This is a genomic window from Bartonella sp. AP3QHHD, assembly GCF_042195765.1.
Lineage (GTDB): Bacteria > Pseudomonadota > Alphaproteobacteria > Rhizobiales > Rhizobiaceae > Bartonella.
The window spans coordinates 115,344-230,686 of the sequence record NZ_JBHIPC010000085.1 but is presented as its reverse complement, the minus strand read 5'-3'; the positions used below and the strand labels follow the sequence as shown (position 1 = coordinate 230,686).

The window sequence follows — 115,343 nt, the reverse complement described above, 5'->3', positions numbered from 1 at the left end:
AATGAATGGCACCTTTAGGATTGGAAAGATAGTGCACTTCAAGATTGCGCACTTGTTCATCAATATCATCGCGTGATGTCATCAAAGTAGGTACAACAACCATTATCCGTGCATGTTTTGGAATACCTTCTTTATATTCATAACCAATGAGTTGTCTTGATGGGACAAACCACGAAACAACAGTATTAAATAAAGCAAAAGCAGCATCGATAGCAGGAAAAAGCGCCAATACAGTAAAGCAAAAAGACATCCATTGTGTCATGCCAGATAGCTGTAAAAGGGCGTAAATTACAAGCAAAAGAGCAAGCGTCAGAAAAGAGACAGGAATGGCGATGACTCTCAATTTTGAGCAACAGGAAGCGCGTGTCCATTTTATGAGAAAGGGCGGAATATATCCACAAGCCTTTTCAAATATACCACAACCATCATCAACAAGGTACCACCCCACACAAGAATGATGAGGCATATCTTTAGAAGTGGAATTTGCCATTTCTACAACTTTATGTGCAACTTCCAGTTCACTAAGAGGCGAAAAGCGAGAAACTTTTTCAATGACTTGTCGATAAATATTGCGTGAGTGAGCATCAATTTCAGAAAAATCACTATTTTTACGCAAAATAGAATCGACACAACTCACTGTTTCAAACCATGCTGTCCAATCAACATCATCTATAGCTTTAAGAGCACGGATAATATTACCCATGGTCACACCATCTGCTGCTTGTCGGGTATGTTCATCGGCTGTTGCAATCTCTAAGCTACTGCCTTGGCTTTTCAATTGCTTTTCAAGCCAAGTTAATGCTACGGTTGAATCGACAGATGCACTGCGCAGGCGATAGAATAAATGTGCTGAAAAAGTTGGATCAACAATAAATGATTTATACTGCGTAAAAAGAGAGTGTAGATTTGTTTTATTTTTTACAAGAGAAATTTTATCTGCAACTTGACTAGCAAGATGGCGCATATGTCGTGCTTTTTCGATACGTACTGAAAGACGACGGACATTTTCAATGAGCAGCATTTGCATAACTGAAGGAAGAGCCCACAATTCACCAATTGTGAGCGCACAAACTTCTTGAAATCCGTTGGTCATAGCAGTGAGTGTTTCTTGTGAAAAGCTGCTATCGGTATGCGCAATATAAAGCCAAGTTAAAGCAAAAATTCGTGGTATTCCGGCTTTGTGTGTAGAAAGAGGAAGTTGCTTTATGAAGGACTTGGGTAGATTACAACGTAGCTTTTGTATGGTTTTATCAATGGTGTAATGATTATCAATGAGCCATTGAGCAGATGGTGCGATAGTTTCATCATTTCGAGCAGCAAAATCACTGGTATGAAAGGCATGAAGAATAAGTTTAGCATTTTCATTCAATCTCTTGCGAAAATCTCCTACTCCTTCATATTCAGGGAGTAAAATTTCTTTACCAGAAGCTATATCATGCCCTAAGTTATAAAGATCTTCCTGTACCTTATAAATTGCACGAAGAGGAAAATCCGTATTAATAAAATGATCTTTTTTCTCTTTTTGAGAAAAAAAGCACTTTATGAAAGGTATTATGCACGTCATAGTGTCCCATTGTTATTCAATTACATCGTTTTTTATTTAAATTTTAAGCATTTTATCTGAATAGTGAACCGTTGTTAGATAAAAAACAAACTTTTTGTTTTTATTTGCAAGCATTTATAATTTTTGTTTCAATAATTTAAAAATAAGCAGACAATTTTTTTAGAAAATAAAAAGGTCACTCCTAATGAGTGACCTTAATAATAAAACCAACTTTAATGATTGATGATTAATCTTGTTCTTGTTTTTTCAAAGCTGCACCCAAAATATCACCAAGAGAAGCACCTGAATCTGTAGAACCATATTGTGCAACAGCTTCTTTTTCTTCTGCAATTTCTAAAGCTTTAATCGATACTGAAATTTTACGTGTTTTTTTATCAAATGCTGTGATGCGAGCATCAACCTTTTGCCCAATTGCGAAACGCTCAGGACGTTGCTCATCACGATCACGCGCAAGATCAGCACGCCGAATGGTTGTCTCAAGGTTGTGGTCAATCAATTTCACACCAATGTCATTGTCGTTAACAGCAATCACTTCGCATGTTACAACTGCACCTTTTCGCAATTCGCCAGAAGCAGCAGCTTCTCCAACTTTATCACTGGAAAGCTGCTTAATTCCAAGAGAAATGCGCTCTTTTTCAATATCAACATCAAGGACCACAGCTTTAACGATATCGCCTTTATTGTAAGTATCAATAACTTGTTCACCAGGACGATTCCAATCAAGATCAGACAAATGAACCATACCGTCAACATCGCCTTCAAGCCCAATAAACAGACCAAATTCTGTTTTATTTTTGACCTCTCCTTCAATTTGCGAATTGACAGGAAATTTATTGGCAAAAGCTTCCCATGGATTTTCAAATGTTTGCTTTAAGCCAAGAGAAATACGCCGTTTAGAAGGATCAATCTCAAGAACAACCACTTCTACTTCTTGTGATGTAGACAGAATTTTTCCAGGATGAACATTTTTCTTTGTCCAGCTCATTTCAGAAACATGGATCAGCCCTTCAATTCCTGGTTCAATTTCAACAAAACCACCGTAATCAGTAATGTTGGTAACAGCACCCGTAATTTTTTTACCAATCGGATACCGGACACTGATGCTTTCCCAAGGATCACTTTCAAGCTGTTTCATTCCAAGAGAAATACGGTGCGTATCTTGATTAATGCGAATAATCTGCACTTTAATCGTTTGGCCAATTGTGAGCACTTCAGATGGGTGATTAACACGCCGCCATGCCATATCTGTAACGTGCAAGAGACCATCAATCCCACCAAGATCAACAAAGGCACCATAATCTGTAATATTTTTCACCACACCTTCAACGATTTGGTTTTCTTCAAGATTTTGTACGATTTCTGAACGTTGCTCAGCGCGACTTTCTTCTAAAACAGTGCGGCGTGAGACCACAATATTGCCACGACGACGATCCATCTTCAAAATTTCAAAGGACTGTGAATTATGCATGAGAGGTGAAACATCACGAATGGGACGAATATCAACTTGGCTGCGAGGCAAGAAAGCAACGGCACCATCAAGATCGACTGTAAAACCACCTTTTACTTGGCTAAAGATCACTCCATCAACGCGTGCACCAGCATTGAATTTTTCCTCCAAACGGACCCAACTTTCTTCGCGCCGTGCTTTTTCACGCGATAAAACAGCTTCACCCATCGCATTTTCAATGCGTTCAATGTAAACCTCAACTTCATCGCCAACTTGCAAAGAACCATCTTTTGCTTTAGCTCCAAATTCTTTGAGAGGAATACGTCCTTCGACTTTAAGACCAGCATCAATAATGGCCATGTCTTTTTCGATTGCAATAACACGACCTTTAACAACAGATCCTTCATTAAGATCATTAGTTTGAAAAGATTCTGTTAAAAGGGCTTCAAAATCCGCTGTTGTGGGATTGTATTGTGACATAGGAACTCCTAATATATACCTTGTATTATAAGGTATGAGCGCTAGGTTAGTGTTAACATAAATAACTCCCTAGCCTTTTTCCTTGAATAAAGGAAAAAAAGTTAGCGCTAGGCTGGAAGTTACCTTAACGAATTTATCCAATTATATGCATTTTTATGATTGGATCAATAAAGCTGCATGCAATTTCAAATGTTGCTTCTATACTCAATTCTGACGTATCAAGCAAGTGGGCGTTTTTTGCTGGTTTTAGTGGACTTTGTTTGCGCGTTATATCGCGACTGTCGCGCTGTTCAAGTTGAGCTAGGATTTCATGATAATTTGCTTGAACACCTTTTTTTAAAATCTCTTGGTAGCGGCGTTTGGCGCGTGTTTGAACATTGGCTAGAATATAAAACTTGATATCGGCATCAGGACAAACAATCGTTCCGATATCACGCCCATCAAGCACACAGCCGGGCAAAACTTTAGCAAAGTTGCGTTGTTTTTCGACAAGAATTTTGCGTACAGCAGGGTTAATTGCTATTTTTGAAGCCGCTTCACCAAGTTCATGAGAAGAAAGAAGAGCAGGATTTAAGGTGTTAAAATCAAGTCCTTTAGCATAAATAATAGCATTTTTTTCATCATTAAGAGCTAAATTTTGCTGTAAAAGCGTATGAGCAACACTACGATAAGTAAGACCAGTATCGAGATGACGAAGGCGATAATGTGCAGCAATTTTGCATGCTAAGGTTCCTTTGCCTGAGGCAGCAGGTCCATCAATGGCGATAACAAAAGGCTTCACGCGATTTTTCCCCCAAGTTGTTTTATAAAAGGAATAAATTCTGGAAAGCTCGTAGCAATCATTCGTTTATCATCAATGGTAACAGGTTTTTCTGATACAAGCCCAAAAATGAGAAAACACATAGCAATTCGATGATCAAGATGTGTGGCAACATACCCACCCCCCAAACCTTTGGCAGAACCTTTTCCATAAACAATAAGAAAATCTTGACCTTCTTCACAGTCTACGCAATTAATTTTTAATCCTTGAGCAACAGCAGACAATCGATCTGATTCTTTTACACGCAATTCTTCAATTCCTAGCATAACTGTTTTGCCTTCTGCAAAGGCTGCTGCTACTGCCAAAGCAGGATATTCATCTATCATCGATGAAGCACGTTCTTTGGGCACCGTAACGCCTCTAAGGACCGATGATTTTATCCGTAGATCAGCAACATCCTCTCCACCTGTTTGACGTCGGTTCAAAAATTCAATTTGAGCACCCATTTCCCACAATGTTTCGATAAGTCCTATTCGAGAGTTATTTATCAAAACATTTTCAATGGTGATATCAGAGTCTTCTATAAGAAGGGCTGCGATAATTGGAAAAGCAGCAGAAGAAGGATCACCCGGAATATGAATCGTTTGTCCAGTAAGATGGGGTTGACCATTAAGATAAATCAAACGCGCACCTTCGTTATCTTTTTCTATTTCAAGTTGCGCACCGAATGCTTTTAACATTTTTTCCGTATGATCTCGTGTCAGAACTGGTTCAATAACAGTTGTAGTGCCGGCGGTATTGAGTCCAGCAAGCAGGATTGCTGATTTAATTTGGGAGGAAGCTATTGGAACACGATAACGAATCGGATTAGCCATTTTCGGACCATAAAGCGTTAAAGGAAGGTGATCGTCGCGCGTTGCCTCAATTTCAACCCCCATGAGACGCAGTGGATCAAGGATACGTCCCATTGGACGTTTAGAGAGAGAAGCATCACCAATAAAGGTTGTTTTCATATGATACGGACCAACCATTCCCATAACCAAACGAGCACCTGTTCCAGCGTTTCCAAAGTCTAAAGGTTTTTGTGCAGCTAAAAGGCAACCATTCCCTGTTCCTCGTATGATCCAGAAGTCTTCTTTTTTAATAATACAGGCACCCATAGCTTGCATAGCAGCAGCTGTATTGAGTACATCAGCGCTTTCAAGTAATCCATGAATATATGTCTCACCACTTGCTAATCCTCCCAATATAAGAGAGCGATGAGAGATTGATTTATCTCCTGGTATTTGAATTTTTCCAGAGAGACTACTCGATTTATAGGTGGTTATAGGGATTGCTTTTTGCATGGAAATTCTATTTAATTCTATCTAACTTTTATCAAATTGTGCATCCTTTAGCACATGCTTTAAAAGACGTCATGAAAAAATCACTGTGGAACAGTGTATTTATCTTTGACAAAGGTATTATTTTTCGATTAAGCACCATAAAATTTATCTTTTAATGGAATAATAGTTAATCAAAGAGGCACGGTTTATGGCAAAACAAGAACTTGGAACTAAACGTGTTGATCCAGAAACAGGAAAAAAATTTTACGATCTAAATCGCGATCCTATTGTGTCGCCCTATACAGGAATTTCTTATCCGCGTTCTTACTTTGAAGTTGCAGCAGCTGAAGCAAATAATGAAGAAGAAGTTGATACTGAAGAGCTTGATACAGCACTTGAAAAATCTGCTTTTATGCTTCTTGAAGATGATGATGTGGATTCTAAAGATGACGATCTTCCTGATTTAGAAGATAGTGATGTAGATCTTGGTGATGATGATGATACATTTTTGTCTCATGATGGTGACGATGAAGATGATGACGTTACTGATATTCTCGGAGGCGGTGTTTCTAATGATGACGATGCTTAAAAGAAGTAAAAGAGGACATCTTTTCCATTGAATGTAAATTCTTCTTGATCTTCAATTTTGATCGTTCTAGAAAAGCTGGAATTGTATACTGTCTTTTTGGGACAATTTGTTTTTATAGGGGCTATAGCTCAGCTGGGAGAGCGCTTGCATGGCATGCGAGAGGTCAGCGGTTCGATCCCGCTTAGCTCCACCAAAAAGACCAACTGTTCTATCAAGGGAATCAATTATAATAAAAGATGTGTGCATCAATTTAAAAGGTTTATGTGCTATTTAATTATCATTCCAATAGCGCCTGTTCCTTGCATTTTAATGATATTATAATACATTTTTAATCATTTGTTGGATTATAAAATTTACTGTCGCAACCGTGAAAGTAGATAATTTTTTTATGCTTTGCACAGAAATAGAAAATGAGCTGTTTAACCTGCGCCTTGTCTTAAAGGACAAAATTTGAATTTCCTTTACCACAATATTTCCACAAATATCATAATATGTTGGTTACCGGTATCTTTTTAAAAGATATGAAGTACTTAAACAAAGAGTAGAGAATAAAATATTAAAATATACTTCTCAATTATTGCGAATCAGAACTTTTTTCGAGTATTTTTAGCTTGATCAGATGTTCTGCCAATTAAAAATTATCCACCTTGAGTAGCGTATACCTGCTCAATACTAAGGTATATTAACACTTAAATAATATATTGAATCAATTAATTTTTTCCTTGCACGTCACAAACAAGGTCGAGGTGTAAGAGCAAAGTGGTGCCATCATTATATGTGCTAATTCCCAATGTTACGGATAATTCTTACATTTGAGAATGTATGTTCATAAAAAAACATTTTTAGTCTTTTCTTTCACAGTTTTTATCCACATACCCATTGTGCTTGTTATGTGCAAGCCAATGGTTTTATTGATTCAGCCTCAAGAAATCTGAAACGATAAAACCCTACGCCATTCGAGATTCTTACTTTAATATGAATAACGATATATTATCTTTATAAATCAACATCTTAAACCATTTAAGAAAAAGAATAAAAATGCTTCTCATAAATATTCTCAAATGCAAAAGCTATCACAACATTGGAGACTGACTTGTTACTTCATAGGCGTTACAAATCTTTCTCTGAATACTCCCTACCCTGAGTATTCATTGTGTGTAAAGTTGCATATACCTTATCATCCTATAAACGGGAGTGTTTTTACAATACAATAAGATAACTTCTTTCAATTAAGATGAACTGGATGGACGAGTATGTTTTATTTCATACAATACTAAATACACTTAGTTTTTTTGAAGACTGTAGCGCCCTCTTTATACAAAACAACGTTTTTTCGTTTAATGCATTTCTCGTTTTTTTATATTGAATATTTTACCCTTTTTATGATGCCCGAATTGCATTTGTTTTAATTGCTATTTTATACGCTTAACAAAGAAAATATTCATATAATAATCAGCCAGTAATACGCATAATGAAAATAAAAAATGATATTATATTTTAAAATTTTTCTTCAATAACCTCTAGTACTTAGCCCAATGCGAAATGCCAACACTAAATAGAAGATGGTTTCTATTATAAATTTTTTTAACAAAGGAGGTAAAAATGTCGAGAGTATCTTCAAATATATTGTGTATTGCAAAAGCTTTCTGTCGCTTGAGTTTATTCTAAAAAATAACAATTTATTTCATTGAACGATCGGAAAAACGACACTATTTTATCATATTATGCGGAATTTTGCTTTTGAATAATTTTATCCCATCAATTCCCTGATTGAGATTTTCAAAAATCTTCCCTAATGCCATCCACATCTTTTTAATTGCTGCTCATAGAGCCTCGATATCCTTGCCATGCGCTGTGCTGTCTGTGAAAGCGCAGCACTGACATGCCCACCACTACGTGCATAAGCACCATGCCCCATATGATAATTTAAATAAAGGCTATATGCATCATCAAACCTCACCCCATTGCGTTGAACACTTTGGCTATGATACCAAGCAACAAAATCAGCAGCATCTGCGAAATTCGTACGCCATGCAAAAGACTTTCCTGTAGAGCGAAGATACATTGCCCATGTACTATCAAGCGCTTGAGCATAACCATAAGCTGTCGACCGACGCTTCCATGGTATAAAACCAAGTAGTTTTTTGCGTGGAGGACGTGCATTGTGACGAAAGCTCGATTCCATCTTAATGGTTGCAAGAATAATAGGCATAGGAATTCCATAGCGCATTTCCGCTCTTTGAGACACCTTACCCCAATTGTCAAAAAAACCATTTTTTTGTGCTAAAATAGCACAAGCATTATTTGTGTGGATGGGAGTGGTTGTTGCACATCCCTCTAGCAAAAACACCAGTGCCCCTAAAAACAAAAGGTGTCGCATATTCCTATTCCTCTCGTTTAAGAAATAAAACAAGATAGAGATACTAAAAAATGATTACCAATCAATAAAGAACATGATCTAACTTGTAATATTTAAGAAGCTTGCTTTGCTTTATTCCTCATCAGCAAAACGCAATGTTTGCGACTGAGCCAATGTTGTCATTTTTGTTGGTTCAGAGTAATTTTCTTTTAATTCAACAGTTTCAATGCGATTTGCCCGTTTCATGATTTTGGAGGACGATATCAAAATTCCCTCTATATCTTCACCTGCTTTATGAAAGTGCTTCTGTAGTGTGCGAACACGCGTATCCATTCGTCCAAAATCTTCCATCAATTTTGCTACTTCTGATTGAATTAAATGCGCTTGTTCACGCATCCGCGCATCTTTCATAATGGTTTGTACCACTTGGACAGAGAGCATCAACAAAGATGGTGAAACAATAATCACATGGGCTCTATTGGATTTTTGTACCAATGCCTCAAAGTCCTCATAAATTGTTGCGAAAATCGATTCAGATGGCACAAAAAGGAAAGCAGTGTCATGGGTTTCTCCAGGAATCAAATATTTTTGTGCAATATCACGAATATGAACTTCCATATCGGTACGAAATTGGCGTTCTGCCTCTTGACGCTCTTGCGCTGATTCTGCCTTACGCATAGCATTCCAAGCTTCCAGAGGAAATTTAGCATCAACAACAAGAGAAGGAGCTTTATTGGGCATATGAATGAGACAATCTGGGCGCTTTCCATTGGAAAGAACAGCCTGAAAAGCATAAGCGTTTGTTGGTAAGGCATCGGCAATAATTGCTTCCATCCGCCCTTGACCGAAAGTACCACGCGTCTGCTTATTGCTTAAAATGGACTGCAACTGAACAACTTGTCCCGTAAGCGATTGAATATTATTTTGTGCTGCATCAATCACTGCTAAACGTTCTTGCAAACGATTCAAATTTTCATAAGTGGATTTTGTCTGTACCTGAAGTGTTTGGCCTAAGCTTGTTGTCATCCCATTGAGTTGCTCACTGAGTGATTTATTCAATTCAGCTTGCCGTTGACCAAAAATTTCCGCCATCGTTTGCATTCGTCCTTGCATTTCAGCTTGTGTTTTCAGCAAAGTAGCCATCTGCATTTGTGCCTCACGTGCGCGTTCAGCAATTTCATTTTCCAAAAATGCTTTTTTTCGATGAGAATGTATCAACATAAAAAATGCCAAACAGACAAGTATAAATAAAAGCAAAAGCATTAGTTTAGAAAAAAAATCACCAGCGAGTATGGAAAAAAACGAATCAAACATAAATTGTAATATAACGCTCTTATTGTAAAAAAACGCAAGAATCCGTTATTCAATATTGACCAATAACAAACCATTGATTAATCTCTACTTATGCCAATGAGATCTTTAGTTACTTTACCTGATCCGATTTTACGGGAAGTGTCCAAACCTGTTGAGCAGGTCGATTCAGCTCTCCAAAAACTTGCGGATGACATGTTGGAAACCATGTATAATGCTAAGGGCGTTGGTCTTGCTGCTATTCAAATTGGTATACCGCTACGTATGTTGGTTATAGATGTCTCTGGAAATTCTGAAGATGAGCAGAAAAAACCACTTGTTATTATCAACCCTGAAATTTTATGGCTTTCAGATGAGCGTAATATTTACAAAGAAGGTTGTCTTTCTATTCCTGATTATTTTGCAGAGGTTGAACGTCCTAAACGCCTTCGTGTTCGCTATCAGAACCGTGAAGGAAAACAAACAGAAATTGAAGCAGACGATCTCTTAGCAACTTGCTTGCAGCATGAAATTGATCATTTAGATGGGCGCCTTTTTATTGATTACATTTCAAAGATCAAACGCGATATGGTGATACGAAAATTTAAAAAACGCGCAAAAGAAAAAAACATGCAGGAAGCAGTTTTGTAATGGCTTTACGATTAAGTTTTATGGGAACACCAGATTTTTCTGTTCCTATTTTACATGCTTTACTGGATGCAGGTCATGATGTTGTTGCTGTTTATAGTCAACCCCCTCGCCCAGCAGGACGTCGAGGGCTTAAATTAATCCCCTCACCTGTTCACAATGTAGCAAAAAAGAAATCCATTCCTGTCTTCACGCCTCAAACACTTAAAACAGCCGAACAACAGGAGCAATTTGCAGCACTTTCTGTTGATGCTGCTATTGTCGTGGCTTATGGACTCCTTTTACCTAAAGCTATTCTCGAAACGCCGCGTTTTGGTTGTTTTAATGCCCACGCTTCACTCTTACCACGTTGGCGTGGTGCTGCGCCTATTCAACGAGCAATTATGGCTGGTGATAAAGAAACAGGTATCATGATCATGAAAATGGATGAAGGACTTGATACGGGGCCTATCGCTCTTTCTCGCTCCATCCCCATTACTGATAACACCACCACTGCTGAGCTTTCAAACAGACTTTCACATATTGGCGCAGAACTTATGGTAGAGACTTTATCAACTCTTGAAAAAGGACAACTTAAACTGACCCCACAATCAGAGGAAGGCATTACCTATGCGGCCAAAATTAGAAAAGAAGAGACCCGCATTGATTGGACAAAACCTGCAGAGTTTATTCATAGGCATATTCGCGCGCTCTCTCCCTCTCCTAGTTGCTGGTGCAACATGAATATCGGTGGACGAGAAGAACGTGTAAAAATTCTTGATAGTCGCTTAACAACAGGTCCTTCTCTTGAAATTGGACGGATAGAACCAGATTCTTTGATTATCCATTGTGGGCAAGGACGGATAGAAATAACCTCTCTCCAAAGATCTGGCGGTAAAATTCTTGAGTGCGCAACATTTTTGCGAGGTGCTCATATTTCTGCTGTTTTTTAAGATGCCACGTTTTAAACTCACTCTTGAATATGATGGTTCAAATTATGCTGGTTGGCAGCGTCAAGCAAAACTTCACACTATACAAGGAGCTCTTGAACAAGCACTCTTTTCCTTTAGTGGACAACAATTGACCATAACAACAGCAGGACGAACGGATGCAGGAGTACATGCTACGGGACAAGTTGCGCATGTTGATTTTGAAAAAAACTGGCATCCCCATACTGTACGTGATGCGCTCAATGCTCTTTTACGAAAACAGGGAGAAGCAATTTCAATCCTAAACGTAGAAAATGTCCCTGATGACTTTGATGCACGATTTTCCGCTATAAAACGCCATTATCTTTTTAAAATACTTAATCGTCGCTCTCCACCAGCCTTAAATGCCAAACGCGTGTGGTGGTTGCCAAAGCCTCTTAATGCTGACGCCATGCATGAAGCAGCGCAAAAGCTTGTAGGACAACATGATTTTACAACTTTCCGTTCAGCACACTGCCAAGCCAAAAGCCCTATTCGCACCCTTGAACGCCTCGATATTCAAAGAGAAGGTGAAGAAATTTTCCTTTATGCACAAGCTCGTTCTTTTCTTCATCATCAAATCCGTTCATTCGCAGGAAGCCTCATGGAAGTGGGTATTGGACGTTGGACAGCTCAAGATCTCGAAACAGCTCTTCATGCTAAAGATCGTAAACGTTGTGGTGTTGTTGCCCCCCCCGCAGGACTTTATTTAACCAAAGTAGAGTATTAATGATCCTTCAAGAGTGAACATCTCAAAAGTCGTTAAAGCAGTTTATAAAAAGAACGAATTTCTTCAAAAGCTTCTGCTGCTGTATTAACAAATTTTACAAAATTAATATCAGTAGGAGAAATTGTACCTTGTGCAGACAGATACTCAAAATTGACAGTATTGCTCCAAAATTCTTTGCCAAACAATAAAATTGGTACCTGTTTCATACGCCCCGTCTGTACTAAAGTTAATGTCTCAAACAGTTCATCCAGAGTCCCAAATCCTCCAGGGAAAATGGCTAGGGCTTTCGCTCGTACTAAAAAATGCATTTTGCGCATCCCTAAATAATGAAAATTGAAACATAAATGCGGCGACACATACGAATTAGGCTCTTGCTCATGTGGTAAAATAATATTCAAGCCAATCGTTGGAGCACCAACATCACAAGCACCACGATTTCCCGCCTCCATGATTCCTGGTCCGCCCCCCGTAACAACCACAAATTCACGATATTGTGTCGTAGCAGAATAAAGTGAGCACAAACGTGAAAACTCTCTTGCTTCATCGTAATAATGTGACATAGCATGCAAATTTTTCTTTTGTATTTCATTCTTTGCAGCCCACGCTGCTTGCCCAGGTTCAGGAATACGCGCACCACCAAACAAAACAACTGTTGATTGAATATCATATTCTTTAAGGGTTATTTCCGGCTTTAAAAATTCAAGACTAATACGTTGTGAGCGCAGCTCTGGACGCATCATAAAATCTTGATCGATATAGGCTAAACGATAAGTAGACGAACGCACTTGTGCTGAATTAGAGACTTTATGGATCTGTTGTAGAGCATCCTTCGTATGGAGAAGTGGTGTCCAGTTTTCTTGCTCCCTTTTTCTTTTTTCTTTACAGCCTTTTTTCATGCACCTGTCCTACTTCCTCATCGTTTTATTGACTGAACACATTTCTTCGCGTAGTTCATAGAGAATAAATCTTGAAGCTTTCAACTTGTTTAACGGAACTCTCGTCATGACCCATATCACACAACTTGAAATTATTATCGAACAAGCTTTTGACGATCGCGATTCCATCGATACTACCACAAAAGGCGAAATACGTGAGAGTGTTGAACATGCATTGAACCTTCTTGATAAAGGTGAAATCCGTGTTGCAGAACGACAAAAAAATGGACAATGGCATGTTCATCAATGGTTGAAAAAAGCGGTTTTGCTCTCTTTTCGGCTTAATCCTATGCAAATTATTACTGGTGGAATCAATGGGACACATTGGTGGGATAAAGTTCCTTCAAAATTCTCTGGTTGGCAAGAGGCAGATTTTAAAAGTGCTGATTTCCGTTCCGTTCCTGGAGCCATTGTACGTCATTCTGCTTACATTGCACCCAATGTTATATTGATGCCATCCTTTGTCAATCTTGGTGCTTTTATCGATGAGGGCACAATGGTTGATACATGGACCACCGTTGGTTCTTGTGCACAAATTGGTAAACATGTCCATCTTTCTGGCGGTGTTGGTATTGGAGGTGTTTTAGAACCACTGCAAGCAAATCCAACAATCATTGAAGATCATAGCTTTATCGGTGCTCGCTCTGAAATTGTTGAAGGCTGTATTATCCGTGAAGGTGCTGTTTTGGGAATGGGAGTCTTTATTGGAAAATCAACAAAGATTATTGATCGTACAACAGGTGAAATTTTTATTGGTGAAGTACCAGCCTATTCAGTGGTTGTACCAGGTTCTCTCCCTGGAAAACCTTTACCAAATGGTGAAGCAGGACCTAGCCTTTATTGTGCTGTTATTGTAAAACGCGTTGATCAAAAAACACGAGAAAAAACATCCATTAATGATCTTTTACGTTCTTAGACACAAGATTAATGCATAATAATATTTCATCGTTTTTTAACTTGAATAATAACCTCGAATACAAGGATTCTCTCATTTCAAATCCTTTCATAGTGAATCAATCACTATCATTTCCTTACACATTACAAACGCAGTTGGTGTGTGGGTAAGAAACACTTTAAGAAAAGAGTGAAATACTTTTAATGAATTCTCTCAAATGATAAGGACTGTCATAATATTTTGAGCTGAAAAAGAGTATGATGGGTACGCTTTGCACCTTTCTGACGCGTAAAAGCGGTAATGCCAAATGGATTTTATATCATTCACAGTGTATTTTACGTTATATTTTTCATAGCCCCGTTGTGAAATGGAGTTTGATGTATTGAGTGATGATTTACGAAAACGAGCACGCCAATATGCAACATAAATGTATTTTGTTTAAAGCATTCTGTTTTACGTGAGAAAGTGACACCATTACGCAATACACAAAAACATGAAGCACGGCGCAATTCTATTTAAAGTATCCTTTAAACACCTGAACCAATCGACAAAAGCAAAAGCGCAATCAATGAGAGAAAATACCCTTTTTTCATTATTTGTTCATTTTGAGCGCTTGAATAAATGCCGATTGTGGAATTTCTACTTTTCCAAATTGGCGCAGCCGCTTTTTGCCTTCTTTTTGCTTTTCCAAAAGTTTGCGCTTACGCGTAACATCACCCCCGTAACATTTCGCTGTTACATCTTTACGCAAAGCACGAATCGTTTCGCGCGCTATAACTTTACCACCAATAGCCGCTTGAACTGGAATCTGAAACATATGCTGAGGAATAAGATCTTTCAGTTTTTCACACATTGAACGCCCGCGCTTTTCTGCAATCGTGCGGTGAACAAGCATCGATAATGCATCAATAGGCTCTCCATTCACCAAAATAGACATTTTAACTAAATCACCTTCTGCATAATCTGTCATTTGATAATCAAAAGAAGCATAACCCTTTGAAATCGATTTTAGCCGATCATAAAAATCAAAAACAACTTCATTCAGTGGTAAATCATACGTTACCATAGCACGGGTTCCAACATAGGACAAACCAACCTGTACCCCACGCCGCTCTTGGCATAGCTCTAAAATTGACCCAAGATAATTATCAGGAGTCATGATTGTCGCTCGAATCCATGGTTCTTCTATGGAAGAAATTTTAACCACATCAGGCATATCCGCTGGATTGTGCAACTCTTTAACAGAACCATCATTCATATTCATGCGATAAACAACTGAAGGTGCTGTCGCAATTAAATCCAAATTAAACTCACGCTCTAATCGCTCTTGAATAATTTCAAGATGCAGAAGTCCCAAAAAACCACAGCGAAAACCAAACCCCAAAGCCGCAGACGTTTCCATTTCAAAAGAAAAACTCGCATCATTTAAGCGTAATTTGCCCATGGCTGCACGCAAATCATCAAAATCGGCAGCATCAATTGGAAAAAGTCCACAAAAGACAACAGGTTGCGCCGGCTTAAAACCAGGCAAAGCATTTTCACAAGGACGACGCTCTTCAGTAATCGTATCCCCAACCCGTGTATCTGCTACCTCTTTGATAGAAGCAGTGATAAAACCAATCTCGCCTGGTCCTAATTCATCAACCTGTACCATTTTAGGTGTAAAAACCCCAACGCGCTCAACTGGATATTTTGCTCCTGTACCCATCATACGAATGGTTTGTCCTTTTTTTAAAATACCATCTATCACCCGTACCAAAACAATGACACCAAGATAGGCGTCATACCAGCTATCAACCAACATTGCTTTCAAGGGATTTGCAACATCGCCTGTATGTGGAGGTGGTAATTGTGCAACAATTGCCTCTAGAACATCAGGAACACCCAAACCTGTTTTTGCTGATATTTCTACTGCTTGAGATGTATCAATGCCTATCACATCTTCAATTTGTTCTTTAACACGCTCAGGTTCTGCTGCTGGAAGATCAACTTTATTGAGAACAACAACCAACTCATGGGAATTATCAATGGCTTGATAAACATTTGCTAACGTCTGCGCCTCTACGCCTTGGCTTGCATCCACCACCAACAGAGAACCTTCACAAGCTGCCAATGAACGCGAAACCTCATAAGCAAAATCCACATGACCAGGTGTATCCATAAGATTTAAAATATAGGTTTCACCATTCTTTGCTTTATAGTGTAAACGTACCGTCTGTGCTTTAATAGTAATTCCACGTTCACGCTCAATATCCATGGAATCGAGTACTTGTTCTTTCATCTCACGTGTATCAAGCCCACCTGTTATTTGAATCAAACGATCAGCTAAAGTGGATTTGCCGTGATCAATATGCGCCACGATGGAAAAATTACGAATATAATTACGATCTATTGTCATATAAGGCGATTTAGCAAAGAATAATACAAAACGCAAAGACCAATTATGCTCCGGCTTCTATCAAAAGAATATAAACCTAAAAAGCTTCTCAAAACACAACTTTTTATAGCCTAAAAAATGAGGCTTTTGTTTGCTAAATTAAATCCAAGGGTGCTAAAATGATCCTTTCACATCTTATTTGATAACTCATATGCTGTAGTAAGCTGGCACCATCACACACTTTGCCAACCTCCAATATTACGACGATCCTTTACACTTGAAAAAGTTTATAAGAGATATGCCTTTCTTGTACAGTCTTTACCCACATGCCCCCCACCCACTTGTGATGTGTAAGCAAGTGATTTGGATTGATTTAACATGAAAATGATTTGAAGTGAGAAAGTTTTACAGTATTCAGGGTTCTAACTCAATGTGAATAATGATATATTATAATTATAAATCAATGTATTATCATATTTATATGATGGGCGTGTATATCATTTAGGCTTGCAATAAATTCGCAAGAAATGCTTTTTTATTTGTATGCAATAATCTTCTTTTTTAGCAATCTTATATAAGATAACATGAATATCGAGGGAGTTTCTTCTCAATTTTTAAAACTTTAGAAATATGCTCTATTGAGTGATGTTTTTATATAACTCCTTCCTTCCTCTATTAAAGATAAAACACACCAATCCTCTTTGATTCATTGGATAACGCATTGATTTATAATGATGCTCTGTGGTTTTTCTATACTTCATGTGGACCGTCAATGAATATGATGTATATTGAGAAAATTATCTTTTAAAAAACGATTTAATGTACAACGTTATGGGGTACTTTGGACGTTCTATTTTGCGTGAGAAGCGTAACTCTATTAAAGGACAAAAGAAATAACGTGCGACAGTGCATAGTTTTCATTATTCAAAAACATTACCGTAGATGTTTTTGAAAGTTGTAAAGCCGAATTTAAATATAGGCGTTAATTTTTACCTTTATATCACCTCATGCTTTGGCTCAATAAAGGTTGTCTGCCCGTTTCAGAAGTTAGGCAAACAGATAGAAGCATACTATTTCTCCAATTTGGCATGCAAAAGCTGGAATAACTTATAGAACTTCTTAATCATCTTAATATTAAAAAAGCCTTAAAAATGAAAACTCTACAAGAAAAAATCTCATGCAATAAAATCATAATAAAAAAATGTATAGCTAATCAATTTTTTTAATTGCTTTATTTTTTTTACGCCATTGTGAAGGTTGTAATTCAGCCACAATGATCCCAATCAGAATAAGCAAACCGCCTAATAAAGCTAAGGGAGATAAATGTTCTCCAGCCAAACGCCCAACAATACCAGCCCATACTGGTTCACCTGCGTAAATGAGTGTCGCACGCGTAGGGGAAATAGACTTTTGTGCCCAATTCATAGCTAATTGAATAATGGCACTCATTAATGCCAATCCTATACCAATATTAAACCACACCCACGAAAATTCAGGAATGCTTTCACCCATCAAAGGCATACAAGCAAATGAAAAAAAACCACTAAAAAATAACTGAATAATGGTTACACGCCGACTATCAACCTTGTTCGCAAAAATTCCGATGAGTATGACTTCTCCAGCAATCGCTAAAGCGCCTAACAAAGTTAAAATTTCGCCTTTTGAAAAATCAAAATTTCCCGGCTTTTGTCCTGAAATCAATACAAGCCCAATAAAAGCGAAAATAATACCAATCCAACAAGCTAAACGGGGAGGTTTTTTAAAAACAATCCATTGCAAGATTGGAACCATCGGTACATAAAGCGCTGTGATAAAAGCTGACTGACTACTAATAATTGTTTGAAGTCCAGCTGCTTGAAAAGCATAACCAAAAAACATGGCTAAACCTATCGCCATCCCAGCGAAAACTTCATAAACAGTTATACCTTTTATAGAGCGCCAAAAAATTACCCCACATATAAGAGATGCAACAATAAAACGAAATCCAACAAAAAACAGAGGACCACTATAGCGTACCGCAATGTGAATGACTAAAAATGTAATGCCCCACAATATTGTCGCAGTAAATATTGCCAATTCTGGCTTACTTAATAAAGGATATTTAAACTGTTTTAGATTCACCATGAAAAACTTTCTCTTCCAATTTTCCCCACAATTTATGAAACAATAAGCGTTCCAACTCCCTGTTCGGTAAACAGCTCTAGTAAAACAGAATGAGGAGTTTTACCATTTAAAATGACAACACCTTCCACACCATTTTGAAGGGCTTTTATACAAGTCTCTACTTTTGGAATCATACCTCCTGAAATTGTCCCATTTTTAATAAATTTTTCAGCTTCAGAAACTGTCAATTCTTTTAAAAGTTTACCCTGTTTATCCAAAACACCAGGAACATCAGTGAGAAATAAAAGGCGTTTAGCCTCTAATGCACCAGCAATAGCTCCAGCAAAAATATCAGCATTGATATTATAAGTTTTACCATCGCGTCCTGGAGCTACAGGAGCAAGAACTGGTATCATTTCAGAAGATGCTAAAAGATCTAGCAATGTGCGATCAACTTCAACAGGCTCACCAACAAACCCCAAATCTAAAACACGTTCAATATGCGAATCAGGATCAATGACAGTTTTATAAGCCTTTTCGGCAAAAACCATATTGCCATCCTTGCCGCATAATCCTATTGCCCATTCACCCTCAGCATTGATGAGAGCAACAATTTCTTTATTTATGGAACCCGCTAAAACCATTTCAACCACTTCAACGATCCGCTCATCGGTTACCCGTAGTCCGTTTTCAAATCGCGATTCAATCCCCATTTTCATTAAAATTTCAGCAATTTGAGGCCCACCACCATGAACAACAACAGGATTAATTCCCGATTGCTTTAATAGAGCAATATCACGCGCAAATGCTCGCCCCAAATCAGGATCACCCATAGCATGGCCGCCATATTTTACCACGACCGTTTCATTTTCATATTTTTGCATATAAGGTAAAGCAGACGATAAAAATGCTGCTTGTTTTTCCAAAACATCTACATCACCGTTTTTAGCATCATCCATCAATAGAGCCTCCTCATCACTTTTTACCATCTCTTAATGAAATTTAGGAAAAGTGAAAACAATAAAACCAAACTTTACTCTATCCACCCCCTCCCCTGAAAATCGTCAATTTTCCTCTAAATTACGAAAAAGGAATAACGAAATGAAATACAAAATACTTCCTTTAAAAATTGACAGCGAAAAATTAAACAAAATAGACGTAAAAAAATGTCATTATTTTATGATCTTATATATAAAATTGAAAAGCAAAATTTTGAAGCTAAGCCGTACATTCAACTCATTAGTTTATCCCTATGGATACTTAACAATGAATAGGAATATATACAACCATTGATTTTGTAAGATAAAAATAAAGTTTCTTATCATAATAAAATTAACATATTCCCAAGATAAGAAATCACTCAACCGCTTTATATCTTATCTCAATAAACTATAACTTTGGTTTTAAAAATTTGACTTTTTCTCAATCATTAAACATGAGGAAATGTCAACTGAACGCTCCTCATGGAGAATTATAATAAATTGATTTATAATAATAATTTATCTTTTTATATCGTAAAATTGAAAAAAGGCTTTGCAAAATTATCATATATTTTGATTTTATTGCGAGTAGCTCTTCAGAAGCATTTTCGTAAAAGCATTTAATTGTTTAGATTACTCTCTTCGTAAGGTTTTATAAAACTTCTCATTTTTCATGATCTGTCATTAAGTTTTTCTTTCTGCATAGCGATACATGCTTGAATTATTCAATGTTTTTTAGAATTTTTAATTCTTTTAATTATGTTATTTTATGAAAAAAGATTCATTTCGTAAATTTCCCTTTCCATATCACTAATCAATTTCAACAATATATCGTGCTGTTTTCTAAGCATATTGTGCTATTTTTTATTGTATTTATTTTTTCTTTTTAAAGGTAACTTCCTCTATCTTCCCACCAACTTTTTATTATGCCAATAAATTCAATTAAGTGAATTCCATCGAATCTGTTTCCCCACAAGAGAGATACATCGAATACCTCAAAACTTGTTTTGTTATGTCTTCTTTAGCATTCAACACACATTATCTCATTCCACAATTTCTTTGGAACAAAATAAACTTGATTATAGCGTTTTTTATTATCTGGAAGAACTATTTATGACATCAGAAATACAAAACTAAATCCGCATCTAAAAAGACATGATTACTGCTAAAAGCTAAGATGAGGCATGTAAAAGCTATTCCGAATAAAATAACCCTTATTTTAAAGGAAGCAGTGATTAAAACTATGAAAAATGCCAAAAATAAAATCGGTTATAAGAAGTTGATACTTTATTTGAAAAAGATGGATTGCCTAACAGCTTATTTAGCGTTTCTTGGCAAGCCGCTACCTATTTTATAGTTTTATTATAGAGCCTTTAAAAAGAAATTTTGAGTGAAAAAATAAACACAAAAAATACTGAATGCATAAAGGCAGTTATCATGACACTGGCAATATTTATTATCAATCACTCAATTGCGTTCTTATATGGATAAGCCCTTTTTAAAATGTCATAGACACTCAAAAATAAGACTTATCCATAAAATTCATGAAATATAAAAACTATCAGCAGCAGGAGTTTATCCTAAATTAGCTGTCTCTCTCTTTTCTTTTCAAGAAAAAATGCTTTTCAAAGATAATGAGACAATAGAAAGCTTAATGAAAATAACTTTCCCACAGTTCTCTCTAATTATTCTGAGAACATTCACATATTTTAACCAGAAATATTTTCAAAAAATTCTTTCATACGTGAAAAAAAACCATGTGATTGCGGTGAATTTTCATGATTTGAGAGTTTCTCAAATTTTTGCAACAATTCACGTTGTTCTTGTGTTAATTTCTGCGGTGTCTCAATCGTGATATGGATGTAAAGATCACCCCTTGCTTGCTGACGGCGCAACATAGGCATACCTTTGCCTCTAAGGCGGAATTGACGTCCATTTTGTGTCCCTTCTGGAATCTTAACGCGTGCTTTAACACCATCAAGGTCAGAAACTTCAAACTCTCCTCCTAAAGCAGCTGTTACCATTGAAATAGGAACGCGACAGTGAAGATCTGCTCCTTCTCGCTGAAAAAACTCATGCGGTTTAATGGAAAGGAAAATATAAAGATCACCATTGGGGCCACCACGAATACCAGCATCACCCTCACCAGAAAGGCGAATACGCGTTCCATCTTCAATACCAGCTGGAACATTTACGCTTAATGAACGTTTTTTCTCTATACGCCGTGTCCCCTGACATTTGGGGCATGGATCCGTAATAGTTTCACCACGTCCATGACATGTAGGACATGTCCGCTCAATAGAAAAGAAACCCTGTGCAGCACGCACACGACCAGATCCATGACATGTTCCACAAACTTGCGGCTTAGAGCCTTTTCTCGCTCCTGATCCTTCACAAACATCACACGTAACGGAACTGGGAATATTAATTTCTGCAGTTTTTCCTGAAAATGCCTCTTCTAAAGTCACTTCCATATTATAACTCAAATCTGCGCCACGTTCGCGACTATCACCACGCTTACGGTGTGTCCCTCCCATAATCTCACCAAAAAAGTCTTCGAAAATATCCGCAAATCCACCACCAGCAGCAAAACCACCAAAGGGATTTGCTCCCCCTTGACCACCGCTATTTTCAAAGGCCGCATGGCCAAATCGATCATAAGCAGCACGCTTCTGGGGATCTTTAAGAACTTCATAGGCTTCGCCAATTTCTTTGAATTTTCGCTCTGCCTCTTTATCCCCCGCGTTGCGATCAGGATGATATTGCATTGCTAACTTACGAAAAGCAGATTTCAACTTTTTATCATCACATTCGCGAGTCACGCCAAGAATTTCATAATAGTCAACCTTCATCATGTATTCCTGATAATTTTTCTGTCATCCATCTTTATGGATAATATTGCTTTTAATTTATATTTTTAGCAACAAAGTTGCAACTTATCTCAAATAATAAAGCCCCGCCTTATATTTCAAAGGCCGGGTTTATCAATTAATCAACACATATGCTGACACTATTTCTTCTTATCATTAACTTCTTCAAAATCAGCATCAACAACATCATCATTCTTTGCCTCTGTTTCAGTGTCAGCGCTCGCTGCTTGTGAGGCTTCGTACATAGCCTGTCCAAGTTTCATACTGACTTCTGCTAATTTTTGCATCTTTGTTGTTACTTCTTCCGTATCACTGCCTTCAAGCGCAGATTTCAAATCAGATATTGCTGTTTCAATCTGTCCCTTTTCTTCAGCTGATACTTTATCGCCATATTCATTGAGCGACTTTTTAGTTGAATGAATAAGAGCCTCCGCTTGATTTCTAGCTTCAACACCTTCACGGCGTTTTTTATCCTCAGCCGCGTGCTCTTCTGCATCCTTTACCATTTTTTCAATATCAGCATCACTTAAACCACCTGATGCCTGAATACGAATTTGATGCTCTTTACCTGTTCCCTTATCTTTGGCCGAAACATTAACAATACCATTCGCATCGATATCAAAAGTAACTTCAATTTGAGGTATACCACGTGGTGCTGGAGGAATACCAACAAGATCAAATTGAGCCAATAACTTATTATCACTTGCCATTTCCCGTTCACCTTGGAAAACACGAATCGTTACAGCACTCTGGTTATCATCAGCTGTCGAAAAAACTTGCGATTTTTTCGTCGGGATAGTGGTATTGCGCTCAATAAGGCGTGTGAAAACCCCACCCAAGGTTTCAATACCCAAAGATAAAGGTGTTACATCTAGCAACAACACATCTTTGACATCGCCTTGCAATACACCTCCTTGGATGGCAGCACCCATTGCGACCACTTCATCAGGGTTAACGCCTTTGTGTGGATCCTTACCAAAGAAGCTCTGCACAACTTGCTGAATCTTGGGCATACGTGTCATTCCACCCACTAAAACAACCTCGTCAATCTCACCGGCCTTTAATCCAGCATCTTTCAACGCAGCTTTACAAGGTTCGATGGTACGCTGCACTAAATCGTCAACGAGAGATTCAAATTTTGCCCGAGTCAATTTCATTGTTAAGTGCTTGGGACCTGATTGATCTGCCGTGATAAATGGTAAATTAATTTCTGTTTGCTGTGATGAAGAAAGCTCAATCTTTGCTTTTTCTGCCGCTTCTTTTAAGCGCTGTAAAGCGAGTTTATCATTTTTCAGATCAATTCCTTGCTCTTTTTTGAATTCATCGGCAAAATAACCAACCAAGCGCATGTCAAAGTCTTCACCCCCTAAAAATGTATCCCCATTGGTTGACTTAACCTCAAAAACGCCATCTCCAATTTCAAGGACTGAAATATCAAATGTACCACCACCAAGGTCGTAAACAGCAATTGTTTTTCCGTCCTTTTTGTCCAAACCATAAGCTAAAGCAGCAGCAGTTGGCTCATTAATAATCCGTAAAACTTCAAGTCCAGCAATTTTACCTGCGTCTTTCGTGGCTTGACGTTGCGCATCATTAAAATAAGCAGGAACCGTAATAACGGCTTGTTCAACTTTTTCACCAAGATAAGATTCTGCTGTTTCCTTCATCTTTTGCAAAATCATAGCTGAAATTTGTGACGGAGAATATTTCTTTCCCGCCTCTTCAACCCATGCATCACCATTGTCACCTTTAACAATTTTATAAGGAACAAGCGCTTTATCTTTTTCAACCATAGGGTCATCAAAACGGCGCCCTATCAAACGTTTAACTGCAAAAACTGTCCCTTCAGGATTTGTCACCGCCTGCCGTTTAGCAGGTTGCCCAACAAGCCGCTCCCCCCCATCAGTAAAGGCAACAACGGAAGGTGTTGTTCGCGCTCCTTCTGAGTTTTCAATAACTTTTGCGTTTTTGCCATCCATAACAGCCACACAAGAGTTCGTTGTCCCCAAATCAATACCAATTACTTTTGCCATATTATAATCTCCATTCAGCAAGCTACCTCAACCTTCATAAAGCATCTTTTTAAGATAGCTCCTCATAACACCTAAAGCCCGTATATTGCTTCAAGCAACATAAATAATAATAAACTGCAAGTCGCAACAAGCCTTGCTGCCTCGTATATAAGAACAGGCTTTTATTGCTACAAGAGAATAATGAGAGAAACATCTCCAAAATAAAAAATTTATTTTAAAATAGGCACGCTAATGACCCATAAATACCATATTTATGAGAGACTTGAGAGTATAATATATTTTTCTTGCGATTCTTAAAAAATATATCTTTCTATAAAAATTAAAAAATAAAAGAATGATTGCACTCTCGCTCTTGATCTTCTCATCATTGATAAAATCATACTCACGTAAAAGCTTTTTAAAAGGCGAATAATTTATATCACAAATATTATAAATTTTCCTTGGACTAAAATAGTCATCATATCTAATGCTCATATCAGTAAAGGTATTATCTATCGATCTCCTTTCAAAAATTCTCCTTCTAACGGTCTCATTGTTTGCGGCTTTTGAAATCTGTGCTTTAAATTCACCTAAAGCGTTTTTTCTTAACTGTATAATTTTGAACTTTGAAAATATTAAAAATACCTCTGTATAAACGCTTTAAAATGCCAAGAGCTGTCATAATATTAAAAATTGGTAAAGTGGTTGATGATTGTTCTGTATTATATCTTCATTAAGTAAAATAGTAGTGCATCATAGATTTTATACCATTTGCAAATACTATTTATGAGATGAACACGGAAGCGTTAAGAGGTGTGTTGTCATTGTAAATCTTACTGTCTTCTTTTAAATTTCAAGAATTCTATGATTTTTATATTCAAATCAATTTCATTTTAGCATTTCTTTCTTTTATTTTAAATAAAAGCTCTGCTAAAATAAAAAATATTCAAAGTGTGAATCTTATGAAGGAGGGTAAATCAATGATGACATCTATTATTAAGAAAATAACAAATCTCATCTTTAAGAATATAATACATACACAATATCCATACAAAAAGGTTATCATAAATATCGTGTGTGCTCTTCTCTTTGCTGGTATAACCCTGCCAGCAGGTGCTCAGCAATATAAACTTGGCGACATAGAAATTCTCAATCCTTGGACACGCGAAACACTTAGAGGTATAAGAGTTGGTAGCGGTTATCTCTACATTATTAATCACAGTAATACCCCAGACCGTTTGGTTTCTATTTCCACAAACGGAGTAAAAACAACAGAGATACACTCTATGGCTGTCGTTAATGATATTATGAAAATGGAAAAAATGCACAATGGCATTGAAATTCCGGGAAATGGCGAAATCACGCTTAAGCCTGGCGGTGATCATATTATGTTCATGGGGCTTTCACAACCATTTAAGTTAGGTGATAAAATTAGCGCAAAATTAACATTTGAGAAAGCAGGAACCATTGATGTTGATTTCTCTGTAAACGCTATGAAAGTACCATCACCTTCTAAATCCTCTCCTGTTCACTAAGCTCCTTTTATTATAAATACACACTTTATAAAATGAAGAAGCGTGAAATTTTTTACGCTTCTTTATTTTTTGTTTAATGCCATCAGTAAAAAATTATCCCCTTTGATGAATTAACTATGGTCAATTTCAGGAATACGTAAAACTTGTCCAGGATAAATTTTATCGGGAGATTTTAGCATTGGCTTATTGGCTTCAAAAATAAATGTGTTTTTATTACCTTGCCCTTTTCCATAAACCTCTTCAGCAATTTTCCAAAGATTATCACCAGATTTAACCTCATAAAAGCGAGAAGTTTTTCTAGGCGTTGTATCTATAACCTTTAATTGATCAACATCTACAGAAGAGATACCTTGTGAATTGCCAACAACCAGCAGTGCTTTTTCAAGTGTTTCCCTATCTGGAACTTCACCGCTTAAAATAGCTTTACCGTCTTCAACTTGAATATTGACTTTTTCTGTACCGAGTTGAAAATGATCAAATGCTCTCTTAAAATCCTTTTCTTTTGGTTCATGGTCCCCAATACCTAATTTTTCCCCTACAGTTTTAATAAAATTAAAAAATCCCATTACGACCTCCTTTCGTGTAGCAGAAACAAATTTTTGTGCATATATTGCCACATTCTTTTCTTTGCTCTTAAAACACATAGGCAGATTTTCTAAACTTCAACAATCAAAACTACATCTGTTCAATTATGAGACAAATACAATAATAAACTTTGTAATAAACCTTGATAAAAAAAGCCTTTATGAAAATTTTCTCTCAAATGAAGGGATCTTAATAGACGTAAAAACATTATAAATTATGAAAGCAAAACAAGATTTTACAGTAATGACAGAAGGTTTTTTACTTTGCTACAATTTGTATCATATTTGTTTTGCAAAAAAAATATGAACTCCCATATAAATAAGTGTGGGTAATTTGCTACCACAGCAATAGAAAGGTCTAAGAAACCATGAAAGATACACCAACAATCACGCAAACGATTGTACTTGTTGATGATGATCGCAATATTTTGACATCTTTATCTTTTGCGCTTGAGACAGAAGGATATCGGGTTGAAAGCTATACAGATGGAGCATCTGCACTCAAGGGTCTCACACTTCACCCTCCACACTTAGCTATTTTTGATATTAAAATGCCCCGAATGGATGGGATGGAACTTTTGCGTCGTTTGCGTCAAAAATCTGATCTTCCAGTTATTTTTCTTACCTCTAAAGATGATGAAATTGATGAATTATTTGGTCTCAAAATGGGAGCTGATGATTTTATTACTAAACCTTTCTCCCAACGTCTTCTTATTGAACGCGTGAAAGCTATTTTACGCCGTTCTAATGCACGTAACCAACCGCTTTCTACAGGAACTTCTTCCACCTCTTCTCTCAAACGCGGAGATCTTGTGATGGATCAAGAACGCCACACCTGTACATGGAAAGATAAACCTGTTATTTTAACCGTTACGGAATTTTTGATTCTGCAAACCTTAGCACAAAGACCAGGAGTTGTAAAAAGTCGTGATGCTTTAATGGATGCTGCTTATAGTGATCAAGTCTACGTAGATGATCGCACCATTGATAGTCACATTAAACGTCTGCGTAAAAAGTTTAAACAAGTGGATGATGATTTTGCAATGATTGAAACACTTTATGGTGTAGGTTATCGTTTCCACGAGGTATAAAACTACTTTGTCGCAAAAATTTGAATGGCAATCAAATCGATGACAGACAATTTTCAACTGGAAACTTTACAAAAAACAACCGTTAATGGTACATCCTCAACGCCATTTCTTATGTTCGCTCGTTTGCATCTTCGAACACAACGTCTCTTTAGACAATTGCTTTTTTCCAGCCTCACACGTCGCATTGTTATATTAAACATTGCTGCTCTTGCCGTTTTAGTTACAGGCATTTTATACCTTAACCAATTTCGCGATGGTTTAATTGAAGCAAAAATCAAAAGTTTATGTACCCAAGGAAAAATTATTGCTGGGGCTATTGCTGCTTCTGCAACAGTAGATACAAATTCTATCCTCATTGACCCTCAAAAACTCTTAGAGTTACAGACTGGTGAAAGCGTTACACCCGCTCCTCAATCAACCGATTCTTGGGATTTTCCTATTAACCCTGAGCAAGTTGCCCCTCTTTTACGGCGTCTTATTACACCTAAAACGACAAGAGCACGTATCTATGATCGTGATGCTACTCTCCTTCTTGATTCGCGCGTTCTTTATTCTAGTGGAGAAGTTTTTAGTTATGATTTACCCCCACTTAAAACAGAACAAAACATGTGGGATCGCCTTACTTCATGGTATTCAAGCGCATTTTATGGCAAAGGTATTGCTCTTGACAGAGAACAAACAAAAACCAGTGGTATTGCTTATCCAGAAGTGTACCGCGCATTAAACGGATCTCTTGCTACGGCTAAAAGACGCAACAGACAAGGGCAATTAATTGTTTCTGTTGCCGTTCCTGTTCAACGCTATCGCGCAGTGGTTGGAGCTCTTCTTCTTTCAACCACTGGTTCCGATATTGATAACATTGTAAAAGGCGAAAGACTGGTTATCTTTAAAGTTTTTGCCGTTGTAGGTAGCGTACTTTTGGTTCTTTCTCTCTTTTTGGCCCATACGATTGCCCATCCATTAAGTAAATTATCTGCCTCGGCTAATCGAGTGCGTAATGGCAATAATCAGCGTGTAGAAATTCCTGATTTTTCAATGCGTGAAGATGAAATTGGTCACCTTTCAACTTCTATTCGTGATATGACTAATGCCCTTTATATGCGTATTGAAGCCATTGAACGCTTTGCTGCTGATGTAAGCCACGAATTAAAAAATCCTCTCACCTCTCTACGCAGTGCTGTTGAAACGCTCCCTCTGGCTAAAAATGAAGAAGCACAAGAGAAATTGCTGGAAATTATTCAACATGATGTGCGCCGCCTTGATCGGTTGATTACAGATATTTCTGATGCATCGCGACTCGATGCAGAGCTTGCACGAGAAACCGCAGAGATTGTTGATATGACACCGCTTTTGGAAAGTCTTGTTCATGCTGTTCAGGAAGTGTATCGTAATACGCAAACTATTGATATAAGCCTTAATATTGTCCCACGTCCTCATGGAAAAGCTTATCTTGTATTGGGACATGAACTTCGTTTAGGACAAGTGATTTCAAATCTTCTTGAAAATGCGCGTTCTTTTATTCCTCGGAATCGTGGCAAAATTTGCATTACTATGAAAAGTCATGCTTCAACCCTTATTTTAACCATTGAAGATAATGGCCCAGGTATTCGTTCAGAAAATATTGAACGCATTTTTGAACGTTTTTACACAGATCGACCAAATGAAGACGCTTTTGGACAAAACTCTGGACTTGGCCTTTCTATTAGTCGGCAAATCATCGAGGCTCATAATGGGACAATTACAGCCGAAAATATTATCGATCCTACACTTGGGAAGTGTAAAACTGGTGCACGTTTTACTATTATGCTTCCGCTTGCTAAATAAATCTTTTATCCAAAGTAAAAGGCATGAAAACAAAATGTGAAATACTCCACGCAAATTGCCTTCAACTGGGCGGCAAGGGGCTGTTAATTATAGGTCCATCGGGATCAGGAAAATCAACCATCACCCTTTCTTTGCTTGACCGCGCTGAGTGGTCAAAACGTGAAGCGAAGCTTATCAGTGATGATTATACAATGTTGCGTGCGGAAAATGGAAAGCTTCACGGATACACTCCCGATAATTTAGAGGGTGGCATCGAGATTCGTGGCGTTGGTCTTTATATGATAGAATTTAAAAAGCACACAACTATCGATTGCGTTATTTTTCTCGGTCCGGAATATGAACGTTTTTCCACAAATAAAACTTTTCAATTTGAAAATTTGCACATTCCTCTTTTAAAACTTCCCTCTCTTCGTGAAGCCGATTGTACAGCCATTTGTCAAGCTATTGAAGCATTTTTGTTTAGAAAAATATGGCAAAAATCTGTCTAATTTTTTTCTAAAGATAAAAAAATCACAATTTTTGCCTTTTTTTTGCAAATTTTTCTTGGCAGCAAGATAAAGCCTTGTACAATGTCTTTCCCACCAACTATGGTCGGGTCTTATTAGTTAACAGGAGTTTGCGTAAATGATTGGACTCGTGCTTGTAACGCACGGTGAGCTGGCTGTCGAATTTTTACATGCCGTGGAACATGTTGTTGGAGTACAAGAAAAGTTCGCAACAATATGCGTTTATCCCGATGACGATATAGATCAGCGCCGAGGTGATATTATAGCCGCAGTAACCGATACAGATACGGATCATGGCGTCATCATATTAACAGATGTGTTCGGTGGAACACCATCAAATATAGCTATCCCTGCTATTGAAAAAGGACGCGTTGAAATGATTGCGGGTGTTAATTTGCCCATGCTTATTAAACTGATTTCTATTCGCAAATGTCCTGATATTTCATTATCAGACGCGTTAAGAATAGCACAAGAAGCAGGGCGTAAATACATTAATGTACCAAGTATAATTTTATAGCGGATAATAAAATACCAATGTTTTCCAAAGATACCCTCCCATGTATAAGTCGTCATTTCAATATCTGTAATAAACGTGGATTGCATGCACGTGCTTCTGCAAAATTTGTACAAACTGTTGACAATTTTAATGTTACTGTTGAAGTTGAAAAGGACGGAAAAATTGTTGGCGGATCATCAATTATGGGACTTATGATGCTAGCGGCTTCATCCGGTTGCAACCTCACCATTCGTGTTTCAGGACCAGAAGCAACAGATGCTCTTAATGCTCTTGAAAAGCTCATCAATAACAACTTTGGAGAGGAAAACTAGTGCTTTTTCATCATAAACAAGGATGATGATTCTTAGAAAATAGGAACTTTCCATCATTATTTTGAATTTTAATTTCTCTTCCCGCTTTTATACCAATATTCATATCCATTATAGATTGGCATAATTATCATAAATGTAAAAGCTTATAGTAATTTTGTTATGCTCGATTTTTTTCTTCCTTTCCTAACATTATTTGACCAATTTGAATAGTTTTGCGTATTATGGCTATTCCCCGATTTAATCATATAATTAAATTTTTACAGAAAAGAGAACTCTTCACCTTGTATTAAAGTATGCTTTATTTTAGACTAAAGATAAACGTCAAAATAATTTCGCACATCAAAAATCTATCAACTTTTCTTATTTTCTGCTAACTTTGTAGCCTTTATAATACACAAGTAATCTTCCATTGCACATCATTGTGATACAGATCCTGAAAACGCAATTCTTATCAATGTCATAACCATTTCTTAAAACGAATAAGCTTTGTACGCTCATAATTATAGTAAGCATTTTTTAGACATTCTTTTTCTATACTATTGCCTTGTTTTCTGTGATACGTGCCCCGCCCTTATTATCTATATTGCGCTTGAGATAGCATCTTTCATTATAAGGAGATAATATCATGGGTCGTCTATTTAGTGCTCTTCAGATTCCTCAACAAACAACAAAAGCCCTCGTATCATTGCAAAATGGCTTACCAAAAGCGCAATGGATCAACCCGCAAAATTTTCATGTCACCTTATCTTTTTTTGGCGAAGTTGAAAGCTCCTTAGCAGATGAAATTATGCATACCTTTAACACTATAGAACTTCCTTCTTTTACGCTACAGATAAAAGGTTTTGAAGTTTTTGGTTCAGAAAATGCTCCTCATTCTCTTGTGGTTCGCATTGAACCTTGTGAAAAGCTTATTCTTTTACATGAAAAGACGCAATATATCCGGAATAAATTAGAGTTAAAGCCTGATAAAAGACTATTTATTCCGCATATCACTCTTGCACGAATATTTGATATTAATCTTAAAGATCTTTCTTATTATCTATCTTTTCAAGATGATTTTTTTGTTCCTCCTTTTGAGGTTGATCATTTTGTTTTATTGTTATCGGCCTCTCCCTTAAATAAGGCTCCCTATATTGTAAAAGGAAGTTGGGCGCTTCAAAGATAAAAGGGTGTTTATAACACCCTTTAAAACCCCTTTAAGAAAAGACTTCATATATGTGTGATTGCAGGGAATACTGCATTTTATGTTAGAGATTTATTATTGATGTGTTTTAATCCGAATCAGCTTCAACAGAAGCTTCTTTTGCTCCTCCTTTAGCTACACCCACTATAGCTGGACGCAGCACCCTTTCCCCGATAATATAACCTGCCTGAACCACTTGTTGAACAGTATTATCTGGAACATCAGCATTGGGAATTTCAAACATCGCTTGATGAAAGTGAGGATCAAATTTTTGCCCCTCTGGATGAATTTTTTGCACCCCATGACGTTCTAATGCTGCCATCATGGCACGTTCAGTCATTTCAACGCCTTCTGCCAATGATTTCAAACCAGCATCACTCTCCCGTGCACCTTCTGGAATAGCTTCCAAAGCACGATTGAGATTGTCAGAAACCGATAACATATCCCGTGCAAAATTAGCAATGGAATAAGCCTTTGCATCCGCCACATCTCGCATAGTACGGCGTCGAAGATTTTCCATATCTGCAACAAGACGTAAAAGTTGATCTTTCAATTCTTTATTTTCATCCTGCAAAGAGGCTAAAAGATCACTAATCTCATTGCTTTCAGTTTCAACGACTTCGTGTTCCTCTGTTTTATGTGTTTTTAAAAATTCATCGGCTGCCTGTTTAAGTGTATTACGATCAGCTGGATTTTTTAAATCACAATTTTCAAATGAAGCGTCAGTAAATTTGTTTTTTTCATCAGACATAAAAATTTTATTCCTTCATAAGATTCGTTATTCTCGATATCGAAATTCTACAGACAAAAATCAAGGGGTATCGATGTATATAATACAATGAGCTTTTATAGTACAAATACTTACTTGCATCGTTTTAACGCAATAACTGTGACACAAGTTGAGCTGTATAATCAACCATGGGCACGATCCTTGCATAATTAAGCCGTGTAGGACCAATAACACCTAAAGCACCAATGACTCTTTGTTGTGAATCACGATAAGGTGCTACAACTAAAGAAGAACCAGAAAGTGAAAATAACTTATTTTCTGAACCAATAAAAATTCTAACCCCAGAACCTTCATCCGTTAAATCGAGAAGCTGTGCCATACTCTCACGCGTTTCAAGATCATCAAACAAATGGCGTAATCGTTCTAAATCTTCTTCTGCTTTCACATCTTCAAGTAAATTGCTACGCCCGCGAACAATGAGGTGTATTTTATGATCAGCACCTTCTCCTCCCCAAAGAGCTAATCCCGTTTCAACAAGATGATGCGATAAATCATCAAGTGCAGCCCGTGTTTCTGCGCATAAGCGGGCAATTTCCCCTTTAGCTTCACTCAATGTACGCCCTTGGATATGGGCATTGAGAAAATTCATTGCTTCCGTCAATTGTGCATGAGTAACCCCTTCTGGTAAATGAACAATACGATTTTCAACTTCACCTTGTTGAGTCACCAAAACGGCAAGAGCGTGCTCCCTATCAAGGCGCACAAATTCAATATGTTTCAATGTTCCTTCTTGTTTTGTTGCTAAAACAAGCCCTGCCCCACGTGAAAGATCTGAAAGAACTCGGCTTGCTTGAACAAGAAAATGTTCAACCGATTGTGCATGACCAGCCTCTTTGACTTGCATTTCAATATTTTCTCGCTCTTCGTTTGGCAAATCACCCGCTTCCATAAATGCATCAACAAAAAAGCGTAAACCTGATTGTGTTGGCATTCGACCCGCAGAAACATGTGGTGCATAAATCAAACCGAGATGTTCAAGATCACTCATCACATTGCGAATCGTCGCAGGCGATAATGTCTGTTGTAAAAGCCGCGAAAGATTACGTGATCCTACAGGTTCACCATCATTAAGATAAGCTTCAACAATATGGCGAAAAATATCACGCGAACGTTCATCAAGATATTTTAGTTCATTATCAATAGTTTTGTGCTTCATCACAATTGTTTCACTACTTCTAAAATCCTCATCTCTTATATAAGTTTTGCCAAGGTTTGGTCAAATAGTCTAAAGTAGTATAAAAACATATTATCCTATTGAGCTGTAAAATGCTACCTTTCAGAGTGATGCTTGATAAATTACGCGGGAAATATTTTTTGTTAGAGTGTGTGAGAAATATTTAAGATTAAGAGTTGATCTGTAAAGTGGTCTGCTGTAGGGACTTGTCAAGAAAATCTAGATTGATTAAAAACCGCTGTAAATAGAAAATTTCACCCTTTAGAGCAAGCAGAAAATTGGAAATTTACCATAAAATGCTATCATAAAAAAGACATGTCTTTCTTATCTTTGCAAGATTATCTTCGTGCAAGATAAAAATTTTTATTGGAATAAAATATCATAAAACGTGTAAAATAATCATATCATGTAAAATCAAGCAGAATGTGTGTGTATGAGCATTTAAACCGGTTTTTAGCACAAAAATAATTCCCCTTTCATTTTTGGAGAAATCTATATGAGAAGCATAGCAGATAAAAAACTTGTCATTGCTACACATAACACCGGAAAATTGCATGAAATCACTACTTTAATTACGCCTTTCGGTTTAATAATACAATCGGCAAAAGAACTGGGCTTGCCAGAACCAAAAGAAACGGGAAAAACATTTGAAGAAAATGCTTATATTAAAGCTTTTTCAGCAGCAAAAAAAACAGGACTTCCTGCACTCTCTGATGATTCAGGCTTAGAGGTAGATGCATTGGAGGGTGCGCCAGGCGTTTATACCGCTGATTGGGCAATTCAAGCCGATGGTACACGTAATTTTCCAAAAGCTATGAAAAAAATAGAAAATGAACTCCAAAAAGTCGGAGCACGAGAAAAAAGTCAACGGAAATGCCGTTTTATATCCATCATTTGCATTGCATGGCCTGATGCTCATGCAGATTACTTCCGCGGATGCGTTGAAGGAACGTTCATTTGGCCTCCACGGGGAGACAAAGGCTTTGGTTTTGATCCTATTTTTTTACCCGATGGATATGAAAATACCTTTGGAGAAATGTCAACAGAGCAAAAACACAACTGGAAACGTAATGATCTTCTCCCTCTTTCGCATCGCGCACGTGCTTTCAAACTTTTGGCAGAAAACCTTTTAGCATTCTCATGAATGAACCTTTCGGCATTTACATTCATTGGCCCTTTTGTGCAGCTAAATGTCCTTATTGTGACTTTAATTCGCATGTTCGCATCCATGGTGTTGATCAACCACGTTTTGTCACCGCCTTTAAGCGCGAAATAGAAACGCAATACCACAAAATAGGCCCACGCCATATTACAAGTATTTTTATTGGTGGAGGAACCCCTTCTCTTATGGAGCCACAGACTGTCGATGCCCTATTGCAAGCACTTGCAAAAAAATGGGTAGTCGATGATAAAGTTGAAATTACATTAGAAGCCAATCCATCCAGTGTGGAAGCAGAGCGCTTTCGTGGATACCGTGCGGCAGGTGTTAATCGCTTATCTCTAGGAATACAAGCGCTCAATGATAAAGCATTGCGCAAACTTGGCCGACTCCATAATGTGGAACAAGCTCTTTGCGCCATTACTTTAGCACGGAAAATTTTTCCACGTTTATCCTTTGATCTCATTTATGCCCGTCCCGAACAAACCCTTGAACAATGGAAATCTGAACTTGTACAAGCAATTGATTTAGCAGCGGACCATCTTTCTCTTTATCAATTGACAATCGAAGAAGGAACTGCCTTTAAACGGCTTCATGATGCAGGAAGACTTATCCTTCCCCCATCAGAGCTAGCAACAGATCTGTATCATCTTACTCAAGAAATAACGGCACTAAATGGACTTCCTGCCTATGAAATCTCAAACCATGCAATGCCCGGTGCCGAATCAGCACACAATCTTCTTTATTGGCGTTATCACCAATATGCAGGCTTTGGTCCAGGAGCACATGGACGTTTCATTGAGCATACACCGAATCATTCCTATTTCTGTTCAAAAACATTGTCATCACACCTTGAAAACCGCGAACGTTATGTCACAATAAATGAAAAGCATCCCGAACAGTGGCTTAATTTGGTAGAAACAACAGGACATGGCTGTATTGAAACAGAACATTTAACCACTGAACAACAGGCAAATGAAATGCTCCTTATGGGATTACGCCTTTGCGAAGGCTTAGAACTTATACGCTATGAAACCTTAAGCCCTAAACGCATTCCAATGGAAAAACTGATCGATTTACAACACCAAGAATTGATAGAAATGGTGGATAACCAACGCTTAAAAGCAACAACCAAAGGACGTATTGTTCTTGATCACATCATCAGCCAACTCGCAAACTAAAGTTTTTATAACAACATACTTATTTTAATCATAATTATCATTTTTCACAGCAAAGGTGAGATTAGAATATCGTGAGATTCTCTCATTTCAAAACTATTTATAGCAAGCTAGTTACCGCCATTTGCTTACACCTTAAAAAGGGAGAAGTATGTGGATAAAAACTATAAAAAAGGAGTAAAAAGGCCTCTGATGAACACTCTTAAATGCTAAAAGCTATTGCAATATTTTGAGCTAGAAAATGTATGGTGCTCTAACTTTATTTTTCATAAACATAAAGATGAGGAGGCACTGTAGACTTTATACGCTTCACGGAAAATTTTATACTACACTATTCATAAGCACCGTAGTGGCATAAATGTGATAAACATTGAGAAAATTTCTTTAAAACAAGTATGTGAATGCATAATACGATAATGTATTGTTCTTTATGAAATCGTGGCACCATTTAAAGAACCAGAGAAATAAGCATGAAGCCATGCATCAGTCTCTGATTATTTAAAAAGATATTACTCTAGTTACTTTTGAAAACCGTAAAGCCGAATAAAAAAGGAGAGTAAAAAAGCACGCTGATTTTCACCTTTATACCTTTTATATTTTCCCTCAATCAGGTTGTGGTTGTATGTCTGTTTCAGAGATTATAAAAAATAGATATACACAATACTTTTATCCTATTCTGGCATATAAAAGCTGTTGTCGCAAAAAATACTGAACCAATATTTATTTGAGATACGCGGCTGTATGATTGGTGTTGATTTATAGATAACAGCAACATCATGAGCTTTATTACACAAATAATGCACTCAAATGGCAAATATACCAAATATGAATCGAGATTGCTTTGTTAGCGAGCGAAATGACATTAATCCCATATAATTTCACTTGTATGCGTACATGCTTATGAGTATCTATACGCGTCCTTTAAGGTTATTTTATTAAAAAATTGAGAATAATACTAGGACAATCCTTGGCTAAAGAAGTCAACGTGATGCTACAAAAGAATTTCTGTGTACCTTTATCATAACCAATATTAAAGCTGATTAAATAAGCTCACCTTCTATCTCGTAATGATATTGCAACGGAAGTTCTTGGGGACAAAAAAAGCAGAGCAAAATATATGAAATAAAATAAACTTAAAGCGCTTTTCCTATAGTCTTTATTCTAAGAGAGTCTAATTGAAATAAGAGGTACCTTTTGTGAGAGCTCAGAAACCATATTAAAACATGAGCTGTGAATGAGCGCATTTATGTTGTACAAACTTTTTACAATAGCAACATGTTTTTGTGTGTCTTCATGGCTTCAACCTGTCACTACACAATGATGATATAATATTCATTGTTTTCCATATATGATTGCACTGCCTTTCTACACCTTAAAGAACGAATATTTTCAATCTAATATGGTCTAAATAGTTCTGCTTCTTCAAGCAGTCCTCTTTTGGCTTTCCAATTATGTAATTCAATTAACTAAAGATTCTACAGACAAGAATCCCAACTTAAGAATATTCATCACTTACTCTAAAACCACTTAATATATTAAGTTTTACGGAACTCGTATCACCATACCTTAAATGGTAATATCTTATGGCACAACAAGATAAAAGTATTTTTGAACCAGCAATCTTTTCTTTATGAAAAAAAATCAATAATAAAACGCTCATAAATAGTAGTAAGCGTTTCCACTGCATCAAGGGACACACACTCATCTACCATATGCATCGTTTGCCCTGGTAAGCCGAATTCAACCACTGGGCAATAATCCTTAATAAATCGCGCATCCGAACTACCACCTGAAGTGGAACATTCTGGTATATTCCCTGTTACACTTTTAATAGCATTGGATAAAGTTTGAATAAGTTTATCATTTTTGGTTAAAAAAACATCCCCTAAACTTGGAATCCATTCAAGCTGATAAGAGGGATATTGGTTACCATTGTTTTTTGATTGCACCAAAGCAAGACGCTTTTCAATTTCCTCCACCAGTGTTTCTTTTGTCCAAAGATCATTGTAGCGTATATTAAAACGAACTGTTGTCTGCGCTGGGATAATATTGACTGTTAAATTACCGGTATCGATGCTTGTTAGCTCTAGATTACTAGGTTGAAAATTCTCTGTCCCTTTATCTAAAGCAGTTTGTGTCAATGCTTGAATAAGCTTACTTGCCAAAGGCAAGGGATTAGCAGCCCGCTCTGGAAAAGCAACATGACCTTGGCGACCCTTCACGGTAATAATACCAGAAATCGATCCGCGGCGACCAATTTTGATAATATCACCAACAGTCTTTACGCTTGTTGGTTCCCCCACAAGAGCCGCAGTCCATTTTTCACCTTTTTTTTCTGCCCATTTGAGAAGTTTTACCGTACCATTAACAGCAGGCCCCTCTTCATCACCAGTAATTAAAAGGCTTACCCTTCCTTTAATGGGTCGTTTCTCAAAAACTCGCGCTAGAGCCGCAATAAAACAAGCGATTCCACCCTTCATATCAACAGCACCCCGCCCATATAATTTTCCTTGATCTATGACAGCTTCAAAAGGTGGATAAGTCCAATCTTCCAATGCACCTGGCGGTACGACATCCGTATGACCCGCAAACATAAGATGGGGTCCTTCACTTCCCATTTTTGCATAAAGATTTTCAACATTGTCTGTATTTTTATCCGTAAAAATAGGGCGCTCGACATGAAATCCCATTTTTTTCAAAAATTGTTCCAAAGTTGATAACGCCCCTGCTTCATGAGGTGTAACAGAAGGACAACGAATAAGTGCCTGTAATAGCTGAAGTGGATCTGTAAGAACAGACATAAAAAACCTTCCCATTTTTTATAAGTCATCGGAACTTAGGGTTATTACGCTGAATTACAAAAAAGATAAAGTAAAAACATTGAAGACACTCAGCAAACCAAGCAGGGGAGAACAATCGTGCTGAGAGCTTCAATGGCTTCCTCATTATACATGAGCAAGCACACACACAACAAAACACTCAACAAAAAGTTCCGTTAAATATTGCCTTCATTTGAAAGTTTTTTACGCCTCTAAATTATATGAATCAAAATTAATTGCATGCAGTCTAGGAGCATTTTCTTTCAACCAAGCACGATATGTTTTACTATCAGGACATAGCTCTTCACAAAGAGCCCAAAATCTTGGCCCATGATTCATTTCAACAAGATGAGCAACTTCATGGGCAACAACATATTCCACAACTTCTTTTGGCGCCATAATAAGGCGCCAAGAAAAAGAAAGACGCTTATCTATTGAACAAGAGCCCCAACGACTTCTCGTATCTTTATAACAAATGGATTTGACTTTACGCTCTACCTGATGAGCATAATGTGCCACCAAAGGCGTTATAATAAGCGCCGCTTGTTTTTTTAAAACGTCAGCAATGCGTCTTGGAAGATATTCTAATTGACCATAAACAATAATTTCAGGCCCTTGCTCCGCATCTGCTGTAATGATTTCTGTTACTCCACGTCCCTCTCTATGTTTTATGGTATGAGAAACACCCAATAAGGGAATTGTCGCCCCCTCTTTGAGATAAGCATTTTTATGAGAGATTTGTACATGAGCAAGACGTGCCTCAATCCAAGATCGATGCTTTTCAATAAAATTTTCAACCGCATAGAGATTTATTGCTGGTGGTGTTGTTACACAAATCTCCTGACTTCTGGCATCAATACGTAAGGTAAGACGGCGCGCATACTTATTTTCCCGCACCCGTACAGGTACAGAGCGCTCAGAAAAAATAAAATGCTGTTTAGAAATGCTCATATATTTTTATCTTCATCAATAAATGTACCCCTTACTTTGCATTAATCTGATTAATAAAAGATCTCAATACTGTTTCAAGGCAATCTAAATCTTGTGGACGAGAAAAGCGATGATCTGCATCACGAACAAGTGTCAATGTTACATCATGGAGAGGTAAATGATCAAGTAAAGTCAATGTATGCTGATAGGGAATATCTTCATCTTCCATCCCTTGTAGAATATGGACTGGACACCCAACATCAATGCATCCTTTCATAACACAATTTTCGCGCCCATCTTCAATCAATGTTTTTGTAAAGGGCATTGGCTCTGTATCATCAACTGCAGGTCGTTCAATATAGCCTTTCTCCTCCAAAATCTTCCATTCTTCTGGGCCTAATTTTGGTTCCACCAATGTTTGTGTAAAATCAGGTGCTGGAGCAATCAATACCATGCCAGCAAGCTTCTTATTTTTCTGTGCTAGCATCATAGCAAGCCTTAGCGCAATCCACCCACCCATAGAGGAACCAATCAAAATTTGTGGACCCTCACAATAGGTTTCAAAAGTCGCTAAACTTTCCTTAACCCAACGCGAAATTGTTCCTTGAAAAAAATCACCTTCAGATTCTCCATGTCCAGAATAATCAAAACGTAAACAAGACAAATCATTCTTCTGAGCAAACTGATCAACTAACGTTGCCTTACTTCCTAACATATCGGATTGATAGCCAGGAAGCCAAACCAAACCTGGAGATTGGCGCCCCTTGCGATAGCGTACTGCAAGTGCGGTGTTCTCAAATGAAAAAAACTGACAAGGAATATTTTGATCCATGATTCTTTATCCTCCATAAAATAATTTCTTTAAATTAAGAGAAAAACTTTTATAATCTAAATCATCCCAAAAAGTAATAAATCAAATAATGAAAATAACACGAATTATAGTTGTTTTTAGGTACATAATTGTATATTAAATTAACTGTAGTTGAATCAAAATTTAAGGAGCATAAACCATTCGTAAACCGTTTAAAATGACACCTACCCAAAAAGACGGACCACGTTCAAATCAGGATATTCGGGTACCTCATGTTCAGCTTATCAATGATGAGGGACAACATCAGGGAGTTGTTTCGATACAAGAAGCTCTTGCTATGGCTGCAGATGCGGGACTTGATTTGGTTGAAATTGTACCAAATGCGGAGCCACCTGTATGTAAAATCATCGATTTGGGAAAATTAAAATATCAAACCCAAAAAAAAGCTGCTGAAACACGTAAGAAGCAAAAAGTCATCGAAATCAAAGAGATTAAGATGCGCCCAAATGTTGATGTCCATGATTATGGAGTCAAACTCAAGGCTGTTCATCGCTTTATTGATCATGGTGATAAAGTAAAGATTACTTTGCGTTTTCGTGGTCGTGAGATGGCTCACCAAGATCTTGGATTAAAGCTTCTTCAGCGTGTGAAAGAAGATACAAGTGAAATTGCCAAAATCGAATTGGAGCCAAAGCTTGAAGGCCGGCAAATGATGATGGTGATAGCACCTAAATAGTTTTGCATTGGAATAATATTCGCATGCAATTCATCAAAATGATGTGTATAGTATTATTTAGAAGCACCACATAGAGTTTTTGTGGTGCTTTTAAGGTTTTATAAATGTGTATAAATCCTTTTAAGAGTTTAATAATGCTTGATCGATTTATAAGAAGAATTCATTATTTTGCATATTAAATGAGAAAACTCAAACATCGTAAGGTCTTCTTATTTCAAGCTCTCTGTATCATGCAATGCGGCAAAATTGTTTGCTTACACATCACAAATGGAGATGATACATAAAAATTATCAAAAAAGCAGAAATGTTTTTTGTGAACTATTTCAAGTGCCAAAGACTATCACAATATGGAAATTGGTAAATACAATAGTGAAACTTGCCGGTACCTTTTATTGAAAACTAAAAATAATGATGAACAACGAATTTTCGTTATACCTTTCACAGAAACTTTGCACTACATTCTTCACTCTCACCATCGTGAAATTGATGTGATGAACCTTGAAAGAAAAAGCTATTTTTGTAAAAAAGATTAAGGGGCTTCTTAATTAAGAGTGTTTCAATCTTGCATAAAATAATGAGAGAATATAGAAGCTCTTCATGGCTAAAAAACAAATTTCCTCTTTTGACAAACATCTTATTATCCGCCTTTTGCGAGAAAATTTTCGTAAACATATGCGTTGGTATAGTGCGGCTATCTTCTCAATGATCATCATTTCTTGTACCACAGCAACCAGTGCATGGATTATGCGGGATGTTGTTAATCAGATTATTGATGCACAAAATTTTCCTATGATTGTTTTGATTTCTAGCTTCATTGCTTTTATCTTTATTCTCAAAGGAGTTGCAACTTTTTTCCAAACTTACTTTCTAAACAAAGCAGGCAATAGTATCATTGCTGAACAACAGCGTAAAATTTTTGCACGACTTATGGAACAAGGAGTCTCTTTTTATCATAATAACACTTCATCTGATCTTCTTGTTCGTGTAACTCATAATGCGACAGCCGTACGTAATATAATTGATACTATTATCACAACTTTTGTACGTGATTTGCTTTCCGTTAGTGGTCTGTTGCTTGTCATGTTCATTCAAAACTTTGTGTTAATCTCCATTACTTTAATCGTAGGACCACTAGCTTTTTTAGGCGTTCGAATGGCTTTAAAACGCGTTCGCAGCTTGATGGAAAAAGAGCTCCTTTCACTTGGTGAAATTATCAAAATCGTACAGGAAACGGCTGTTGGTATTCGAATCATCAAGGCCTTTTCACTAGAAGAAGTCATGAAAAAACGGATGGACAAAGCCATTTGTGATGTTGAAAAACAAACAAACAGTATTGCAACACTCGAAGCTATTACCAATCCAATTATGGAAACACTCACGGGTGTTGCCATTGCAGGTATTATTTGTTTTTCCGGTTATCTTGCAACCCAACGCGCAGGTGTTCAAGGTGAATTTATGTCCTTTATTGTTGCTTTACTTTTAGCTTATGAACCCGCAAAAAGACTAGCAAATGTACGTGTTAAAATTGAATCTGGCTTGGTCAATATCCGTACGATGTTTGAAATACTCGATTGTCCCCTTACAGTTGTAGAACATAAAGAAGCTAAAGATCTGAATAAAACGCAAGGAACTATTCGTTTCGAACATGTTTCTTTTGCATACACTAATAACAAAATGATATTGAAAGACATCAACCTAGAAATAGAAGCCGGAAAAATGACAGCATTGGTGGGACCATCCGGTTCGGGAAAATCAACCCTTATCAACCTTATTATGCGCCTCTATGACCCCACAAAAGGACGCATATTGATTAATGATCAAGACATTCGCTACACAACATTTCGCTCTCTGAGAAACCTGATGGCCTATGTAGGACAGGATACTTTTCTCTTTCAAGGAACTGTTAAATATAATATCGGACTTGGAAAAGAAGGAGCTAGTGATGACGAAATTATCGAAGCAGCAAAAGCAGCAAATGCTCATGACTTTATTATGAGTTTGCCAAATGGTTATGATACACAGATAGGTGATAATGGCTGTAATCTTTCAGGGGGGCAAAAACAACGACTCGCTATCGCTAGAGCAATGATTCACGATAGTGAAATTCTGATTCTTGATGAAGCAACGAGTGCGCTCGATTCACACACCGAAGCACAAATTAATGAAGCTATTCATCACCTTACTAAAGGACGCACAACGATCATTATTGCTCATCGCCTTTCAACGATTGCTCGTGCTCATAAAATTGTGGTCATACAAAATGGACAACTAATTGAACAAGGTACTCAAAAAGAATTGCTAGCAAAAGAACATGGGTTTTATAAAAAACTTCATAATATCCAGTTCAAAAAACATACCTCCTAATTTCTAGATCCTTAAATAAAATTTGAAATAAAAAATGGATAGAAGGTAATGCTCCATTTATAAAAAAGACTTGTTACCAAGAAAAAGCATTACTTTAATCAAAGTTTGCGAAGAATTTATGGTTTATTGAAAATAAACTTCTTGGATTTAAATGAAAACTTTACTCGCTATTTTGTTGAATGCAATTGACTTTAACCATGAAATTTCAAAAACCCCTTCCCTTCCTCAAATAAGTGTTGAAACATTCATAAGTGTTGTGAATCCTGAAAGAGAGAGCATCAAGGTTTGAAAAAATTATCGCGGATGATAATGAATCTGGATCAATACAACCTTTATCCGTGTTTATCCCTGCACTGATAATTTTTTTCTCCACACAACTTTTAAAGGACAAAGACTCTACCCAATCTGATCTGTAAACAATCTAGATTTTTATTGAGCTCATTCCACTTGATAACAACTTATGTGATTCACTTATACAAGGCTTACCCTAAATATTCACCACGTGCTTTCAGAATACTGTGTCAAAAAGGCTTACATACCTTATATCACCACACCTCAAATGTCGGTCTTTTATGGTACAACAGAATAAGCTAACAATTATAAATTGTGTTGCAAATTATAGATACACTCCGTTTAAAAGAAAAACATTGAAAAAATAAGAGAGGTTTTATTATAAAACTTTTTTACTGTTGTAGCTTGCTTTAAAGCAAGCTTTGCTGTTTTTTCTACATTTAGAAACTAAAATGATATTCCTCCAATACTTTAACTGCTTGAAGAGTTTATAAATGCACAACGTTAGTGCTTATATAAGGCTATAATTTCAATATGCAAAAAAACAGATGAAAAGCAAAATGACATTCCTCTTTCTTTTAACCGCTAAAATAGAAAAATACGACATATAACTCTGATAAATATTTTTACAAAAATATCTTTTAATATACATTTTAATACTTTGATTTATAATCATAATTTGTTATTTTACATCTTAAACAAAAGATAAGATGTAATTTGCTTATTGCAAATTTTCTTTATATTTATGATGAATCAATCAAAAGCGCTTGTTGTACGTCATAAGAGATATTGGTATATGCATAAAAACTCTTAAGATAAGCAATAAAAATACCTCTACACTTTCAAGTGAAAAGATTGTCAGCAACATGAGAAGCTGAAAAATAGAATGATAATGCCGGCTTATAGCTTTAGTAAATACTTATACCTTTATTAATAACGGTAGTGTGGATTTTATACCATTCATAAGAGGTACTTTATACCATTTCACAAGCAATCTTATGAAATAGACTCAAGCGCACACTGAGAAATGTTGCTTTAAAACAAGTACATAAACTTGCAATACAATAATGTTATATTTTGGAGTATTCTGTTCGCGGAGCTATTCGTTATAAGAAAAGTGATCTCATTCAAGACACAATAAACAAAAATCTAAAATAATAGGTAATTTTTATTATTAAAAAATATTGCTTTAAATGCGTTTGACAATAAAATCGATGTCTTATGAATTCTCCGCTTAACGCTTTTGTTTATCACGTTCTTTAATGGAATCATGTCCTTCACATAAAAACAGAATGCCATTGTGTTGCAAATTCACGTGCTTGTTTTAAAGAAACCTCTCTCAAAGTCTTCCCCAAGCCCATTTCGCGATAACGTCCGTGAATTGTATAATGATAAATCCATTAAGCTGCCCTATCTTTACGCTTATGGAGTAACAAGCCGGCACCATTCACACTATTCTGCCAGTCCCTAATGTTGCGACAGCTCTTAGTTCTCGAGATGATTCATAAGAGGCATTTTTAGTCATTTCTTAATAGTTTTATCCACACAGGATTCTCCGCTTGTAGCATGCAAGCCGAATGGTTTTGATTGATTCAATACGAAAGAGATTAGTAATGAGAGAATCATATAATATTCAAAGTTCTAATTCAAGTTGAATAACAATAAATTATCTTTATAAATCAATATATTGCACACACTCCATTCTTTAGGCAACAGCACGATATGGGCTTGAAAACAAGGTAAGATATTTCTCTAAAATAAATATATAGCAGCAAAATAACATACTATCTTTCGTGAAGATTTTTTCCCTTTAGAGAATAGCATAAACAAAAAATCGAATATTTCAGATATATCTCTTCACGCCTCAACAAAAAGCTTCTTCTTTTATAGGATTTCTAGTCTATCTCTTCTTCCTCAGATTTAGAAATGAGAGACAAAAAACGAAGAAATTGTTTTTTTAAATTCAATCTTTAATAATCTCTTTCATAAAAGAGACCTATACTAGAATTTTGTTCATTTCCTATGGCACCTTTAGCTTTGAGATGACGCGAAATATCTAAATTAATTGTCCCTTTCGTCGTTCCATCAGACCCTGCTTCAAAGCCCAAATAAATATTATTGTGTATGTAGCGTCCAATACGTAAGCCTGTATTCCCCTTCTCATTAACGATAACATCAAGATCATCAAGTCCAATTTTAGTTCGTAAAGTATTCAACAAAGATGTATTAGAACTACCTGCAAGATCAGCCGCTGCTGCTGCAAGTTGAGCAATCTGAAATGGTGATAATTCATTAAGAGAGCGATTAAAAATCAAACGCGCCAAAATCTCATCCTGAGGCAAATTTGGTTGTGATGAAAAATTAATATCAAGATTATCAACCGTCCCACTTACAGTTACAGTGACGCGAATATCACCACTGTTATTGTTGGTTACAAAATAAACCGTAGGATTAAGATTACCACTAAAACTCGCTTGTCCTTGATCAAAATTAAGACGTTGCGACAGGATATCAAAACGTCCACGAATCATTCTAAATTCACCAACTGGATGCACATCATTCAATGGACCTGCTAGATTAATGCGTCCTCCCAGTTCAGCATCTAAGCCTTTTCCGCGTACAAAAAATTGATTGCGTGCTGTAATACGCATATTTGATAGCACGACAGATGAAGATTCTTGTGTAACTATACGGCTTTTGCTTTTGTTCGTGTTCTTAACATCAGCACGTTCAAGTGTTGTTTGAATCGATTTAGTTAAATTCTTATTTCTAACATCAAGAAACTTGGCACTTTTAAAATGATCAGGAACAAAAACTTCAGCTTTTTCAACGATGATATCACCACCAAGAACAAGACTATTTAAAAAATGACCTGTCATTGTCATCTCACCTGATAATGTTGCCAGAATCATAGAACCATCATTATAATTGGCATTATCAAGATGAAATATCAAATCTGTCTCTAGACCATTAGAGATACGACCTGAAGCAGAAATTCCTCCCCCCTCAAACGAAGAAGCTGAAGCTTTTTCTATAAGGATATGATCACCTTTCAATTTGCCTTCAATCGTTATATCATTCAATCCTACATTTGTTTGTGAATCAAAAAAGCTACCGTCGCCTATAGAAATATTTCCTATCAATTGTGGCTTTGATAATGACCCATTAAGAGCTGTATCAATTCTTGCTGTACCCGTTATATGTGCACCACGCTTAGCTAATAAGAGATTAACAAAATCAAGAGGCATTATCCCTTTAACGTTTAATTTTGCCTCTGAACCATTAAGAGATAAAGGCCCATGGATGGAAAGATCTAATCCTTTATCTCCAGTAGCTATCATATTTTCAATATGAAATGTCGATTTTTTATAAGAACCACGAGCATTTATATTGATTGACATCGGTCCTTTATGCGTCATAGCGGTTAAATTTTGACTAGAAAGCTCAAAATGAGCAGATGGATCCTTCATTGTTCCATCAATATCAACTTTACCTATTACTGTCCCATCAAGCGCTTGTCCTGCAATAAAACCATTCGCCAAACGTGCAGATAAATTTTGCAAATTAATATGAAGATCAAGCGCATTTTTCTCTAGAGATACACGCCCCTGAGCTTGTGCTTGTATTCCTTCTCCTGTTAAATTTGCATTCAAAGTAAGATTTTGATCTACAGTGTTTCCCGTAGCAGAAAAAGAAAAAGGCATAATTTTTTTATCTTGAAAAGCAACGGTTGTCAGTCCCTCACCTTTTATATCGTAAGTTATATCAGGTTTTTTTAAATGACCACGAATCATAACCTGCCCTGTTACACTCCCTGCTGCTCCAAGATCGGATTTCCACAAATTGACTAAAGTAGCAGGAAGGGCATTCATTGTAAGTTGTAAATTCAGGGTATCTTGAATATTTCCTGCTAAGATGATGTTGCCCCCATTTATTGCAATTCCTAATTCATTGATTGTCATTCCATCTTTATCAAAAGAAATTATAGATGGCTTCGGCAATGTTGCATGAAAAGTGTGTTGTTTTAAGTCCACAGCTTCAATTTGCACTTCTCGTTTTATACTTTCTGGAAGTTCCTCAACCATTAAACGACCAGAAAGCCTTGCATTGAGAGTATCATGCAACATCGCTTGGACAGTAAAAACCGTTTGTCCATTATTCCTATCGGCGTGAGCATTTAAACGATTGACCATTACCAAAGGTGTTTGAATATGTTCTGCATTGATAACTCCTTCAAACTGAGTCATGCCAAAAGAGTCGAATATGTCAGCATCTATTGCCAATTTTTTTATTTTATTCTTGGAAAAATTCAAATGGTTAACATGCGCCTTCACATTGGTTTTTTGTCTGCCATTTTGTTCATCAAAAATAAAATCTCCTTTTACTTTTCCACTACCATCCTGCAAAAATAACGCTGAAAGTACGGAAATATCATCGGCATCAATATGCAGCGCTCCTTTCAAAAAACCGCCAAGTTGTTGAGAAAGATCACCCGTTATTTTTGCACTTCCCCCTCTAATATCGATATTTTCAAGTTTTCGAATTTTATGAGAATCTTTAAAAGAGGCCGATAAATGCAAAGGTTTCTTAGCAAAAATTCCTTCACCTTTTATCCCCCCCGTTAAAGCAGTAACTGGTGCTGTATTATCTACAAGTACATCTATGTTAAATGTTGTGTTTTGAAGTTTCTTCCCTACGATTAATGCTTCAGCAATATGGGCACGTGTATTTAGTTTTATATGGCTATTGCGCCCTCTCGCCGTACTTTCAATCGTAAGCGCACCGCTTATCTTTGGATCTAATTTGGACAAATCAGATATTTCAGCAGATAGATCCATTTTAGCGCTTTCATCTGAAAAATAACCATTAGCCTTTATGTTTGTATATTGATTTTTCAAATTAAAATGACGAAAAATGAAACCCTTCGTATTTCGAGTAGCACCACCTGAAAGAGTGATGTTTCCTTTGAATAAACGATCAAAAGACTGCACGCCTATTTTCATATCGTCAGCCATTCCTGATAATTGGAGATCAAAAATGCCACTCAATAAATTGATCGTTCCTTTGGCTTTAATATCTGCACTACCAGAAAGTGATTGTTTACTGAACACTTCCAAAGGAGTTAATGTTTGAGCTTTTAAACCGAGATCGCCTTTAAAAACAAAATTCTCCATTGTCCCTTTTAACCAAGAAGAAAAACTCTGAGCCGTAACACTCAGATCATGAATCAAAATTGGTTTGTTCGAAACAATATCCGTATCTAAATGCACATGAACCGCTTGGCTTAAATTTTCTACTAACGCTCCCTTAATCTTTTTAACCCCTTGAAGCGTCCCTTTAACCTGAACACCAACATGACGAGAAGCTGCATTATCAAGATTTTCGCTTACTCCTCCCATATCAAAAATTGCATCGCGAATATAAATATTTTTATTGCTTAAATGATTTACAACCAACCGCCCATTCCAAGATTGTTGACCTTCGCGACCATAGTCAATGTTCAAAGCAAGAGTATTCGCAGGTTTTGGCACTTCTGATATAGGTAAATGAACAGACTCCTTTTCGTTATCAAGAGCCATTTTGCCATCAACAAAAAGCCGTCGCAAGAATCCATCGGCGGTTATTTCAGCATTGGCTATAACATTCATTGCTTTGTTCTGAATAACCATCTGATCAAGGTGTGTCACACCTTCTTTTGTTCTTCTTGCCTTTGCTTTTAATGTTATATCAGATTCGAAGAGACTACGATATTGAACAGGTATTAAAGGGCTCAGTGTTCCCTCTAATTTCGTAGAAAAACTCTGTCCTTCTGGAACACTTGCAAGAATAACATTACCATCTAAAATAGAATGATGATCGGACTCTAAAGAAAGTTTGATAACCAAATCATCAAAAGTACCATCACCTTTCACGACGAGACTTAATGCTGGACGTTGTTCAATGTTAAAAATATTCGCCAAAATACCATTTTGTGGTTCGTTAGCAGAGATATCAATTTGAGCTGTACGATTACTATCAGATATCTTGGTGAGAACAGAAAAAGAACCCGGTGCATCTAAACGATGCGCCGCTATATCGACATCAAAATTACCACCAGCCAAGGTGAAATTGCCTTTTAAGGACATATCAGCAGAAAAACCAAAAAGATTCTGTTCAAATGTCACATGTTGAGCTGTAAGCGTATTGATAGAAAGAGCAAGCGGCAATTTTGGTAAAGAGAACTTACCCGTCTCAAGGGAAGAAACAAAAGAAGAATTGCCTTGCGGTTTGCGTAAAAATGTAACCTGTTCTGCCGAAAGCTGGTTAATATCCATCCGCCCTCTCAGCAACGCTAGACGATTCCAATCCATTTTAGCATTGGTAATTTTAAGCCAAATCCCTTTTTTATCACTGACAGTAATAGTATCAATTGATGTTTGAGAAGACAGTGTCCCTTGCATATTGTGTAAACGAACTTGACGATTAGGTGTTGAAAGCTTTCGTTCAATTAAAGAAACAAACCATGAGCGATCATCTGTTTTCATTTCGCTAGAGGGAAGAATGTCTCCTCTTTGCGCAAAAACAAAACCACCCACCCAAAAAAACAAAAATACAAAGAAGAAAGCTGATAAACGTACACCTTTTTTCATTAAAATGCTTGCCCTATACCTACATAAAAACCAATGCGAGGGTCACCCTTCTCTCTCTTTAAAGGAAAGGCTAAATCAACGCGTAAAGGACCAAGACCCGTCATATAACGACCTCCTATACCGGCTCCCCATTTAATTTTTTGAGAAAAATCAAAATTCGCCTTTTCCCCTACTAAACCTCCATCAAGAAAACTGACAAACCCTATTTTATCATTTAAAGAAACACGCAATTCTGCTGACCCCTCAATAAGCGCCCGTCCACCAACAACCCCATCATTTTCTGTTTTGATACCAATATTACGGTAAGCATAACCACGAACAGAGCCCCCACCACCAGCAAAAAAAAGCGTATTTGCGGGTACTTGTGCTGTATCATTCCCAAGAATTGTACCAAGCTTTGCCCGCGCAGCAACAACAAAACGATCCCCTTCATCCAACGCCCAATAAGAACGACCTTCTGCTGTTACTTTTGCAACAAAGTTGCTAAAACGCATCTCATAAAAAGGCTCAATGAAAACTTCACCATATAAACCTTTTGTTGCATTAAACTTATTATTACGACTATCGTAAATCAAACCGCTAGGGAAACCGATTGTTGTAAAATTACGGCTCCCAAAATAGATATCACGTGAATAACCATTTGAAACTTCTACAGCAGCCTGTCCCGATAGATTACCATTAAAAATATGCGTAATACCTAATTTTCCTTTGATGGCTTTTGTCGTATAATTTTCTAAAACATCTTGTTGTATTTTTAATTCTGACCTGAAATCTGTATCTGGCGTGAGTACACCGGGCTTTATAAATGTGCCACCGAAAAGATAATCAAAATTTTTAAAATTATATGATTGCTTTTTATTGCTACCAACACCACTTATTTTTGTTTCAATTTTAAGAGTCTCTGCATGACCAAAAAGATTGTTATGCATCCAATAAGTCTCAAAACCAGCACCGTCTAAAGTTGAATAGCTACCGCCTACACCAAAACGACGCGGTTTACGTTCTTGTACAACAAGTGCAAGCGGTAAACTACCATCTAGATTAATAGTATCAGCCTCACGTATATTGATAGCACGAAAAACAACAAGGCGCGCAAGACGTTCATTTGCCTTAGCTAACGCATCAGAATCGTATATCTGCCCTGGTTTCAATCCGGTCATCCACGCGATATAAGCTGAATCTACACGTGGTTTCTTACTTATATTACGCACACTTAAAGGACCATAATAAGCCTTTTGTCCAGGAGCAACAACAATCCGTCCTTCAACACGCAACGCAGCATGGTCAGCCACGACCTCACTCTTCATAATTTTAGCTTTAGCATAACCTTGTTGCCGCCATCCTTCTATCGCCCATTTTTCTGCTTTCAAAATGGTTTCAGATTTAGCAATAGCCCCAACTTTATAGCCCAATTCTTCAATTGTGGGCATTTTATGCGCTTTACGTTTTTCAAACGGAGCTACTTTATCAATATTTGCAATACTAAAAACATATTGTGGACCAGCATTAATTGTAATAACAATATTAGACCGTGCTGGAAGTTGAGTTACCGGACTTAAATCAGCGACTTCTAAGCCATTAATTTTAATACTAATAACACCACCATAGCGTCCATCAGCATAAAGAGCAGAAAGAATTGCTCGATAATCTGAACGCGCCTTGGCGAGCAAACCAGAAGAACTGGCGGATGCTTTCTCTTTATCAGCAACAAGAGAAGAAACAGATTTAACTATTTTTATACCTTCTAATGGTGCACCTGGCGGTGCAACAACATCAACTTTATAAAATTTCTCTGTACTTTTGGCATAATGTGAAGAAGAATTTGTTTTCTTTTGACCAAAAAGAGGGATGCCGAAAAAATCAAATGCAGCAAGTGGCTGTGAAAAAGAAAAAGCAAAACACAAGCCTATAAATACACAGCGCACAGTCCCTGATTTTAACAAAATTCTTGTCTGGTATACCATAAAATCAGATACCTTATAATACACTTTGCATCTACTACGCTTTAAATAATATAAAAATAAGAAAGGTAAATATAATTACTTTGCACATTTTACACGTTTTATCACATCAAATAACACTCTGCGATACATAACGTTATCCTCCCCTTATATTTTCATAAAATTCTGCACTGTTGTATAACACGAACAGCCTCATTCTTTTTTTCTTAACATATTTATTTAGCTTATTATAAATGTTTTATTGCGTCCCATATCATCATGGTTAAATTTGTACAAATGACTTTCCATGGGAATGCTAAAAAACTGCCCACGTATATAGTTCTCTCTATAAAAAAAGCTATAGAGATGCTTCTTGATTTTTATAAATAGATATGATTGTCTCTACCAAGTCTAAAGGGGAAAATAAATAAATGATCGCACGTATTACAACTGTTGCTTTTCGCGGTCTAGAAGCAGTCCCTGTCGATGTACAGGTTATGATTTCGTCTGGTAAAATAGGAATGGCTATTGTTGGATTAGCTGATAAGGCAGTTGCAGAAAGCCGTGAACGTGTACAAGCAGCCCTCCACGCTTGTGGACTTTCTATGCCTACTAAACGAATTACGATTAATCTTGCACCAGCTGATTTGCCTAAAGAGGGATCGCATTATGATTTGCCAATCGCTGTAGGCTTAATGCTTGCTATGGGAATCCTCCCTCCCGAAGTAGCTCAAGACTATATCATTTTAGGAGAATTATCACTGGATGGTTCACTTACCGCTGTTAATGGTGTTTTACCAGCTGCCATGACAGCTTTATCACTCGATAAAGGACTGATTTGTCCCTTCCAATGTGGACCTGAAGCAGCATGGGCAAATGCAGAAATAAATATTCTTGCCCCAGAGACTCTGCTCACTATAGTCAACCATTTCAAAGGAACCCAAATTCAAAAACGTCCACAACCGCGCCAATATACTATCGAAACTGGACTTCCAGATCTTTGCGAAATCAAAGGACAAAAAACAGCCAAACGTGCCTTAGAAGTTTGTGCTGCTGGACGCCATAACCTTTTGTTTGTAGGTCCCCCTGGTGCTGGAAAATCTATGCTAGCGCAACGCTTACCTTCCATTTTGCCACCTCTTGATAGCCGTGAGCTTTTAGATGTCTCTCTGATTGCTTCTATTACAGGAGAAACGGTTCATAATACCATTTCACTTCATTGCCCCTTTCGTTCCCCACATCATTCTGCTTCCATGGCCGCAATGATTGGTGGAGGGCTTAAAGGACGACCAGGAGAGGTCTCCCTTGCTCATAATGGTGTGTTATTCCTTGATGAATTGCCTGAATTTTCTCCACAGGTTCTTGATTCTCTTCGTCAACCTTTAGAAAGTGGGGTGTCAGTTATCGCCCGCGCTAATCACCATATTAGCTATCCTGCTCGCTTCCAACTTATTGCCGCAATGAATCCTTGCCGTTGTGGTATGGCAGGCGAAAAAGACCATGTTTGCCCTAAAGGGATACGCTGTCAAATCGATTATCAGTCCCGTATTTCTGGTCCTCTGCTTGACCGAATTGATTTACGGATTGATGTCCCTGCTTTGACGGCTATGGACCTTATGCAACCAGAACAATCAGAAAAAAGCTGTGACGTTGCCAAACGCGTCGCACGGTGCCGTACCATTCAAGCTAAACGTTTTTCAACAATGGGGTTTGATCATATTCGTACCAATGGCGATTGCCCTGCCAAAATTATAGAACAGATTGCCATTCCTGATAAAAGTGCGACCATACTCTTACGAGATGTGAGTGAAAAAATGCACCTCTCTGCACGCGCTTATCATCGCATTCTCAAAGTTGCACGCACAATTGCTGATCTTGACGGATCAGATACTCTTTCACGCTATCATCTCGCAGAAGCTATTTCCTATCGACTAGGCGCAGAAAGATTAACAGCCCTTAATTAAAAAACTACTCATCAATAAAAACTTATTGGAAAATAACGCAAATAAAGTTCTGTAAGTTTACCATCCTCTTCTAGAGATTTCAGCGCATAATTGAGTATATCAACCAATTTTTCATTCTTTTTTGCAACAGCAAGCTGCATTCCTTGCCCCAATAACTGTGGCGCCATATATGCCCCCCCAACAAAATGGCAGCAATCAACAGATTTTTGTTTTTTGAACCATAATGATAAAGCAAATCCATCATCAAAAATAAGGTCAATTTTACGCTCTTGTAATGCTTTATAGAGCTCTTCTCTCTTTTTAAACCCTTGCCATTTGGCTTTAGGAAAATAATGTTGAAAGAGTTTTTCGTGAACACTTTTAGACAAAACACCACTGGTTAAATGTATCAATTGATCGCTTATTGGCTCATCGAGATTTAAACGTCGAGAAGCAACAAATCGCGCTGGAAAGCGCAAATATGACTTTGTAAAAACAAGATCTTGCTGGGTTTTACTTGTTTCTTTTAAACCCGCAATAATGACTTCTGCACCACCATTTTTAACATGTTCTACAAGCTCTTTCCAAGGAATCACTTCTATTTCACAAAGCTTCTCTAATTTTAATTTTGAGCAAATAGCGCGCAATAAATCGATATTATAACCTGCAAGATACCCCGATTGATCAATAAAATTAAAAGGAGGAAAATCAAAACTTGTTACAAAACGCAAACGAAAGATATCCGTTGTATCAGGTTGTACCAAATGTTCATGCGAATCAAAAAAAGAAGGCAGCCTTTCAGCTTCTGCGTAAGAGGAAAATAGAACCCCCCCTGCTACAAATAAAATACGAATAAAAATATTGTATGGATTATTGAATAAAAAGTACTGTAAACGCAATTGAAGATGTTTCACATATATAGATTTTTTTATTTTCAAAATCTCTCCCCCATTTTTCAAAACTAAGATGCAACACTTCTTAACTATTATCTAACGCACTTCACCAAAATATCTGGCGTTTAATAAATAAAATTCTTGCTATTTTTGAAACCATTGAAAATGCTTAGATTTCTGATGTTAATTTTCCAAAATGAATATATAAAAAGTAATTTTAGAGAAAAGCGATTTAATTTTTTAATATAAGAAATAAGCTGTATATACTTTAGTGGTACACTTTATTTTATCAAAATATCCCGCGTACCTTAAAATATTAAGACCATTTCCTTGCGTATCACAACCTGGGAAGTATATAGATACTATTGAAGAAAAGAGTAAAAACACCCCTCAAATGCCGAGGGTTTTCTCAACATTAAGGTTGCACCAACATTTAAGAGCTGAAAAATAAAATGATGATTCTGATTTGCACTTTATTGTCACGATGGGAAAGATGGGGGACATAAATCTTGTAGTATTCACAGGGTATTTTGCGTTATACTATTCAAACATCGTTGTAAAATGAGTTTGGGAACATTGAGAGATGCTCCTTAAAAAAGCGCGTGAATAAACAGTACAATGGCGTTTTGTTTTGAATGAGCGATGCAACCTCACGAGAATGCAAGAAACAAAAGCGTAAGATAATGCGTCATTACCCTCATTATTCAAAAACATCACCGTAAGACGTTTTTTTTAAATTGTAAAGTTGAATATAAAGATGATCGTGGAAACATGTTTTTACATTTACGCATTTATATTTTCCTCAAATAAAGCTTTTTTCACATTTTAAAGATGACACAAACCAATATACATAATATTTTCGCCTCAATCTAACATACAAAAGTTTGAACTGCTTAGAGAGCTCGCAACCTTTGTTTTAAATATATGGTAGAATTAGGATTGAAAAATTGATTTATGGATAAAACAAGTGAGACCTTTATTAGTGTAACACAAAATGCATAACTAATTCTGAAACAGAACGTATATGCAAAAATAAACAAAGTAAATAGCATCGTTTATGAAACAGCTTTTTGTATAAGTCATAAGTGTTTATTCGCCTTATATCACCGCCCTAGTGTTTTACAGCATAACAGTACACTATCATTTTATCATTCTCTCCATTATATATCGACAGATATTGAATCTAGATCTGATATACGGTAAATATTTAATGTGGTTATTCCATAAATAACTGATCAGAACATTGAGCTTTAAAAAAAGCGGATAAAATATTGTAAATTGAACACAGGAATGGACTAACTTATGAGTGATGAAATAACCTCACCAGCACAAAGCAATAACTATGATGCCGCTTCTATCAAAGTTCTCAAAGGTCTTGATGCTGTACGCAAACGTCCTGGTATGTATATCGGTGATACTGATGATGGATCGGGGTTACATCATATGGTCTATGAAGTTGTAGACAATGCTATCGATGAAGCTTTAGCCGGTCATGCAACTCTTGTAAACGTCACACTCCATGCTGATGGTTCTTGTTCTGTTCGTGATAATGGACGTGGAATTCCGACAGATATCCATCCAACAGAAGGTATTTCTGCAGCTGAAGTTATTATGACACAGCTTCATGCCGGCGGAAAGTTTGATCAAAACTCTTATAAAGTTTCAGGCGGATTACACGGTGTTGGCGTCTCTGTTGTGAATGCATTATCCGTTTGGCTTAAATTGCAAATCAAACGCAATGGTAAAATTCATGAAATATCATTTACCCACGGGGTAGCTGATGCTCCATTAAAAGTTGTTGGCGATTGCGATCAAGAAAGTGGAACAGAAATTAGATTTTTACCAAGCTCTGAAACCTTTACTATGGTTGAGTTTGATTTTGAAATTTTGGAGCGCCGCTTACGGGAATTAGCCTTTCTAAATTCTGGGGTTTATATTCTTCTTGTTGACGAGCGTCATGCTGATATTAAATCCGTTGAATTGCATTATGAAGGTGGATTAATAGAGTTTGTGAAATATATTGACCAATCAAAAAAAGCTCTGCTTGATACTCCTATTTATATTGCAAGTGAAAAGGATGGTATGAGCGTTGATGTTGCCCTGTGGTGGAATGATTCCTATCATGAGAAGGTCTTGTGTTTTACCAATAATATCCCTCAGCGTGACGGTGGAACGCATTTGATAGGTTTTAGAAGTGCCCTTACACGCCAAATTAATGGCTATGCTGAATCTTCAGGTATTGCTAAAAAAGAAAAAGTGAACTTAACCGGTGATGACTGCCGTGAAGGATTAACAGCTATTCTTTCTGTCAAAGTTCCTGATCCAAAATTTTCTTCACAAACAAAGGATAAGTTAGTCTCTTCTGAAGTGCGCCCTATTGTTGAAAGTTTGGTCAATGAAGGTCTTTCAATATGGCTGGAAGAACATCCTCATGAAGCAAAACTTCTCATTAGTAAAGTGGTAGAAGCTGCAACAGCACGTGAAGCAGCACGCAAAGCACGTGAACTCACAAGACGAAAAGGGGCGCTTGATATCACTTCTCTACCAGGAAAGCTTGCCGATTGCCAAGAACGAGATCCCGCAAAATCAGAAATCTTTATTGTCGAGGGGGATTCGGCTGGCGGTTCAGCAAAAAGTGGGCGCTCACGTCAAAATCAAGCAATTTTACCCCTTCGTGGAAAAATCCTCAATGTTGAACGAGCACGTTTCGACCGCATGCTCTCATCTGATATGATTGGAACACTTATTACAGCTCTTGGAACGTCTATCGGTAAAGATGAATTTTCACCGGATAAATTACGTTATCATAAGATTATTATCATGACAGATGCGGACGTTGATGGAGCCCATATTCGTACTCTGCTGCTCACTTTCTTTTTTAGACAAATGCCCGAGTTGATTGAACGTGGACATCTTTATATTGCTCAGCCTCCTCTTTATAAAGTGTCGCGTGGAAAATCTTCCCAATATATTAAAAATGAAGCAGCGTTTGAAGAATTCTTGATCGATACTGGATTAGAAGAAACAACGCTTGAGCTTTCAACGGGAGAAGTTCGTGCAGGGGCTGATTTGTATCAACTCGCTAAAGATGCTCGTATATTACGTCAACTTTTAAATGGTCTTCATACCCGTTATGACCGTAATATTGTTGAACAAGCAGCAATTGCTGGCGCTTTTAATCTTGAAGTCTTTGCAACACAAGAAAAAGCGCAAAAAATAGCAGATACTACAGCACACCGCCTTAATCTGATTGCTGATGATATGGAACAAGGTTGGAGTGGACAATATACAGCAGATGGAAGTTTATGTTTTGAGCGTATTTTGCGTGGTGTTAAAGATGTTGTTACGCTTGATGTGGGACTTATAAATTCAACTGACGCACGCCAAATTGATCGCATTTCCCAAAATTTTATCGACATATATCATCCTCCTGTTCTTTTACGTCGCAAAGATAAAACAGAGCGTATTTTTGGTCCTATGAGCCTTTTAGAGAGCATTTTTACAAACGGTAAAAAAGGTGTTACTCTTCAACGTTATAAAGGTCTTGGGGAAATGAATGCTGAACAACTTTGGGAAACAACGCTTGATCCCAATGCACGTTCTCTTTTACAAGTAAAAATTAATGATGCAACCGATGCAGATTCACTCTTTTCTCGTCTCATGGGTGATGAAGTTGAACCTAGACGTATTTTTATTCAAGACAATGCCTTAAGCGTTGCCAATCTTGATATCTAAAGGTACTCTTCTGTTTTTGGCTGTGTAAACGTCGTAGTTTTATACGTTGTTTTTTCGTAGTTGAACATTCCCTCTCTATTTCATTTACGATAAAAGAAAAATAAGGAAGATCATATACATGGCAATTGAAACAGAACGTGTAGGAACCAAGGGTGGCATGGAGCACTCTTTTGGTTTTACAAGAGTAGATGAAACACAAAAACAATTCATGGTGGATGGTGTGTTTCATTCTGTTGCTGAAAATTATGACAAGATGAATGATATCTTATCCTTAGGGCTACACCGTGTGTGGAAAAATTCCATGATTGCTTGGCTTTCCCCACCAGCACTTTCTCATTGGAAAGTTCTTGATGTCGCTGGCGGTACAGGTGATATTGCTTTTCGTATTCTTAATGCTTCACGCCAAAAAGCCCATGCTACGGTGCTTGATATTAATGGCTCAATGCTCAGCGTTGGCAAAAAACGCGCACAAAAAAATGGTCTTGCCCCTCTGATTGATTTTGTTGAAGCCAATGCAGAAAATCTACCTTTTGAAGATCGAAGCTTTGACGCTTACACGATTGCTTTTGGAATTCGCAATGTTCCTCATATTGATCAAGCTCTTAGAGAAGCTTTTCGTGTTTTAAAGCCCGGTGGACGTTTCTTATGTTTAGAATTTTCAAATGTCGAGATGCCTTGGCTCGATAAAATTTATGATCTTTGGTCTTTCCATGCTATCCCTAAGCTGGGTCAATTTATCGCAAATGATGGCGATGCTTATCGTTATTTGGTTGAATCTATCCGCAAATTTCCTAAGCAAGATGATTTTTCCCATATGATCAAGCATGCGGGGTTTTCGCGGGTATCGTACCGCAATCTCACCGGTGCGATTGCAGCGCTGCATTCAGGTTGGAAAATTTAAAAATGGTGCAAATTTCCCCTTACTTTCAATTGATGCGTGCAGGATGGGTTTTAACACGTGAAGGTGTTTTAAGTGCTCTTCCTCATGATGATCTTCAAGGATTTCCAGCGCTATGTCATCGTATAGCGAGTGCATTAGCACGACGCAAAACAAAAAAGAAACAGCGATCTGAAAATATTTCATATGCCATTAATAAGCTTGGACCCTCTTACATAAAACTTGGTCAATTTCTTGCAACAAGGCCTGATATTGTCGGCCGTGATATTGCGGAAGATTTGTCACAACTACAAGATCGTGTCCAAACATTTTCTTGCACCGCCGCTATTGCTCAAATTGAAAGTTCTCTTGGTCGCTCTATTGATGATTTATTCGTAAATTTTTATCCCCCCATTGCCGCCGCTTCTATTGCTCAAGTTCATCCAGCTGAATACAGTGATGAAACTGGCCATAAGAAAAAATGTGCTGTAAAAGTTATTCGTCCCAATATCAGAGCACGTTTTTCTAAAGATCTTAGAGGATTCTATCTCATTGCTCATTTGCAAGAGCGCTATATCCCTGCCTCTCGAAGGCTTCGTCCTGTTTGTGTGGTGGATACTTTAGCACAAATAACACGACTTGAAATGGATTTACGCTTAGAAGCAGCAGCTATATCTGAAATGGCTGAAAATATTCAACATGATACAGGCTTTCGGGTTCCACGTATTGACTGGGAACGGACAGGACGTAATGTTCTTACAATGGAATGGATTGATGGTATAAGAATATCCGAAACTTCCAAACTCAAAGAAGCAGGATTTGATTTGAAGGCGCTTGCTATTACGCTTATTCAATCTTTTCTTCGTCATACACTGCGTGATGGTTTTTTTCACGCCGATATGCATCCTGGTAATTTATTTGTAGATGAAAAAGGATGTATTGTCGCTGTTGATCTAGGTATTACAGGACGGCTTGGAAAAAAAGAAAAGCATTTCCTTGCTGAAATTCTTTACGGCTTTATTACCCGCGATTACCATCGAGTTGCACGTGCCCATTTTGAGGCAGGCTATGTTCCTTCACACCATAATATTGAAAGCTTTGCGCAAGCCAACCGCGCTATTGGCGAACCAATTCACGGACAATCAGCACAAAGCATTTCCATGGCTAAATTGCTCACTTTATTGTTTGAAGTCACTGAATTATTTGACATGCAAACGCGACCTGAACTTTTATTGCTGCAAAAAACGATGGTTGTCGTGGAAGGTGTTGCCCGCACATTAGACCCCACTTTTAATATGTGGAAAGCTTCTGAACCCATTGTCAAAGAATGGATTAGTAAAAATTTAGGACCCGTAGGCGTTGCAAAAGACTTTAGTGAAGGAGCACAAGCTCTCCTTTCGCTGGCACGCAAAACACCACAATTGGTTCAAAATTTCCAACAAATAGAAGAAGATTTTAATCAAATGAGAAAAACAGGTTTTAATCTTTCTCATGCTACCCTCAAACAACTTGCTGTAGAACAAAGTCACAGAAACCGTTATGGTCGTTATAGTCTTTTCATCATTGCACTTTGTTGCGCTTGTCTTACTTTTTACTTTTTTCATCTTTTCTAATCTCCTTAATATGCTAAAAATATCAACAATGAAATCATTGCAATCATTTTATTTCTTGGAGGTATTTTATGGCCAGTATTACCATTCGTAACCTGTCTCCTGAAACCAAAGAAGCTTTGCGCATACGCGCCGCGCAAAATGGTATTTCTATGGAAGAAGAAGTCCGGCGCCTTTTAAGCAATCCCTCTCTTCTCACCACACAACCCCTTCATGCTAGCGCTGTTGAAATGCAATCATTGAAATCAAAATCTCTCCTTCTTATTATTGGTGGAAGTATTGCATCCTATAAAGCACTTGATTTGATTCGCCGTTTACAAGAACGTGGAGCACATTTAAAAGTTGTGATGACAAAAGCAGCGCAAAAATTTATTACGCCTTTAGTCGCTGAAGCTTTAAGCGGTGGTACTGTATATACTGATTTATTTTCACGCGAAGAAGAACACGATATCGGACATATCCGATTAGCACGTGATGCTGACCTGATTATTTTAGCTCCTGCTACAGCCAACCGTATTGCAAAAATAGCCAATGGCATAGGAGATGATCTGGCTAATTGCATTCTTTTAGCGGCACGCTGTCCACTCTTGATTGCACCCGCTATGAATCCGTCCATGTGGACGCATCCAGCCACTATTCGCAATGTTGCACAATTGCGCGCAGATGGCGTTCATATCATCGGACCAGAAATCGGAAATATGGCTGAACGTGACGAGATGGGATATGGACGCATGAGCGAACCTTTAACTATTGTCGCTACCATAGAGAATCTTTTGAATGTGCATGAAAAACCTCTCTCTGACCGCCATTTCATCGTTACCTCTGGCTCTACCCATGAACCAATTGATCCAGTGCGTTATATTGCTAATCGGTCTTCAGGTAAACAAGGTCATGCCATCGCAACCGCTCTTGCACATTTGGGTGCAAAAGTAACACTTATTTGTGGACCTGTTAATCTCGCAGACCCACAAGAAGTAAAAACCATTCATGTTGAAACAGCACAACAGATGTTACAAGCCGTTCAAACCGCATTGCCTGCTGATGGTGCTATCTTTGTTGCCGCTGTTTGTGACTGGCGCAGTCAAACGCAGTCTTTACACAAAATTAAAAAGAATGCTCATAAAATACCACCATCCCTTCATATGGTTGAAAATCCTGACATTTTAGCAACGATTGGACACGCTCCAAACCGCCCCTCATTGGTCATTGGTTTTGCTGCTGAAACATGTGATATCATTGCCAATGCACAAAAAAAATGTGTTGAAAAAGGAGCTGATTTCATTCTTGCTAATGATATTTCTCTTCAACTAGATGGTACAAGTGTCATGGGCGCTGATACAAATCAAGTTTATCTCGTAAGTAGAAAAAAAGTTGAACAATGGCCCCATATGAGTAAACAACACGTAGCGCAAAAATTAGCAAACGTGATTGTATCATTTTTTGCCCCCAAAACACCTACTCCTCATGAGGAAAATATACCCCTTTGCAAATAAGAACTCTTCAAACGCGTTGATATTAAAACACCTTATAAAATAGAACTGACAATAGGTGTCTATCCATCTCAATTAGTATATAATATTTCTGGTTTATAATGATAATATCGCATTGTTCATATTAAATTAGAATCCCAAATATCATAAGATTCTCTCATTCCCAATCTCTCTCATGTTGAATCAATAAAAATCATTTTCTTGCACGTTGTAAACAAGGATAACTGTATGAATACAAAACGTTTCAGAAAGAACTAAAAGCGCTTATAATGGACCGTCTCAAGAACCAAGGGCTTGTCTCGGACAAACACTGAGAATGATGGTGCCAGCGTGCTCTTTTTATTAAGCGTAAAGTTAGTGATGCCCTATAAGTTTTATATTATTCACGAGAGCTTTACCCATATACCATTCACAAACGCTGTTGCGAAATGGGTGTGATGAGCGTTGGGAAATGTTTTTTTAAAAAATCCTATCTCACCCTAGCCTTCATAAAAGTAGGATCTATTGCACCACTGTCTCGCCAGCTTATAAAAAAAACAAGCTATCATTCACTTTGGCTACCATCAATTTTGACAAAGCTCTTGTAATGGATAAAATTTATAAAAAGCATTTTCTTTCTTCAATGTTTTTATCCACATATCGGTCATATTTATGATATGCAAATAAATGATTTTGATTGTTTCATGATGAGAGCAGCTAATGAGAAAATATGAAAACTTTATTTTGAGCTCTTATTCGCTATGAAAAATAATGTATAAATCAATGATATTATAACATCTCAATGCAATTTGAAGCATATCTCACACTGACGCTTATAAAGAGTGTAGACAAAATTCACTGCACCACTGTCTATAAGTTTATGAAACTGAAGCCTTTATTATTTTTCTCAGTGATCGGTCTTTAAAATTAAATGTATGTGTCCTCTCTCCAGAATACCAAGACCACAAAAACTAGAATTTTATCCATGATATCCTCACATTGTGATGTTTCATGAGAAGCATTTTTATTCCTTTATTGAAAGCTTTGTATCCATACATTGGTCTCGCCTATAATGTGTACGTAAATAATTTTTTGATGTTGAATAGAGTCTTTGAAATTAAAGAATATTTCTATATTTGGGATTCTTATTCAAGTTGAAAATGATCAATTCTCTTCGATAAATTAGTGGTGTTATTATCTAAAAATTATTTGATACAGTGCACCACTTGTATGAAAAGTGCTTCAATGAATGCTTACTTCATTGCACTTATAGCTTTTAAAATTCAAAATCTCATCATTTTTAAGCATCCGTGGTTTCTCCCTTTCTTTGCTTCCTCAAAAAACTGCTCTTCTATGGGATCGGACGGTCAATTGCCTAAGCTTATTTTTTCCACTTCTATCATATTAATCATTCTGTTGCCCAAAATTAGAATATCTACGGAGCTACTACGTTACCCCTATTCCATTGAACTCAATATTTTTTTGAAAGCGAGGGGCAAAAGCATGCCGCCAAATAGTAGAAAAGTACAGAATTTTAGGAATTGTGTAAAACAATTAAGCACTTAGATAAACGAAGTTAGATAACTCTACTGAATAAATAGAAGTAAACAACTTTTCTCCCAAATAGTTCTTATTCCTTAATTTTTTACATATATCATATAAACGCAATAATCTACACTATGTACAAAAATACTAAAAATTTCTTCTACAACAGCTACTTTTTAAATTCTTCTTTGTTTTTAAAAATCAAAATTTCTATTTATTCAAACTTTATTTTTAACAAAGAAACCTTAACCGTTTTTTATAATGTTCTTGAAAAAAATCTTGTAATTCAAAGAAAGAAAAAATTACACTGTACATACTTTAAATATATTTCTTGTTTTTTTTGCTTCTTTCCTTAGTTTATTAATCTATGATTTTTACTGCTGCTTATCGTGCTTTACAACGTCTTATGACCTCGCAATATCGTATTATGATACTGAAAGCATTGGGGGTTACTTTTTTCATTCTCACCATTTTATGGTTATGTGTGCACCAACTTTTTGTGTCTTACTTTTGGCCCTGGATTGCTCAATTTCTTCCTGGACTCCCTAGTTGGGCGGGATGGATTGGTTTTAGCATGCTTATCATTTTTAATCTTGGTTTGGCTCTTTTGTTGGCTTTTTTGATTGCACCGATCTCAGCTATGATTGGTGGTTTTTTCATTGACTCTGCTGCTGAAATCATTGAAAAAGAGGATTACCCAAACGAGCCTATTGGACAAGCTTTGCCGTTTCAGCGTTCTCTTATCATTTCCTTTAAATTTGTTATTTTAAGCCTTCTTGGTAATGGAATTGCTTTTATTTTATTCTTCATACCAGGTATTAATTTAATTGCTTTTTATCTTATTAATGGTTATTTGCTCGGTCATGAATATTTCTTGTTTGCGGCTTACCGTTTTCGAACAGAACAAGATGCCCGTGCTTTTTTACATACTCATTACACAACGGTTTTTGGCGCAGGATTATTGATAGCGCTTTTTGTTTCGATTCCAATTCTTAATTTAGCAACACCGCTTTTTGCAGCTGCCTTTATGACATATTTACACAAAATGCTTTCCCAAAAGACCATAGCACGCATTACACAAAAATAGTGTTCCTTGACTTTAAGGTTAATAAAACTTGCCAGCCAAAGAAAACATAATATAAAATTTTATGCTTTATCTTTTATTAAAGCAATATATTGATTTATAATGATAACTTATCGTTTCACAACATGAGTGAAAAACCTAAATATTATGAGGGTTTTTCATTTTAATCCTATTCATATTAGGTCAATTGAAATCGTTTGTTAATATGTCATAAACGGAGGTGGTGTGCGGATAAAAGTACTTTCAAAAAGGCGTGAAATATCTTTATATGAATCCTCTTAATGCAAACATTATCGTCGTATTGAAAACTGAAAAAGAATATGATGGTGTCGCTTTGTACTTTCTATTTCAGTAAAAACGGATAGCATAATGTCTTTTATACCATTCATGGAGAGTGTATACTCTTCATAAGAGAGTTTTGGAAATTATTGAAAGATATCTGTGTAAAATAAACACGTAAATGAGTAATATAATGGTATTTTGAGCGTATTCTATTTTAATTGTGAAAAGCACGCGCTTTAAAAAAACCTTTTGAAAAAAATCTTGCTCTGATGTTAGCGTTTCGCTAATATGATGTCGTCTTATACAGTATTTTAAATGGATTATTTTAGCCTTATTAACGCCTTATATTATAAGGTTTCTTTTCTTCAGAACCGTTGATACGAGTGATTAATTGGATATTCATTTTTATTAAAAAATAAGGGATTTGTTAACCATCGCAAGGAGTGAATTTTAATACCAAAGTAAAAAAATAAAAACATGTAAGTTCTTAAACTTATGAGAAATTTGTTATAGAGAATACTCTTCATAGATATGATTGTTATGATATTGGAAAATTAAAAAGTTAAAAAACAAGCTATACGTACACTGATAAAAGTATTAAATAGACTCCTTTGTTCCACCGGTAAAGCAAATGTGACTGCTTAGATTCATATTCTTTCAAATCATGCGAAAGATGTGTAATATTTAAAGGAAGGTTATAAAGATGAACTGGATTACAAATTATGTTCGTCCTAAAATTAACTCTATATTGGGGCGCCGTGAAATTCCAGAAAATCTATGGATTAAAGATCCTACCAGTGGTGAAATGATCTTCCATAAAGATCTGGAAGCTAATCAATTTGTAGCTCCCAATTCTGGTCATCATATGCGTATTAGCGCTAAAAATCGTCTCATGCATTTTTTTGATGATGGTGTTTATACAGCTCTTGAAAATCCAAAAGTTGTAACAGATCCTTTAAAATTTCGTGACGAAAAACGCTATATTGACCGGTTAAAAGATTATCGTTCTAAACTTGGTGTTGATGATAATATCTTAAGTGCACGTGGTACGATTGAAGGCTTACCAATCATTGCAACCGTTCAAGATTTCGCCTTTATGGGTGGATCACTCGGTATGGCTTCAGGAGAAGCTATTATCAAAGCTTTTGATACTGCCATTGCCGAAAGGCGTCCGCTGGTTCTTTTTTCTGCTTCTGGTGGCGCACGCATGCAAGAAGGAACGCTCTCGTTGATGCAAATGCCTCGTACAACTGTAGCGATTGAAATGTTGAAAGAAGCAAAACTTCCCTATATTGTTGTGCTGACTAATCCAACCACCGGTGGTGTTACTGCTTCTTACGCCATGCTTGGTGATATTCACATTGCCGAACCTGGCGCTATGATTGGTTTTGCTGGTCCACGCGTGATTCAACAAACTATACGCGAAACCCTACCAGAAGGTTTTCAAAGTAGTGAATATCTGCTCGAACATGGTATGATTGATATGGTTGTATCACGTTTAGAAATGAAAACAACGATTGCGCGTCTTTTACGTTTGATGATGAAACGCCCTGCTGTTTTTAACCCTTCCGATCCATCCCCTACAGACTCTCAAACATCGCTTTCTACAACAAAAGCAGCTTAAATTTATGCAACAAAGCCAAATACAAAAGGTGGTAGATGATTTACTAAAAAATTATCCGAAAAAATTTGATCTTTCTTTAGAGCGTATTATTCACCTTTTAGAGCGTCTTGGTAATCCACATTTAAAACTTGCCCCTATTATTCACATCGCTGGAACAAATGGCAAAGGATCTGCCTCAGCAATTTGCCGTGCTCTTTTAGAAAGTGCAGGATACTGCGTTCATGTCTATAGCTCACCTCATCTCGTCAACTGGAATGAACGCTGCCGGATAGGTCAAAAAGGAGGTGGTCAACTTGTTACAGAAAACCAATTGGCTGAGACAATCCGTGAAATTATAAAAGTAAATCGTCAAGAGCCGATTACTATTTTTGAAATTTTTACAGCCGCTGCCTTTATGCTGTTTAGTACACATCCAGCTGATGTTGTCATTTTAGAAGTTGGGTTGGGAGGACGTTTTGATGCTACCAATGTCATTAACAAACCAGCTGTATCGCTTATTATGCCCATCGATTATGATCATGAGAACTTTCTTGGAAACACAATTGCTCAAATCGCTTTTCAAAAGGGGGGAATTATCAAACCAAACGTTCCAGTAGTCATCGGGAAGCAAAATTATGAAGAAACTCTTGCTACTTTAATACCCCTTGCCGATAAAAATAAAGCACCTTATTCTCTATTTGATCAAGATTATCAAAGTTATAAAGAACATGGACGTATGGTTTTTCAAAACAATCAAGGTCTCATGGATCTTCCCCTTCCTAACCTTATTGGAGGCCACCAAATTGCCAATGCTGGCGCATCTCTTGAAGCAGTCTATCAAGCGGGCTTTCAACTTTCAGAACAAGCCATAAATGATGCTTTGAAAAATATCTATTGGCCCGCACGGATGCAACATCTTATCCAAGGACATTTGGTTGATCAACTGTCTCCTAATATTGATTTATGGTTAGACGGTGGTCACAATCCTGCTGCTGGAAAAGTTATTGCAGCAGAACTTACACAATGGAGAAAAAAAACAGATCGTCCTATTATTATGATTGCTGGCATGCTCAATACCAAAGATGCTGTCGGTTATTTTCGTTCCTTAGCGAACCTTGTCGATAAAATATATACGATACCGCTAATTAACAATAATGCCAGTATCTCTCCAATAAAATTAGCTGAATCAGCGCAAAAAGCAGGAATCTTTGCTACTCCACAAGCACATCTACAAGATGCTTTGCATAAGATTAGAGCCGAATATAAAGAGGCAATTGTCCTTATTAGTGGTTCCCTTTATCTTGCGGGCGATATTTTACGTGACAATAAAACACCTCCATGCTAGAAATTGATTATTTTAAAGCTTTGAAAGATAGACTTTTTAATCATGCAACTTGATTGTGCACTTTATCAACATCCTAAACTTATTACTGTTTTTGGCGGATCTGGTTTTGTAGGACGACATGTCGTTGAAACTTTGACTAAGCGGGGATATCGCGTTCGTATCGCTGTTCGTTATCCACAAAAAGCTTATTACATGCTCCAAATAGGAGAAGTAGGACAAACCCAAATGCTTAAAACGGATATCAAGCATCGTGCCTCTGTTGCACGCGCGTTGCTTGGAGCTGATGCGGCAGTGTTTTTACCTGGTAGCTTAAAACAAGCAAATCAATCGAATTTTAAAAACACACAAATTGATGGTGCTTACAATGTTGCTGAATTAACAGCACAAGCTGCTATTCCGCTCATCTATATGTCAGCACTTGTGGCTAACGAGAATGCTTCATGTCTTTATGCACGTGTTAAGTTTATGGGTGAACAAATCGTTCATAACAAGCATCCTCAAGCAATTATTATCCGTCCATCCGTTATCTTTGGACCAGAGGATTGTTTCTTTAACACCTTAGCAGATTTGTCACGTTTTTTACCAATTATGCCTCTTTTTGGGGGTGGGCAAAGCAAATTGCAACCCGTGTATGTTGGTGACGTTGCTGAGTTTATCGCGCGCGCTTTAGATGGACAGGTTGCTTGGGGAAAAAATTATGATCTTGGTGGTCCCCAGATTATCACCTTTCAAAATACTCTTGAAAATATACTCAAAATTATTCACCGTAAAAAAACAATCCTATCCATACCTCTTTCTGCTGGTCTATTGATTGGAGGAATTTTGGGAACTATCGGTAAATTGCCTTTTGTACCAACACTTGTAACAGCCAATCAGATACGTTTTTTGCAAATGGATAACATTGTTTCTAAAGAGGCTATAGAGAATGGATATACTCTAGAAGGTGCGGGAATTACCCCCAGAGCAATGGCTGCATTCTTGCCAAGTTATCTTTGGCGATTTCGTCCACATGGTCAATTTTCCCAAAACTTACACGTCTAGAATAAATTTTTCCAAAACTGAGTTATTATTTGATTTATAATTTATAGCTCGTTGTTAGCGATTCTGAAATCAGAATGCTCAATAGAGTAATGTTTTTGCGTTTTAAATGCTCTATTCAGTATCACAAAAAATGTTTAATCGTATACCTATAGTATTTTGATAAAAATCGTTGAAAACAGGAGAAAAGCACTTCTTATAAACTGTCTTTATCCAAGAGCAGATGCAACATTGGAATCCTAAAGAACCGATTCTGAATTGCCTATTCATAAATATGATAACCTATGACTTTGCATTATATTATTTTGGTAGAAAGCTTAATAATGAGATTAAAGTAATTCTTCCTTTTTCAACAACCGCATAAGTGAGTAGAATACGAGTATAATACTTTCGATATTATCCCATAAAAAATCGATATAAAAACTGTGAAGCAATGCACAATTTTTATTATTTAAAAGGTATTCTCTTTGGAGATTTTTAAAAGCTTTAAAGTTACGTGAAAAGGATAGAGTTTTGTTTATATAATAAGACTTATCATGAAGATCTCTTATTCTATCAGTAACATCATTATTCAGATTCATAAATGCATATTTGTTGCACAAATTTATGGAGATTTTAAAAGAGCTTTTTCACATAAAGAAGTCCTCTTCTTGTCTTGCATTTTTTTTTTAATTTCTCCTACCGTCTTGGAAAAACTTATTTTAAAGGAATAAAGAATGGCAGCTCAAGATTTTGTTGTCAAAGATATTGCACTTGCCGCTTATGGTCGTAAAGAACTTGATATTGCTGAAACTGAGATGCCTGGTTTGATGGCTTGTCGTAAGGAGTTTTCCTCTAATCAACCTTTGCGCGGAGCGCGTATTTCTGGCTCATTGCACATGACAATTCAAACAGCTGTTTTAATTGAAACATTAAAAGCGATTGGCGCCGATATACGGTGGAGCTCTAGCAATATTTTTTCTACGCAAGACCATGCAGCAGCAGCTATCGCCGCAACTGGTATTCCTGTATTCGCCGTTAAGGGTGAAACATTGGAAGAATATTGGACTTATATAGATGCAATTTTCCAATGGCCAGATGGTAATCCTTCCAATCTTATTTTAGATGATGGCGCTGATGCCACAAACTATATTTTAATGGGAAGTCGTGCAGAACAAAATAAAGATATCCTATCGCATCCAAAAACAGAAGAAGAAGAAATTTTTTTCAAACAAATACAAAAGCGTATGGATGCAACGCCAGGATTTTTTACACGACAGCGCGCAGCAATTAAAGGTGTAAGCGAAGAAACCACAACAGGTGTAAACCGTCTTTATCAGTTACAAAAAGAAGGGCTTTTGCCTTTTCCTGCTATTAATGTCAATGATAGCGTCACTAAATCAAAGTTTGATAATAAATATGGATGTAAAGAATCATTGGTCGATGGTATTCGACGTGGAACAGACGTGATGATCGCTGGTAAAACTGCCATTGTCTGTGGTTATGGTGACGTAGGAAAAGGTTCAGCAGCATCTCTTTCTGGTGCTGGGGCTCGTGTTAAAGTAACAGAAATTGATCCTATTTGCGCTCTTCAAGCAGCTATGGATGGCTATGAAGTTGTTAATTTGGATGATGCTGCTTCCAGTGCTGATATTATCATCACGACAACAGGCAATAAAGATGTTGTTCGTTTAGACCATATGCGACAAGTAAAGGATATGTGTATTCTTGGAAATATTGGTCATTTTGATAACGAAATCCAAGTCGCAGCCCTTAGAAATTTGCCATGGACAAATATTAAACCACAAGTTGATATGATCACCTTTCCCGATGGAAAACGCATCATTTTGCTCTCTGAAGGGCGTTTGTTAAACCTCGGGAATGCGACTGGGCATCCCTCTTTTGTCATGTCAGCCTCGTTTACTAATCAAGTTTTAGCGCAAATTGAACTTTTTACCCGTGCAGAACACTATACAAATGAAGTCACTGTTTTGCCTAAACATCTTGATGAAAAAGTTGCACGTCTACATCTTGATCGGTTAGGAATAAAATTAAGTGTTTTATCAGAAGAACAAGCCGCCTATATTGGAGTCACACCACAAGGACCTTATAAACCAAACCATTACCGTTACTAAACATTTCCTTGGGTTAAAAAAGGGAAAGATATCGTGCGCAGCTTTGGTGACTATAACCCCAAAGAAAAAGCTCAAAAAATGATTCGAATCTATGCGTATATATTTTGCCTTTTTTTCTTTTTTTCTCCAACATGCGCTGTTGCTCAGTCATTGGAAGGTTATTTACCATTTTTCTTCACTTTGCCGAATGGTCCATGGCTGCTTTTAGCGCTGTGTGGAGGAATTTCTTGTGCTTCACTTCTCACGTGCCTAGCTGTTATTATGCGTGCAAAAAAAACTGCACAGAAGACTTTGAAGATAATTCAGGCAAATTTTTCTGAAAAACTTAAATATTATGAATGGCTTCTGGAAGAAACCGAGCAATTCCTTCTTATTTGGGAAAATCCAACAACCTTACCCCGTGTCGTTGGTGCCCTTTCTGCATTGCAAAAAATAGGAATCGACCAGAAAGATTTTCAGCGTTTTGAGCTCTGGGTTGAAGAAAATTCTCTTCGAGAACTTGATTATGCATTGACTCAACTACGTTGTAAATGTCACCCTTTTGATCTTTCTATCACCACCACAAACAATGTATTGCTGCAAGTTACAGGAGTCATCGCAGGAACAGTCGCTATTGCTCGTTTTCAAGATATCTCAAAACAACAGAGTGAAAATGCTCGTTTACAGAAAGATATCGCCCGCCTTCTTACTGAACTGAGAATGCAGCGTAATCTTCTTGATCTTATTCAAGAGCCCGTATGGATAAAAGATTGTGAAGGAAAAGTTTGTTTTATCAATCGCGCCTTTAGAGAAATGACAGATTTTCGTGAAGGCAGTGATGAAGTGGGGGATCTTTTCAATGAAAATACACAACGCAAAACAAATGAAACAGAAACAATTTTTCAAGAACATGTTCACACAGTTATTGATGGAGAACGACATCGTTTTCATCTCACACGTATTACAACAGCCGAAGGGATGGCAGCTTTTGCGCGTGATGACAGCGCATATGAAAATATTGCTCATGAATTAAGTTATGTCCTTCAAAGCCATTGTGAAACACTTGACCAAATTTCAACAGCTGTAGCTATTTTTGATACAAACCAAAAATTAAAATTCTGTAATCATGCTTTTAAAATTTTATGGCCGTTGGAGACTTCCTTTTTAGAAAGTGAACCAAGCCATACATTATTTCTTGAACGTCTACGTGAAAAAGGGCTCATTGCTGCACACCCCGATTGGCGCGCATGGAAAGAAGAACTTTTTAAAGCCTATCGACAAACAGAATCGAACCAACAAATTTGGAATCTTCCAGATGGGCGTACGGTGCGTGTTATCTCGAACCCTCATCCACAAGGAGGTGTCACTTGGCTTTACGAAAACCTTACAGAAAAAATTGATCTTGAACGCCGTTATAATACACTTATTAAAATACAAGGTGAAACACTTGATAAACTTTCCGAAGGCGTGGTTGTTTTTGGTACTGATGGACGCCTTCGTTTATCGAATCCTGCCTTGTCGAAATTGTGGTCTCTTCCTTATAATTTACTGGTAGAAGGGACCCATATTACACAGTTACAAAGCCATTGTTCAGCCTTAACCTTAGGACAAGAATGGGATCAATTTACCAAATTCATTACCGGTTTTGCTGAAAAACGTGAAACATTTTCAGGTCGTATAGATCTTAAAAATGATATGATTATTGACTATACTCTGGTCCCTCTTCCTAATGGACAAACGATGCTTACTTTTGTGAATGTTACGGACACTGTCCATGTTGCGCGTGCTCTTCAAGAAAAAAATGAAGCATTAGAAAGTGCTGATCGTTTGCGTAATGAATTTGTCCAACATGTTTCTTATGAATTACGCACACCTCTCACCAATATTATTGGATTTTCCGATATTTTACGTGATCAAATTTTCGGCTCTATCAATGAACGTCAACAAGAATATCTTGAACACATTCATTCAGAATCAGGAACTCTTTTAAATATTGTTAACGATATTCTTGATCTTGCTACCCTTGATGCAGGCATTATGGAGTTGGACATAAAATCGGTTAACATTGCCGATGCTATGATACAAGCAGTAGCACGTGTAGAAGATCGCCTTAATGGACGTCATATTACGCTTTTACAACAAATTTCTCCTTCCTTAAATTCTATTTCTGCTGATGAAAAGCGCTTGCATCAAATTTTTGTGAATGTACTGAGTAATGCTATTAATTTTGCAACGGAGGCGAGTACTATTGAATTTTGCGTCGATGAACAAGATGATAACATTGTCTTTAGCGTTCACAATCAGGGCTCTGACATCCCAGAAGACATCCTTGATCGTATTTTTAAACGTTTTTCTTCCCATTCACACCATGGTGGGCGTGCGGGAGCGGGTCTTGGCCTTTCCCTTGTAAAAAGTTTCGTTGAACTACACGGTGGACATGTTGAAATTCTTACCGGTTCTGGAAAAGGAACAACAGTTAAATGTTTTTTCCCACTCTCCAAAGGAGATAAGATTTTTTAATTTTAACCTTTATGATAACAAAAATTTTTCATCCATTTCATGGAACTTTTAATGAATTTTAGTTTTTTTCTTGAAAATGAAGAGGCAACAAAGCTTTTTGCACAAAATTTAGCTCTTTCTTTAAAGCCAGGAGATCTTGTGACGCTGCAAGGGGATCTTGGAACTGGAAAGTCAACCATTGCACGTACAATCATTCAAACACTTGCGAACAATAACACTATGGATGTTCCAAGCCCTACTTTTACTCTTGTGCAAAGCTATCAACTTCCAAAGTTTGAAATTATTCATGCTGATCTTTATCGCCTTTCTATGGCAGAAGAAATTGATGAATTAGGGCTTCATGAAGCTCGTGAGAAAAATATTTTACTTGTTGAATGGCCAGAAAGAAATACAGCTCTTTTAGAGCTTGCCACTTTTGCAGTCACCTTACACTATAAAGAACATGGGCGTCATGTAACAGTTAGATCAGCGCAACATTCCATTGAATGTTTGCAACAGTCTTTCGCAATTCGTACATTTTAAAAAAACATGAACATCATCATTTTTTAATTTGATAATACCTCAATACTACCTATGAAATCTGAGATGATGGACAACATAAAGAAGGATTCATGGAGGTACCAACCATGGAAGATGAAACGAAATGCTGACTCTTTCATATAACAATGACATAAATTGCAAAGGACAGCCGTTAATTTATAGGAATTCATCAATTTATTTTAGAGAATCTGATACCTACAATTTTGATTCTAGAGAATAGTATAAGAGAATTTTAAATTGAAGTGGTAACCCTTTAGAAGAGCATTATATAACCTGTAGTGAATTGCTTGTTTCTTTCTGCTTAAAAATTGTGAGCTTCAGAAAAGTAATTTGCAAAGTTTTTGCTTAAAATCTCCTTTTATGTGTTGAAAACACTATCTATTTCAATAGTCTTATCTAAGAAGAAATACCTTTATGAAATTATCATTCACCTAATATTTTTAACGCGCCTATAAGGAAAGAATTGCCTATATTCTTCATACAAAGCAATTTTTTATAAAAAATAGTCAATTGAAACATGCATAAAAGCATGAATTCTTAAATTCATTTAAAATTTTGATTTTTATTGTCTTTTCATTATAATATAATGCAAAAAAGAATATTTTAAAAAAGTCAAAAGGAGAGACAAAATTTCTCTCCTTTATAGTGATTATATGTGGAATTAACTAAGCCCATCTTTTATCCATTCAGAAAGACGTCCTTTAGAGGTAGCGCCAACCATATTCGATGAAATATTTCCATTTTTAAACATTAATAATGTAGGGATAGAACGTACTCCGTATTGGGTAGCCAGTTCCGGATTTTCATCAATATTTACCTTAGCAATTTTAACTTGATTTTGCATTTCTATTGAAATTTCATCCAAAATTGGAGCAATCACTTTGCAAGGGCCACACCATTCTGCCCAAAAATCAACCACAACAGGGATGGAAGAGGTTAGAACTTCACTTTCGAAATTGTCCTTATCAACTTTTATACACGTCATTTATTTATCCTTTTATATTCACTTTTTATAGATTGGTATAATAACAATTCATATCAAGTTATTGCAAAGATAAATTATTAAAGGACTTTTTTACACCAGGGATTGTGCGTTGTGTTTGTTTGAGCGATTTTATGAAAGTAAATAAAATGTAAAAATGCTTTGCAAGGAAAAGAGTAACTTATAAGGCAACTTCACGAAGAAATGCCTCAAGTTTTTCTGGAGGAAGTTTAAAAATTTTGGCTTCTTTACTGTAGATAAGCAGAGCCTGGATATCTTTATCGGGATGAATAGCTTGCAACAATTTTTGGTAAAGGGCCATTTGCAACCAGTGATGGGAAGCAATAGCAGCTTCATTTTCTGGTGGAGTTCCGGTTTTAAAATCGGCAAAGATAATGCTGTTTTGCTTGATGTAGAGACGGTCAATTTGACCAGAGATTGCTTGTTCTTTTCCACGAATTTTCACAATACCCATTAAGGAGACCTCAGCACGTGAATGCTCAGAGAAAAGGGGTTTGAGATAAACATGATCTAATATTTTCCAAATATGGCAAAGAGCATCTTCTCTTTGACTCTCATGCCAATGAGAGGCTTTGATATTGAGATAGTTTCGAGCATAATCTCGACGTTTTTGTGGGGGACAATCGGGCAAATATTGTAACAATCGGTGAACGAGATTACCATATTCAATGGAAAAAGCTCTGTTTGTGTTCATGGCTCCTAAAACAGGTGAAGTGGTAAGCTGTTTTGGACTTGAGGACAGCTCTGTATCAGCTTCAATGGAAAGGCTCGCCACTGACGGTTTTAACGGTTTTGGTAACACTGGTTCTGCTGGTACTTTATGAGAGAAAAAAGCAGGCAAAGGTGGTAAGGTTTGGCATTCAGCGGAAGGAACTTTTGAGTTTATAGAAGCAGAAGAAGCAGGTGTAATGCAATAACGCCAAGCTGCAATATCTTCCGAAGAATCTTTTATAGCAAGGGCATGCGGTTCAAGGGCTTTTTTTACGAGTTGTAACCATGTATGAGATGGCGTTTTCGGACCTTTATACCCACAAATAAACAAGCGATCTTCAGCGCGTGTCATTCCTACATAAAGAAGACGCCTATATTCTTCTTCTGCACGCTCTTTTAAATATGAAATTGCTTGTTTAGAGAGTTTTGTATCAAACTTTTCATTGGGATGCCAAATAAAGGCTTGTTTTCCGTTCCATTGTGCATTGTTTAAAGGAACTTTAAGCAAGTGAGGCGCATGCTGAGGATGCCAAATCGCACTACCAGGATCGACTAAAAACACAACAGCAGCCTCTAGTCCTTTTGCAGCATGAACAGTCATGATACGAATTTCTTCATTACTTTGTTCAAATTCACGTTTAATTTCTGGTTCGCTTGCACTTAATGTTTCTAAAAAAGCTTGTAATCCTGGTAATCCTGTTTTTTGAATAGTGAGCGTATAATCCATAAAAGCATCGAGCACATCATTTGCTTCAGATCCTAAACGAGACAGAATTTTTTGTCGTCCCTTATCATTGTTCAGAATATAGCTATAGAATTCAAAAACTGGTATTTTATCCACTAAAGCGCGATAATGGTTTAGCTTTTCAAAAGCATCTTTAAAAGATACCTGCGATGATATATGCGCGCACAGACTTTGCCAAAGAGAGCCGGTGCGGTGTACGGCAAGCTGATAGAGTTCCTCTTCACTAAGAGCAAAAAGTGGGCTTTTTAAAACACAAGCAAGAGAAAGATCATCTTGTGGCTGCAAAACAAAACGCGCAAGCGCCATTAAATCACGGATACTAATATGTTTGGTAAGCTGTAAACGATCAGCCCCTGCTACGGGAATATTACGGTGTTTAAGAGCACGGGAAAGAGCTGAGACAAATTGATCACGTTTACGGACCAAGATCATAATATCACTTGCACGTATTAAGCGTCCTTTTGCTGGAAGCATTTCGCCTTTTTGTAACCAGTCGGCAATCGTTTCAGCAATTTTTTCTGCTAAACGAACTTCAGGTGTATCTAAATGATTAACAGTTGTATGCCAATCTTGAGGAAAGTCACTCGTTTCTTTGGAAATGGCATCCCATATAACAACTTCACCGGGACTGTGAATACGGATAGCTTCATGCACCGTTTTTGTATTTTCTGCCGAAAGCCCTTTATAGTTTTCTGGTGTTTCAAAAACAAGATCAACACTTTTAAGAACATCTGCTGTAGAGCGAAAAGAATAATGCAGTTGTATTTTTTCAAATTGTTGATTTGTTTGTTGCACTTTTTTTTGAATAATTCGTCCATTTGCAGCAAAATTTTCTGGAGCAGCGCCTTGAAAAGAATAAATAGATTGCTTTTCATCTCCAACAGCAAAAAGAGTCCGTATGTTTGTTCGTTGGCTATACCCTGAAAAAAATTCCTGTGCCAACAGTTGAATAATTTGCCATTGCTCAGGGTTGGTGTCTTGTGCTTCATCAAGTAGAATATGATCAAGTCCCTGATCAAGTTTATAGTGCACCCATTGGCTTGCACCTTTGCGCTGTAACAAATGAAGTGTACGCTCAATAAGGTCATCAAAGTCTAAGAAGCCATTGGACTTTTTTAGATTCTTATAAATTTTGAGATAAATAGTACAGAGCTGAAAAGCAGCCATATTGAGGGTGGCAACCTTTGCGCATTGATATTTTTCTAAAAGAACAGAAAGCTTGTTTTGTTTATCTTCAAGCATTTGTTGAATAAAAGGCCAAATTTCGTCTGATTTTTTATGAGATAAATGTGAAAAATTACGCGGCTCACCTTTTGTTGTAAAATAAACATCAGAAATAAGATTGAGAATATTTGTCTCATCATGCACCTTTTCTAATTGGGAAAGTTTTGCCACCATATCCTTAAAGCTTTGATTACCATTGGTTTCACAATGCTTAAGAGCATAAAGAGGAAGGCGCGCTGTTTGTTTAATTTGTTCCAGAAGATATTGATTTGTTTCATTGGGCGCTAAGTTAAAAAGCGCGCGCAATTTTTCTTCTCCATTTTCAGATAAAAGAGAAGATAAAAAATCAGACAATTTATGTTGCTTTTCAACTGCCTCATAGAGCAATTGGTTAAAAGTATGTTCGCTAATAACTTGAAGTAACTGTTGCAAAGCAGGTTGTACATCACGACGAGCTAAAAGTTGACGACGAGATTCTTGTCGTAATTTTTTTCGACTGATATCATCGGGAAGTTCAAAATGCCCTGCAATATTGGCTTCTAACATAAATTGATGCAAGAGAGATTCACAAAAAGCATGAATCGTTTGGATTTTTAAGCCACCAGGCGTTTCGAGGGCACGCGCAAAGAGTTGCCGTGCATAAGTTAGTTTTTGCGCATTAACAGTTTTTTTTTCAAACCGTGTTAAGGTTTCTTGCAGCTGTGCATCATCGAGCTCATTCCAACTGGAAAGCGTGCGAAAAATTCGTGATTGCATAACAGCAGCAGCAGCTCTTGTATAAGTAAGGCATAAAATACGTGCTGGAGGCGTACCGTTTAAAAGCAAACGGATAACACGTTCACTTAAAACGTGGGTTTTTCCAGATCCAGCATTTGCAGAAACCCACACGTTTTTTTGGGGATGTGTTGCTGTTGCTTGTGCATCAAGAGCGGCTTCAGGAATAGAAAAAAACGTCATGATTACTCTTCTTTATGAAAACCACTTGACCATTCCCACAACCGAGCCAAATGATCGTAGTCACCTTCATATCGTTTTGACATGGGGACAGCATGTGAGAGATAGCCTTGTTGTGGATTTTGATAATAAATTATGAGTGCGATAAGATTTTCCCATGCATTTTCAGCAAGATCAACAGCACTTAGATAAGTTTTTCCGTCTTTTTTCTTTAAAAGAATTGATTGGGATTTAATTTCACCTTTTTTGTTAAGGGGAATGTAAAATAAATTTGAAGGTGTAAAATCTTGAAAATCTGGGAAGCCCCCTTGTATGAGTAAAGCTGTTTCTAAAGCCAATTGCGGAAATAATAATTCACGAACTTGTTTTGATAAAGGAGGCGTTCCGGTTTTGAAATCTAGAATTTCAACCGTTTTATCTGGCAAAACATCAAGACGATCAGCACGTCCTGAAAGGGTTACCCCTGTTGTTCCTATAGGGATTTTTTGTGATACCACTTCCGAATATCGCTCTCGCAGTCCTAAACTTTGTTCCCATTGAATAAAGCGTGGAGCAAGATTTTCAAAACTATTCCACCAAATTACTTCAATATCGGGTGGAAAGTTGAATTTATCAAATTCTTTACGTCCAATAGAAAGCAGTACGTTGAGTGCATTTGCATCATTTGGATTTTTCATTTGTGTACAAAAAGCCGCAAGAATAGCGTGATAAAGTGTTCCACGTTCTGAAGCGCTAGGATCATGAATAAGTTCTTTAAGTGGTTTGAGCCTTAAGATTTTTTTGGCATAAATAGCATAGGGATCATATCGCAATGTTTCTATTTCAGTGACTGAAAAATGGCGCGGGCGTATATCAAGAGGTGGAGAAGGGCAAGGACGTTCCACCTCAGAAGTTATGCTTGTATGATCAAGTATCTTTGCCCAATGGCGTAGTATTTCACCTCGTTCACGGATTTGTTCCCAAACCTGTTTTCCTACAACTGTTTCCATGCGTTGTAGCCAGCGTGAAGGAATGGAAGGCGTATGATTAACGCGCAATGCGCGACTCATCACCACTTTATCCATTCCCATTGCCCATTGAAAATCATGCGCAGAAAGACCAATACGCTGCTCTGGTGGTTCCAGAGTTAACATCATTTTCATCGGTCGCGATAAAAAAGCATCATTTCGGGTTGATATCGGCCATGACCCTTCATTAAGACCGCCGATAACCACTGTATCAACTGTTTGCAAACGCGATTCCAAAGTACCCCAGATGAATAAACGTGGATGTCCTCCAGGCGAAGGTGCGACGGAACGAGTTGCTATTATAGCAGAAAACATAGCAGGCCATTCACAAAGATGAAATGTTAATCCTGATTGATCACTGACCAATTCACGTAAAAACTTTGATAGGGCTTGTCCTGCTTCGTGTTGATAAAGATGTGCAAGAGAATTATCCTCATTGCGACCAAAATTTTCAAAAACTTCAACAGTTGCTATCGCAGCTTCGTTGATGGTGCATTCTTTCTCTTGTTTCATAAGAGATGTTAAAGGTTCAACAGCTGTCCTCAAAAGATGACAAAGGAAACGTGCTTCTTCACATTTCTGCTGATCAAGAGCGTTGATTTCAGAACTATTATGAAAGTATGTTTCAATCCATTTTTCAAGAAATTGATCACACTCGCAAAGATTGATGCGCCCTGTATTCCCTCGAAGAACAAAAAGTTCAAAATTTTCTGCCATTTCCCGTAAACGATGACGATTTTGTTGGAGTGTTGTAAGGGGATGTTTAAGAAGAGAAAGAAAAGCAATGGGATCATCAGGTTGCAATACATTTTCTAAGATAAGTCGTAAGAGAGTTACAGGCAATGTTTGTGCAAGTGGTATTCCGCCTGAATCATTTGCTTCAATTCCAAATCGCTGTAATTCCACGGCAACACGGCGTGCTAAATTACGGTCATTTGTAATAAGAGCCGCAGTTTTTTGAGGTTCTTCAATAGCTTTGCGTAAGGTAACAGCAATAGCGAGAGCTTCTTCACGTTCATTTATAGCTTCAATAAATGACCAATCTGCACAAAGATTTTCATAATCATCACGGACAATTTGTATCCATTTATCTGTCGTAGAAGCTGGTCGGAGTGCTTCTGATAAAAGAGCCATTCGTCTTTTCTTTGTGCTGCTCTGTTGGCCAATTTCGCAAACATGATGACGTTGACACTCCATGAGAGAAAGAAGTTTTTTTAAATGATATTGAGGATGGCTAAAAACATTTTCTGCAGGATCAAAAAAATCGCAAGCTGTTTTTTCTTTATTGCTTGTGCTTAATGCATTCCATTGTTCTTCATCCATATGGAGATCAAGACCAGGAAGAACAACAGCCCCTTTGGGCAGAGAAGCTATAACCTTTAAAAGATGAGAAACTGCGGGCATAGAACCCGACACACCAGCTGCAATGATCGGTTTATCAGGCAGCATACGTCGTAAAGCCTCTGCATGCATTGTGAGTGCTTGATTACGCCATTCAACGGGATTGCTTCGTTGTCTTTCTTTCAAGATTTTGGGCCAATTTTGTGTAACAATAGTCAGAAAGTCAAGCGTTATTTGCCACCATTCAGCGACCATATCAGGTGCAATATCTTTAAGTTTCGACCAATCTGCTCCTTCTGTTTCAATTTCATCCATCAAATGCGCTAAATCCTGAGCAAACCAAATTGCATCAGCACTATGAGCCGGAATAAGCACATCTTCTGTACCAAACATGGCACGCAGATGCGCAGGTAAATTTTCACGCCATGGACGAATAAGGCGCGCTAAAAGCAGTAAGCGTTCACTTTTTCCAATGGGTGGATTCAGAGTGCTGGTATGATTTTCAACAAAAAGGAAACTGTCTTCATCGACATCTCCTAGAGCACGAATAGTTGGCAAAAAGGTTGATTGTGTATTACTTCTTTCAACAAAAGCTAAACGCAAAGCGCGCGCAGCACGACGTGTCGGAACATAAATAAGGCTATCAGCAAGAGCAGTTTGAATATCTCCATTGGGAGCAAAATTATCAATAAGGCTACCAGAGAGCAGTGCATCAACAAAGTGAGGCAAAAAATCCGTTCCAGAAGATATAGAAAAGACACGTGGTTTATAAGTCATATGATCTCATATTGGGAATAACAAATTTCATCTTATTGATTATTTGCTTTATTTTGACTGTATACAATTTTCATACAAGAAAAAACTGAAAAGCTCTATTTATACAGGAGATTTTTAACTGACATTCAAAATACTTAAATATATGAGCTTGTCTTAAGCTATTGTGAAAAAATATATCAAAATTTTAAAAGACGTTACAATTACAAATATATTATAACTTATTGAATATTATAAATAAATTTACCATATTCTTTATACAGTGCAATTTGAAAGTGTTCTTTACATACTCCTTTTGTTTTCAGAAAAAATAACAATATTCAGATCCCCAACTCAATATGAAAAATCATTACCAACCAAATTGTTACATAAAAAATTCTTCTTTACATTACAAGCTTACTTGATAATCTTTAAAAGTAGAAAATTTTATCTTAGGAGCTCTTTCTGCTTCATAATTTAATGAAAAATGGTTCTCCGCTAAAAAAACTGGATCACCTTCTAAATCATACGCAATAGCAGAGCGGTGATTGCTGAGAAACTTTTGCAACTCATCTTTGCTCTGCGCTGAAATCCAACGGCATAAATTAAAGCGCGCAGACTCAAAATTCACTGGCAAAGAATATTCTATTTTTAATCGTTCTTTTAAGACATCAATTTGCAAAGCACCAATAACACCAATGAGAGAAGGCGACCCATCATCAGGAATAAACAATTGTACAACCCCTTCTTCAGCCATTTGTTGCAAAGCTTCTTTGAGCTTTTTTGCTTTCATTGGATCGCCTAAACAAACACGACGCAAAATCTCTGGTGCAAAATTTGGTACTCCCTTAAAGAGGATATCTTCTCCTTCAGTCAAAGTATCGCCGATACGCAATGTTCCATGATTAGGGATCCCTACGATATCACCAGCATAGGCTTGATCAGCAATTTGGCGCGAACGCGCAAAGAAAAATTGTGGAGCCGAAAGTGTCATCGGTTTTCCTGTTCGGACCAACTTTGTTTTCATACCACGTTCAAGTGTTCCCGAGCATACCCGAAAAAATGCAATACGATCACGATGATTAGGATCCATATTCGCTTGAATTTTAAAAACAAATCCCGTCATTTTAGGTTCAGTTGCTATGATATTGCGCTGATCTGCACTTTGATCACGAGGACTTTGACCAAAATCAATAAGTGCATTGATCAAATCACGAACACCAAAATTTCGTAAAGCTGAACCAAAATAAACCGGAGTCATATGACCTTCACGGAAAGCTTGAAGATCAAAATTCTTGCAAACACTTTGAGCAAGTTCTACCCCTTCAATAAAAGTTGAACGTTGATATTCAGGGAGTAAATGGACAACCTCTCTGGGATTTGAAACTATCTGCTGTATTATCTCATCATCTTTTTGACGAAACCGATTATGATGAAGGTCATAGGTACCAACAAAATCTTTACCGGTACCAATGGGCCATGTTATAGGGGCGGTATCAAGAGCAAGCTTTTCTTCAATTTCATCTAAAAGCTCTATAGGGTCACGTGCCTCACGATCCATTTTATTGATAAAAGTAACAATAGGAATATCCCGCATCCGACATACTTCAAACAGTTTTAGTGTTCTAGGCTCAATCCCGCGGGCCCCATCCAATACCATGATAGCACTATCAACAGCTGTGAGTGTGCGATAGGTATCGTCTGAAAAATCTTCATGGCCTGGGGTATCTAGGAGATTAAAAATATGATTTTCATATTCAAACGTCATCACCGAAGTCACAACGGAAATACCACGATCACGCTCAATATTCATCCAATCAGAACGGGTTTGAATACGATCTTTTTTGGCTTTTACTTCTCCTGCAAGTTGAATAGCACCACCAAACAATAAAAGCTTTTCTGTTAATGTTGTTTTCCCCGCATCTGGGTGAGCAATAATTGCAAATGTACGGCGTCGCTTTACTTCCTGCACTCTTCGTTCCATTATTCCTCCACAGGACGTGCAAGTGTTTCAGCAATCAGTGCACGCATTTCATTAATCCCATAAAGCGCTATAAATGATCCCCATCGTGGACCTCGCTCTTGTCCAAGAAGGACTTCATACAACATTTGAAAAAAAACATTGGAAACACCAGGCCCACCTTCAGGGCTTTTTTTGCTATGATCTTGATAGCGTTCCGTTAACCGTGCAACATCAAGAAGTGTATTTTGTAATATGTTGCCATCAACAGTTTCAGGTAAATGAGCTAATTTTTCATCAATTTGTGCTAATGTTGCTCGTTCGCTATCATCTGGTATACGAAATTTCTTGTTTGGTTTAACAAAAACATCAAAATATTTAATGGCAAACTTCACCAATTGATCAAGTTCTGGATAAGTTTGTGCATTTGCTTCTTTAGCGTAACGAGAAATAAAACCCCAAAGAACTTCTGCATTCTCCGCATTTGAAGCACTTACCAAATTTAAAAGCATCGCAAAGGATACAGGCAAATCAACCTGCGGTGGACAACCATTATGAATATGCCATACAGGATTACTAAGCCGTTCTTGCCAACTTTGACGACCATAAGCAGAAAGATGAGCATAATATTCATCCACAGCTTTAGGAATAACATCAAAATAAAGCCTTTTTGCTGTTTTAGGTTTTGAAAACATATAAAGCCCTAAACTCTCTGTTGGGGCATATGTAAGCCATTCATCAATGGTTAAGCCATTTCCCTTGGATTTGGAAATTTTCTGCCCTTTCTCATCTAAAAAGAGCTCATAGTTGAATCCTTCTGGGGGGGTTCCACCTAATACTTTACAAATTTTAGAAGAAAGATTTGTGGAATCGATAAGGTCTTTTCCGGCCATTTCATAATCAATGCTAAGTGCTGTCCAACGCATTGCCCAATCTACCTTCCACTGACACTTAACTTTGCCCCCCGTAACCTCTGTTTCTATGGTTTCTCCTGTTTCAGGTTCAATATAAGTGACTGTCCCTTTTTCAACATTACGCGCAATCATCGGTACCTGTAATACTTTTCCAGAAAAGGGAGAAATCGGTAGAAAGAGTGAATAGGTCGCTTGCCGTTCTTCACCTAATGTTGGTAAAATAATTGCCATAACCTTGTCATAACAGGCAAGGATTTTCAAAAGTGTTTCATCAAAACGACCGGAATTGTAATAATCCGTAGCACTTGCAAATTCATAATCAAAACCAAAACGATCAAGGAAAGCCCGTAACCGCGCATTATTTGCCGCTCCAAAAGAAGGATAATCATCTCCAAAAGGGTCGGGTACACGGCTCAACGGTTGACCAAGATAATGTTCCATCCTCTCGCGATCAGGCACATTCTCAGGAACCTTGCGCAAACCATCCATATCATCAGAAAAACAAAGTAATTTTGTTTTTACTTTATTCTCCGTGAGAATATGAAATGCATGACGCACCATGGTTGTACGTGCAACTTCCCCAAAAGTTCCAATATGCGGTAAACCAGAAGGGCCATAACCTGTTTCAAATATCACACTGTCTGGATAACCCGTTTTTTCATACCGTTTGATAATCTTACGTGCTTCTTCAAATGGCCAAGTTCTCGATTGAGAAGCTGCATCTTTTAATTCAGGCGTAAGGTTGAGGGTATCACACTGATCACGCATCATTATTTATCCTAAAAATTACACTCTTTCAAAATAGGGTGTATGGTTCTTGAATTTATTCGTCAATAATAGCAAGCAAAAAGATGAAAATTTCTTTATACTCTTAAGCCACAATACAAAAACCGCCCTCGTTATAAACATATTTTGTTCTGATAAAAATCAAAAACATTCAATATTATAAAGCAAAATTGACTTGTTTTGATTATCGAAGCCTTCATTGCTATTATTATCATGGGTTTTGCTTATTATATTTATTAGCGCAAAAGATAAGCTTCTAGTATTGAACGAAAGAACGGTAAAAACCAACAGAAAAAATGCTCAAACTAGGCATTTCATACAAAAGCACTGCACCTACTTTACACTTGTCACCGTAACTTTCTATTTCTTTTCTTTATCACCTTGATGATGCATTGCTAATGTACGCAAACGTAGAGCATTTAATTTAATAAAACCAGTTGCATCTCTTTGATCATAAACACCTTGATCATCCTCGAAAGTTACTAACTCACTGGAATAAAGTGATTTCTTACTTTGGCGCCCTTCAATAATTACATTCCCCTTATAAAGCTTTAACGTGACTTCACCTTCAACATGTTCTTGAGATAAATCAATAGCTGCCTGCAACATCTTACGTTCCGGCGAAAACCAAAATCCATAATAAATGAGTTCTGCATAACGTGGCATCAACTCATCTTTTAAATGAGCTGCGCCACGATCTAACGTTAAAGATTCTATAGCTCTGTGAGCCGTCAAAAGAATGGTTCCACCTGGTGTTTCATAAATACCCCGCGATTTCATACCCACAAAGCGATTTTCTACCAAATCTAACCGACCAATACCATTATCGCGCCCGTAACGATTTAATTCTGCAAGTAAAGTTGCAGGAGATAAATTTTTTCCATTGATTGAAACAGCATCGCCTTTTTTAAAGCCAAGAGTAATTCTGGTTGCTTGATCTGGAGCATCTTCCGGCGAAAGAGTACGCATATGGACATATTCAGGAGCAGGAAGTGCTGGATCTTCTAAAATCTTTCCTTCTGATGAAGAATGCAATAAATTTGCATCCACTGAAAAAGGCGCTTCACCTTGCTTATCCTTTTCTACAGGAATTTGATGAATACGAGCAAATTCAAAGAGATCTGTCCGACTCTTAAAATCCCAATCACGCCATGGAGCAATAATCTTTATATCAGGATTAAGCGCATAAGCGGAAAGCTCAAAGCGTACCTGATCATTGCCTTTTCCTGTTGCTCCATGAGCAATGGCATCTGCCCCTGTTTCCTCAGCAATTTCAATAAGGCGTTTTGAAATAAGTGGACGTGCAATTGATGTTCCTAAAAGATAAGTCCCCTCATAAACGGTATTGGCTCGAAACATCGGAAACACAAAATCACGCACAAATTCTTCGCGCAAATCTTCAATGTAGATCTCTTTAACACCTAGCATTTCAGCTTTACGACGAGCAAGTTCTAGCTCTTCCCCCTGCCCCAAATCTGCTGTAAAAGTTACAACTTCAACACCTAGCGCACTTTGCAACCATTTAAGAATAATTGACGTATCCAATCCACCTGAATAAGCCAAAACAACTTTTCTAATATTTTGCCACCTTTTCATTTTAACGTTCTATATGAGCTACTTTTTTATTTCTACCCAAAAATCAAAACGATGCAAGAAATATAAAAATAAATTCTTTTTAAGCAACATTAAAAAGACGCAAAAACCGTAAATAAAGGTGCCTCAAAGTATAAATAGTGAACACTGCTTAAAATAAAAGGAGATTTACGTGTCATTTCTACCGGAGTGGTCTATTGTTGTACAATTTGCTTTAGCATCGTTGATTTTAGCACTTATTCCAGGACCAGATATGATGCTTTCTGTAGGACGAACCATTACACAAAGCAAAAAAGCTGGAATTATGTGCGCCTTGGGTAGTGCAACAGGGTTTGCCATTCAGGTTACGGCTGTAGCACTTGGCTTATCAGCGCTTATTTTTGCTGCACCACATACTTTTGTTCTTCTGAAAATTGTTGGCGCCTTTTATCTTTTATGGTTTTCCTTTCAAGCGTTACGGAGAAACCCCAATTTTTCCTTTGAACAGACATCTTCTAAATCTCAAAGCGCTAAACGTAACTATCTTGCTGGTATTGGAATTAATCTTCTCAATCCTAAAGTTATACTCTTTAACGCGACATTCTTACCACAATTTATCAATGCGAATGATCCTATGGCAACACAAAAATTACTCTTTTTAGGACTCTCTTATATTCCTATTTCTTTCCCCATTACAATTGCAATCGTTTTTACAGCGCATAAACTTACCAAAACTCTCAAAAAGAACCCTCTTTATATTCGCTTTCTCGACTGGCTTATTGCTGGTACTTTTACCAGCTTTGCCCTCCATCTCCTTGTGGTTACAAAACATTGATTTATAAGTGTAATGTATCGCTTTTAATTTAAATAAAAAAACAAATATTATAAGATTTTTTCATTTCAAACCTGTTTATTTTGAATAAAACAATACCTTTCCTTTGTACATCACAAGAGAAGCTGGAGTTTTCGTATGGATAAAAACTATCTAAGAAAAGAATAAAAACACCTCTTATGAACCATCTCAAGTGCTAAAAGCTGTTACAACATTGGGAGCTAAAAAATAGAATGGTGGTACCAATTTACACCTTTATTAAACATAAAGGTGTAGGAGTACAATACATTTCACAGAAGCTTTTTGTTATACTCCTCACAAGCATTATCGTGATATGAAGAGTGCACTAAGAGATACTTAAAAAACATATCAATGGATAACTCAATGGTATTTATATTTTAGATCCTCTGTTTTGCTTGTGATGCGTGATCTTATTTAAGAAAATAATAAACAAAAACATGAGGCACTGCACAATCTTCACTTTTTAAAATATATTACCGTAGATGCTTTTAAAAGACATAAAACCGAATTAAAGAGTATGAGATAATAAGGTAGAAATTAGTTATAATCCTTAAGACCTCATATTCCCTCTAAATTAGGCTTCCTTCTTAATTTCAGAGATTATACAAACGAGACTATAGACAATATCTTACCCCATTTAGCATATAAACGCTGAAACTGTTCGTCTAGCACTTATCCATCTTAGTATCTGTCTCACATATGCCATCGCATGAGGTTTGGATATTAAATTACAAACAAAAAAGCATAGGCCTCGATATAGCTGAAAATTACGTTAACTAATCACCAATAGCATTTTCAAGTCGTAAACGTTCAGATTTACGTAAGCGCTCTGAAGCCGATTTAAGCTGTCCACATGCAGCTAAAATATCGCGTCCACGCGGTATCCGAATAGGAGAAGCATAGCCCGCTTGATTAACGACATCAGCAAAACGCTCGATTTGCTCCCAATCAGAGCACTGATAATTACTCCCTGTCCACGGATTAAAAGGGATTAAATTAATCTTAGCAGGAATCCCTTTCAATAACTGAATCAATCGCTTAGCATCATCTAAACTATCATTGATATCTTTCAGCATAACATATTCAAATGTGATTCGTTTTGCATTGGAAAGACCAGGATAATTACGGCAAGCCTCCATTAGTAAAGCAAGCGGATATTTTTTATTAATGGGAACAAGCATATCCCTTAGTGTATCGTGTACTGCGTGGAGTGAAATTGCTAACATAACACCAATTTCTTCTCCAGTTCGGATAATTCCAGGAACAACTCCACTAGTTGAAAGCGTAATTCGACGTTTTGATAAAGAAAGTCCATCGCCATCAGAGGCAATCAATAAAGCTTTTTTAACAGCTTCAAAATTATAAAGAGGTTCTCCCATTCCCATCATAACAATATTGGTAATTTTTCGTCCTTCAATGGGAACAATTGCTCCATCAGGGGTATTCTTATCAGGAAAATCACCCAAACAATCACGTGCAACCAATAATTGTGCCAAAATTTCTTCTGCGGTCAGATTACGAACAAGCATCTGCGTTCCCGTATGGCAAAAAGAGCAGGTTAACGTACACCCTACTTGCGATGAAAGACATAAAGTACCACGTCCTTCTTCAGGGATATAAACCGTTTCAATTTCAACAGGCCTTCCAGCTCCACGTGCAGGAAAACGTAAGAGCCATTTACGCGTACCATCTTTTGATATTTGTTCTCCAACAACTTCTGGGCGCGCAATGGAGAAATGACACTTAAGTGTTTCTTGCATTGCTTTAGAAATATTCAGCATATCATCAAAATTTGAAACACCACGCACATAAAGCCAATGCCAAAGCTGACGCACACGCATACGCGTTTGATGCTCTGGTACACCAACTGTCTTTAAAGCTTGCATCATTTCATCTTGCGACAAACCAATTAAAGAGAGCTTAGAACTCTCCTTCACGACCACATTATCTGTTTTTCGTGCAAAACATGAACCAACTGGTCTAAGGTCATAGGAAATGGCCATTGCTTTCCAATTCACATCACTATTTTAGAGTTATCGAAACCTTAATGGCACTTTTGAACTGCATTTAATGCAGCAGTGACCCCTTTTAAGGAATAAGTATAAGTGGTATGCGTTCCTCGTTTTGATATCGCTTGCACTGTCATATTGCTTCCAGCACGCATAGCAGAAACAAGCTGCTTTTCTAGCTCTGATGACGCCAGCCAAGCTGAGGAATCTTTCGTGAAAAAATCAAAGTCCTTACCTCCAATGGTCACTGTCACTCTCGACCCTTCTTGAAGGGTATAACCAGCCATAAACTGCGGTTCAAACGAAATAGGTGAATGAGAACGCTTGGTAACCAAGAAAAAGTTATCACCATGATTAACTGTCGTTGGAAGAGCCTTCAAAGGTACCGATAACACATAGCAAATCGTATTTTTGGGCGATTTATAAGAATAGGCTCCCCACGCTTCAAATTGATTTAAACGGCTTGGCGTTTGTGCATATGCCACTCCCGCTGTAACAAGAACCATTACAGATGCAGCAATAACAGTCTTTTCAAACATCTTCATTTAGCTCACTTCTTTAGTCTCTAACAAGATTTTCTTCATTAGAAAAATTCAACAAAAACTCCTCGATATTCATGTGTTATTGTCCTAATTCCTTCAATAAGCGAAATATTTTCACACTAATCAAAATAGATTTCTACGTTTCATTGTGACCTTTTAATCGTTACCAAAACATAAACTTGTTATTCAATAACCACATTAAAAAATAATATCTTCATTTTACGCTACTTATTTCGTTTTTGTATAAAAAACGATTTCTTTAAGCTATAGAACTTCAAAACGAGATAAAAATATACCATCACTCTGTTAAGAAATAAACCATACTCTTTATATCACAAGCAATCTGATGCAAAATTTTGAAAATACACCCCGGACTCCCCGCAAAAAAGCTTAATCGCCTTACGAATATCACTTCTTGACTTTATGCATTCAATACATTTATGTTCGCAAAATACTCCATCTTTTACTCATTATAGTGCATTCATATTTCGTATTCAATATCGTCCCGATAACACTTTTTCTCAATCTTCAAAAGACCTTGTAAAAATAATAAAATATTATCAAGATATTAATAATAAAACATAAAGAATTTAGATTCTATCTCAATAATCACATACAACTTTGTTTCTTTTGATCTTATTTCCTTATATATTTCATATCCAATTATTAATTTCTAAAATGATTTTAGTAGCTTATAATAGCTTAATCGTATTATTTTAATGTATTAGACGATATTTTTCTTTCTGTTATAAAAAACTTCTTAAGAATTCTTTGGGAAAGTCTCCTTATCTTATTTCTAAGTAATTTATAAAAAGAAATATAAAACTTTTTTCTATAGCAGTTCTAACATTACCGTTTTTTAAACAATATTTTAATCAATTAAAGACACTTAAATAAATCTTCCTATGCATAAAAACTCTTTCACCCAACCTAAAGGTATAATTTTCATTCTTACCGTACAAAATTGTTCTTTAGCATGAGCTCTATACAACAGCAGACATCTAAATCATATCTATAAAATAGTTGATCTCTCCACTTGTGAAGAAGAAAGCTGGCACCATAACACTATTTTCCAGCTCCCAATGTTCTGCTACAACTCTCGATACTTGAGACGATTCATAGGAAGCATTTTTACCCCTTTCTTGTACAGTTTTTATCCACACGCTAATTCCGTTTACAACGTGCAAGGAAATGGTTTTGATTGATTCAACATAAACAAGTTTGGAATGAGAGAATTTTACAATATTCGGATCTCTCATCCAACATGCGAAATAGTGAATTATATTTAAAATCAATATCTTGCTATACTGAAGATACAATATATCTCTTATTTCTTCTTGAGCATTAAAATATTATCCCTAAACACTCAAACTCAACTTACAAAAAAATTCAATGCACAAATAAACTTTTCTGTTGATTTCTTTCCCGCTTTCAAAGGACGAAGATTCTTAATCCAATCTGGACTGAAAAAGTTTGGATTCTTGTCGAGCGGTCTCCTCTTTTCTTCCCACTCATGTGATTCACTTAACTAAAGGCTCTACAGACAAGTCCTGCTTAAAAATATTTACCACGCACTCTAAAGCACTTAATATATTAAGAAGACTTACAGAATTTATCTCACCATATCTCAAATGATAGTGTTTTTACAGTATAACAGGATAAAAGAATCCACGAACATAATAATTAGATGCTTTAATATACGAGAACAAGAAAGGACAAGCCCTTCGTTTTTGTTGCTTGCTCTTTAAAAAGAAGGTCACTTAGAAGTGATTTTCTTAAATCTCATGACATAACCTTTTGTTATTAGTCTTAAGATGCAAATTATATTATTTCCTACGCTCTGTAGTGCATACCTCGCAATTTATACGCTCATAATAACTTTTAAGCTGCATTTGATTCTGAAGTCTGAATCAATAAAGAATAAAGCGCATTGGCATTATGCGTACTGCGCAACTTTTGTACAACATCAGTGTGACGCAAAACACGTGCGATCTGTGATAAAGCTTTTAAGTGATCTGCACCAGCATTTTCAGGTGCTAAAAGGAGAAAAACGAGATCTATAGGTTCGTCGTCAAGAGCTTCAAAATCAACAGGACTTTCAAGACGTGCAAATATACCAATGATCCGATTAATATCAGGTAATTTTCCATGAGGAATCGCAATACCTCCACCCAAACCCGTTGAACCAAGCTTCTCGCGTTGTAAAACAACATCAAAAATCACATGCTCACTAAGACCTGTTAGCTTGGAAGCTTTTTCGGCTAAAATTTGCAGAACCTGTTTTTTCGAATTAGCATTAAGAGCCGGAATGATCGCTTCCGGTGCTATTAACTCACTCAAATTCATACTTTAATTTTCCTCTTACACGCTAAAATGCTCATCAATAAACCTATAAACGCTATAGATACTTAATGTTCTTTCACTTTTCGCAACATCGCATGTGTTTTTACTTTTCAATTTATAATGGGTGATGGCTCAATACATCTCATATCACTTCTAAAACAACAATAAATATTATTCGGATCATCATTAACGGCATAAGAAACCAAAGAAATGAAGTTGTTCATAAAGTTAATTTCCTTACGACTCTAGAAAAGGCCATTATTCATAAATTTATTAAACTTGTCATAAGAGTTGATGTATAATCCGCCATCAGAGTTTTTCTTTCTTTAAAAATGAGCCCTTAAATTAAGATGAAAAGCATACTGAGCAAAATGGACCTTTACTTTGAAAATTACTGTATAGCTTGAACATCGACTTATAACAAGAATATAAAGATTTTTAGAAATTTAATGATTATTTTAAAAGATTTATAGATTTAGCCTGATATCTGTAGCCAAGCTCCTATTTTCAAATAGGCCATATAAACCAATAAAATACGACAACTCCTATTGAATAACCGCAATATATAAACCGGTGCTCCCATCAAAATACCTAAAACAGCATCATCGATATATGATTTGATTCGACAGAGAAAAATATGATAAATATCTCTTACCTTTCAATAACACACGCATTTATTGAGCGCTTCGTTTATCACTCATTATCACGTTAATCTAGTGATATCTTTTCTATGATACAATTATGAGTAAGCTAAACTTATAAAACAACAGACTAACCTCTAATGATGAAGCCTTTTTCACCACTCAATAACAACATTAAGGTTATAGTCATAAAAGAAGTTTTGGCATAAATAAGGAGATTTTCAGTAATAATGTTTGGTTAAACTTAAATGGAAACTCGTGAAAGCTGTAAAATCAAAGAGAAAACTGATTTCCCAAATAAATTCTGCGTACATCAACGTTGTTGATAATATCGTTAGGACAACCGTGAACTAACACCCGCCCTGTATGAATAATATAAGCGCGATCGACAAGCCCTAATGTCTCACGCACATTATGATCCGTTATTAAAATACCAATGCCACGCCTCGTTAAATGACGAATAAGTTGTTGAATATCGAAAATAGCGATAGGATCAATTCCTGCAAATGGTTCATCAAGTAACATAAAATGGGGACGAGAAGCTAAAGCGCGCGCAATTTCAAGTCGCCGACGTTCACCTCCAGATAACGAAAGTGCAGACATTTTACGTAAATGATCAATTTTAAATTCATGTAAAAGGCTATCTAACTCTTCACGTTGTTTAAGGCGATCTTTTTCAACGACCTCTAAAACAGCTTTAATGTTATTTTCTACTGAAAGACCACGAAAAATAGACGCTTCCTGTGGAAGATATCCAATACCTAAACGCGCACGTCGATACATCGGAAGATGCGTAATATCAAATCCATCAATTTTAATGGATCCTCCATCAGATTTTATAAGCCCTGTCACCATATAAAAACAAGTTGTTTTACCTGCCCCATTGGGCCCTAAAATGCCAACGGCTTCTCCCGTACGAATGCCAAAAGAAACACCATTAACAGTTCGTCTTCCTCGATAAACTTTAATCAAATTACTGGCAATCAAGGTCCCTTTTAAGGGATTTTTTGAAGCTTCACTTTCAAGATTATACCTATCGGTCTGTTTTTTTCTTTTGATTCCAAACATGAAATCTTAATGGCCATTCTTTTGATTTTGTTTTAAAATAATAGAAACACGGCCTTTTTTCTTAGGCGTCTCACAACCTTCTAAAAAAGCCTTTCCGCTTTCCATATTTGCCGTTAGTTTGCACCCCGTTGCCACATTGTCACCATCAGTTAACACAACATGATTCCCTGTCAAACTCATCATTTTTGACTTTCCATCAAAAACGCCTTTATCACCCGTAGCAACTTGCGTAGCAATTTTTATATAAACTTTTCCTAAAGCTTCCATTTTTTGTATACTCGACGAACCAAATAAAGAAACAGATGATGCCTTTGTATCTTTCCTGTTTTTATCAATTTCTTTATATGCTTTATCGTAGTAAACAACTAATTCTGCCGTTCTTAAAAGACGTTCACCTTGTACCACTGAAACGTCACCCTTAAAAAGCGCTATCCCTTCTTTATCACGTATTTCCAAAGAATCTGCATGAAGTTCTACCGGTTCTTTATCGCTTGATAGACTTATTCCAAAATGGGCCACTTCAGCATATCCTAAAACTGCTCCTTCTCCTAACATTCCCATGCTAAAAGCCAACATCACACCTATCCATCTTTTGTACGATTTCATTATTTCAATTCTTCTGTTTGTATATACACATACTTCTCTTTATAAATATCCTTTAAAGATTTGTATTGATATTGCGTTATTGCTTTTGAAGCACTAAATGCACACCACCATGGAAATATATGTTTTTTCCTTTTTCTCGAATTTGTAAGGCGTTTGCGGCAAGATTCAAACCGGCTTGCTGAATATTAACACGTTGATCTGTTTTTAACTGTCCCTCGGATAAGTTAATACTAGCTGACATAAATTGTACCATCATCCCATCATTTGTCGTAATCGTGAATGGCTTATCCAACTGTAAAAAACCATTAATGTTATCGTAACCCCCCCCTTGTGCTGAAAGAAAAACCTGTCTTTGTTGGCCCATAAATGCTCTAGCTGTAATGTTTTGCAACCCAATCATTCCAGCGTGGGTATGGTCTTGAAATGCCTTTTCTGCTTTAAGCCAATAAGGTTCATGAGCACGCGTATACCCTTCTAATTTTGGATTGAGCATCGTCAAATTCATCACGCCACTTTCTCCATTATTCAAAGGCATAGAATCAGAAGTAACGGGAACCAAGAAAAACGTCAACCAGCAAAAAACCAGCGCTGAAATCAACGCTAAGAGAGGTAAAAAAATTTTTAATATGCTAATGCGACGCGAATGACGAGATGCTTTTTTTAAAACATCTCCAAAAGATGATTGCGTTGAAAAGGCTTTATAATGATTGTGTACGGACATACTCTCCTGATCTCTTAAATCCTCCGCATTTTTAATCTGTATACCCTTTATAGAAGGTATTTTCAAATTTTGTTTCTTGCAATTTGTTTTTTCTTGATTTTATTTTGCTTTTATCCGTTTATATATTGTAATATGCATGGAGTGCACAATTACAAAATTTTTTTGTGTGAAAGTGAGGCTATTGTGGTAAAATCAGAGCTTGTGCAAATTATCGCTCGTCATAACCCGCATCTTTTTCAACGGGATGTGGAGAATATTGTAAATGCTATTTTTGAGGAAATTGCAACAGCACTTGCAAATGGCAATCGCGTTGAACTTCGTGGATTTGGAGCTTTTTCTGTAAAAAGCCGTTCAGCCCGTAATGGACGTAATCCACGAACAGGTGAAGCCGTTTCTGTTGAAGAAAAGTGGATTCCTTTTTTTAAAACTGGCAAGGATTTACGCGACCGTCTTAATCAGTGAGAAACTTATGATAATTAAACGTATTCTTCTAACAAGTATCGGTGTGATTCTCGCAGCGGTTTTGATTGTTTTTATCGTGGCTAATCGTCAAATGGTTCCGTTAACCCTTGATCCTTTTCGAGCAAATCCTGAAAGTTTTACTTATCATGCTCCCCTCTTTATATGGCTCTTTATTTTCTTTGTTTTTGGTATTTTATTAGGAAATCTGATCAGTTGGTTTTCCTACCACAAATACAAAAAAGCTCTCAAAAAAAGTAAAGCCGAGATTGAAAAATTGAAAACATCTATCACAAATCTGGTGTAATGGTATTTAAATGAAATCTTTTCTCTCTGTATTCTATATTCAGTACAGAGTTAAAAGTGCTCTTTTTCTTTTTTATACATGTTTTAATTGACTTTAGCTTTTTTGCACTTTTACGAAACATTTAAGAGTTTTATAATATATTTTTATACCTCATATACCGTGATACAAAACATGCCCGCACAATGCTTTCAATTCTCCCATAACAATAGATATCCGCAGGAAAAGCTGCCCCTTATTTTAGAAACGGGTATAAGCGAAAACTATGCTCTCATTGATTCTGGTCATGGACAAAAATTAGAACGTTATGGAGCTTACCGCATTATTCGACCAGAAGGTCAAGCACTATGGAAACCCGCTTTACCACAAAAAAAATGGGCTGATGTTGATGCTATTTTCACAGGAAACCTTGATGAAGAAGGGGTTGGGCGTTGGCATTTTCCTAAAAAGCCACTTGATGAAACATGGGCTCTTGCTTGGAATGGATTGTCTTTTCTAGGCCGTTTTACTTCCTTTCGTCATGTGGGGGTTTTTCCTGAACAAGATGCCCATTGGCGCTCTATGGAAGAACAAATTGTTAAAGCCGAACGCCCTATAAAATTGTTGAATCTTTTTGGCTATACAGGTATTGCCTCTTTGATTGGAGCACGAGCAGGTGCGAATGTTACCCATGTTGATGCTTCTAAAAAAGCCATTGCGTGGGCAAAAGCTAATCAAGAAAGAGCAGGATTACCAGATCATTCTATTCGCTGGATTTGCGATGATGCTATGAAATTTGTCGAGCGTGAACTGCGTCGTAAGAAAAGCTATGATATGATTCTTCTTGATCCCCCTGCTTATGGGCGTGGACCCCATGGTGAAATTTGGCAACTGTTTGATCATTTACCCGCTATGATCACAAATTGTCGTAAACTTCTCTCTGATAAACCGCTCTCTGTTGTCCTTACGGCTTATTCTATTCGTGCTTCCTTCTTTGCACTTCATGCTTTAATGCGTGATGCATTTGTAAATCTTGGTGGTACGGTCGAATCAGGAGAACTCATTTTGCGTGAAGAAGTTGCAGGACGTGCTCTTTCTACTTCTCTTTTTAGCCGTTGGATTGCTTGAATATGTGTAGACCCAAAACTGGTAGAGTGAAAGAAATTACCTCTCTTAGCAACCCCATCATAAAAAATCTTAAAGCACTTAGCCAAAAGAAAAACCGTAATAGAGAAGGTCTTTTCATGGCAGAAGGATTGAAATTGGTCATTGATGCTCTCAATCTTGGCTGGACAATACAGACGCTTATTTTTTCTAAAAGTGAAATCGGTAATGCTACTATCGAAAATACTGCCGCACGTGCTGTAGCCAACGGTGGTTTTGTTATTAAAGCCTCACAAAAGGTTATGGAATCACTTACCCGACGCGATAATCCACAAACAGTTATTGGTATTTTCAAGCAAAAATGGCACTCTTTTGGAATGATAAAAGGGCAGATTAAAGATGTTTACATCGCGCTTGATCGTGTACGTGATCCTGGAAACCTTGGTACCATTATTCGAACAGCTGATGCTGTAGGTGCTAAAGGTGTTATTTTAATTGGCGAGACAACAGACCCTTTCTCGCCTGAAACAGTCCGTGCAACCATGGGATCTATTTTCTCTGTACCACTTTATCGTTTTGATGAAAACGGCTTTTTAAACTGGTCTTCTCACTTTAAAGGTATGATTGTTGGAACACACCTCAAAGGTTCTCTGGATTATCGCACACTTGACTTCAAAAATGGCCCTATTATCCTTTTAATGGGAAATGAAAAACAGGGATTATCAGATCTTCTTACGAATCGGTGTGATAAACTTACGCGTATTCCACAAAGCGGACGAGCAGACTCGCTTAATCTAGCTGTAGCAACAGCTGTTATGCTTTATGAAATCCGTCGCCCCTATTTAATACTGGAACCATGTGAGGAAAAACATGATTCGTAAATCACTCCCTTTTCTTCTCTTGGGCTTGGCTTTTACAGTAGTACTTGATCAAGCTGTCAAATATTGGGTTATGCACAATATGCCTTTAGGAACAGAAATTTCGCTTATTCCTTTTCTTTCCCTTTATCATGTGCGCAATTCTGGCATTGCATTTTCGTTTTTTTCTTCCTTTTCTCAGTGGGGAATCATCGCCATCACGATCATTGTGATTATCTTTCTTCTATGGTTATGGAAAAATACTGAATATAATAAGTCTTTAATGCGCTTTGGTCTTATTCTTATTATTGGGGGAGCCATTGGCAATCTCATTGATCGTATGCGCTTTCATCATGTCACTGATTATATACTTTTTCATATTGATGATATTTTTTATTTTGCTATTTTCAACCTTGCAGATAGTTTTATCACTCTCGGTGTTATTGCCATCCTTATTGAAGAATTGCGTACTTGGATGAAAGCAAGGCGTCATTCCAATAGTACATCTTCTCATTGATATGTTCAGTGCCTTAGAAAACAGAGATTATTGACCATCACAAGTCTGATTACGCATTGATTTCTCTTAATCAATTCTTGTTGCTCGTCATTTCACGTGTTTCTCTTCATGGGACTATAAGATCTTACTTTCTTTCCAACTTTACATTTCTACACTTAGTTAGTGCAAAAGAAATGAACCCAAATAGAATCAATATTTTTTATCCATGTGTCCTACATCACAATTTTTGAGGAGACACTTCACAGCATTTGAAGTTCTGTTTATTTGATTAGAACAATTGCTTTTCGTATGTTTTTTAGTTTTTACAGATATCGCTTTTACAGAGCCTTTCTTAAGTGCTTCGTTTAAAAACTCTCCTTTTTTATTTTATATATTGTTTAATAAAAAACATTTTTTCAACTATTTTCAATGGTGTATTGTTAAAGCAACATATTGATTATAAATATAAATTACCGTTTTTCATATTGAATAAAAGCCCTTACTATCCTAAATCTCTTTTATTTGGAATCTGTTCATGTTGAATCCATTAAAACCATGTCTCTTGTAAGACACAAGCAAGTCAATAATCTTGATTGATTTAATATGAACAGATTTTCAACCAGAGAATCTTGCGATATTCGGAGTATCATTTAGCATTCAAAAAGACAATTTATCATTATACATCAATATATTATATAAAAATCCAATTCAATAGCTCTTATAACCGTGCAAAACAGATGCAATATTGGAGGTTGAAAATAGTGTGATGATACTTGCCGCTCTTCTCATAAACGCAAAAATAGTGAATATTTTATAAGGGATTGTATTACATAGTTTCTGTGCATAATAGAAAAGTTTCTAAGTGTAGTCTTTTTATTTTGCAAAAATATGGCAAAAAATGGAAATATTTTTTATTAAAATGAACTATTTCCTTACCAATTTGTAAGGTTCCTTCTTCATATAAATCTCTTGTAATTTTTAAATAAATCTCCATAATAAGAGCATATATGCTGGAATTCTGTCAGTGATTCTTAAGGGTTTTTGTATTTGCCCAATTAAGGCTTATACCAAGCTTATCTGTGTAATGACAGAGACACCTTTAAAGCCCTATACCTGACAGAACATATGCTAAAGGATTTTATATTATGGCTAATTTTAAAAATTTACGTTCGGCGCCTACTTCTCACGCCGATGCATCAATTGATCAGGGATTGCGCGACTATATGTTGGGTGTCTATAATACAATGGCCATTGGTTTGCTTATTACAGCTGCTGCCGCTTATGTAATTGTATCATTAGCAACGACAACAGATATGAACCAAGCAGCAGCTCAAATCAATAGCAGTGTTTATTTAACATCATTTGGAGTAACATTTTATACATCGCCATTCTCTTACATTGTTATGTTTGCACCACTCATAGCAGTTTTATTCCTCAGTTTTAAAATTAATACATTGAGCACAAATGCTGCTCGTAGCCTCTTTTTTGGTTATGCTGCTCTGGTTGGTCTTTCACTGTCTTCAATCGTTTTGCGCTATACGACAGAAAGTGTTGTGCAAACCTTTGTCATTTCCGCCGCAACTTTTGGAGCTCTTTCACTTTATGGATACACAACAAAGCGTGATCTCACAGCAATCGGTTCATTCTTATTCATTGGATTGATCGGCTTGTTGCTTTCCATGATTGTGAACATTTTTCTTGGATCAAGCGCTTTGCAGTTTGCTATCTCTGTGATTGGTGTTTTTATCTTTGCTGGTTTAACAGCCTACGATACCCAGAGCATTAAGTTGATGTATTATGAAGGAGATGAAAGCGATACCAGAGGACGTAAAGTTATTATGGGCGCGCTGAATCTTTATCTTGATTTCATCAATATGTTTGTCTTCTTGCTACAGTTTCTTGGCTCAAACCGTGATTGATTGCAAAAATCATTACTTAATTAAAGAACCTTGTTTCTAAAAGAGACAAGGTTCTTTTGTTTTTAGTGTAAATCTTTACCCTCTGCTTCTTAGAAACTATTCTTTTCGCAAAATGACAAAAATCCCTTATAAGCAAAAATTCCCTTGGTTTACCGGTTTTATCCAACAAAAACTCCATAGCTCCCTTTTAAATACAACTCACAGCCGCTCTCATCATCAATCAAACATCGTCAATCAAAATAGTAATTATGATCTGACCGTTGCTTCCTATAATGTGCATAAATGTGTAGGTGTTGATAAAGTTTTTAATCCTACAAGAATTGTCCGTGTTATTACTGAATTACAAGTTGATATCCTTGCTCTTCAAGAAGCAGATAAACGTTTTGGGGAACGCATCGGTTTGATTAATCTTCAGCTATTAAAAGCTGAAACCGGTTTGATTCCTGTACCTCTTAATACTACGTCACCTCATGGCCATGGTTGGCATGGGAATGCTCTTTTTTTGCAAAAGGGATATGTACGTGATACTTTACAAGTCACTCTTCCTAGTATTGAACCACGTGGGGCTGTAATTGTAGAGTTGGAAATGGCAGCAGGCCCTATTCGTATTATTGCGGCTCATTTTGGCTTATTACGTTACTCTCGTAAACAACAAACAAAAATGCTCCTTGAAATTTTCCAAAAACGCCCCCTTATGCCTACACTCCTCATAGGAGATTTTAATGAATGGCGAATGGGAAAAGGCTCATCTTTAAATCATTTTTCTCCCTATTTTGATAGCACTTTTGAAGTTGTACCAAGCTTTCCCTCTCGTTTTCCTTTGTTAGCCCTTGATAGAGTTTTTTCTTTTCCCCACCAATTGGTAACAAGTATTGAAAATCATTATTCACCACTTGCACGCATTGCTTCAGATCATTTGCCTATCAAAGCCTATCTTAATCTTTCCAACGCAATCAATATTCTTAAAAATAAATAAAAAAATTAATGTGCCTCATCCCAATTTTGAGCCGTCATAACTTTTACTTCAAGCGGTACAGATAAAGATAGAACCGGTATTGTAGCATTTTCCATAACATTTTTAACAACAGTCATGGTTTTTTTACTTTCTTCTTCTGGTACTTCAAAAATCAGTTCATCATGAACTTGCAGCAACATTTTTGCTGATAGTTTTTCTTCTTTTAAAGCATCTCCCATATGTATCATAGCGCGGCGAATAATATCTGCTGCAGAACCTTGAATTGGAGCATTGATAGCCGCCCGCTCATTAAGAGAACGAATTTTTACATTCTTTGCTTTTATCTCTGGATAATGGATACGACGTCCAAAAATTGTTTCTACATAACCATTTTCACGTGCAAAGATTTTGGTCTTCTCCATATAATCTTTAATTCCTGGAAATCTTTCAAAATACAGTTGAATATAACGACCCGCTTCTTGGCGTGAAATTCCCAATTGATTGGCTAGTCCAAAAGCTGAAATACCATAAATAATACCAAAATTAATCGCTTTTGCACGCCGTCGTATATCTGAATGCATTCCTTCTATCGCAACACCAAACATTTGTGATGCCGTTATAGCGTGAATATCATGCCCTTTAGCAAAAGCTTCTTTTAATGCTTTTATATCCGCAATATGTGCAAGAATGCGCAACTCAATCTGACTATAATCAGCAGAAAGTAACACATGTCCTTTGGGAGCAATAAAAGCTGTTCGAATTTTACGTCCTTCAGCAGTTCGCACTGGAATATTTTGCAAATTTGGCTCTGATGATGATAACCGACCTGTTGATGTTATTGCCAAAGAATAATTTGTATGAACTCGCCCTGTTTTTGAAAAAATATAAGAAGGCAAGGCATCTGTATAGGTAGATTTTAGCTTTGAAAGTTGACGCCACTCAATAATTTTACGCGGTAAAATATGACCTTCAGCAGCCAACTCTTCTAAGGTCCGTGCAGAAGTTGACCATTGTCCACCCTTAGTTTTAGCGCCTCCAGGCAATCCCATTTTGCCAAAAAGGATATCCCCTAATTGCTTTGGCGAAGCAAGATTAAACTTTTCATCAGCTTGTTTGTAAATTTCCTCTTCTAGAATCAAAGCAGCTTGTGCTAACTCTCCTGAAAGACGCAATAAAATCTGCCTATCAATAAGAATCCCCCGTTCTTCCATTCTTGCAAGAACTTCTACAAGAGGCCGATCAAGACGTTCATAAATTTTTGTCATTCCACGAGCAACAAGTTGCGGTTTCAATACTTGCCAAAGACGTAGCTTTATATCAGCATCTTCCGCCGCATAAAGGGTTGCTTGTTTTAAATCTACTTGTGCAAAAGAAGTATTTTTTTTCCCGTTATGCGTTAAATCTTTATAGACAATTGGTTTATGCTCAAGCCAACGTTCAGACAAATCATCCATATTATGGGTTAACATTCCAGCATCAAAAGCATATGATAAAAGCATGATGTCGTCAAAAGAGCTTATCATAATGTCGTATTGCTTCATCACCAACCAATCATATTTTATATTATGACCAATTTTTAACACCGCTGAATCTTCTAATATCGGTTTTAAAAGTGCTAAAGCTTTTTGGGCCTCAATCTGTGAGGTAATGCGCCCGCCCCTCAAAAGGTCCTCTTCTCCTTCATCAAAATGTTCAAGAGGTATATAAGCTGCTTTTTCCGGCTGTAATGCGAGTGAAAAACCAACAAGCTTTGCTTGCATCGGATCAAGAGATGTTGTTTTAGTATCAAAAGCGAAAAAACCCTGCTCTTGTGCTTGTGATAACCAGTCTTTTAAAATTTCCTCATCAAGAATTGTTGTATAAGCATCTCTTGTAATTTTTTGAGTCAGCGCTTGATCTTTACGTTTTTGTGCAAAAACTTGTGGAGAATTTTCAGAAAAATTATGAAGAGATGCGCGCTCAGTATTCTTGATATAAGAATCATGCCTGATATCAGAATCATTCCTGGGGCTTAGTTTTTTCCATTCAACATCTATATCAAGTGCGTCAATAACAGCTGCATCGCATGTCGTTGCCTCTGCCACGCGACGCGTTAATGTTGAAAACTCCATCGCTTTCAAAAAAGCAATTAAACGTGGACCATCTTGTGGCTCCAAAATAAAATCATCTAAATCATTATCTATAGGAACATCTGTTTTAAGCCTGACAAGTTCACGAGATATTTTAACTTGTTCTCTATAAGCTTGAATGTTTTCACGTCGTTTTGTTTGTTTAATTTCTGTTACGTTTTGCAATAAAAGATCAAGAGAACCAAATTCATTTAACAACTGAGCTGCAGTTTTTGGACCAATGCCTGGAATACCCGGTACATTATCCGTTGAATCTCCAATTAATGCTTGTAAATCAATCATTTTTTCAGGCGCAACACCCCATTTTTCTATAACTTCTGAGATACCTATATGCTTATCTTTCATTCCATCATACAAAGATACATGCGTATTTACGAGTTGCATAAGATCCTTATCAGAAGAAATAATGGTTGTTTTTGCCCCAACCGTTGTTGCCAACTTTGCATAGGTAGCAATTAAATCATCCGCTTCAAAGCCTTCCTTTTCAATACAAGGCAAATTAAAAGCCTTCGTTGCTTGGCGTATTAGCGCGAATTGAGGAATTAGATCTTCAGGAGGTTCAACGCGATTCGCTTTATATTCAGGATAAATTTGTTTCCGAAAAGTATCAGATGAATAATCAAAAATAACAGCAAAATGTGTTGGAACGACACCCGTAGCTGTATTACGAGCATCACAAAGTAATTTCCATAACATATTGCAAAAACCAGCTACTGCTCCTACAGGAAGTCCATCCTTTTTACGTTTTAAAGGCGGCAAAGCATAATAAGCACGAAAAATATAGCCTGATCCGTCAACCAAAAAAAGATGATCTGTTGCTTTCATAACAATTTTTTCTCCATTTCAGCTAAAAAAACAAATTACCCTTATATATTTTTTCACTTTGCCTCTAAAAAGCCATTTTTTCTCTTCATAAGACGTGAAGTCGTTGCACTTTATATTAAGTACCTAGAGCTTTTCTTTGCTGTTACAGGATTAATAGCTTTCATTTTGCTCCTCCTATGATAGCTGAGGTACGATGTAGCGACAGGGTCGTTGTGGTGTTCCCCTCCCCACAACGACCGTTTTTTTGACATCGATATCCTTTAATTTCAATCGTGACTCTTTTAGATAAAAGATGATGTTATTCATGAATTTTGAAGTTTTTCCACAGAGCTTTTTCACCCATTTTGTAGATAAAATCAGCGTGTAACTTTTTTTCTTGCGTACTCAATCTTGAAGGTAAAACCTGTGGGCGAATTTTAACGGCATAAGATGTATCTTTATCGTTCTGGATATGTTCATCAATACCCCTTCTGTTATCAAAACCCAATACACCTTGCTTTCCACCGATGAGCTCAATATAAACATCAGCTAGAATCTCTGCATCAAGCAAAGCACCATGAAGAACACGATGGCTGTTATCAATTCCAAAACGTTTGCATAAAATATCAAGAGAATTAGGACCCATAGGAAATTTACGCCGCGCCATAGCCAATGTATCAAGAATATTATCAACACTGATAAGCGGTTTGTTGACGCGTTTTAATTCTGCATTAATAAAACCAATATCAAAACTCGCATTATGCGCAATCATTGTCGCGTCTTTGATAAATTCCAAAAATTCATCAACAATATCACTAAAACTTTTCTCGTTTTTCAAGCGTTCATTGGTTAATCCGTGAATTGCTACAACTTCATCAGGAATAATAACGCCTTCAGGGTTTAAATAAACATGAAATTGGCGTCCTGTGAGATAACGATCAACCATTTCTACACAACCAATTTCGATTATGCGATCTTTCTCTTTATCTAAACCTGTTGTTTCTGTATCAAAAATAATTTCACGCATGATTTTAATTCTTTAGCAATTTTTTTATCATATCAAAAACCTGTTGACGGGTATTTTCTAAATCTTTCCCTGTATCAATAATAAAATCAGCACGTTCTCGTTTTTTTTCATCTGGCATTTGTTGAGCATTGATAAAGGCAAATTTTTTCTCATTCATACCTTGGCGAATCATGACACGTTCTTTTTGTATTTCTGGTGGAGCAGAAACAACAATAACGCTATCCAAACGACTTTCACCATTTTTTTCAAACAAAAGTGGAATATCAAGAATAACTAATTTTTTCCCTTGTTCACGCGCTATATCAATAAATTCCCTTTCTTTTTCTTGCACCAAAGGATGAATTATTTTTTCTAATGTTTGTAATTTTTCTTTATCATCAATCAAAATTTCAGAAAGTTTCAAACGATTAACTTCACCGTTTTCAACAACACCTGGAAAAATACGCTCTATGAATGACAAAGCTGGCTCACTTTTATAAAGCTGTTGTACTGCTTCATCAGCACTAAAAACAGAAATACCCGCTTGCTTGAAAAAATCAGCAACTGTTGATTTTCCCATAGCAATTGATCCCGTTAATCCTATGATCTTCATTCTCTTTTTTCACTCATATCCTCTAAAATAGCTGTCCGTAACGCTTTTGTTACCTGTGGTCTTATTCCGAACCACTGTTCAAACCCTATAACAGCCTGATGTAGAAGCATCCCAAGTCCATCAACCGTCTTGAGATCACAAGCCTTTGCCTGTTGTAAAAAAGGAGTTATCAATGGTGTATAAATAATATCTGTTACTAATGCCGTTTTTTTTGCTTTATGAAAATCGCAAAAAAAAGAATCACTTTTTTCTTCTGGACTTTTTATGCCAATAGAGGTTGTATTAACAATCAAATCAGCTTGATGAAGTATTTCATGGATTTTATGCCAATCGTAAACTTTAATGATTTTTCCAAAATGCTGAGCTAAATTATCAGCACGTTGTTTTGTACGGTTAATTAAATAAATCTGTTCAAATCCGCGTCTTTTTAAGGCATATATGATAGCGCGTGCGGCACCACCTGCTCCAAAAACAAGAGCTGTTTCCCCTCCCCAATCAGATACAAAATCATCAAGATTAGCGCTAAAACCATAGGCATCACTATTCGTGGCACAAAGCTTATCTCCTTCATACCAAAGTGTATTAACAGCACCAATCATTGTTGCTCTCTCATCTTTATAATCTGCTAAACGAAAAGCTTCCTGTTTATAAGGCAAAGTAACATTTCCTCCACAAAAGCCTATTTTTTGTAAAGACGCAATAAAATGACTGAACTCTTCAGATGTTACTTCTTGTGCAAGATATTCTCCTTGTAAACCATATTGTTTAAGCCAAAAATTGTGAATTCTTGGCGATTTTGAATGATGAATTGGAGAACCAACAACAAAAGCACGCGGATAATTTGTTTTTTTTATTGTTAAGTCAACCATCAATAATTCCTAAGTGGCGCAGTTTTATGAGTAGAGGCAGCAAAGGTAAACCAACAATGGTAAAAAAATCTCCTTCAATTTTTTCAAAGAGATGAATTCCTTCTCCTTCAATTTGATATACTCCCACGCTGTTTAAAACATCTTTTCCTACGCGTGCTAAATAACGTTCAATAAATTCTGATGAGAGTAAACGGACGGACATATGTGCACTAAAAGCTTCAACCCAAATTTTTTGACCATTTTTAAATAAAGCTACCGCACTATGAAGAGAATGGGCTTTTCCTGATAACTCACATAAACGTTGATGTGCTTCTTTAATATTTGTTGCTTTGTGAAAAACTTGACCTTCCAAATCAAGAACTTGATCACAACCAATAACGAAAGCATCAGGAAAACGATCTGAAACATTTTTTGCTTTTGCACTCGCAAGAAAACAGCTGAGTTCTTTAGGTTTTTTTTCTTTTGCTTTTTTTTCTACTTCTCTTTCATCAAAAGAAGCTCCTTCAATGGAAAAATTTAAGCCTGCTTTTTTTAATAATTTTGCACGATAAAAACTAAGAGATGCTAATATTAAAGTATCTGCGTTCATGAGAATTTTCTCTCATTTCCTTCACGAAATCGTGATAACAGTTCAAATATTGCAGCAGCAGTTTCTTCAATAGAACGTCTTGTGACATCAATAATAGGCCAACCAAAACGTTCGCAAATGCGTTTTGCATAGATTAATTCTTCAGCTATGTTGATACGATTTGTATAATTATCAAGAGCAAAACTTTCTCCCAAATCTCGATTTTGGCGGATATGTGAGATTCTTTCAGCTGAAGCAATTAAACCAATAATTAAAGAATTTTTTGCCTCTAAAAGGGATTCTGGCAAATCAATATTAGGAATAAGAGGAATATTAGCCGTTTTTATTCCGCGATTTGCTAAATAGATACTTGTTGGCGTTTTAGAGGTTCTTGAAATTCCCACAAGGATCACATCTGCTTCGGATAAGCTACTGGAAGACTGTCCATCGTCATGCTCTATTGTAAAATCCAGTGCCTCAATACGGCGAAAATAATCTGCATTAAGATCATGTTGTGCGCTCGCACGTAAATGTGTTGGCATTCCAAGGTAAGACTGAAAAGCATTTAAAACAGGATGCAATATATCAATACAGGGAACTTTCATTTCTTTACACCTTTTTTGAAGGAGAAGTTTAAATTCTTCATCAATCATTGTGTAAAGAACAATACCTGGCTCTTGTTGTATTTCATTAAGAGCTTTCTGTAACTGTATTCTATTACGAATCATAGGATAGATATGCTCTGTTGCCTGAATCATTGCATATTGCGATGCTACAGCTCTTCCAACAGAAATTAATGTTTCTCCTGTTGCATCAGAAAGCATGTGTAAATGAAAGAATTTTTTTTCTTTTGTCACAAAAATTTTAACTCCTTGTTAAGACATGTGTATATATCCTCACCGTTTTTTATAAAACTAAAATTTATGAAAAATTCTCCTTTTTTATGCACAAATTAAATGCTTGTGATAATTTAATCCCTCTTATAAAAAAAGAGGGGATAATATCTTTAAGATAGTGATATTTTTATTCTTTTTTCAGTTCCTTTTGTGGATAAAATTGAGGATAAATAATAATCCACACTAAACACAGTTATAAATAAGAATAATCCTTTCTTTAATATAAATTTATTAATATAAATTTCTGTAAAAAATACTTTTGAATAGCATTTCATTAATGCTATAATTCTAACTCACATTTTTGTTATTAAAATAATTAAATACTATTTGGATTTTATATTTTTTCAAGTTTTTCATATAATTACTTAATATTACAGGAACAAATTTCATATAAATGGTACTTGCAGATTAAAAAAATTGAGTGTAGGATATTTTTTCTTAATAATATTTCACTCATAAATTTCCATAAATTATTTAGAACAATCTTCTCCTTAATTACAAAGAGCATATTTCATGCAAAAAATGAAACTACAAGAACTTAAAAGCAAAAATCCCGTTGAGCTTGTTTCTTTTGCTGAAACATTAGAAGTTGAAAATGCCTCCCTTATGCGCAAACAAGAATTAATGTTTGCTATCTTGAAAAAACTTGCTCTACAAGACGTTGAAATTATAGGAGAAGGTGTTGTTGAAGTTTTACAAGACGGATTTGGATTTTTGAGATCTGCTGATGCTAATTATCTTCCTGGTCCTGATGATATTTATCTTTCACCTGCACAAATACAGTCGTTTTCTTTAAAAACAGGCGATACAATTGAAGGACCCATACGCAGTCCAAAAGAGGGAGAACGTTATTTTGCTCTCCTTAAAATTAATACAATTAATTTCGAAAAACCTGAAAAGATTCGTTATAAAATCCACTTTGATAATCTTACTCCTCTTTATTCAAATGAACGTTTCCAAATGGAAATACAAGATCCTACAGAGAAAGATATGTCATCACGCGTGATTGATTTGATATCTCCATTGGGAAAAGGACAAAGAGGGTTAATTGTAGCTCCTCCTCGAACGGGAAAAACAGTTTTACTTCAAAATATTGCTCATTCTATTACCACTAATCATCCTGAATGCTATCTCATTGTTCTTTTAATAGATGAACGACCAGAAGAAGTTACTGATATGCAGCGTTCAGTAAAAGGAGAAGTGGTTTCTTCTACTTTTGATGAACCAGCAATACGTCACGTACAAGTGGCAGAAATGGTCATTGAAAAAGCCAAACGTCTCGTTGAATATGGGCGTGATGTTGTTATTCTTCTCGATTCTATTACACGTCTTGGACGTGCATATAATACAGTTGTTCCTTCTTCGGGTAAAGTTTTAACAGGTGGTGTGGATGCAAATGCCCTCCAGCGTCCAAAACGTTTTTTTGGTGCAGCACGTAATATTGAAGAAGGCGGATCTTTAACTATTATTGCAACGGCTTTGATTGATACAGGAAGTCGTATGGATGAGGTTATTTTTGAAGAATTTAAAGGAACAGGTAATTCGGAAATTGTTCTTGATCGAAAAGTTGCTGATAAACGTATTTTCCCTGCTATGGATATTTTAAAGTCAGGAACGCGTAAAGAAGAACTTCTGGTAGAACGACAAGATTTACACAAAATTTTTGTTCTTCGTCGTATTTTAGCATCTATGAATGTAACAGATGCAATTGAATTTTTGATTGATAAATTAAAGCAAACAAAAAATAATAGTGAATTTTTTGATTCAATGAATACGTAGAGTAGTTATTAAAGTTTTTATTAGGATAAAACCTGTGGATACAATCTTTGCTGTTTCGAGTGGATTGTTACCTTCAGGGGTTGCAGTCATTCGGCTTTCTGGTCCTCATGTTGTGGATATAGTTAAAACGCTTTGTGGTCGTTTACCTAAAGCACGTTTTATGCATTATGGAAATCTTACTGCTCGTGATGGTAGTTTTTTAGATTCTGGTTTAACTGTTTTTTTTCCTTCTCCTCATAGTTTTACGGGGGAAGATTGTGCAGAATTCCATTTACATGGAGGAAAAGCAGTAGTTAATCGTTTTCTCGATGAATTGTCGACATTTTCTGGATGCCGTATTGCAGAGGCAGGTGAATTTTCACGTCGTGCTTTTATGGAAGGAAAATTAGATCTTGTTCAAGCAGAAGGTCTTGCTGATTTAATAGAAGCAGAAACGGAAAGCCAACGGCGTTTAGCTGTTATGGGTACAAGTGGACATTTAACGACGCTTTATCGTGATTGGCGTCATAAGCTTATGAAGGCGCGTGCTTTTATTGAGGCAGAACTTGATTTTGTTGATGAAGCAGATATTCCCAACGCAATATCTGATAAAGTTTGGAAAGATGTTGATGATCTTTGTACTTCTATTCGGGAATATATTACTGAAGGAGAACGTGCGAGTATTTTACGTGATGGATTAAAAATTGTTATTGCTGGTGCTCCAAATTCTGGAAAATCAAGCATTATGAATCGTCTTTCAGGAAGATCTGTTGCTATTGTAACGGAAGAAGCAGGAACAACCCGTGATGCCTTAGAAATGAGAATTATTCTTGGTGGTTTACCTATTTTTTTAACAGATACTGCTGGTTTTAGAAAAACAGAAAATAAAATAGAACAGATGGGAATAGAAGTTGCTAAACAGCATGTTATGGAAGCTGATTTGGTTATTTTGGTTTATGATATAGGAAATCCTACGCAAGTTGATTTACCAGAAACATCGGCTGAAATATGGTGTGTTGGCAATAAGCTTGATCTTTATGAAAAAAGTGATCAGCGTTGGTCTATACAATTTTCCGCATTAACTGGTTTAAATTTTGATTATTTTATAAAAGAACTTGAATCATTTTGTCATTATCGTGCTTCTGAAATTGGAAATATTGTTCCAGCACGTAAAAGGCAACTTCAATTATTAAAGCAGGCTGTTAAAGAGATTGAATTTTCTCTTAATTATCATTCTCTTGATCTCAGTTTACGTGCAGAACATCTCCGTTGTGCAAGTGATTTTCTTGGGAAAATTACAGGAGATATTGATGTTGAAGATTTGCTTGATATTATTTTTTCAGAATTTTGTGTTGGTAAATAATGATTCACGTGAAACATTGATTATTTCATAGACAGATTATAAAGATTATGTAATTTATATCCTGTTTCACGTGAAACCTTAGAATATTTTCTACGGAATGAATTAAATGCAATCATATGATGTTGTTATTGTTGGTGGTGGTCATGCTGGCTGTGAAGCGGCTTCAGCTTCAGCACGTGTAGGAGCCAAAACAGCGCTTGTTACACATAAAATATCAGCACTGGGAACAATGTCGTGTAATCCTGCTATTGGTGGACTTGGAAAAGGGCATCTAGTTCGTGAAATAGATGCGTTAGATGGTCTTATGGGAAGAGCAGCAGATGCTGCTGGAATTCAGTTTAGACTACTTAATAGACGTAAAGGACCGGCAGTAAGAGGACCACGAACACAGGCAGATAGACAACTTTATAAAAAAGCAATTCAAAAATTATTAAAAGAACAAGAAAATCTTACTCTTATTGAGGATGAAGTTATTGATCTGGTTGTTAAAGATAATTGTGTATCAGGTGTTATTTTAAAAAAACAAGGAACAATTTTTTCTGGTGCTGTTGTTTTAACAACAGGTACGTTTTTAAATGGCTTTATTCATATTGGTAATAAAACATGGGCTGCTGGTCGTATGGGAGATCAGTCAAGTGTAAAACTTGCTGAACATTTGAAAAAATATCATATAAAACTTGGACGATTAAAAACAGGAACCCCTGCTCGTTTGAGTAAAAAAACAATTGCTTGGGAAGCTCTCCAAAAACAACAAGCAGATGAAAATCCCATATCCTTTTCTCTTTTAACAGAGAAAATTGAACAACCACAAATTGAATGTGCAATAACACGTACAAATGAGAAAACACATCAAATTATTCGCGAGAATATTTATCGCTCTGCTTTATATTCTGGAAATATTGAAGGGTTAGGACCACGTTATTGTCCTTCTGTTGAAGATAAAATTGTGAAATTTGGAGAACGTGATGGACATCAGATCTTTCTGGAACCAGAAGGATTAAATGATGATACTGTTTATCCAAATGGTCTTTCTACTTCTCTTCCTGAAGATGTACAAATTTCTCTATTGAAAACCATTGAAGGATTGGAAAATTCTATAGTTTTGCAACCTGGTTATGCTATTGAATATGATTTTGTTAATCCACAACAATTAACGAGAAACTTAGAATTACGTTCTTTACCGGGTTTGTTCTTAGCAGGCCAAATTAATGGTACAACAGGATATGAGGAAGCAGCAGCACAAGGACTTTTAGCTGGATTAAATGCTGCACGTAAAGTAGGTAAATTAGATGAAATACTTATAAGTCGTTCTACTGCTTATATTGGTGTTATGATTGATGATTTGGTTTCACGTGGTGTTTGTGAACCTTATAGGATGTTTACATCACGTGCTGAATTTCGTTTATCTTTACGATCTGATAATGCTGATACGCGTTTAACACCTTTGGCACAAAAATGGGGTATTGTGAGTAAAATACGTTGGGAATGTTATCAGAAAAAACAACAACGGCTTGATCAAGCACGATCAATATGTCAAAATCTTTTTTTAACACCCAATGAAGCTTCTGCTCATGGATTACATGTTAATCATGATGGAATTCGGCGTTCGGCTTATGATTTTCTTGCTTATCCTCATATGACCTTAGAGCGTCTTTCAAATTTTTGGCCACAATTACAAACAATTGATTCTAAAACAGCAGAATCTTTAGAAATTGAAGCACAATATGCGGTTTATTTAGATAAACAAGCACAAGATATTGCCTCTCTTCAGAGAGATGAGCGTTTAGAAATTCCTTCTTCTCTTGATGTTCAGGCAATTTCAGGTCTTTCAAATGAACTTAAATCAAAAATTCAAGAAGTGTCGCCGCGTTCAATTGCTGATGCACAAAAAATTGATGGCATGACACCCGCCGCGTTATCACTTATTATTACACATATTCAACGTCAACGACGTGAAAAGGCTAAAACAGCTTAATGAATTTTTCTACAGAAAAAAAATATCAACAATTATTAAATATTGTTCCTTCTGTTTCACGTGAAACGATGGAAAATTTAATTCAGTTTGAGTCTTTAATACTTCAGTGGAATGCACATATTAATTTGATATCTGCTACAACTATACCAGATCTATGGACACGACATATTCTAGATTCAGCACAAATTTTTCCTTTGTATGCTCATTCTTTACATTGGTGTGATTTAGGATCAGGAGGAGGTTTTCCTGCAATTGTGATTGCTATCTTTTTGAAAG

General features: G+C 36.7%; 79 protein-coding genes, 1 tRNA gene and 1 pseudogene (2 of these 81 cut by a window edge). 41 read left to right on the top strand and 40 right to left on the bottom strand.

Annotated features, from left to right (window positions below; genetic code table 11):
• The 4 genes from ACFIL7_RS06095 to aroA all read right to left on the bottom strand — a co-directional run.
• On the bottom strand, positions 1-1,564 hold the 5' end (the start) of the coding sequence (locus tag ACFIL7_RS06095; protein WP_375634002.1) for a GH36-type glycosyl hydrolase domain-containing protein. It extends 7,007 nt beyond the left edge of the window; 1,564 of the gene's 8,571 nt are visible here — the first part of the coding sequence; its start codon is at positions 1,562-1,564; its stop codon lies beyond the left edge, outside the window.
• Positions 1,565-1,790: 226 nt separating this feature from the next.
• Positions 1,791-3,491, bottom strand: coding sequence for a 30S ribosomal protein S1 (gene rpsA, locus ACFIL7_RS06090; protein ID WP_026500132.1), 1,701 nt, complete (start codon positions 3,489-3,491; stop codon positions 1,791-1,793).
• A gap of 133 nt (positions 3,492-3,624) precedes the next feature.
• Positions 3,625-4,272, bottom strand: coding sequence for a (d)CMP kinase (gene cmk / locus ACFIL7_RS06085; RefSeq protein ID WP_375633683.1), 648 nt, complete (start codon positions 4,270-4,272; stop codon positions 3,625-3,627).
• Entirely contained in the window at positions 4,269-5,597 is a 1,329-nt protein-coding gene (gene aroA / locus ACFIL7_RS06080) for a 3-phosphoshikimate 1-carboxyvinyltransferase (RefSeq protein WP_375676934.1), read from the bottom strand. Before aroA ends, cmk begins: the two co-directional genes overlap by 4 nt.
• A gap of 187 nt (positions 5,598-5,784) precedes the next feature.
• Here aroA and ACFIL7_RS06075 point away from each other — a divergent pair, with 187 nt between their 5' ends.
• Both ACFIL7_RS06075 and ACFIL7_RS06070 read left to right on the top strand, forming a co-directional pair.
• On the top strand, positions 5,785-6,165 hold the full coding sequence (locus ACFIL7_RS06075) for a TIGR02300 family protein (RefSeq protein WP_375611400.1): 381 nt from the start codon (positions 5,785-5,787) through the stop codon (positions 6,163-6,165).
• Between the two features lie 117 nt (positions 6,166-6,282).
• Positions 6,283-6,358, top strand: a tRNA-Ala gene (locus ACFIL7_RS06070).
• A gap of 1,599 nt (positions 6,359-7,957) precedes the next feature.
• Here ACFIL7_RS06070 and ACFIL7_RS06065 read toward each other — a convergent pair.
• Both ACFIL7_RS06065 and ACFIL7_RS06060 read right to left on the bottom strand, forming a co-directional pair.
• Positions 7,958-8,545: a hypothetical protein gene (locus ACFIL7_RS06065; RefSeq protein WP_375612813.1), complete on the bottom strand. Its 588-nt coding sequence runs from the start codon at positions 8,543-8,545 to the stop codon at positions 7,958-7,960.
• A gap of 111 nt (positions 8,546-8,656) precedes the next feature.
• The gene (locus tag ACFIL7_RS06060) at positions 8,657-9,838 is read right to left on the bottom strand and encodes a DNA recombination protein RmuC (protein ID WP_375633998.1); all 1,182 of its coding nucleotides are present in this window, start codon (positions 9,836-9,838) and stop codon (positions 8,657-8,659) included.
• A gap of 90 nt (positions 9,839-9,928) precedes the next feature.
• Between ACFIL7_RS06060 and def the strand changes: the two genes are divergently transcribed.
• From def to truA, 3 genes are read left to right on the top strand one after another with little or no spacing between them, the layout of a single operon-like run.
• Positions 9,929-10,465: a peptide deformylase gene (gene def / locus ACFIL7_RS06055; RefSeq protein ID WP_375620854.1), complete on the top strand. Its 537-nt coding sequence runs from the start codon at positions 9,929-9,931 to the stop codon at positions 10,463-10,465.
• Complete coding sequence (fmt, locus tag ACFIL7_RS06050) at positions 10,465-11,394, top strand: methionyl-tRNA formyltransferase (protein ID WP_375633681.1); 930 nt, start codon at positions 10,465-10,467, stop codon at positions 11,392-11,394. Before def ends, fmt begins: the two co-directional genes overlap by 1 nt.
• A gap of 1 nt (position 11,395) precedes the next feature.
• Positions 11,396-12,139, top strand: coding sequence for a tRNA pseudouridine(38-40) synthase TruA (truA, locus tag ACFIL7_RS06045; RefSeq protein ID WP_375633680.1), 744 nt, complete (start codon positions 11,396-11,398; stop codon positions 12,137-12,139).
• Between the two features lie 32 nt (positions 12,140-12,171).
• On the opposite strand, the gene ACFIL7_RS06040 is transcribed toward truA, so the two are convergent.
• Positions 12,172-13,035, bottom strand: coding sequence for an LOG family protein (locus tag ACFIL7_RS06040; RefSeq protein WP_375633679.1), 864 nt, complete (start codon positions 13,033-13,035; stop codon positions 12,172-12,174).
• A 106-nt stretch (positions 13,036-13,141) separates the two neighbouring features.
• On the opposite strand from ACFIL7_RS06040, the gene dapD reads away from it, so the two are divergent.
• Positions 13,142-13,990 carry a 2,3,4,5-tetrahydropyridine-2,6-dicarboxylate N-succinyltransferase gene (dapD, locus tag ACFIL7_RS06035; RefSeq protein ID WP_375633678.1) on the top strand — a complete coding sequence of 283 codons (849 nt, stop codon included), beginning with the start codon at positions 13,142-13,144 and terminating at the stop codon, positions 13,988-13,990.
• A 571-nt stretch (positions 13,991-14,561) separates the two neighbouring features.
• On the opposite strand, the gene lepA is transcribed toward dapD, so the two are convergent.
• The 5 genes from lepA to dnaK form a co-directional block, all read right to left on the bottom strand.
• Entirely contained in the window at positions 14,562-16,367 is a 1,806-nt protein-coding gene (gene lepA, locus ACFIL7_RS06030) for a translation elongation factor 4 (RefSeq protein WP_375633739.1), read from the bottom strand.
• A 1,188-nt stretch (positions 16,368-17,555) separates the two neighbouring features.
• Positions 17,556-18,470 carry a DMT family transporter gene (locus ACFIL7_RS06025; protein ID WP_375617501.1) on the bottom strand — a complete coding sequence of 305 codons (915 nt, stop codon included), beginning with the start codon at positions 18,468-18,470 and terminating at the stop codon, positions 17,556-17,558.
• Positions 18,471-18,502: 32 nt separating this feature from the next.
• Positions 18,503-19,408: an acetylglutamate kinase gene (argB, locus tag ACFIL7_RS06020; protein ID WP_375633738.1), complete on the bottom strand. Its 906-nt coding sequence runs from the start codon at positions 19,406-19,408 to the stop codon at positions 18,503-18,505.
• Between the two features lie 1,730 nt (positions 19,409-21,138).
• A complete protein-coding gene (gene dnaJ, locus ACFIL7_RS06015) occupies positions 21,139-22,281 on the bottom strand; it encodes a molecular chaperone DnaJ (RefSeq protein WP_375611466.1) in 1,143 nt (380 codons plus the stop codon).
• 158 nt (positions 22,282-22,439) lie between these two features.
• Entirely contained in the window at positions 22,440-24,332 is a 1,893-nt protein-coding gene (gene dnaK / locus ACFIL7_RS06010; RefSeq protein WP_375633677.1) for a molecular chaperone DnaK, read from the bottom strand.
• A 959-nt stretch (positions 24,333-25,291) separates the two neighbouring features.
• On the opposite strand from dnaK, the gene ACFIL7_RS06005 reads away from it, so the two are divergent.
• Positions 25,292-25,846, top strand: a complete 555-nt coding sequence (locus ACFIL7_RS06005) for a copper chaperone PCu(A)C (RefSeq protein WP_375633676.1) — start codon at positions 25,292-25,294, stop codon at positions 25,844-25,846.
• Between the two features lie 110 nt (positions 25,847-25,956).
• Here the strand turns inward: ACFIL7_RS06005 and lysM are convergent, their stop codons facing one another.
• On the bottom strand, positions 25,957-26,412 hold the full coding sequence (lysM, locus tag ACFIL7_RS06000; RefSeq protein WP_375606145.1) for a peptidoglycan-binding protein LysM: 456 nt from the start codon (positions 26,410-26,412) through the stop codon (positions 25,957-25,959).
• 386 nt (positions 26,413-26,798) lie between these two features.
• Between lysM and ACFIL7_RS05995 the strand changes: the two genes are divergently transcribed.
• From ACFIL7_RS05995 to thpR, 6 genes are all read left to right on the top strand, one after another.
• On the top strand, positions 26,799-27,521 hold the full coding sequence (locus ACFIL7_RS05995) for a response regulator transcription factor (protein ID WP_005774392.1): 723 nt from the start codon (positions 26,799-26,801) through the stop codon (positions 27,519-27,521).
• A 39-nt stretch (positions 27,522-27,560) separates the two neighbouring features.
• Positions 27,561-29,345 carry a stimulus-sensing domain-containing protein gene (locus ACFIL7_RS05990; RefSeq protein WP_375636362.1) on the top strand — a complete coding sequence of 595 codons (1,785 nt, stop codon included), beginning with the start codon at positions 27,561-27,563 and terminating at the stop codon, positions 29,343-29,345.
• Positions 29,346-29,368: 23 nt separating this feature from the next.
• Entirely contained in the window at positions 29,369-29,833 is a 465-nt protein-coding gene (locus ACFIL7_RS05985; protein WP_375612806.1) for an HPr kinase/phosphatase C-terminal domain-containing protein, read from the top strand.
• 136 nt (positions 29,834-29,969) lie between these two features.
• Positions 29,970-30,368, top strand: a complete 399-nt coding sequence (locus ACFIL7_RS05980) for a PTS sugar transporter subunit IIA (RefSeq protein ID WP_375606142.1) — start codon at positions 29,970-29,972, stop codon at positions 30,366-30,368.
• Positions 30,369-30,385: 17 nt separating this feature from the next.
• Positions 30,386-30,679: an HPr family phosphocarrier protein gene (locus tag ACFIL7_RS05975; RefSeq protein ID WP_012754483.1), complete on the top strand. Its 294-nt coding sequence runs from the start codon at positions 30,386-30,388 to the stop codon at positions 30,677-30,679.
• A 625-nt stretch (positions 30,680-31,304) separates the two neighbouring features.
• A complete protein-coding gene (thpR, locus tag ACFIL7_RS05970; protein WP_375633674.1) occupies positions 31,305-31,844 on the top strand; it encodes an RNA 2',3'-cyclic phosphodiesterase in 540 nt (179 codons plus the stop codon).
• A gap of 106 nt (positions 31,845-31,950) precedes the next feature.
• Here thpR and grpE read toward each other — a convergent pair whose 3' ends face one another.
• Both grpE and hrcA read right to left on the bottom strand, forming a co-directional pair.
• Positions 31,951-32,613, bottom strand: coding sequence for a nucleotide exchange factor GrpE (gene grpE / locus ACFIL7_RS05965; RefSeq protein WP_375633673.1), 663 nt, complete (start codon positions 32,611-32,613; stop codon positions 31,951-31,953).
• Between the two features lie 124 nt (positions 32,614-32,737).
• Positions 32,738-33,808, bottom strand: coding sequence for a heat-inducible transcriptional repressor HrcA (gene hrcA, locus ACFIL7_RS05960; RefSeq protein ID WP_375633672.1), 1,071 nt, complete (start codon positions 33,806-33,808; stop codon positions 32,738-32,740).
• 514 nt (positions 33,809-34,322) lie between these two features.
• Between hrcA and rdgB the strand changes: the two genes are divergently transcribed.
• Together rdgB and hemW are read left to right on the top strand one after the other, a co-directional pair.
• A complete protein-coding gene (gene rdgB, locus ACFIL7_RS05955) occupies positions 34,323-34,970 on the top strand; it encodes an RdgB/HAM1 family non-canonical purine NTP pyrophosphatase (protein WP_375633671.1) in 648 nt (215 codons plus the stop codon).
• On the top strand, positions 34,967-36,166 hold the full coding sequence (hemW, locus tag ACFIL7_RS05950) for a radical SAM family heme chaperone HemW (RefSeq protein ID WP_375633670.1): 1,200 nt from the start codon (positions 34,967-34,969) through the stop codon (positions 36,164-36,166). Before rdgB ends, hemW begins: the two co-directional genes overlap by 4 nt.
• A 1,625-nt stretch (positions 36,167-37,791) precedes the next feature.
• Here the strand turns inward: hemW and dapE are convergent.
• From dapE to ACFIL7_RS05935, 3 genes are all read right to left on the bottom strand, one after another.
• On the bottom strand, positions 37,792-38,964 hold the full coding sequence (gene dapE / locus ACFIL7_RS05945; RefSeq protein ID WP_375676935.1) for a succinyl-diaminopimelate desuccinylase: 1,173 nt from the start codon (positions 38,962-38,964) through the stop codon (positions 37,792-37,794).
• A gap of 222 nt (positions 38,965-39,186) precedes the next feature.
• Positions 39,187-39,933: a M48 family metallopeptidase gene (locus ACFIL7_RS05940; RefSeq protein WP_375611379.1), complete on the bottom strand. Its 747-nt coding sequence runs from the start codon at positions 39,931-39,933 to the stop codon at positions 39,187-39,189.
• Positions 39,934-39,964: 31 nt separating this feature from the next.
• A complete protein-coding gene (locus ACFIL7_RS05935) occupies positions 39,965-40,744 on the bottom strand; it encodes an alpha/beta hydrolase (protein WP_375633669.1) in 780 nt (259 codons plus the stop codon).
• A 196-nt stretch (positions 40,745-40,940) separates the two neighbouring features.
• Here ACFIL7_RS05935 and infC point away from each other — a divergent pair, with 196 nt between their 5' ends.
• Positions 40,941-41,459: a translation initiation factor IF-3 gene (gene infC / locus ACFIL7_RS05930; protein ID WP_375617486.1), complete on the top strand. Its 519-nt coding sequence runs from the start codon at positions 40,941-40,943 to the stop codon at positions 41,457-41,459.
• Positions 41,460-42,056: 597 nt separating this feature from the next.
• Positions 42,057-43,823, top strand: a complete 1,767-nt coding sequence (locus ACFIL7_RS05925; protein WP_375620868.1) for an ABC transporter ATP-binding protein — start codon at positions 42,057-42,059, stop codon at positions 43,821-43,823.
• Between the two features lie 1,528 nt (positions 43,824-45,351).
• Here the strand turns inward: ACFIL7_RS05925 and ACFIL7_RS05920 are convergent.
• From ACFIL7_RS05920 to ACFIL7_RS05910, 3 genes and pseudogenes are all read right to left on the bottom strand, one after another.
• A pseudogene (locus ACFIL7_RS05920) lies at positions 45,352-45,629 on the bottom strand (Arm DNA-binding domain-containing protein); the annotation flags it as partial.
• 455 nt (positions 45,630-46,084) lie between these two features.
• Positions 46,085-50,743 carry a translocation/assembly module TamB domain-containing protein gene (locus ACFIL7_RS05915; protein ID WP_375683443.1) on the bottom strand — a complete coding sequence of 1,553 codons (4,659 nt, stop codon included), beginning with the start codon at positions 50,741-50,743 and terminating at the stop codon, positions 46,085-46,087.
• The gene (locus ACFIL7_RS05910) at positions 50,743-52,707 is read right to left on the bottom strand and encodes an autotransporter assembly complex family protein (protein WP_375683442.1); all 1,965 of its coding nucleotides are present in this window, start codon (positions 52,705-52,707) and stop codon (positions 50,743-50,745) included. The genes ACFIL7_RS05915 and ACFIL7_RS05910 overlap by 1 nt, the downstream gene beginning before the upstream one ends.
• A 407-nt stretch (positions 52,708-53,114) precedes the next feature.
• On the opposite strand from ACFIL7_RS05910, the gene ACFIL7_RS05905 reads away from it, so the two are divergent.
• Positions 53,115-54,647, top strand: coding sequence for a YifB family Mg chelatase-like AAA ATPase (locus tag ACFIL7_RS05905; protein WP_375617482.1), 1,533 nt, complete (start codon positions 53,115-53,117; stop codon positions 54,645-54,647).
• 11 nt (positions 54,648-54,658) lie between these two features.
• Here the strand turns inward: ACFIL7_RS05905 and ACFIL7_RS05900 are convergent, their stop codons facing one another.
• Entirely contained in the window at positions 54,659-55,564 is a 906-nt protein-coding gene (locus tag ACFIL7_RS05900; protein ID WP_375617481.1) for a transporter substrate-binding domain-containing protein, read from the bottom strand.
• Positions 55,565-56,821: 1,257 nt separating this feature from the next.
• Between ACFIL7_RS05900 and gyrB the strand changes: the two genes are divergently transcribed.
• The 11 genes from gyrB (at position 56,822) to tsaE (ending at position 75,242) form a co-directional block, all read left to right on the top strand.
• Entirely contained in the window at positions 56,822-59,254 is a 2,433-nt protein-coding gene (gene gyrB, locus ACFIL7_RS05895) for a DNA topoisomerase (ATP-hydrolyzing) subunit B (RefSeq protein ID WP_375617480.1), read from the top strand.
• A gap of 118 nt (positions 59,255-59,372) precedes the next feature.
• A complete protein-coding gene (ubiE, locus tag ACFIL7_RS05890) occupies positions 59,373-60,155 on the top strand; it encodes a bifunctional demethylmenaquinone methyltransferase/2-methoxy-6-polyprenyl-1,4-benzoquinol methylase UbiE (RefSeq protein ID WP_375617479.1) in 783 nt (260 codons plus the stop codon).
• 2 nt (positions 60,156-60,157) lie between these two features.
• On the top strand, positions 60,158-61,744 hold the full coding sequence (ubiB, locus tag ACFIL7_RS05885) for a 2-polyprenylphenol 6-hydroxylase (RefSeq protein WP_375633664.1): 1,587 nt from the start codon (positions 60,158-60,160) through the stop codon (positions 61,742-61,744).
• 68 nt (positions 61,745-61,812) lie between these two features.
• Positions 61,813-63,234 (top strand): bifunctional phosphopantothenoylcysteine decarboxylase/phosphopantothenate--cysteine ligase CoaBC, encoded by a 1,422-nt coding sequence (gene coaBC, locus ACFIL7_RS05880; RefSeq protein WP_375633663.1) that lies wholly within the window; start codon positions 61,813-61,815, stop codon positions 63,232-63,234.
• A 1,888-nt stretch (positions 63,235-65,122) separates the two neighbouring features.
• Positions 65,123-65,842 carry a sulfate transporter family protein gene (locus ACFIL7_RS05875; protein WP_375633983.1) on the top strand — a complete coding sequence of 240 codons (720 nt, stop codon included), beginning with the start codon at positions 65,123-65,125 and terminating at the stop codon, positions 65,840-65,842.
• Between the two features lie 982 nt (positions 65,843-66,824).
• On the top strand, positions 66,825-67,745 hold the full coding sequence (accD, locus tag ACFIL7_RS05870; protein ID WP_012754464.1) for an acetyl-CoA carboxylase, carboxyltransferase subunit beta: 921 nt from the start codon (positions 66,825-66,827) through the stop codon (positions 67,743-67,745).
• Positions 67,746-67,749: 4 nt separating this feature from the next.
• A complete protein-coding gene (locus ACFIL7_RS05865) occupies positions 67,750-69,069 on the top strand; it encodes a bifunctional folylpolyglutamate synthase/dihydrofolate synthase (RefSeq protein WP_375633661.1) in 1,320 nt (439 codons plus the stop codon).
• A gap of 42 nt (positions 69,070-69,111) precedes the next feature.
• Complete coding sequence (locus tag ACFIL7_RS05860; RefSeq protein WP_375633660.1) at positions 69,112-70,110, top strand: complex I NDUFA9 subunit family protein; 999 nt, start codon at positions 69,112-69,114, stop codon at positions 70,108-70,110.
• A gap of 713 nt (positions 70,111-70,823) precedes the next feature.
• A complete protein-coding gene (ahcY, locus tag ACFIL7_RS05855; protein ID WP_375633659.1) occupies positions 70,824-72,221 on the top strand; it encodes an adenosylhomocysteinase in 1,398 nt (465 codons plus the stop codon).
• Between the two features lie 33 nt (positions 72,222-72,254).
• Positions 72,255-74,720, top strand: a complete 2,466-nt coding sequence (locus ACFIL7_RS05850; RefSeq protein WP_375633658.1) for an ATP-binding protein — start codon at positions 72,255-72,257, stop codon at positions 74,718-74,720.
• Positions 74,721-74,771: 51 nt separating this feature from the next.
• Positions 74,772-75,242, top strand: a complete 471-nt coding sequence (tsaE, locus tag ACFIL7_RS05845; protein ID WP_375633657.1) for a tRNA (adenosine(37)-N6)-threonylcarbamoyltransferase complex ATPase subunit type 1 TsaE — start codon at positions 74,772-74,774, stop codon at positions 75,240-75,242.
• A 679-nt stretch (positions 75,243-75,921) separates the two neighbouring features.
• Here tsaE and trxA read toward each other — a convergent pair.
• From trxA to ACFIL7_RS05815, 6 genes are all read right to left on the bottom strand, one after another.
• Entirely contained in the window at positions 75,922-76,245 is a 324-nt protein-coding gene (trxA, locus tag ACFIL7_RS05840; RefSeq protein WP_375633656.1) for a thioredoxin, read from the bottom strand.
• A 178-nt stretch (positions 76,246-76,423) separates the two neighbouring features.
• Positions 76,424-79,900: a double-strand break repair helicase AddA gene (addA, locus tag ACFIL7_RS05835; RefSeq protein ID WP_375683441.1), complete on the bottom strand. Its 3,477-nt coding sequence runs from the start codon at positions 79,898-79,900 to the stop codon at positions 76,424-76,426.
• A 2-nt stretch (positions 79,901-79,902) separates the two neighbouring features.
• A complete protein-coding gene (addB, locus tag ACFIL7_RS05830) occupies positions 79,903-83,022 on the bottom strand; it encodes a double-strand break repair protein AddB (protein WP_375683440.1) in 3,120 nt (1,039 codons plus the stop codon).
• A 385-nt stretch (positions 83,023-83,407) separates the two neighbouring features.
• Positions 83,408-84,982 carry a peptide chain release factor 3 gene (locus ACFIL7_RS05825; protein ID WP_375683439.1) on the bottom strand — a complete coding sequence of 525 codons (1,575 nt, stop codon included), beginning with the start codon at positions 84,980-84,982 and terminating at the stop codon, positions 83,408-83,410.
• Positions 84,982-86,643 (bottom strand): lysine--tRNA ligase, encoded by a 1,662-nt coding sequence (locus ACFIL7_RS05820; protein ID WP_375683438.1) that lies wholly within the window; start codon positions 86,641-86,643, stop codon positions 84,982-84,984. Before ACFIL7_RS05820 ends, ACFIL7_RS05825 begins: the two co-directional genes overlap by 1 nt.
• 375 nt (positions 86,644-87,018) lie before the next feature.
• Positions 87,019-88,254, bottom strand: coding sequence for an argininosuccinate synthase (locus ACFIL7_RS05815; RefSeq protein WP_375636390.1), 1,236 nt, complete (start codon positions 88,252-88,254; stop codon positions 87,019-87,021).
• A gap of 169 nt (positions 88,255-88,423) precedes the next feature.
• Between ACFIL7_RS05815 and ACFIL7_RS05810 the strand changes: the two genes are divergently transcribed.
• Positions 88,424-89,065 (top strand): LysE family translocator, encoded by a 642-nt coding sequence (locus ACFIL7_RS05810; RefSeq protein ID WP_375617465.1) that lies wholly within the window; start codon positions 88,424-88,426, stop codon positions 89,063-89,065.
• A 794-nt stretch (positions 89,066-89,859) separates the two neighbouring features.
• On the opposite strand, the gene rlmN is transcribed toward ACFIL7_RS05810, so the two are convergent.
• The 6 genes from rlmN to lptC all read right to left on the bottom strand — a co-directional run bounded on the left by rlmN (position 89,860) and on the right by lptC (position 97,013).
• Entirely contained in the window at positions 89,860-91,086 is a 1,227-nt protein-coding gene (gene rlmN, locus ACFIL7_RS05805) for a 23S rRNA (adenine(2503)-C(2))-methyltransferase RlmN (RefSeq protein ID WP_375642779.1), read from the bottom strand.
• A gap of 41 nt (positions 91,087-91,127) precedes the next feature.
• Positions 91,128-91,631, bottom strand: a complete 504-nt coding sequence (locus ACFIL7_RS05800; protein ID WP_375633737.1) for an invasion associated locus B family protein — start codon at positions 91,629-91,631, stop codon at positions 91,128-91,130.
• Positions 91,632-93,515: 1,884 nt separating this feature from the next.
• Positions 93,516-93,980 carry a PTS IIA-like nitrogen regulatory protein PtsN gene (ptsN, locus tag ACFIL7_RS05795; RefSeq protein ID WP_375636394.1) on the bottom strand — a complete coding sequence of 155 codons (465 nt, stop codon included), beginning with the start codon at positions 93,978-93,980 and terminating at the stop codon, positions 93,516-93,518.
• A 911-nt stretch (positions 93,981-94,891) separates the two neighbouring features.
• Positions 94,892-95,686 carry an LPS export ABC transporter ATP-binding protein gene (lptB, locus tag ACFIL7_RS05790; protein ID WP_375633647.1) on the bottom strand — a complete coding sequence of 265 codons (795 nt, stop codon included), beginning with the start codon at positions 95,684-95,686 and terminating at the stop codon, positions 94,892-94,894.
• A gap of 6 nt (positions 95,687-95,692) precedes the next feature.
• Positions 95,693-96,292 carry an LptA/OstA family protein gene (locus tag ACFIL7_RS05785; RefSeq protein ID WP_375633646.1) on the bottom strand — a complete coding sequence of 200 codons (600 nt, stop codon included), beginning with the start codon at positions 96,290-96,292 and terminating at the stop codon, positions 95,693-95,695.
• A gap of 76 nt (positions 96,293-96,368) precedes the next feature.
• Entirely contained in the window at positions 96,369-97,013 is a 645-nt protein-coding gene (gene lptC, locus ACFIL7_RS05780) for an LPS export ABC transporter periplasmic protein LptC (protein ID WP_375633645.1), read from the bottom strand.
• Between the two features lie 183 nt (positions 97,014-97,196).
• On the opposite strand from lptC, the gene ihfB reads away from it, so the two are divergent.
• The 7 genes from ihfB to ACFIL7_RS05745 all read left to right on the top strand — a co-directional run bounded on the left by ihfB (position 97,197) and on the right by ACFIL7_RS05745 (position 103,107).
• Positions 97,197-97,475, top strand: a complete 279-nt coding sequence (gene ihfB / locus ACFIL7_RS05775) for an integration host factor subunit beta (protein ID WP_273790186.1) — start codon at positions 97,197-97,199, stop codon at positions 97,473-97,475.
• A gap of 7 nt (positions 97,476-97,482) precedes the next feature.
• Complete coding sequence (locus tag ACFIL7_RS05770; protein WP_375617461.1) at positions 97,483-97,779, top strand: lipopolysaccharide assembly protein LapA domain-containing protein; 297 nt, start codon at positions 97,483-97,485, stop codon at positions 97,777-97,779.
• 171 nt (positions 97,780-97,950) lie between these two features.
• Positions 97,951-98,883, top strand: coding sequence for a class I SAM-dependent methyltransferase (locus ACFIL7_RS05765; protein ID WP_375633644.1), 933 nt, complete (start codon positions 97,951-97,953; stop codon positions 98,881-98,883).
• Positions 98,884-98,885: 2 nt separating this feature from the next.
• Positions 98,886-99,740, top strand: coding sequence for a TrmH family RNA methyltransferase (locus ACFIL7_RS05760; protein WP_375662005.1), 855 nt, complete (start codon positions 98,886-98,888; stop codon positions 99,738-99,740).
• Complete coding sequence (gene lspA / locus ACFIL7_RS05755) at positions 99,730-100,233, top strand: signal peptidase II (RefSeq protein WP_375683437.1); 504 nt, start codon at positions 99,730-99,732, stop codon at positions 100,231-100,233. Before ACFIL7_RS05760 ends, lspA begins: the two co-directional genes overlap by 11 nt.
• A 1,124-nt stretch (positions 100,234-101,357) precedes the next feature.
• Positions 101,358-102,131, top strand: a complete 774-nt coding sequence (locus tag ACFIL7_RS05750; protein ID WP_375654801.1) for a Bax inhibitor-1/YccA family protein — start codon at positions 101,358-101,360, stop codon at positions 102,129-102,131.
• 112 nt (positions 102,132-102,243) lie between these two features.
• A complete protein-coding gene (locus ACFIL7_RS05745; protein WP_375683436.1) occupies positions 102,244-103,107 on the top strand; it encodes an endonuclease/exonuclease/phosphatase family protein in 864 nt (287 codons plus the stop codon).
• A 5-nt stretch (positions 103,108-103,112) separates the two neighbouring features.
• Here ACFIL7_RS05745 and polA read toward each other — a convergent pair whose 3' ends face one another.
• The 6 genes from polA to ACFIL7_RS05715 form a co-directional block, all read right to left on the bottom strand.
• Complete coding sequence (polA, locus tag ACFIL7_RS05740; protein WP_375683435.1) at positions 103,113-106,040, bottom strand: DNA polymerase I; 2,928 nt, start codon at positions 106,038-106,040, stop codon at positions 103,113-103,115.
• 298 nt (positions 106,041-106,338) lie between these two features.
• Positions 106,339-107,046: a DNA polymerase III subunit epsilon gene (gene dnaQ / locus ACFIL7_RS05735; RefSeq protein ID WP_375662008.1), complete on the bottom strand. Its 708-nt coding sequence runs from the start codon at positions 107,044-107,046 to the stop codon at positions 106,339-106,341.
• A gap of 4 nt (positions 107,047-107,050) precedes the next feature.
• Positions 107,051-107,638 (bottom strand): dephospho-CoA kinase, encoded by a 588-nt coding sequence (gene coaE, locus ACFIL7_RS05730; protein ID WP_375683434.1) that lies wholly within the window; start codon positions 107,636-107,638, stop codon positions 107,051-107,053.
• Positions 107,635-108,507: a shikimate dehydrogenase gene (locus ACFIL7_RS05725; protein WP_375629126.1), complete on the bottom strand. Its 873-nt coding sequence runs from the start codon at positions 108,505-108,507 to the stop codon at positions 107,635-107,637. Before ACFIL7_RS05725 ends, coaE begins: the two co-directional genes overlap by 4 nt.
• Positions 108,500-109,096, bottom strand: coding sequence for a Maf family nucleotide pyrophosphatase (locus tag ACFIL7_RS05720; RefSeq protein ID WP_375633961.1), 597 nt, complete (start codon positions 109,094-109,096; stop codon positions 108,500-108,502). Before ACFIL7_RS05720 ends, ACFIL7_RS05725 begins: the two co-directional genes overlap by 8 nt.
• The gene (locus tag ACFIL7_RS05715; protein ID WP_375633959.1) at positions 109,093-109,932 is read right to left on the bottom strand and encodes a pyruvate, water dikinase regulatory protein; all 840 of its coding nucleotides are present in this window, start codon (positions 109,930-109,932) and stop codon (positions 109,093-109,095) included. The genes ACFIL7_RS05720 and ACFIL7_RS05715 overlap by 4 nt, the downstream gene beginning before the upstream one ends.
• Before the next feature lie 552 nt (positions 109,933-110,484).
• Here ACFIL7_RS05715 and rho point away from each other — a divergent pair.
• From rho to rsmG, 4 genes are all read left to right on the top strand, one after another.
• Entirely contained in the window at positions 110,485-111,750 is a 1,266-nt protein-coding gene (gene rho / locus ACFIL7_RS05710; protein WP_015857121.1) for a transcription termination factor Rho, read from the top strand.
• Positions 111,751-111,784: 34 nt separating this feature from the next.
• Entirely contained in the window at positions 111,785-113,092 is a 1,308-nt protein-coding gene (mnmE, locus tag ACFIL7_RS05705; protein WP_375633957.1) for a tRNA uridine-5-carboxymethylaminomethyl(34) synthesis GTPase MnmE, read from the top strand.
• Positions 113,093-113,198: 106 nt separating this feature from the next.
• Positions 113,199-115,067, top strand: coding sequence for a tRNA uridine-5-carboxymethylaminomethyl(34) synthesis enzyme MnmG (gene mnmG, locus ACFIL7_RS05700; RefSeq protein ID WP_375683433.1), 1,869 nt, complete (start codon positions 113,199-113,201; stop codon positions 115,065-115,067).
• A protein-coding gene (gene rsmG / locus ACFIL7_RS05695; protein ID WP_375633639.1) for a 16S rRNA (guanine(527)-N(7))-methyltransferase RsmG crosses the window boundary here: on the top strand, positions 115,067-115,343 show its start. Its footprint extends 371 nt past the window's final position; only the first 277 of its 648 coding nucleotides appear in the window; it begins with the start codon at positions 115,067-115,069; its stop codon lies beyond the right edge, outside the window. Before mnmG ends, rsmG begins: the two co-directional genes overlap by 1 nt.

Excerpts from the sequence above, each read along its gene's own strand:
- ACFIL7_RS06065 (WP_375612813.1), bottom strand. The coding sequence starts at position 8,545 with ATGCGACACCTTTTGTTTTTAGGGGCACTGGTGTTTTTGCTAGAGGGA.
- lptB (WP_375633647.1), bottom strand. The coding sequence starts at position 95,686 with ATGTTTGGAATCAAAAGAAAAAAACAGACCGATAGGTATAATCTTGAA.
- ACFIL7_RS05990 (WP_375636362.1), top strand. The coding sequence starts at position 27,561 with ATGACAGACAATTTTCAACTGGAAACTTTACAAAAAACAACCGTTAAT.
- ACFIL7_RS06005 (WP_375633676.1), top strand. The coding sequence starts at position 25,292 with ATGATGACATCTATTATTAAGAAAATAACAAATCTCATCTTTAAGAAT.
- ACFIL7_RS05745 (WP_375683436.1), top strand. The coding sequence starts at position 102,244 with ATGACAAAAATCCCTTATAAGCAAAAATTCCCTTGGTTTACCGGTTTT.
- mnmG (WP_375683433.1), top strand. The coding sequence starts at position 113,199 with ATGCAATCATATGATGTTGTTATTGTTGGTGGTGGTCATGCTGGCTGT.
- lysM (WP_375606145.1), bottom strand. The coding sequence starts at position 26,412 with ATGGGATTTTTTAATTTTATTAAAACTGTAGGGGAAAAATTAGGTATT.
- ACFIL7_RS05760 (WP_375662005.1), top strand. The coding sequence starts at position 98,886 with ATGTGTAGACCCAAAACTGGTAGAGTGAAAGAAATTACCTCTCTTAGC.
- ACFIL7_RS05995 (WP_005774392.1), top strand. The coding sequence starts at position 26,799 with ATGAAAGATACACCAACAATCACGCAAACGATTGTACTTGTTGATGAT.
- ACFIL7_RS05875 (WP_375633983.1), top strand. The coding sequence starts at position 65,123 with ATGATTTTTACTGCTGCTTATCGTGCTTTACAACGTCTTATGACCTCG.
- accD (WP_012754464.1), top strand. The coding sequence starts at position 66,825 with ATGAACTGGATTACAAATTATGTTCGTCCTAAAATTAACTCTATATTG.
- ptsN (WP_375636394.1), bottom strand. The coding sequence starts at position 93,980 with ATGAATTTGAGTGAGTTAATAGCACCGGAAGCGATCATTCCGGCTCTT.
- fmt (WP_375633681.1), top strand. The coding sequence starts at position 10,465 with ATGGCTTTACGATTAAGTTTTATGGGAACACCAGATTTTTCTGTTCCT.
- thpR (WP_375633674.1), top strand. The coding sequence starts at position 31,305 with ATGGGTCGTCTATTTAGTGCTCTTCAGATTCCTCAACAAACAACAAAA.
- ACFIL7_RS05985 (WP_375612806.1), top strand. The coding sequence starts at position 29,369 with ATGAAAACAAAATGTGAAATACTCCACGCAAATTGCCTTCAACTGGGC.
- dapD (WP_375633678.1), top strand. The coding sequence starts at position 13,142 with ATGACCCATATCACACAACTTGAAATTATTATCGAACAAGCTTTTGAC.
- ACFIL7_RS06025 (WP_375617501.1), bottom strand. The coding sequence starts at position 18,470 with ATGGTGAATCTAAAACAGTTTAAATATCCTTTATTAAGTAAGCCAGAA.
- rpsA (WP_026500132.1), bottom strand. The coding sequence starts at position 3,491 with ATGTCACAATACAATCCCACAACAGCGGATTTTGAAGCCCTTTTAACA.
- ahcY (WP_375633659.1), top strand. The coding sequence starts at position 70,824 with ATGGCAGCTCAAGATTTTGTTGTCAAAGATATTGCACTTGCCGCTTAT.
- grpE (WP_375633673.1), bottom strand. The coding sequence starts at position 32,613 with ATGTCTGATGAAAAAAACAAATTTACTGACGCTTCATTTGAAAATTGT.
- ubiE (WP_375617479.1), top strand. The coding sequence starts at position 59,373 with ATGGCAATTGAAACAGAACGTGTAGGAACCAAGGGTGGCATGGAGCAC.
- infC (WP_375617486.1), top strand. The coding sequence starts at position 40,941 with ATGACACCTACCCAAAAAGACGGACCACGTTCAAATCAGGATATTCGG.
- polA (WP_375683435.1), bottom strand. The coding sequence starts at position 106,040 with ATGAAAGCAACAGATCATCTTTTTTTGGTTGACGGATCAGGCTATATT.
- dapE (WP_375676935.1), bottom strand. The coding sequence starts at position 38,964 with ATGTCTGTTCTTACAGATCCACTTCAGCTATTACAGGCACTTATTCGT.
- ACFIL7_RS06040 (WP_375633679.1), bottom strand. The coding sequence starts at position 13,035 with ATGAAAAAAGGCTGTAAAGAAAAAAGAAAAAGGGAGCAAGAAAACTGG.
- ACFIL7_RS05785 (WP_375633646.1), bottom strand. The coding sequence starts at position 96,292 with ATGAAATCGTACAAAAGATGGATAGGTGTGATGTTGGCTTTTAGCATG.
- def (WP_375620854.1), top strand. The coding sequence starts at position 9,929 with ATGCCAATGAGATCTTTAGTTACTTTACCTGATCCGATTTTACGGGAA.
- ACFIL7_RS05925 (WP_375620868.1), top strand. The coding sequence starts at position 42,057 with ATGGCTAAAAAACAAATTTCCTCTTTTGACAAACATCTTATTATCCGC.
- ACFIL7_RS05865 (WP_375633661.1), top strand. The coding sequence starts at position 67,750 with ATGCAACAAAGCCAAATACAAAAGGTGGTAGATGATTTACTAAAAAAT.
- dnaQ (WP_375662008.1), bottom strand. The coding sequence starts at position 107,046 with ATGCGTGAAATTATTTTTGATACAGAAACAACAGGTTTAGATAAAGAG.
- coaBC (WP_375633663.1), top strand. The coding sequence starts at position 61,813 with ATGGCCAGTATTACCATTCGTAACCTGTCTCCTGAAACCAAAGAAGCT.
- dnaJ (WP_375611466.1), bottom strand. The coding sequence starts at position 22,281 with ATGAAGGTTGACTATTATGAAATTCTTGGCGTGACTCGCGAATGTGAT.
- rlmN (WP_375642779.1), bottom strand. The coding sequence starts at position 91,086 with ATGGCCATTTCCTATGACCTTAGACCAGTTGGTTCATGTTTTGCACGA.
- dnaK (WP_375633677.1), bottom strand. The coding sequence starts at position 24,332 with ATGGCAAAAGTAATTGGTATTGATTTGGGGACAACGAACTCTTGTGTG.
- ubiB (WP_375633664.1), top strand. The coding sequence starts at position 60,158 with ATGGTGCAAATTTCCCCTTACTTTCAATTGATGCGTGCAGGATGGGTT.
- ACFIL7_RS05980 (WP_375606142.1), top strand. The coding sequence starts at position 29,970 with ATGATTGGACTCGTGCTTGTAACGCACGGTGAGCTGGCTGTCGAATTT.
- addB (WP_375683440.1), bottom strand. The coding sequence starts at position 83,022 with ATGACTTATAAACCACGTGTCTTTTCTATATCTTCTGGAACGGATTTT.
- ACFIL7_RS06060 (WP_375633998.1), bottom strand. The coding sequence starts at position 9,838 with ATGTTTGATTCGTTTTTTTCCATACTCGCTGGTGATTTTTTTTCTAAA.
- rdgB (WP_375633671.1), top strand. The coding sequence starts at position 34,323 with ATGAGAAGCATAGCAGATAAAAAACTTGTCATTGCTACACATAACACC.
- ACFIL7_RS05720 (WP_375633961.1), bottom strand. The coding sequence starts at position 109,096 with ATGAACGCAGATACTTTAATATTAGCATCTCTTAGTTTTTATCGTGCA.
- lptC (WP_375633645.1), bottom strand. The coding sequence starts at position 97,013 with ATGTCCGTACACAATCATTATAAAGCCTTTTCAACGCAATCATCTTTT.
- hrcA (WP_375633672.1), bottom strand. The coding sequence starts at position 33,808 with ATGAAGCACAAAACTATTGATAATGAACTAAAATATCTTGATGAACGT.
- ACFIL7_RS05815 (WP_375636390.1), bottom strand. The coding sequence starts at position 88,254 with ATGAAAAGGTGGCAAAATATTAGAAAAGTTGTTTTGGCTTATTCAGGT.
- ACFIL7_RS05820 (WP_375683438.1), bottom strand. The coding sequence starts at position 86,643 with ATGATGCGTGATCAGTGTGATACCCTCAACCTTACGCCTGAATTAAAA.
- argB (WP_375633738.1), bottom strand. The coding sequence starts at position 19,408 with ATGGATGATGCTAAAAACGGTGATGTAGATGTTTTGGAAAAACAAGCA.
- ACFIL7_RS05750 (WP_375654801.1), top strand. The coding sequence starts at position 101,358 with ATGGCTAATTTTAAAAATTTACGTTCGGCGCCTACTTCTCACGCCGAT.
- ACFIL7_RS05940 (WP_375611379.1), bottom strand. The coding sequence starts at position 39,933 with ATGAGCATTTCTAAACAGCATTTTATTTTTTCTGAGCGCTCTGTACCT.
- trxA (WP_375633656.1), bottom strand. The coding sequence starts at position 76,245 with ATGACGTGTATAAAAGTTGATAAGGACAATTTCGAAAGTGAAGTTCTA.
- ACFIL7_RS05935 (WP_375633669.1), bottom strand. The coding sequence starts at position 40,744 with ATGGATCAAAATATTCCTTGTCAGTTTTTTTCATTTGAGAACACCGCA.
- gyrB (WP_375617480.1), top strand. The coding sequence starts at position 56,822 with ATGAGTGATGAAATAACCTCACCAGCACAAAGCAATAACTATGATGCC.
- ACFIL7_RS05725 (WP_375629126.1), bottom strand. The coding sequence starts at position 108,507 with ATGGTTGACTTAACAATAAAAAAAACAAATTATCCGCGTGCTTTTGTT.
- aroA (WP_375676934.1), bottom strand. The coding sequence starts at position 5,597 with ATGCAAAAAGCAATCCCTATAACCACCTATAAATCGAGTAGTCTCTCT.
- ACFIL7_RS05975 (WP_012754483.1), top strand. The coding sequence starts at position 30,386 with ATGTTTTCCAAAGATACCCTCCCATGTATAAGTCGTCATTTCAATATC.
- ACFIL7_RS05770 (WP_375617461.1), top strand. The coding sequence starts at position 97,483 with ATGATAATTAAACGTATTCTTCTAACAAGTATCGGTGTGATTCTCGCA.
- ACFIL7_RS05800 (WP_375633737.1), bottom strand. The coding sequence starts at position 91,631 with ATGTTTGAAAAGACTGTTATTGCTGCATCTGTAATGGTTCTTGTTACA.
- hemW (WP_375633670.1), top strand. The coding sequence starts at position 34,967 with ATGAATGAACCTTTCGGCATTTACATTCATTGGCCCTTTTGTGCAGCT.
- lepA (WP_375633739.1), bottom strand. The coding sequence starts at position 16,367 with ATGACAATAGATCGTAATTATATTCGTAATTTTTCCATCGTGGCGCAT.
- tsaE (WP_375633657.1), top strand. The coding sequence starts at position 74,772 with ATGAATTTTAGTTTTTTTCTTGAAAATGAAGAGGCAACAAAGCTTTTT.
- ACFIL7_RS05825 (WP_375683439.1), bottom strand. The coding sequence starts at position 84,982 with ATGGAACGAAGAGTGCAGGAAGTAAAGCGACGCCGTACATTTGCAATT.
- ACFIL7_RS05910 (WP_375683442.1), bottom strand. The coding sequence starts at position 52,707 with ATGGTATACCAGACAAGAATTTTGTTAAAATCAGGGACTGTGCGCTGT.
- addA (WP_375683441.1), bottom strand. The coding sequence starts at position 79,900 with ATGACGTTTTTTTCTATTCCTGAAGCCGCTCTTGATGCACAAGCAACA.
- lspA (WP_375683437.1), top strand. The coding sequence starts at position 99,730 with ATGATTCGTAAATCACTCCCTTTTCTTCTCTTGGGCTTGGCTTTTACA.
- ACFIL7_RS05860 (WP_375633660.1), top strand. The coding sequence starts at position 69,112 with ATGCAACTTGATTGTGCACTTTATCAACATCCTAAACTTATTACTGTT.
- ACFIL7_RS05905 (WP_375617482.1), top strand. The coding sequence starts at position 53,115 with ATGATCGCACGTATTACAACTGTTGCTTTTCGCGGTCTAGAAGCAGTC.
- coaE (WP_375683434.1), bottom strand. The coding sequence starts at position 107,638 with ATGAAGATCATAGGATTAACGGGATCAATTGCTATGGGAAAATCAACA.
- ACFIL7_RS05765 (WP_375633644.1), top strand. The coding sequence starts at position 97,951 with ATGCCCGCACAATGCTTTCAATTCTCCCATAACAATAGATATCCGCAG.
- truA (WP_375633680.1), top strand. The coding sequence starts at position 11,396 with ATGCCACGTTTTAAACTCACTCTTGAATATGATGGTTCAAATTATGCT.
- ACFIL7_RS05915 (WP_375683443.1), bottom strand. The coding sequence starts at position 50,743 with ATGAAAAAAGGTGTACGTTTATCAGCTTTCTTCTTTGTATTTTTGTTT.
- rho (WP_015857121.1), top strand. The coding sequence starts at position 110,485 with ATGCAAAAAATGAAACTACAAGAACTTAAAAGCAAAAATCCCGTTGAG.
- ACFIL7_RS06075 (WP_375611400.1), top strand. The coding sequence starts at position 5,785 with ATGGCAAAACAAGAACTTGGAACTAAACGTGTTGATCCAGAAACAGGA.